Raw genomic sequence first — 115,343 nt, forward strand, 5'->3', positions numbered from 1 at the left:
CCTCTTCCGTATGGGTTGATGCACCCTCTAATCTGGCACATCGCGATGCCGTCGGAGGGGGGAGTCCATATCATCTGAATAACTGGCTGCGAGGGCGAATCGCTGCGTTGCGCGGTGCGCGGAATCCTCACATATACCCCATATGCTCCGGTTCCTGTGCTCCGGGCGCCTTGCGCTTCACCCCTCTCGCCTATTTCTTCAGCGTTCCCTTAGGAACCAAAAGCTATCTATCAGTAGGGGTAGTCGCCGCCAGCCACCACGGCGGCCGTCACGGTAATCTCGACCTTGAGTTCGTCGGCGGGCATGGGCGCACAGACGCAGGTACGCGCCGGGGCGTGGCCGGTGGGTACCCAGGCATCCCACACCGCGTTCATGGCGGCGAAGTCGCTGCCATCCTTGAGGTAGATGGTTGCGGTGAGGAGGTGCTCGCGGTCGGAACCCACCTCGGCGAGCAGCGCATCCACCCGCGCCAGCATACTCTCGGTCTGCTCGGTGATGTCGCCGTGGCGCGCCTCGGGGCCGGCCACTTGGCCGCATAGGTAGGCAATACCGTTATGGATCACGGCGCGGCTCATGCGCGCCTTGGTGTCGTGACGAACGATGGTCATTGCTTCTCTCCTTGAGCTGCTATCATGCCGGCTTTCAATTCTGCCAAACATCTTGCCATCGCTCAGGGAGGGCGTCATGGGCTATCGCACGCTGCTGCGGGATCACCGAGGATTGCTGAGCATCTGTTTCCTGGCCATGTTCACCTCGAGTCTCGGCCAGAGCTTCTTCATCGGCCTGTTCCAGGCACCGATCAGCGAGCGGCTCGGGTTCACTCCCGGCCAGTTCGGCAGCGCCTACGCCCTGGTCACGCTGATTGCCGGCTTCGCCGTGTTGCGCCTGGGGCCAAGCCTCGACTGGGTGCCACCGCGGCGCTTCGCCCTCATAGTGATGGCAGCGCTCGTCACCGGCGTGGTGCTACTGACGCTCACGCCCTGGTGGTGGCTGGGGCTGCTAGGCCTGGGGCTGGTGCGCTTCTGCGGCCAGGGCATGATGACCCACCTGGGCAATACCTTGGCGGGACGCGAATTCGTCGCCATGCGCGGGCGTGCCCTGGGCCTCGCCAGCATGGGTATCATGCTCGGCGAGACGCTACTGCCGCCCGTGATAGCGACGCTGCTGATCGTACTCGGCTGGCGCGAGCTGTGGTGGCTGTTCGTGCTAGTGCTGGCAGGCTGCTGGCTACCGCTATTGCTGCGGGGCCCCTGGCCGCCGGCGCCGGGACAGCGCCCGGCACGCGGGCAGCGACCCAGCGGCCCGCGCCCCTTTCGCGACCCTCGTTTCTGGCGCCTGCTGCCGCTGCTGATGACGCTGCCGATCACCATGACCGGGCTGTTCATCTACCAGGCGGCGATGACCCGCGACCTGGGCAGCACCCTCACCGTCTACGCCCTGGCCTTGACCGGCATGGGCCTGGCCAAGCTGCCCGGCGCGCTGCTCGGCGGACGCTGGGTCGATCGCCTGGGGCCGGTCCGTCTGGCACGTCTCTACCTGCTGCCCTACGCGCTGGCCCTGCTGGTCGCCATCGCCTTCGGCGGCCACTTCGGCGTGTGGGCCCTGATGGTGGGAGGCGGGCTCGCCATGGGCTCGCAGGAGTCGATCGCCACCAGTCTGCTGGTGCGTATCTGGGGAGCCGAGCATCTCGGCACGGTACGCGCCACGCTCAGTGCCGCCATGGTCTTCGCCACCGGGCTGGCCCCGGCGCTGCTGGGCATCGCGCTCGATCTCGGCGCACACTTCACTCTGATTCTCGCCGGCATGCTGGCGTTTCTCGCCTTCGGCTGGTGGCTGGCCCAGGATTTACTGCGTCAACAAGCGAACGAGCATACCGGCTGATCGCCATGACGCTGACGGCTGGCAGCGGCCTGGCCCGTTAGCAGAGATACCTCTCGAGCGGTATGGCACGCCCAACGTTGCGTATGGCAATATACGGCGAATCGTTATATCTGAAAATATATGACGACACCTTGCCTGCACCGCATGAAACCCAAGGCAAAAGAGTGGAGATCGCAAGTGTCCCATCCTTTCAGACGCCTGCTGGCGGGCATGGCCACCTTCGCCCTGAGCCTGGTATTGACCGCGGCCCAGGCCAGCGAGGCGCCTATGCGCATTGCCGCGGCCTCGGACCTGCGCTTCGCCCTGGAAGAGATCCTGGAAACCTTCGCCGCCGATCATCCCGAGCATCCGGTGGAGATCGTCTATGGCTCCTCGGGGCGTTTCCGCAGCCAGATCGAGAACGGCGCACCCTTCGATCTCTACTTCTCGGCGGATATCGCCTACCCCCGAGCGCTGGAAGAGGCCGGCCACGCAGCAAGTGAAGTGATCCCCTATGCAGAAGGGCGAATCGTACTCTGGAGCGACGGCCTGGATGCCTCCGAGCTGACCTTGGACTCCCTCAGAGATGAGCGTTTCCGGCGCATCGCCATCGCCAACCCTCGCCATGCCCCGTATGGCGCCCGAGCCCGGGAGGCGCTGATCGCCAGCGGTCTCTGGGAGACGCTGGAACCGCGGTTGGTCTTCGGCGAAAACATTGCCCACACCATGCAGTTGGTGCAGAGCGGAGCCGCCGAAGTGGGCATCATCGCCCTGGCATTGGCTCGCAACCCGGCGATGCTCGACCGGGGAAGCTATTACTTGATCGACGAGGCGCTACATGCGCCGCTCGAGCAGGGCTTCATCATCACCCGACACGGCGGCGACCATCCCACCGCGAAATTGTTCGCCGAAGCCATGCAGAGTCCGGAGGCACGAGACATCATGCGCGCCTACGGCTTCGTATTGCCGGGTGAGTAGACCGCCATGACCTTCCTTGGCATCAGCGAGGCAGACTGGGGCGCGCTGCAGTTGACCCTCAGGCTGGCCCTGATCAGTACCGCCCTGCTGCTGGTGCTCTGCCTGCCGCTGGCCTGGTGGCTGGCCCATACCCAGCGGCGCATCAAAGTAGTGGTGGAAGCCCTGGTGGCCCTGCCGCTGGTGCTGCCACCCACGGTGATCGGTTTCTATCTGCTGATTCTGCTCGGCCCGCGCGGCGCCGTGGGCGGCACGCTGGAGCGGCTGGGGGCGAACCACCTGGCCTTCACCTTCACCGGACTGGTGATCGGCTCGATGATCTATTCGTTGCCCTTCGTCGTGCAGCCGCTACAGAACGCCTTCCAGGCCATGGGACGTCGCCCCCTGGAAGTGGCTGCCACCCTGCGGGCCGGGCCTCTCGACCGGCTGGTCTCGGTGGTGCTGCCCCTGTCGCGCCAGGGGCTGCTCACTGCGGCCGTGCTCTCCTTTGCCCATACCCTGGGCGAGTTCGGCGTGCTGCTGATGATCGGTGGTGGCATACCGGGCCAGACCCAGGTGGCTTCCATTGCCATCTATAGCCATGTGGAGGCCTTCGACCATGCATCGGCACATCGCCTGTCGCTGTTCCTGCTGTTGATGGCCTTCGCCCTGCTGGTCTGCGTCTACGCCCTGAACAAGCGCTTCAGGGTGGCGGGGATCATGCCATGAGCGTATCGGGCGCCTTGCGGTTGCGTCGCGGCGACTTCGTATTGGATGCCGAACTGGAACTGCCCGAGCGTGGCGTCATCGCCCTGTTCGGCCGCTCCGGTTCGGGCAAGACCACGCTGTTGCGCTGCCTGGCCGGCCTGGAGCGTGGCGACGGCTGGCTATCGGTCAATGGCTGCCGCTGGCAGGAGCGTGATTATTTCTTGCCGGTGCATCGACGCCCGTTGGGCTATGTCTTCCAGGAGGCGAGCCTGTTTCCTCATCTGCGGGTACGCGACAACCTGCGCTACGGCTATCGGCGGGTCGAAGCCAGTCATCGTCGCGTCGACTTCGACGAGACGGTACAACTGCTCGGCGTCGAGGCGCTGTTGGAGCGCTACCCGCAGGCACTCTCCGGCGGACAGCGGCAGCGAGTCGCCATTGCCCGGGCTCTGCTCGCCAGCCCTCGCCTGCTGTTGATGGATGAGCCCATGGCGTCGCTCGACGTGGCGAGCAAGGCGGAAATCCTGCCCTACCTGGAGCGGCTGCACGCGCACCTGGAGATTCCGATGGTTTACGTCAGCCACGCCCTCGAGGAGGTGGCCCGCCTGGCGGATCATATGGTACTGCTGGAGGCGGGAAGTGTGCTGGCCGCCGGCCCCTTGCGTGAGCTGCTGGTCCGCAGCGACCTGCCGCTGTCCCATGCCGATAATGCCGCCGCGGTACTGGAGACACGGGTCGTTAGACACGATGCCGAGCAGCAGCTCGTCGAGCTGGAGTGCGGCGCCGGACGGCTGTGGGTTTCACGAGGCCCGGCGGCGGCGGGCGAACGGCTGCGCGTCAGTGTCCAGGCCCGGGACGTGGTGATCAGTCTGGCGCCGCCGCGGGACTCCAGCACCCTCAACTGCCTTCCGGCGCGGGTTGTCGAGATCAGCGACGACCCGCATCCCGGCCACCTGCTGGTGCGCTTGGCGGTCGACGACCAGTTGCTGCTCGCGCGTATTCCCCGCGAGGCCTCAAAGCGTCTGGCGTTGAGTCCGGGCAAGCACGTATATGCCCAATTGCGTGGAAAGGCCCTGTCCTGACGCACTCTCGAGCCTAGTGCTCCCGGTCGGGAGTGGGGGGTGACTCGGCAAAGAGCGAGGCGAAAGTATCCATCTCCTCGGCCACCGCCTCACTGGCGATACGCTGCATCCTTCGGTAGCGCTCGAGCACCTCCTCGCCGAGAGCGGTGATCTGTGCGCCTCCGCCGCCTTTGCCGCCGGTTGCGGTAGCGACGAGGGGCTCCCTGAAGCATTGGTTCATGGTGTCAACCAGCAGCCAGGCACGCCGATAGCTCATGCCCAGTTGGCGGGCCGCCGCGGAGATCGAGCCGGTTTCGGCAATGGCCTCGAGTAACTGCGCCTTGCCCGGGCCAATGGCGATGGCATGCCCCAGTTGAATGCGCAGGCGAGGAGTCGACTGATACGGGGCTGCCACGCTGGCCTCCTTTGGACAACATCCGCTGGATGCTACCACTCCTTGCCAGCGTTCGACATTCGGCGCCGGCGACAGGCCACCTCAACGCAGCAACAGCACCGGCACGCTGGCCCGCCGCAGCATGGCGGTGGTGGTGCTGCCCACCAGCAGGTGACGGATACGCGAGTGACCGTAGGCGCCCATCACCAGCAGGTCGATGGCGTTCTCCTCCTTGTAGGCACGCAGGGTCTCCTCCACCTCGCCGGCACGGATCGCCCCTTCGGCCTCGTGGCCGGCCTCGCGCAATACGGCCAGCGCCCAGTCGAGCTGCGAGCGGTTATCGCCGGTCTCGGCGCCGACGATCACCACATGCACCGGAATGCCGTTGAACAGCGGACTCTTTGCCAGCATCTCGACGCCCTTGCGGGTGGTCTTGCTGCCGTCGAAGGCGAGCATCACCCGCTCAGGGCGCTTGAAGGTCTCCGGTACCATCAGGATAGGCCGGTGCAGGGTACGCACCACCCGCTCCAGGTTGGAGCCCAGGTGCTCGCCGTCCTGATGGGCCATCTCGCCGCGCTTGCCCAGCACCAGCAAGCGGATCTCGTCTTGCAACTCTTCGAGGGTCTCGACCAGCGTGCCGTTGCGCTGCCGCATGGCGGGCTCCGCCACGCCATCCTCGATGGCTCGCTCCTTGGCCGCCTGGAGCATCAGCCGGCCCTGCTCCTGGGCCACCTTGGCGCGTTGCTCGTCGAGCTGCGATAGCTCCTCCAGCAGATGCTCGCGGGAGCCCAGCCCGATGTTGCCGGAGAGGTCCGGCTCGGCGGTCTGGGGGTGATTGTCCACCACGTGCAGGAAGGTCAGCGGCGCATTCAGCGCCAGGCTGGCCCAGGCGGCGTAGTCGCACACCCCGGTGGAGAACTGCGAGCCGTCGATGGCGGCCATCACCTGTTCGGTCATCGTTTCGTTTCCTGGCTGGCGTATGTCGTTATATGCCCTTTCGTTTCTACCTCATCGGTTAGGGGCTTGGCCAGGTGTCAGGTCAACGCGAAGCGACTAATCTGCGCAATCGATGCACCTCAGCACGGTCGGGTCCCATTCCAGACGCTTCGCGGCGATCCATTCGCCGCACTCCAGGCATTCCCCGAACTCCTCGCGCTCAAGGCGCGCCAGCGCCGCATCGATGCGACGGATCGCCAATTGGCGGCGATCCTCCTCGGCCTTGGCCATGGCCTGCCCCTGCAGGGCATCCATACGCGACAGACGGCCGACCGAGGTCTGATCCAGCGTGACCGTGGCCCGGCTCTCCTTGCTCTCGAAACTCTGGTCGATCAGCATCGCCCTGGCATCTTCCAGTTGGCGAATAATCTTGTCGATATCGATGTCCGGGTGGTTCACCACATATCCTCTCGTAACGGATAACCAACACAGCGTGCCCAGCAATAAGTCAACTGGCCGGAGGCAACAGACGCAATCCATCCAAAAACATTAGCGGCGAGGTACAACTCGGCAGGTCAAAGAAAAACCATAGACGCAATAATTGACATTGTGTAGCCCGTAAAAGCGCCTGAACTCAGCGCCGGGGCGCGTCGTAGTCGTGGGGCTCGTCGGTATAGACGCAGACGTTGACTTGATCCACGTCACCCTCGGGCGACTCGACATGGGTCTCGAAGAACTCCTTGATCTCCCGACGGTTGCAGTGAGCCTCGAAAGCCTCACGGCTGGCCCAGACCTCATGGAAGACGATCGGATAGCTGGCCCCTTGGGCATTCGGATGGTCGATATGCCGGGTGACTGTGTATTGCAGGCAGCCATCTTCGCGATGAGTATTGGGCTCCAGCGCCTGAAGCGTCTTGAACAGGGCATCTTCCCTGCCAGGCTTGGGCTTGAAGTTGGCGATACAGTAGATCTTGCTGGACATGGATTGGCTCCTGCCTGTTCGGTATTAGCTCTGTCTCCAGACTCGGCGGCGCGAGCTTTCGAGCAGGTTAGAAAAAGCCGGCACACTTCCCGCAGGAAGGGCCGGCTCGGGTAAGCGTCAGCGCAGCAGCAGGATCGGCACCTCGGCCCGCCGCAGCATGGCGGTAGTGGTGCTGCCCACCAGCAGGTGGCGAATGCGCGAGTGGCCATAGGCGCCCATCACCAGCAGGCCGATATCGTTCTCCTCCTTGTAGGCACGCAGGGTCTCCTCCACCTCGCCGGCACGGATCACCCCCTCGGCCTCGTGGCCGGCCTCGCGCAATACGGCCAGCGCCCAGTCGAGCTGCGAGCGGTTATCGCCGGTCTCGGCGCCGACGATCACCACATGCACCGGAATGCCGTTGAACAGCGGACTCTTTGCCAGCATCTCGACGCCCTTGCGGGTGGTCTTGCTGCCGTCGAAGGCGAGCATCACCCGCTCAGGGCGCTTGAAGGTCTCCGGTACCATCAGGATAGGCCGGTGCAGGGTACGCACCACCCGCTCCAGGTTGGAGCCCAGGTGCTCGCCGTCCTGATGGGCCATCTCGCCGCGCTTGCCCAGCACCAGCAAGCGGATCTCGTCTTGCAACTCTTCGAGGGTCTCGACCAGCGTGCCGTTGCGCTGCCGCATGGCGGGCTCCGCCACGCCATCCTCGATGGCTCGCTCCTTGGCCGCCTGGAGCATCAGCCGGCCCTGCTCCTGGGCCACCTTGGCGCGTTGCTCGTCGAGCTGCGATAGCTCCTCCAGCAGATGCTCGCGGGAGCCCAGCCCGATGTTGCCGGAGAGGTCCGGCTCGGCGGTCTGGGGGTGATTGTCCACCACGTGCAGGAAGATCAGCGGCGCATTCAGCGCCAGGCTGGCCCAGGCGGCGTAGTCGCACACCCCGGTAGAGAACTGCGAGCCGTCAATGGCGGCCATTACCTGTTCTGTCATGTCTCGTACGCTCCCGTATCCGTTCAGTGGCCGCCCATCAGCTTCTCGACGGCGGCAGGGTCGTCGTGGATGGCATAGCGGTCGACAATGGTCGCACTGGCCTCGTTGAGCCCGATCAGCTCCACCTCGGTGCCCTCACGGCGGAACTTGATCACTACCCGGTCCAGCGTCTGCACGGCAGTGATATCCCAGAAGTGCGCACGCGACAGGTCGATGGTGACCTTCTCCACGGTCTCCTTGAAATCGAAGGCGCTGCCGAAGCGCTCGGACGAGGCGAAGAACACCTGCCCCACCACCCGATAGATACGGCGGCTGCCATCATCGGCCTCTTCGGATCCGATGTAGAGGATGTTGCCGACCTTGTTGGCGAAGAACATCGCCGCCAGCAACACACCGACGAACACGCCGATGGCCAGGTTATGGGTGCCTACGGTCACCGCCACGGTAGCCAGCATCACGATGTTGGTACTGATGGGGTGCTTCTTGAGGTCGCGAATGGACGCCCAACTGAAGGTACCGATGGAGACCATGATCATTACCGCCACCAGCGCGGCCATGGGGATCTGCGACACCCAGTCGGCGAGGAATACCACCATGATCAGCAGTACCACGCCGGCGACGAAAGTGGAGAGCCTTCCACGGCCACCCGATTTCACGTTGATTACCGACTGGCCGATCATCGCGCAGCCGGCCATGCCGCCCAGCAGGCCGGAACCGATGTTGGCGATGCCCTGGCCCTTGCACTCGCGGTTCTTGTCGCTCGGGGTATCGGTCAGGTCATCGACGATGGTGGCGGTCATCATCGACTCCAGCAGGCCCACCACGGTGAGCATGACGGAGGTCGGCAGGATGATCCACAGGGTCTCGAGGGTCAGCGGCACGTCGGGCCACAGGAAGACCGGCAAGGTATCGGGCAACTCGCCCATGTCGCCCACGCTACGAATGTCCATGCCGCTGATCATGTAAACGGCCGTCAGCACCACGATGCACACCAGCGGCGAGGGAATCGAGCGGCCGATCACCGGTACGTAGGGGAACAGGTAGATGATGCCGAGCCCGGCCAGGGTCATGGCGTAGACGTGCCAGGTCACACCGGTGAGCTCGGGCAGCTGAGCCATGAAGATCAGGATCGCCAGGGCGTTGACGAAGCCCGTCACCACCGAGCGCGAGACGAAGCGCATCAACTCGGCCAACTTGAGGTAGCCGGCGACGATCTGCAGCCCCCCGGTGAGCAGGGTGGCCGCGAGCAAATACTCGAGGCCGTGGTCGCGCACCAGGGTCACCATCAGCAGCGCCATGGCGCCGGTGGCGGCCGAGATCATGCCGGGGCGTCCACCGGTGAAGGCGATCACCACCGCGATGCAGAAGGAGGCGTAGAGACCCACCTTGGGATCGACGCCGGCGATGATGGAGAAGGCGATGGCCTCGGGAATCAGGGCCAGCGCGACCACGATACCGGCGAGGGAGTCGCCCTTGATATTGGAGAACCAGCCTTGCTTGATGGATCGGAACATTCTTCGGTCCAGTGGTGTGGGTTGTTATGCCAAATGGCGCCAGGGGGGGGTCGTTCAAGCGCTCTCCCGGCCACGCGTCGATGACGGCGCAACCTGAGAGTGGCGCATTCGAAACTCTGGATTCGGTCAGGCAGCCCGGAACATCAGCATGATGTCGAGCGGTGACGTGCCGATGACGGCAGCGTCGGGAAGGGAACGCTAGGGCGGCGTGGCCAGCCCGGCAAGAGGAGTCAGCACGTTGCGTCGCATCCATGATCAAAACGCGGGCGGCATCGACTTTCGTCTAACGCTCGAGCCCGATAGGAGGCCGAATACTAACAGAGATCTCGTTTTGCTGCACCCCGGCGGCGCAGGCGTCGCTCCAGCCGACGCTCATAAAGCCCCTTGGCCAGCAGCGTGCCTAGCACCAGGGCACCGCCGGCCAGCGCCACCGGCGCCGGTCGCTCACCGAGAACCCACCATACCCACAGCGTCCCTACCACTACCTCGAGCAGCATCAACAGCCCCACCTCGGCGGCCGGCAGGTAGAGGGGCCCGCGCTGGATCAAGGTAAATCCCAGCGGCAGCAGCACCAGGCACAGCAGTACCAGCAGCAGCAGGCTATCGGCCGGCGGCAGCGCAATGCCGCCGCCAGCCAGGCCGAACAGCGCCGCCGTGGCGGCAACGATCAGCCCCGAAAGCGTGAGCATGGGGCTCATGTCGACCCCGGGCCGGGTACGGCAGAGGGTGAAGTTGGCCGCTAGCGCCGTCGCCGCCAGCAGCGCGAAGCCGTTGCCGATCCAGGAACCCGCCCCGGCATCGTCGAGCACGATCAGCGAGGTACCGAACAGGCACAGCCAGATGGCGAGCCAGGTGCGCCGCGGCAGCCGCTCACCGAGGAACAGCCGCGAGAGCAAAGCGGCTATCAGCGGCGCACCGGCGAGGATCATCAGTACGTTGCCGCCCTTGGTGTACTGGTTGCCGAGCACGAAGCCGAAGGTGGAGAAGCTGAAAAGCAGCGCCACGCCGATGCCGGTCCAGCCGCATCGCCGGTAGGAAGCAAGGGTATCGGCCCCATGCCGCGCCAGCATGATGATGACGAAACCCAGCGCGGTGAGCAGCCCGCGCCAGACCAGGATTTCGCTGTCGGGCAGTCCGACCAGCTTGATCAGCAGGGCATCGGGAGAAATGATCAGCGCACCGCCGCCGGTCATGAGCAGACCCTGTTGACGGTGCGAAAGGGAGTGGAACAAGGCGACCTCGGTGTCCGTGGGGTCGCCTCAGAATGCCACGCGCGCTGCGGCGTGGCACGTCGATCTCAGCCCTCGCCCAGATCCTCCGGCCTGCTCGTGGCCGAGTTTCTGGCCTGAGCGGCCGGCGAGGCCTTCATGTGCCGGAACGCCTCCATGATGTCCATCGGCAGCGGGAAAACGATGGTCGAGGCGTTCTTGTTGCTCATGTCGCTCATGGTCTGCAGGTAGCGCAGCTGCAGCGCGGCGGAGTTCTCGGCCATGACGTTGGCCGCTTCGACCAGTTTCTTCGATGCCTGTAGTTCGCCCTCGGCGTGGATCACCTTGGCTCGCCGCTCGCGCTCGGCCTCGGCCTGGCGGGCGATGGCGCGAATCATGCTCTCGTCCAGGTCGACATGCTTGATCTCGACGTTGGCCACCTTGATCCCCCACTCCTCGGTCTGGGTGTCGATGATCTCCTGGATGTCGTCGTTGAGCTTGTCGCGCTCGGAGAGCATCTCGTCGAGGTCGTGCTTGCCGAGTACCGAGCGCAGCGTGGTCTGGGCCAGCTGGCTGGTGGCGATAGTGAAGTTCTCGACCTGGATGATCGCCTTCTCGGGATCGACCACGCGGAAGTAGAGCACGGCGTTGACCTTGACCGTGACGTTGTCCTGGGAAATGACGTCCTGCTCCGGCACGTCCATGGTCACCACCCGCAGATCGACGACATCCATCTTCTGGATACCGGGAATTACGATGAGCAGTCCGGGTCCCTTCACCGACTGAAAGCGGCCGAGAAAGAAGATTACGCCGCGCTTGTACTCCGGCAGTATGCGGATCGACGCGGCGATCAGCATGAACAGCAGTACTACCGGCACGAGATAGGAAATCATCATGTGTACACTCCTCGATATGTCGGGCCTCGATGTGTCATCGGCTGGATTGCAACTGTCGCGAATTCATCACGTTTACTGCGCCGCCCGGTCGACGGGTTCGACCTCGAGGGTCAGCCCCTCGACTGCCACCACTCGGACCTCCTGGCCGCGCTTCAAGGCGGCGTTGCTGCGCGCGTTCCAACGCTCGCCACGCAGCCGCACGTGCCCTTCGTGCTGGAAGTCCTCCAGCGCTACCGCCTGGCTGCCGACGAGCTGCTCCTGGCCGGTGCGGGCCGGCTTTCGGCGCAGTCCGGCGAAGCGCACCACGACCCACAGCATGATTCCCGCCGCCAGCAGGGCGATGCCGCCGATCAAGGGCAGCGACACGGCCAGCTGGTCGGAATCCATCAGCATCACAGAGCCGATCACGAAGGCGACGATGCCGCCCATGCCGAGAATGCCGAAACTCGGCATCAGCGCCTCGCCGACGATCAGTCCCAGGCCCACCAGGATCAGCGCCAGGCCGGCATAGTTGATTGGCAACAGCTGAAAAGCGAACAGGGCGAGCAGCAGCGAGATCACGCCGATGGTGCCCGGCACCAGGCTACCCGGATTGGAGAGTTCGAAGATCAGCCCGTAGAAGCCGATGATCATCAGGAAATAGGCCACATTGGGGTTGGTGATGACCTGTAGCAGTTCGGTGCGCCAATCGGGATCGAAGCGCTCGATGGCAAGATCGGCGGTGTCCAGGGTGCGCTCACCATGCTCCATCACTACTTCACGACCGTCGATCTGTTCAAGCAGATCCTCGATATCGGTGGCTACCACGTCGATCACATTGCGTTCCAACGCCTCGGAGGAAGTAAGGTTGACCGCCTCGCGCACCGCCTCCTCGGCCCAGTCGGCGTTGCGCCCGTGGCGCTCGGCCAGGCTGCGGATGTAGTAGACGGCATCCTCGAGCACCTTACGCTCCATGGCGGTCTCGCCGCGCCGGCGTGTATCGGCCGGCTCATCCTCGGCATCCGCCGCCTCTTCCTCGGTGCCACTACTCGCCTCTTCACCGTTGGCCTCGTCACCGCCAGGCGTTTCTTCCTCGGGAGGATCCATGCCAGGCAGTCCGCCGCCTCCCATCTGCACGGGAGTGGCCGAGCCCAGATGGGTCGCTGGCGCCATGGCGGCCACATGGCTGCCGTAGAGCAGGTAGGTGCCGGCGCTGGCGGCACGCGCCCCGCTGGGGGAGACATAGATGGCAACGGGTACCTCCGATGTCAGCATGGCTCGGATCATGCTGCGCATGGCGGCGTCGAGCCCACCCGGGGTATCCATCTGCACGATCACGATTTCGGCATTGCGCTCGGCGGCGCGGCGCAGGCCGCGCTCGAAATAATCGCCGGTGGCAGGCCCGATGGCACCCTCCACCGTGACGACCAGGGCGATGTGCTCGCCCTCCTGGGCCTGGCTCTGCCATGCAAGCATTCCCCCCGCCACCAGACACAGAAGCAGGCTCGTCCATAGCACAATGTGATGAAAGAAGGCGACACGGCGTACGCTCATGGTGACCTGGCCTCGAGTCGATGAGGTATGCTTGGAGAGCCTGCTGCTGATTCAGCATCTTCTGAATTCAGGTTAGCAGGCCTCGCCATACGATGCCGTGCCGACCTCTTCGGGTGACCGCAACAAGCGCCGTTCCCGCTCCGGGCTTGCGAGCTCAGAGGTCGTGCGGTTCTCCCGCGAAGCGTCGCTGCACCTCGACCATGTAAGCGGCCAGCGAGGTCAGCTTATCGCCACCCCACTCCAATGGCTCGGCGGCCATCGGCGCGACCATGCAGATCTGCACCATCTCGTCGGCGTGGACCTGGGCCATGCCGAACTGGTTCTCGGCCATGGCCACCTGATGCGGGAAGGGCTGCTCGAAGGTCGCGGCGTAGCCCTGATCGTTACCGTCGCTGCCGTGACAGCTGGCGCACGAGAGACCGTTACTGCTCAGCGTCGTGTCGTAATAGAGTTCCTCGCCGCGAGCCAGCAGCTCCGCCTCGTTGTCTCCCTCCTCGCTGTAGGCCGGCGAGTATCCTTCGGGGCGCTGAACGTCACTAACGTCACCCTCTGCTTCACCTTCTGCCTCGCCCTCCGCTTCTCCCTCTGCTTCGCCTTCGGCCTCCGCTTCGGCTTCAGCGCCTCCTTCGGCGTGAGTGCTCGCCAGCAGGAAGGTCTCCTCGCTCAGCTCGGTCATGGCCAGTTTTCCCGCTTGGCTGACGGCATCGCCGGCGGTGGCCTGCAGGGCGACAACCCCGCCCACTGCCAGAGCCAGTGCCGGTGCCGTATAGGCCAACCGGCGGCTGAGGCAACCCAGCAGCTGCCGTCTCTTGTCGTCTTTGTTATAGGGCATGATGACTGCCTCCTGAATGACATGTCGGGACTTCTCGCCTCCTGCCGCTGAGTGTCAGCGACATGACTTCGTCGTGAGTAACCAGCCTCTCCTTACAGAACTTGGCGGGAATAAGCCGGAATGTGTAAGGATGGCAGCAGCTTCACGACCTTCGCGTACGATCCCGAACGAGAGTCATCGAGCCTGTAGACGACAGGCCACGGCTCATCACACTGGCCATTCTCGAATCCGCCCTACTGAGGAGTGAGTCAATGTCGCTGCGTCTGTTTCGTGTCTTGCCATTGGCTGCAATGCTTGCCCTTCCGCTTCACGCGGTTTCCGCTCCGCAAGAGTGGGAGAGCGTTCTCGACGAAGCTCGCGGCCAGACCGTGTACTGGCACGCCTGGGCCGGTGACACGCGTGTCAACGACTATATCGATTGGGTAAAGCGGCGGGTTAGGGAGGAGCACGAAGTCGAACTGGTACACGTCAAGATCGACGACACCGGTTCCGCCGTTTCCCGAGTGCTGGCCGAGCGCAGCGCGGGCAATCACGACGACGGCAGCGTCGATTTGATCTGGCTCAACGGTGAAAACTTCGCCGCCATGAAGGAGAACGACCTGCTCTACGGCCCCTTCGCCGAGCGTCTGCCGAACTTTGCGCTGACCCAGCCCGAGCATAACCCCGAAGTGGTCACCGATTTCACATTGCCCACCGCGGGATTCGAGTCGCCCTGGGGCAAGGCGCAGATCACTTTCTACTACGATGCCGCTGTGCTCGAGGAACAGCCACCACGCAGCATGGCGCAGCTCCTCGCCTGGGCCGAGGCCAATCCCGGGCGCTTCACCTATCCGCGCATTCCCGACTTCCTCGGCAGCACTTTCCTCAAGCAGGCGCTGGTTGCACTGACCGAAGAGGCCGAGGCGCTCTACGCCCCCGTGGAACGGAGCGATTTCGAGGCCGTTACCGCGCCGCTGTGGGATTATCTCGACGCCTTGCACCCCCACCTGTGGCGCAGCGGTCGCCAGTTTCCCGCCAATGGCCCCGGGCTGCGTCGTCTGATGAGCGACGGCGAACTGGCACTGGCCTTCACCTTCAACCCGGCGGAGCCTGCTGCCGCCGTGGCCGGCTTCGAACTGCCCGAGTCGACCCGCAGCTATATCCTCGACGGCGGCACGCTGGGCAACGTGCACTTCGTCGCCATTCCTTACAACTCGCCCCACAAGGCCGGTGCCATGGCGGTAGCGAACTTTCTGCTCTCGCCTGAAGCCCAAGCGCACAAGCAGGACCTTGCAGTATGGGGCGACCCCACCGTGCTCGACGTAGCACGCCTCGATGAAGAAAACCGCGCCCTCTTCGAACAGGCATCCGACAACCCTGCCCTGCTGGCACCGCAGGCGCTGGCCGAGACCCTGCCGGAACCGCACCCGAGCTGGATGATGGCACTCCAGGAGGCCTGGCAGGCGCGCTATGTCGGCCGCTAGGAAGCTTGTGAAATGGCCGGACGCAATTTTCGACTCCGCCTGACGAGAGGCCGCAGATCTTGATGCTTCGCCTCGCTCCGCCGCTGATCGTCGCGCTGCTGGTCGGCCCGATACTGGCCGGCCTGGCCATGGCGTTGCTGCCCGCCTTCGGCTACCTGCCGGCGCTGGGCGGCGAGCGTTTGAGCCTGGCACCCTGGCGCGAGCTGTTCGCCCAGCCGGGGCTGGCGCGTTCGGTGGCGGTCAGCTTCGCCAGCGGCCTGCTCACCACGGCCGTGTCGCTCGCCGTGGCGCTGGCGTTCCTGGCCGGCATTTCGGGCAGCCGCCTGGACCACTGGATTCGTCGGCTGGTGGCACCGCTGCTGTCGCTGCCCCATGCCGCCGCGGCCTTCGGCCTGGCGTTCCTGATGGCCCCCTCGGGGCTGTTGGCGCGACTGGTCTCACCGGAACTGACGGGCTGGAACCGCCCTCCCGACCTGTTGATCGTCAACGATCCCCGGGGGTTGGCGCTGATGGTCGGCCTGGTGATCAAGGAGATTCCGTTTCTGCTGCTGATGTGCCTCGCCGCCCTGCCCCAGCTCGATTCCGAGCGACGCGTGGCCATGGCCCGCTCGCTCGGCTACCGTCCCATGACCGCCTGGTTCAAGGTAGTGGTTCCGACGCTCTACCCGTTGATTCGGCTACCGGTCTATGCGGTGATCGCCTATGCCACGGCGGTAGTGGACGTCGCTCTGATTCTCGGCCCCACACTGCCCCCGACGCTTGCCGTGTCGATCCTCACCTGGTTTCACGACCCCGACCTGAGCCGGCGCTTCATGGCCTCGGCGGGCGCCGTGTTGCAGCTCGGCGTCACCGCTGCGGCGCTTATCGCCTGGTGGTGCCTGGAATGCCTCGTCGCCCGGCTGGGACGGCAGTGGCTAGCCCGCGGCGGACGCGGCAAAGGCGAGCGTCCGCTGCGCCTGGCGGGTAAGGGGCTGATCCTGTTCACCACTCTTACCGCCTTTGTGGGCCTGGCCGGCCTCGCGCTCAGTTCCATCGCGGGCATGTGGCGCTTTCCCGATGCCCTGCCCCAGAGCGTTACCGCCGCCCACTGGCTGCGCGCCTTGCCCTCACTCGCGGCGCCGGTCGCCACGACGGCACTGATCGCCATCGGCGCGACGCTGTTCGCCTTGGCGCTGGCGCTGGCGGCACTCGAGAACGAACAGCGCAGCGGTCGCCACCCGGCGCAAGGCAGATTGCTCTCGGCGCTGACGTTGCTCTACTTGCCGCTGATCGTGCCGCAGATCGCTTTCCTGTTCGGCCTGGTGGTGGTGATGGAATCGCTGGGCACCCGGCCAAGGCTATGGCTGGTGATCTTCGGCCATCTGCTGTTCGTGCTGCCCTATGTGTTCCTGTCGCTTTCGGAAGCCTACCGCCGCTTCGATCCGCGCTGGTCTCAGCTCGCCTTGAGCCTGGGCACCTCGCGCAGCGCCGTGTTCTGGCGAGTGAGGCTGCCCATGCTGCTCGCGCCGCTGCTCACCGCCGGCGCCGTGGGTCTCGCCGTCAGCATCGGCCAGTACCTGCCTACCCTGTTGCTCGGCGCCGGGCGCATCACCACGGTGACCACCGAGGCGGTATCGCTGGCAGCCGGCGGCAACCGCCGTGTGATCGGGGTATGGGCGCTGGTCCAGGCTTGCCTGCCGCTGGTGGGCTTCATCCTCGCCGTGGGCCTGCCACGGCTGCTCTGGTCCAACCGCCGCGGCATGCGAGGGTCGCCATGAATACACATCACCGCCTGGTGTTGAAGGACATCCGTATCGCCCTGGCTGGGTCGCCACTGCTGTCGCTCGACGCCGAGATCGGCCCCGGCGAGGTGCTCACCGTGATGGGGCCGTCCGGCTCCGGCAAATCGACCCTGCTGGCCTACCTGGCGGGCTTCCTCGCGCCGGCCTTTCAGGCCAGCGGCCAGGTCCTGCTCGACGAGCGCGAGATCAGCCGGCTGCCGGCGGAGCGGCGAGGCATCGGCCTGCTGTTCCAGGACCCGCTGCTGTTCCCGCATCTCTCGGTGGCCGGCAACCTGCGCTTCGGCATGCCCCGCGCGGCCCCCGACAAGGCAGGGCGAGTCGAGGCAGCGCTGGCGCAGGTCGGCCTGGGTGGCTTCGGGCAGCGCGATCCGGCCACGCTTTCAGGCGGCCAGAAGGCTCGCGTGGCATTGATGCGCCTGCTGCTCGCCGAACCCTGCGCCGTACTGCTCGACGAGCCCTTCTCGACACTCGACCGGCCGCTACGCCACGACACGCGCCGGCTGGTATTCGACCGCTTGCGCGAGGCGGGGCTGCCCAGCCTGCTGGTCACCCACGACCGGGAGGACGCCGAGGATGCCGGCGGTCGCATAATCGAGCTTGGCTTTTAGGGTAGCGGCATCCCTTCCTGCGATTACGATTCACTCCTCTGCGATGGCCCGCTCGGCGATTTGGGGGCGACCAGCATCAGGGCCAGCCCTGCCGTAGCCATGTGAAGATGCTTCATGCCGTTTCCCTCCTTGTCGAGTTCTCTTCGGCTGCCTGCTTCTGCCAAAACCGAAGCGTCGAGGGGTGCACCCCGAAACCGTCGGGCAGGGCCACGCCGAGTTGCTCCGCCATGAAGCCCAGCAGGGCCATGTGATGAACGGTGTGGCTGGTCATGAACGCCAGCTCGCGTGCCAGGCTGGTCGATAGCACCAGGCTGGCGCTGGCACCCTCGACGGGGTATCGAACCTGCAGAGGGAGCGAGTGATGCGCATGCAGGCATGGCAGCGCGGCGCTGATCTCGATAACCCGCGCCACGGCCGCTTCCGGTTCGGCTTCGAGCCGTTCGTCCCGCTGACGATTCTCATAGTCGATGCTGCCAACTCCCGCACCTGCCAGCAGGGCGTCGTAATGATCGAGGATATGACGCACGTGCTTGCCCAGGCTCTGGCGCCCCGTCGGGCCGAAGGCGTGCCGATAGGCGGACGGTGTCAGCCTCCCCAGTAACGCCTGCAACTGATGCAGGGCCAGCCGGTTCTCCTCGATAAGGCTGTCGAGACAGGCAGTATCTTGTTGTTCGCTCATGCGCCTTCCCTTCTTGAGTGGACGGGCCTCGTATTGCCGGCTCCGTACCGGGTCACGTCAGTGCCCGGCACGGAACACGGCGGGACGAAAAAATCCCTAGGTGCCTTCTGCCTCGGCTTCTCCTTCCGCTTCTCCTTCCGCTTCTCCTTCTGCTTCGCCTTCGGCCTCCCCTTCTGCTTCGGGTTTCTTCTCTTCATGCGCCTCGGCCAGCATCAGCGGCGCTTCCTGCCCGCTGGTATAAGCCGGCTGCGTGCCGGTTTCGTCTGCAACGGCCTGCACTGCCATGCCGCTGGCGACCAGCGCCAAGGCGGGAGCCGCATAGCCAAGCCGCCGGCTGAGCCGACTCAGCAACGTGCGGCGCTTCTCCTCGTGCTCTGTCATGTCATGTACTCCATCAGGGTCGTTGTCGTTCAACGGCATGCGACGATTGGCTCGCACGCCGCCTGATTGCGAAGCGGGCCGGTGGCGCTCGCTTCGGCCGGTGCCCATCGGCGTGGGTCACCGCTTGCTCAATTCCCGGCCGTCATGGAGTCGGCCGGGAGGGCCGGTTGGGAGGCGCCCTCCGATGACCTGTCGAGCCAGGCGTCCAGTTGCGTGGTGGTGAGCTCGACGCCTACCGCCCAGCAGGAAGTCTCCTCCAGCCAGCGATCCAGCGCCTGGACCTCACCGCCCGAAGGGGGCTCACCAGCGGCCGTACGACAGGCCGGCAGCAGCAGCGCCAGGGCGTCGAGCCGGGACAGCGGTGTTGGGGTCGTGGAAGTGGTCTCGGCGCTGGCGATGACCCAGACCGGCAGCTCACGCAGCAGTGCCGGAAGAGCTTCCGCCGCAGGTGAGGCAGCCCCCCACCCAGGCAGACCGAGTGGCTGCAGGTGCACCTCTTCACCCTCCGGCACCAGCCTGACGCCACGGGAGAACCTGCTACGGAGAGCCGAAGGCAGAGCGGCAAACGCCTCTCGCGCCTGGGGATCGGTGGCGATACAAAGCGCGGCGTTGCCCATCGGTGTCACCACGAGATGGGCGTCGATCACCGGTTGCCCTGGCCCTGCGGCCTGGCACAGCAGGAACTCCGTCAGGGCCGGTACGATAGCCGGCAGCGTCAGGCGGGAGGCGATCAGTGAGTCGTCGGAGGCCAGGGCATAGCCTGCCGCCGCCTTCAGCAGCGCCAGCCGCGGAAGCTCCTTGGCCGCATCGACGGAGAGCGGCGGGAGCCCGCCCGCAAATCCCGCCTGCAAGCGGTCGAAGGCGGCGCTGTCGGTCACTTTCAGCGCCCAGCGCCGCGCTTCGTGTTCCAGCAGCACCGTCTGGTGTGCCTCGTCATTCGTTACCGGCTCGCCAGCAACCGAGTCGGCCTCGGTCAGCGCCGTTCCTTCGTCACCGCGCTGACACAGCAGGCCCAGGCGGCACCACTCGGCGAGAGTGGCCCAGACCTCGCGACCCAGCGCCTCGGTATTGGCGTCGCCCGTCTCTGCGGTTGCCGCTCCCAGCGCCTCGACGATTGCCTCGGGCTCGAGCCCTTCGGTGACCAGCAGCCAGATCAGAGCCGCGGTGTCGTTGGGGCGATAGAGGCGGCCGGTATCGGTCTCGTAGAGGGCCAGTTGCTGGTCGTCGTAGTATTCGCTGACTCGGCGTCGCATCAGCTTGGGGCGCGGTACGCGACGGCCAGCCAGGCCGCCCGCCAGCGCCAGGTCCTGCTCGCTGGGCAACGAGAAGTAAGGCAGGTAGCGCAGCGGATCGGCGTCGGGCAGCAGTCGCTGGAAGCCGCCTGCCCTGGCCCGTTCCGCCTCGGCTTCGGCAAGCGGATCGGACATTTCGGCAGCCTTGCTATCCGCCAGGCCGGTCAGGGCGATCAGGTCGCGCACCAGGTCGCCCTTGATCCGCTCCTCGATCAGCCCGCCGCTGTCGGGCGCGGCACAGGGCCCCAGCGACGGGCTCAGGTTGCATTCGAGGATCCACGGCTTGAGGGTGTCGTCGATCAGGCAGTCGAGACCCAGCAGTTCGTAGCAGCCACGCGGGTCGGCGCCCACGGCAGCGGTGCGGCTTCGCATTGCATCCACAGCGGCGATGGACGTGAGACTGATAAGATCTTCGATGCGTGCGAACAGTGTGGCATCGTCGTGCCCCTGCTCGCGCAGCCAGGCGCGGTAGCGGTCGAAGTCGATGAACTCCACCGGCACCTCGGCGCGGGTGTTGAGAGCGTTGATGTCGGGATTGGTCAACTGGCTGTAGGGGTTGTCGGCATCGTCCGGATCCCAGGGCTCGGAGGCGAGCTTGGCGAAGCCTTGGCGATACAGATAGACCCGCAGCGGCTCGAGCGAGGCGATCAGCACGTAGAGCCGCAGCACGTACTTGTGCCCGCGAATGGTATGCGGGTGATCGAGGTACTCCTGAACCAGCCAGTCGGGGGCCAGCGGCGCCTCACCTGCGTCTTGCAATACCCGTACGCCCTTGCCCTTGGAGGCATTGGTGGGCTTGAGAATCCAGCGCTGCGCGGGGTTGTCCCGCGCGGCCTGCTGCAGGGCATGGTAGTCGTGCGGCATGACATAGGCGCGGGGGAAGAAATCCAGTCGCGACGTCAACGGGTGCTGCGTCCCGAAGCCGTCGACCATGCGCGCCCTGAGGCTGGCCAGGCTTTCGTACAGCCGGCTCTTGACGGTCAGTGCGGCGTTGCCGGGAAAATGGTTGATCCGGCATCTTGGCGAGGCCCGGCGAAACTGCCCGGGCTCGGGCATACCGGTGACCCAGGCGGCGTCCCAGTGCCGCTCGTCGCCTTCCTCCCAGCCTCGGGCTTCGAGGGCTTCGCGAAAGAATCTGTCCTGCTCGGCGGCTCGCTTGCCCGCCAGCCAGAATCGCCGTGGGGGCGCCTGCTGTTCCGTCATGCTCGCGATCTCCTGTGTCTTGTTATGGGATCAGGCGGTAGGGCTCGACTGCCAACTGTGTCGCATCGCCAGCCGGTTCCTTACACCGATAGCAGCCGAGTACCGTTCTGTCGTCGAGCTCCGTCCCGTTTGCACCTTCACAGATGACGTTAGGCCACACGGAGTCTTATTCCCGCTGGGAATGTGACGGACTGAAAGCATTCTTGGCGATACGTTGTCTCACCTTTATGGCCGACCTAGGCTCAGGGCATCCCCAGCGTGGAGGACTGACTCATGCGAACCCCTCTGATCGTGGCGGCCGGCGCCCTGGCAATTGCCGGCTCTGCCCAAGCGATGCATCCCGCTCCCCTGGTAGAAGCCGAGTGGCTCGACGGCCAGTTGGACAGAAAGAACCTCGTGGTACTGGACGTACGCTCCGCTATCGATGACGGCGGCGACCGTGCCGCCTTCGAAGCCGCCCGCATTCCCGGCAGTCGTTATAGCAACTACGCCGAGGATGGCTGGCGCGAGGAGCGCAATGGCGTGGCCGGGCTGATGCCGGACGTCGACGAACTGGCGGAGCTGATCGGCGGCCTCGGTATCAACAACGACGACACCGTAGTCGTCGTGCCCGCCGGCACCGGGCCTACCGACTTCGGCAGCGCAGCCCGTGTCTATTGGACCTTCAAGGCACTCGGCCACGACGAAGTGACGATCCTCAACGGCGGCTTCGCCGGTTGGGAGCAGCAGGGCTTCGAGGTTGCCGAGGGCCCAGCAAGCGAGCCCGAAGCTACCGACTTCTCGGCGACACTGCGCGAGGCGCTGCTGGCCACCGACGAGCAGGTCGAAGCGTCACGTCGGGCCGGCGAGCAACTGGTGGACGCCCGCCCCGTGGGCTTCTTCCGAGGCGAGGAGCAGTCACCCGCCGCTCGTGTGCCGGGCACCATCCCCGGCGCAGTGAACCTGCCCCATCACGATGCGCTGGTAGAACGCAACGGCGCCTGGTATCTGGACCCCGAGCGGCTGACGGCAGCCATCGATGCTCTGGAGCTGGACCGAGAGGCGCCCACCGTCGCCTTCTGCAATACCGGGCATTGGGCTTCCAGCGGCTGGTTCCAGCTCAGCGAGATAGGGGAGCTCGAGAACGTCACCATGTACGACGGCTCCATGGCCGCCTGGACCCGCGATGATTCCCGCCCCGTGCAACTGGCCGAGCGCGGCGTCTTGGCGGTGGGTGAACTGATTGATTGAATCCAGCTGTCTTGTTGCAGACTACGCTTTATTAGCGACCATGGAGCCATGAGAGGTTATTCGTGAACGAAGGCACAGCGGGAGGGTCAGGCGAGGTATCGCGGGCAGACGAGCGGTCATCGGACGCTTCGCCCGAGCGTCGAAAGCGGGACCGAATGCAACGTCTGGCCGCCGTCCGTCCGCGGCTGGTCTCCTTCGCCCGTTTGCATCTGCGCAACAGCGCCGCTGCGGAAGACGCCGTTCAGGATGCACTGGAAGCCGCCATCGAGAAGGATGCCAGCTTCTCCGGTCGCTCCGGCTATGAAACCTGGGTCTTCGGCATTCTCAAGCACAAGATCCTCGACCTCATGCGTGCCCAGAAGCGCCATGGCCAATGGCAGCCGCTCGAGGAAGAGAGCGATGACGATGCCATCGACCGCCTGTTCCAGCAGAGCGGTAGATGGCAGAAGGAAGCCCGCCCCAGCAGTTGGGGGGAACCCGAGACGGTTTTTGAGAATGAGCGCTTCTGGCAGGTCTTCGATGCCTGCATGCTCGTGCTGCCGGACAATCTGGCCCGTGTCTTTTCGCTACGCGAGTTGATGGGGCTCACGACCGAGCAGATCTGTCGTGAGCTGGCGATCAAGGAGAACAACTGCTGGACCATCCTGCATCGCGCCCGCTTGCGCCTACGGACGTGCATCGAACAAGGCTGGCTATCGGGAGGCAAATCATGATCATGTGTCGACGCGCCACGGAGCTGATGTCGCAGCGCCTCGATCGGCGACTGTCGTGGCCTGAGCGAGCCTCCCTGCGCTTTCATCTCGCCATGTGCGGCGCCTGCAGCCAATGCAGCCGACAGTTCGAGCTGCTGCACCGTGTCGCTTCTCGCTTCGACCCCGAACGCGACGACGAGCACGACCATTAACCGTTTGGTGAGGCGTATCCCCTTCCCGAGGCTCGGCCCTTGTCTCGTTTTCGCCCTGGGCCGGGCGGCTGGAAATCCCGCGACTTTCCCCTTTCTTTTCAGCTTTTTCATTATCTCGGTGTGAGAACGTACCGCCCCATATCGCTGTCCATATGAAGGCGGTATAGGGCACATTCGTGACGTAAAGTTAATTAATTTTTCCGTCTATAAGCCATTTATATATAAAGTTTAAACTTATGATAGGACACATTATCGAGCACCGTTTCGCATTCGATACTTTACCCAAGTTATATGATTTCTTTCCTTCGCCGAAGTAGGCTTCATCGACTATACCTATGCAACGTCACCTTTTGCTCACGACTCCCTTCGAGGCCAGGAAAAGCCCGAAAGGAGGCGAAACAAGCAGTCTGATGGTGTCAGGACGGGCAGCGACAATCATTGCCGATACAGGGAGGTCAAAGACCATGGGCAATGTAGCACTGAAGGGTTTCGATTCAGCTACAGAAAGTGACAGAGCCGGCCGTAAGTATGTAACTTCCAGCGTTATGACGCTGGAAGATCCTGAAATTGCGAGGCGGGGCGACGCCCATCGCAAACCGCCTGGAACAGGCACCTCGAATCATCCATCGCAACGCATCCTGTTCGTCACTCCCGAAATCGCCGATTTCGTCAAGGTCGGGGGGCTCGGCGATGTCTCTTCGGCGCTACCGCGGGCACTGGCGGCACATCATGACATTCGCATTCTTCTCCCGGCGTACCGAGAGGTACGCAACTCGCCAGTGAATATTCGCCGCGTCGGCCACCTGCCGGGGCATGCCGACCTGCCCGCCTGCGAGATCGGTGCGATGACCTGCGGCGACGGTCTGGTAATCTATGTGCTGCTCTGCCCCGAGCTCTACGAGCGCGAAGGGGGACCCTACGGGACCGGGCCGGGAGGCTACGGCAGTGGCGGCTGGGAGGACAACGACATCCGCTTTGCCCGCTTGTCGCTGGCCGCCGCCCAAATCGCCGCCGGCCGTGCCGGACTCGACTGGCAGCCCCAGTTGCTGCATCTCAACGATTGGGCATGTGGCCTGGCTCCGGCCTACCTCGCCTGGCAGGGGCTCACGGTACCCAGCGTTTTCACGATCCACAACCTGGCCTATCAGGGCCTGTACGACCAGACACGCTGCGCGGCACTGGGCATTCCCGAATCGGCCTTTCATATCGATGGGGTCGAATATTACGGCAAGCTCTCCTTCATGAAGGCGGGCATCGTCTACGCGTCTCACGTGACCACTGTGAGCGCGACCTATGCCCAGGAGATCACTACCCCCGAGTTCGGCTGTGGACTGGATGGCCTGCTGCGCTGCAAGGCGGATCAGGGCCGGCTGAGCGGCATCCCCAACGGCATCGACGACTCCTGGGATCCGCGCACCGACGCCCACCTGGTCCAGGCCTTCTCGGCGAATGACTGGCGCGGCAAACGGGCGAATGCCGACTATGTGCGCCATCGCTTCGGTCTGGCGCCCAGTGCTGGCCCGCTGTTTGCCATGGTGTCGCGCATGGTGCACCAGAAAGGCGTCGATCTGGTCATCGAGGCAGCTCCCAGCCTTGTCCAGGCTGGCGGCCAGTTGGTCTTCATCGGCAGTGGAGAACGCCGCGTGGAGGCCCAGTTGGATCGGCTGGCGGAGCGCTACCCGGGTGCCGTGGGGGTCTACATCGGCTTCGACGAGGATGAAGCACGCTGCATCTATGCGGGCAGCGACTTCCTGCTGATGCCGTCGCGCTTCGAGCCCTGCGGCCTGAGCCAGATGTACGCACAGCGCTTCGGCTCCTTGCCCATCGCCCACCGCACCGGCGGCCTGGCCGATACCATCGAGGATGGCGTTACCGGCTTCCTGTTCGATGAAGTCAACCTGGCCAGCTTCATGCAGGCGATTCAGCAGGCCTTCTCGGTCTACCACTCCACGGAGTTGTTCTATGCCATGCGGCGGGCGGCCATGACCGGACGCTATCACTGGCGCCAGTCGATCGCCCCCTATACGCAGCTCTATCAAAAGATCAGCGAAGAAGCCGGTGTGGAGGTGCCAGCCTCGGGATGAACGAAGCAGAGCGATTCCAGTACACCTTTGGCGCCCAGGTGATAGGACCGGACTGGACCCAGTTCGCGCTGTGGGCGCCCAGCGCCAGCCGGGTCGACCTCGAAGTGGAGGGCCTGGCGGCCATCGCCATGACCCACGCCGGCGAAGGGCGCTTCGTCGGCGAGGCGGCCTGTGATCACGGCGCCCGCTATCGCTACCGTGTCTTCCTCGACGACGCCGAGCAGGGCATCGCCATCCCCGACCCCGCCTCCCGCGCCCAGGCGGGCGGCATCGAGGGGATGAGCCTGGTGATCGATCCCTACCGCCATGCCTGGCGTCATGCCGACTGGCGGGGTCGCCCCTGGCACGAGACGGTGCTCTACGAGCTGCACCTGGGCACGCTGGGCGGGCTGGCGCAAGCGCGCCAGTGGCTGCCCTACCTGGCCGAGCTTGGCGTCACGGCGGTCGAGCTGATGCCGGTGGCGGCCTTTCCGGGAGCACGCAACTGGGGCTACGACGGCGTGCTGCCCTACGCCGTGGACGAGACCTACGGCGACCCCGACGCACTCAAGGCCTTCGTCGACGAGGCCCATGGCCTCGGCCTGATGGTTTTTCTCGACGTGGTCTACAACCACTTCGGTCCGGACGGCAACTACCTGCCGCGCTATGCCGGCGCCTTCTTTCGCAGCGATCGCCAGACTCCCTGGGGGCCGGCCATCGATTTTCGACAGCCCATGGTGCGTCGCTTTTTCATCGAGAACGCCCTGATGTGGCTCGATGAATATCGCCTCGATGGCCTGCGCTTCGATGCGGTGCATGCCATCGCTGAACGCGACTTCCTGCTCGAGATGGCCGAGGCCCTGCGCAGCCATATCGATCCGCGACGCTACGTGCATCTGGTTCTGGAGAACGAGCACAACGACGCCGAACTGCTCGGGCCCGGGCGCTTCACGGCGCAATGGAACGACGACTGGCACAACGTGATGCACGTGCTGCTCACCGGCGAGAGCGAAGGCTATTACGGCGACTTTGCCGAGGCCTCGACGCAAAAGCTGGCACGCTGCCTGGGAGAGGGTTTCATCTACCAGGGGGACGAAACCCACCGAGGCACGCCTCGCGGCAGCCCGAGCGCTCATCTGCCGCCGACTGCCTTCGTCGCCTTTCTGCAGAACCACGACCAAGTAGGCAACCGCGCCATGGGCGAGCGCCTGACTCTGCTCGCCGAACCGGAGACATTGGCAGCCGCCACGCTGACGCTATTGCTCTCGCCCATGGTGCCGCTGCTGTTCATGGGCGAGGAGTGGGCCAGCGAGCGGCCCTTTCTGTTCTTCACCGACCACCGCACCGAGCTGGCCAAGGCCGTGCGCGAGGGCCGCCGCGCGGAGTTCGCCGCCTTCGGTGCCTTTCAGGACCCGGCGTCGCGCGCCGCCATTCCCGACCCCAACGACGCGGCGACGTTCGAGTCCTCACGGCCCGACCTCGCCGCTCGCGATGTCGCCCACCATGCCGACTGGCTGGCCTTCGTTCGCCGCCTGCTGGCGATCCGCCACGCCGAGATCGTGCCACGCCTCGATGGCGCCCGCGCCTTGGGCGCAGAAGTCCTCGACGAGGGCGCCGTCGTGGCCCGCTGGCAGATGAGCGACGATACCCAACTGGTCATCGCCATGAACCTGAGCGAACGGCCTGTGGCGACCAGCGCTTTCGGCGTCGGACGGCACCTGTACGAGACCCGCGAGGGCGCGGCAGTCGCTACCGAGAGCGGCAGCCTACCGGCGCGCTGCGCCGCGGCCTGGCTGAGGTCAGGTCCCGGCGATGAGGAGATCAGTGCATGAGCGAGCAACGCCTGACGCAGCTAGCCGATGCCGCCGGCCTGATCCTCGAATGGGAAGACAGCGAGGGCCGTACGCACCGGCTCTCCGCCGATACCCAGCGCGAGCTGCTCGCCCGGCTCGGCTATCCCGCCGACAGCCCCGACGATCTCGCGGCGAGTATGGAACGACTGCGAACTCCCGCATCACCCGAGCAGTGGCCGCCGCTTATCACCACCGAGCGTGGCATCGCCACCGACCTGCCGTCACCGCTTCCTGCCGGCACCGTATTTAGCCTGCATCTCGAACAGGGCGACCTGTTACACGATCGACTAGACAAGCGCGGTCGCCTCCCCCCGGTCGGGGTAGCCGGCTACCATCGCCTGCTGGTCGCCGACCGCGAGCTGACCCTGGCCGTGGCCCCACCGCGCTGCTATACCCCAGCCGATGCCGAGGGTAGCGAAGCGCCACGCCTGTGGGGCCTGGCGGTGCAACTCTACGCCCTGCGCCGTCCCGGCGACGGCGGCATAGGCGATGTCCTGGCGCTGGAGCAACTCGTGCATAACGCCGCCCAAGCCGGCGCCGCGGCGCTGGCCGTAAGCCCGACGCATGCCATGTTCAGCGCCGACCTAACGCACTACAGCCCCTATTCGCCATCGAGCCGTCTGCTCTACCACGCGCTGCACGCCGCCCCCGAGGCCCTGCTCGGCGAGGCCGCGGTCGCAACGGCCGTTGAACGCTGTGGGCTGGGCGAAATCAAGGCGCAGCTGGAAGCGCACGAGCTGATCGACTGGCCCCGCGCGGCAGAGACCAAGCTCGCCTGGCTGCGCGCCCTCTACGACGAGCTGATGCAGCGCCAGGACAGCGACGCACAGCGAACCCGCCAGTCGCTCTCGATTTTCCGCGAGGCGGGCGGGACCATGCTCGAGAATCACTGTCGCTTCGAGGCGCTGATGCAGCATCTGGGCGAGCGCGACTGGCGCCGCTGGCCGGCGACGCTGCGCGACCCGGCCAGCCCCGATGTGGCCCGCTTTGCCGAGGAGCATGCGCATGAAAGCGGTTTTCATGCCTTCCTGCAGTGGCTGGCCAGCGAAGGGCTCGCCCGCGCCCAGGCCTCGGCCCGTGAGGCCGGCATGCCGGTTGGGCTGATCGCCGATCTGGCCGTGGGGGCCGATGCCGCCGGCAGCCAGGCCTGGAGCCGCCAGGATGAGATGCTCGAGGGCCTGTCGATCGGCGCCCCACCGGACACCTTCAACGTCCATGGCCAGGATTGGGGGCTCGCGCCCTTCTCGCCCCAAGGGCTGGTACGTTCGGGCTTTCGTAGCTTCATCGACATGTTGCGCGCCGGCTTCGCCCATGCCGGAGGGCTTCGCATCGATCATGTGCTGGGACTCATGCGCCTGTGGCTGGTGCCTCATGGCGCCGCGCCCACCGAGGGAGGCTACGTGCGCTACCCGCTGACCGACCTGCTGCGACTGGTGGCGCTGGAGTCCTGGCGCCACCGTGCCATCGTCATCGGCGAGGACCTGGGCACCGTCGCTCCGGGCTTTCGCCAACAGTTGTCACGCCACGGCATCCTCGGCATGCGTGTGCTGTGGTTCGAGCGCGACGAGGAAGGTGGCTTCCTGTCACCGGTCAAGTGGTCGCACCACGCCATCGCCACCAGTTCGACCCACGACCTGCCCACCCTGGCCGGCTGGTGGGCCGGGCGCGACATCGAATGGCGCAGCCGATTCGGCCTGCTGGCCGACGATCGGGATGCCGACGACGAGTACGCCGAGCGCCGTGTCGAGCGGTCGCGACTAGCTCGTGCGTTGCATCTGGTCGATGACCACGTGCCGGAGTCGCCTCTCGACGCTGCCGCCCTGCCCGCCTCGCAGGTGCTCGATGCCTGCGTGCGCCGGCTGGGGTTCACGCCGGCGCCGCTCACGCTGCTGCCGGTGGAGGATGCCCTGGGGCTGGAAGAACAGGCCAACCTGCCGGGCACGCTCGACGAGCATCCCAACTGGCGGCGGCGCCTGCCGGACGACGCCGAACGTCTGCTCGCCTCGCCCGAGGTGGCAGGTCGCCTGGCCGCCCTCGCCGAGGCTCGCCAGCAAGCTCGCCAAGACGCCCAGGGAGGGGCTAGCGATGAGTGAGATTCGTGCCACCGTTCGCCTGCAATTCCATCGCGGCTTTACCCTCGACGATGCCGCGCAGTGGGTGGGCTACTACGCCCGGCTCGGCATCAGCCATATCTATGCCTCGCCGCTACAGATGTCGCGGGCCGGCTCGCCCCACGGCTATGACGGCATCGATCCCACCCGCATCGACCCCGAACTCGGCGGCGAAGCGGCGCTGGAACGTCTAGTCGCACGGCTGCGCGAACACGGCATGGGTCTGATACTGGATATTGTGCCCAATCACGTCGCGGTGGGGGGCTCGCAGAATTCCTGGTGGCAGGACGTGCTCGCCTGGGGCCAGGCTAGCCCCTATGCCGGCTTCTTCGATATCGATTGGCACCCTGCCGACCCGCTGCTGGCCGGCAAGCTGCTGCTGCCCTTCCTCGGCGAACCTTATGCCGAGGCGCTGCATTCGGCCGACCTCGCGCTGCGCCACGATCCAGACACGACGAGCTTCCACGTCGCTTATCACGAGCACCGCTTTCCTCTCGACCCATGTGGCTACGGCGATGTGCTGCGTCTCGCCGAGCATGCGGCATTGTGGAACCTGGCGCCTCACTTCGACGCCCTGCAGCAACGCGACGACGCCTACACTGCGGTCGCCGAGTGCCGCCGAGAGTTGCGCCAGGCGCTCACGGAGCCCTCGGCACAGCAGGCGCTCACGCAGGCCTTGGCGTTGTTCGACGGTACCACCCGGGGCGGCGCCATTCGCCTGCATGACCTGCTCGAGCGTCAGCACTATCGTCTGGCGTGGTGGCGTAGCGGTGCCGACGAGATCAACTGGCGGCGCTTCTTCGACATCACCGAACTCGGCGGGCTGCGCATCGAACAACCCGAGGTGTTCGAGGCGGTTCACGCCCTGCCGCTGCGCCTGGTGGAGCAAGGCTGGATAGACGGCCTGCGCGTCGATCACGTCGACGGCCTTGCCGACCCGCGCGGCTACTGCCGCCGACTGCGCGCCCGGCTTGGCGAAATCCAGAAACGGCGGCCGCAGGGCGCGGTGCGCCACGTGGCGATCTTCGTCGAGAAGATCCTGGCCGCCGACGAAACCCTGCACCGCGACTGGGGCGTCGACGGCACCACCGGCTACGAGCTGATGAACGCAGTTTCCGCCGTGCAGCACGACCCGGCCGGCGCCGAGCCGCTAGGTAATCTATGGCGTGACGTCAGCGGCCGTGAACCGGACTTCCTTGCCGAGGTGCGCCTAGCGCGGCGCGAGGTACTCACGACCCTGCTGACCAGCGAATTCGAGGCCTGCGCCCGCGCCCTGCATGCGGTGGCCCGCCACTCCCTGGCGACCCGGGACATCACCCTGGCCGCGGTGCGCCGGGCGTTGACGGCGCTGATCGTGCATTTCCCGGTCTACCGCACCTACGCTGACGATGGCGGCCGCCCCGAACTCGATGCACCCTTCTTCGACCAGGCCATGGCCGGTGCCCGCGGCGAGCTGAGCCCGCCCGATGCCAGCGTGCTGGAATGGCTGGAATACTGGTTGGGCGGCGAGGCGCCAGCCGGTGCCGCGGACGCCGACGAGCGCTGGCTGCGCCAGCGCGCCATCGTGCGCTTCCAGCAGCTCACCTCGCCGGTGGCGGCCAAGGCCGTGGAAGATACTGCCGGCTATCGCAGCGCGGTGCTGATCTCGCGCAACGACGTGGGCTTCGACGGCGAGCACCTCAGTCACTCGCCTCGCCAGTTTCACGAGGCCAACGCCTGGCGGGCACGACATTTCCCCCATGGCCTGGTCGCGACGGCCACCCACGACCACAAGCGCGGTGAGGATGTGCGCGCCCGTCTGGCCGCGTTGAGCGAGAATGCCAGCGGCTTTGCCACCCGGGTCGAGCGCTGGCGCGACCTGGCCGCCCCGCTGCGCCAGGTGTTAGCCGAAGGGCCCGCGCCCTCACCGGGCGACGAGCTGATCCTCTACCAGATGCTGCTCGGCGCCTGGTCGCCCACGCTGGTGCGCGGCGACACCGATGCCATGCAGCGCTTTGCCGAACGACTGGCCCAGTGGCAGCAGAAGGCACTACGCGAAGCCAAGCTGCGCACGCACTGGCTGTGGCCCGACGATGCCTACGAGAATGCCTGTCGCGAATACCTGCAGGGCGTGCTGGCCACGCCCGAGCTGTGTCGGGAGCTGGAAGCGGCAGCCCGCGAGCTGGACCTGCCGGGAGCGCTCAACGGCCTGGCGCAGACGGCGCTTCGTCTGACCGTGCCCGGCGTGCCCGACCTCTACCAGGGCTGTGAATTCTGGGACTACAGCCTGGTCGACCCCGACAATCGTCGCCCGGTCGACCATGCCGTGCGCCAAGCCGCTCTGGAGCAGGACCATGAGCCCGCCGCGGCGCTGGAACACTGGCGGGACGGCAGCGTCAAGCAGGCCATGATCGCCCGCCTGCTGGCACTGCGCCACGCCCATCGAGACCTCTTTACCCATGGCGACTACCGCCCCGTGGCGGTGGAGGGCGAACACGAAGACAGGCTCGTCGCCTTTCTACGCCAGCATGGCGACCAGCAGCTGCTGGTGACGGTGCCACGCCTGTGCGCGGCGCTACTCGAAGGCGCCGAACGGCCCCACGTGCCTTCATCGCGCTGGGGCAATACTCGGGTGCGGGTTACCGGCGAGTCGTGCGCCGCTTGGCAAAGTGCGCTGACCGGTACCACCCTGAGAGCAACGGACGAAAGCCTTGCCGCTGGGGAACTGCTATCGGCATTTCCCGTCGGTATCCATATACGAGACATGCACAGGCATGGGGAGAGCTAGGATGGCTAACGAAGAGCGTGTACGGAACCTGGCCTACAAGATCTGGGAATCGGAGGGCCGCCCCGAAGGACAGCAGGAGCGCCACTGGGACATGGCACTGCGGATCGTCATTGCCGAAGAGGAGGAAGGCATCGACGTCGAACTCGACGAGGTCGGCGAACCGGTGGATGAGCCACCCATACTGGAAGACGACCTGCCGCTCGAGGATGACGAGACCGGCATCCAGGAGAATCGCCTGCCGCTGGATTCTCCCGACGGCGAGCCCGACTTCGACGAGCTGCCCTATCGCGACGACCGCGACGTCGCCCAGGACGAGCCGGTGCAGGATCGCGCCAGCCCAGGCCCGGCTCCGGACGAGCCCGAACCCACGGCGGCGTCGACACGCCCGCTACCGGCCGAGCAGGCCACCGGCACCGGGGCTCAGCAGCAGGATACCGCCAACCGCGGCGGGCCAGACGCCCCGGCGACCTCACCGGAACCCGGCCCGGGGCCGATGGAGCCGCTGCCGCCGGAATCGGCCACGGCCAAGCGCACCCGCAAGCCACGGCGCGCCGACGATGGCCTGACCCAGCCCGATGCCACCGATACGTCCCAGGCACCGGGCAAGACCGCCGGGAACGGCACCAAGCGCAACCGTGGCGCAACGTCGAAGACGACCTCCTCCGCCGCCAAGAGTGGCAAGAGCACAGCAAGCAGCAGCCGCACGAAAACGCGCAAATAGCGCGAGACGTGATCGGTATGGGACAGGAGATCCACAGCATTCAAGGACGAGCAGATGAACGATATGAGGCAGGAGCCGCAACAGAACGAACCCGCCACGACAGCCGAGCCGCCCAGCGTTATCCGTCGCTCGCGGGTTCGTGAGGGTTGGCCGTTCCCGCTGGGCGCGACCTGGGATGGGCTGGGTGTCAATTTTGCGCTGTTTTCGGCCCACGCCACCAAGGTCGAGCTGTGCCTGTTCGACGACACCGGCACCCAGGAAGTGGAGCGTATCGAGCTCCCCGAGTTCACCGACGAGGTGTGGCACGGCTACCTGCCCGATGTGCGCCCCGGCCAACTCTACGGTTACCGGGTGCATGGCCCCTACGAACCGGAGGAGGGGCATCGCTTCAACCCCAACAAGTTGCTGCTCGACCCCTATGCCAAGCAGATCGTCGGCGAGCTGACCTGGGACGAGGCCCTGTTCGGCTATACCATCGGTCACCCCGACGGCGACCTCAGCTTCGACGAGCGCGACAGCGCCCCGTTCATGCCGCGCTGCAGAGTCATCGACCCCGCCTTCACCTGGGGCCGTGCGCAAGGCGTCCAGTTGCCATGGAACCGCACGGTGATCTACGAGACCCACGTGCGCGGCTATACCATGCGTCATCCAGCGGTGCCGGAAGCGCTGCGCGGAACCTTCTCGGGGTTGATGGTCAACGAGGTGGTCGACTACATCCACTCGTTGGGCGTGTCGTCAATCGAGTTGTTGCCGATCCACGCCTTCGTTGACGATCAGCACTTGCTCGAGCGCGGCCTGCGCAATTACTGGGGCTACAACTCCCTGGGCTTCTTCGCCCCGCACTCGCGCTATCTCTCGGGCAAGAACATCAATGAATTCAAGCAAATGGTGGCCTGCTATCACGCCGCTGGCCTCGAAGTAATCCTCGACGTGGTCTACAACCACACCGCAGAAGGCAACGAGCTCGGCCCGACCCTGTCGTTCAAGGGCATCGACAATGCCTCCTACTACCGGCTGCTGCCGGATGAACCGCGCTACTACATCGACGATACCGGCACCGGCAATACGCTGAACCTGAGCCACCCAAGGGTGCTGCAGATGGTCACCGACTCGCTGCGCTACTGGGCCACCGAGATGCGCGTCGACGGTTTCCGCTTCGACCTGGCGACGATCCTCGGCCGCGAACCCCATGGTTTCGACGAGGGCGGGGGCTTCCTCGACTCCTGCCGCCAGGACCCTGTGCTCAGCCAGGTCAAGCTGATCGCCGAGCCTTGGGACTGTGGGCCCGGCGGCTACCAGGTGGGCGGTTTTCCGCCGGGCTGGGCGGAGTGGAACGACCGCTTTCGCGATACCGTTCGTGCCTTCTGGCGCGGCGACGAAGGCCAGTTGGCCGAGCTTGCCTCGCGACTGATGGGCTCGGCGGACCTGTTCGATCGGCGCGGGCGGCGTCCCTTCGCTTCGGTCAACTTCATTACCGCCCATGACGGCTTCACTCTGCACGATCTGGTGGCCTACGACGACAAGCACAACGAGGCCAACGGAGAAGACAACCAGGACGGCCACGATCATAACCTGTCGTGGAATCACGGCGAGGAGGGCCCCACCGCAGATCCCGCCATCCGCTCGCTACGGCTACGCCAGATCCGCAATTTCCTGGCCACCCTGCTGTTTTCTCAAGGCACGCCGATGCTGCTCGCCGGCGACGAGTTGCTGCGCACCCAAGGGGGTAACAACAACGCCTACTGCCAGGACAACGAGACCAGTTGGCTCGACTGGAATCTGGAGGGCGGCGCACACGACATGATCGAATACCTGCGCCGGCTCGTCGAGCTGCGCATGCGCTTCCCCATCCTGCGTCGCGGGCGTTTCCTGTCCGGCGAATACAACGAAGAGATGGGGCTCAAGGAGGTGACCTGGCTCGCCCCCGACGGCAGCGAGATGGACGTGGCGCGCTGGGAGGATCCCGAAGCGCGCAGCCTCGGCGTACTGCTGGATGGCCGCGCGCGCCTTTCAGGCATTCGACGCACCGGCGACGACCGCTCGCTGCTGGTCCTGTTCAATGCCAGCCCCGATAGAGTCACGTTCCGTTTGCCCGAGGTGCCACGCGGCGTCGGCTGGGTGTGCCGGCTCGATACCAGCCGCCCCCTCGACGAAGCCCCCCTTTACTGTGCCTTTGGCGACGAACAAGAGATGGAGGAGCGTTCGCTGGTCCTGTTTGAGCTGTTGCAGGAAACCGGCCCCCTGGATATCCAGGCATGAGGGGTACCTGAAGGCCTGGTGGCTGGCCAAGGAATAAACAGAAAGGAGCATGCGATGAGTTCAATTCCGTACTCGGCGCCAGTCGCCGACCCGACGCAGGAGCCGGAACAGGACCATGTCATGGCGGCCATCCATGCGCCACGCATCGCCATCGAGTCGGTGAAGCCGTCTCTGGATCACGGTCGCTTCGCTGCTAAGTCCATCGTCGACGAGCCGATCACCGTCAGTGCGAAGATCTTCGCCGACGGCCATGACATTCTGGCCGCCGCTATCTGCTGGTTCGATCCCGAAGGCCATCAGCACCGCGAGCCCATGCATCAGGTACCGCCGCTGGGCCTGGATAACTTCGAGGGACGCTTCACACCTCGTCATGTCGGAGCACACCGTTTCCTCATCGAAGCCTGGTGGGACATCTACGCCACCTACCGCCACGAACTCTTCAAGAAGCATCATGCCGGCGTGCCGGTGGGACTCGAACTCGAGGAGGGCAGGCGTGAGGTCGTCCAGGCAATCGAGCGCAGCGAAGGCGATCTCAGAATGGCGCTCGAGGCCACCCTTGAGCGCTTCCAACGGCTCGAGTCCGATGCCGAACGGGTTGCCCTGCTACTCGACACCGATACCGCGCAGCTCATGCACGCAGCGGACAATCGCCCGCACCTGACCCGGAGCGATGTCCTCTATCCTCTGGACGTGGAGCGCCGTAGGGCCCGCTTTTCCAGTTGGTACGAGCTGTTTCCCCGCTCGGAAACCGACAGCCCGCATCGTCACGGTACCTTTCGTGACGTGCAAGCGCGCCTCCCCATGATTCGCGACATGGGCTTCGACGTCCTCTATTTTCCGCCCATTCACCCCGTCGGGCGCACGCACCGGAAGGGACCCAACAATTCACTTGAAGCAGGGCCGGACGATCCCGGCAGCCCCTACGCCATCGGTAGCAAGGAGGGAGGTCATGAATCGATACATCCGGAACTTGGCACGCGAGACGATTTCCGTGATCTGGTACGCGCTGCAGCCGATCATGGCCTGGAAATCGCGTTGGACTTCGCCATCCAGTGCTCGCCCGACCATCCCTGGCTCGAGAAACACCCCGGTTGGTTCTCATGGCGTCCCGATGGGTCTATCCGTTACGCGGAGAACCCGCCCAAGAAATATCAAGACATCGTCAACGTCGATTTCTATGCCGAGGAAGCGATCCCTTCGCTATGGATCGAGCTGCGCGACATCGTACAAGGCTGGATCGGCGAAGGCGTGAAGATATTTCGCGTCGACAATCCCCATACCAAGCCACTGCCCTTCTGGGAGTGGCTGATTGCCGATATTCGCCGCCGCGACCCGTCGGTGATCTTCCTGGCCGAGGCCTTCACACGGCCTGCGATGATGCTGCGACTCGGCAAGCTGGGCTTCAACCAGAGCTACACCTACTTCACCTGGCGCCATTCCAAGCAGGAACTGACCGAGTACTTCACCCAGTTGAACGAATCGCCGCTGCGCGAGGGCTATCGGCCCAATTTCTTTGTCAACACACCGGACATCAACCCCTACTTCCTGCAGTCTTCGGGACGGCCCGGCTTTCTGCTGCGAGCGGCTCTCGCTGCCTTGGGGGCAGGCTCATGGGGAGTGTATTCGGGCTTCGAGCTGTGCGAGGGAGAACCGGTGCCGGGCAAGGAGGAGTACCTCGATTCGGAGAAGTACGAGATCCGGCCTCGTGACTATACCGCGCCCGGCAACATCACCTACGAGATCGCTCAGCTCAATCGCATCCGACGGGAAAACCCGGCGCTGCAGACCCACCTGGGGCTGGCCTTCTACACGGTACACAACGAGAGGATCCTGCTCTTCGGCAAGCGTACCGAGACGCTGGACAACTTTATTCTCGCTGCCATCAGCCTCGACCCGTTCGAGGCTCAGGAGGGAATTTTCGAATTACCGCTGTGGGAATTCGGACTGCCCGATGACGCCGACCTGCAGGGGGAGGACCTGATGAGCGGGCATCGCTGGACCTGGCACGGCAAGTGGCAATCGCTGCGACTCGAACCGTGGCATCAGCCCTTCGCCATCTGGCGCATCCGCCCGATTCATTAGCCACCGGTACGCGTACCCACAAGCAAAGAGGGCATGGCCATGATGGACGCCAGCAGCGAATCGCACGCCGTCGAGACCCTCGATTTTCTCGACGACCCCCTCTGGTACAAGGACGCCGTCATTTACCAGGTTCACGTCAAATCGTTCTTCGATGCCAACGATGACGGCATCGGCGATTTCAAGGGGCTGATCCAGAAGCTCGACTACATCGTCAGCCTCGGCGTGAATACCCTCTGGGTTCTGCCGTTCTATCCTTCGCCGCGGCGCGACGATGGCTATGATATCGCCGAATACACCGGCGTCAGCCCAGACTACGGCACGCTGGAGGATGCCCGGCAATTCATCGACGAAGCACACCGTCGTGGGCTGCGGGTGCTGACCGAGCTGGTCATCAACCATACCTCCGACCAGCACGAATGGTTCCAGCGCGCCCGGCGGGCGCCGCCCGGCTCACCGGAGCGGGACTTCTACGTTTGGTCGGACACCGACCTTAAGTACCCCGGCACTCGCATCATCTTTCTCGATACCGAAGCGTCCAACTGGACGTGGGATCCGGTGGCAGGCGCCTACTACTGGCACCGCTTCTATGCACATCAACCCGATCTCAATTTCGATAACCCTCGAGTGCTCGAGGAGATACTGAAGGTCATGGAGTACTGGCTCGACATGGGCGTCGATGGGCTACGCCTGGACGCCATTCCCTATCTCGTCGAACGCGAGGGCACCAACAACGAGAACCTTCCCGAGACCCACGAAGTCCTCAAGAAGATTCGCGCGGTGATAGACGAACGCTATCCGGACCGCATGCTGCTAGCCGAAGCCAACCAGTGGCCGGAGGATACCCGCCCCTACTTCGGCGACGGCGACGAATGCCACATGGCGTTTCACTTCCCGCTGATGCCGCGCATGTACATGGCCCTGGCCCAGGAGGATCGTTTCCCGATCACCGACATCCTGCGCCAGACTCCCGAAATCCCCCCCAACTGCCAGTGGGCCATCTTCCTGCGCAACCACGACGAGCTGACGCTCGAGATGGTCACCGACAAGGAGCGCGACTACCTCTGGAGTCACTACGCCGCCGATCGCCGGGCGCGCATCAACCTGGGGATACGCCGGCGTCTGGCGCCGCTGCTGGAGCGCGACCGCAGGCGTGTCGAGCTGCTCAACAGCCTGCTGCTATCGATGCCGGGCACGCCGGTGCTCTACTACGGCGACGAAATCGGCATGGGCGACAACATCTACCTTGGCGACCGCGACGGGGTGCGCACGCCGATGCAATGGTCGGTGGATCGCAACGGGGGCTTCTCTCGAGCCGATCCGGCAAGCCTCGTACTGCCGGCGATCATGGACCCGCTCTACGGCTACCAGGCCGTCAACGTCGAAGCCCAGCTGCGCGACCCGCACTCGCTGCTTAACAACATGCGGCGCCTGCTCGCGGTGCGCGATCAGCATCGTGCCTTCAGCCGCGGCACCATGCGGCCTCTCTATCCGGCCAATCGACACATCCTCGCCTACCTGCGCGAAATGACGCTCGATGATGGCAATACGGAAACGCTGCTATGCGTGGCCAACATGGCACGCACCGCTCAGGCAGTGGAACTCGACCTCTCCGCCTTCGCCGGCCAGGTACCGGTGGAGATGGTCGGCGGCAGTGCCTTTCCGCCGATCGGACGGACACCGTACCTGCTCACCCTGCCGCCCTATGGCTTCTTCTGGTTCCTGCTGGCGCCAGAGTCCGCCATGCCTGAATGGCATGTGCCGGCACCCGAGCCCATGCCGGAATACGTCACGCTGATCATCAAGCGACAACTCGAGGAGATCTTCCAGGCTCCGGCGCGACACCTGCTCGAGCGCGAGACCCTGCCCAGCTACCTGCCCAAGCGACGCTGGTTCGCCACCAAGCAGGCCCATATCGATCAGGTGCGCATGCTCTACGTGGCCCGACTGGAGCACAGCCAGCACGCCATGCTGCTCTCTGAGCTGGAAGTCCACCATGCCGAGGGCATCGAATGCTACCAGTTGCCGCTGGCTTTTCTCGGCGAGGAGGAGCAGACCAGCGCCCTGCCCCAGCAGCTCGCCATGGCACGGGTACGCCGCTTCCACGAGGTGGGGCTGCTGACCGATGCGCTGACGCTCGACGCCTTTGCCCTGGCGATTCTCGAGGCCATGCGCCAATGCAGCAAACTGCCTTGCACCACCGGCGAGCTCCGTTTTCTGCCCACTGACGTCTTCGCCGAGCTGGAACTATCCGACACCTTCGAGGTGGAGCAGCAGAGCGCGGAGCAGTCCAACAGCTCGGTGATCATCGGTCGCCAGCTGGTGCTCAAGCTATTCCGTAAAGTGGAGCCTGGGGTCCATCCCGAGGCGGAGGTCGGCCGCTATCTCACCGAGCGCGGCTTCACCCATATCGCGGCACTGCTGGGCGAGGTGGCCCGCTTCGACGAGCAGGGAACACCACAGACGCTGATGATCCTGCAGAGTTTTATCGATAACCAGGGCGATGCCTGGGCGTGGTTCCGTGCCACGCTGGGACGCGCGGTTCGCGAGGCAATGACCGATCGGGAGTTGGGTCATGGCGGCGTTCTCGAAGAGACGGGCTATGGCGCCTGCGAGGAGCTGGAAACTTTCGCTACCACGCTGGGCATGCGATTGGGCGAAATGCATGCCGTGCTGGCCTCGCCCTGCGATGACCCGGCCTTCCGTGCCGAAATTGCCTCGCACACGCATGTCGCACAGTGGACACGCCGGGTGCGCGAGCGCGTCGAGGAAGCCTTGGCACTGCTCGAGCGCCAGGCAAAACAGTGCGACGAGGCCGAGCAGCAGATGATCGAACGGATCCTGGCAAGCCGTGATTCGCTCTCGGCCGCCATCGATTCCATCGCTGCGCTGGCCGAGGGCAGCCTACTGACTCGCATCCACGGTGACCTGCATCTGGGCCAGGTGCTGGTCGCCCACGACGACGCTTTTATCATCGACTTCGAGGGTGAGCCCGACCGCCCGCTGGAGGAGCGCCGCGCCAAGGACAGCCCGCTGCGGGACGTGGCGGGAATGCTGCGCTCCTTCGACTACGCCTTCGCCCGAGTGGATGAGATACGCCCCGGCGGTGAAAGTGAAGAGTGGCAGGATGACAGCAGCCACGAAGTGGCGGAGCGCTGCCTGCTTCACGCTCGCCAGGCCTTCCTTAACGCCTACTGGCAGGCCACGCAGGCCCTGCCGCACGAGTGGAAGCATCCAGCCGGCGCAGCCGCGGCGGTCGATCTGTTCGTCCTCGAGAAGACCGCCTATGAAGTCGCCTACGAAATTTCCAATCGTCCTGCCTGGCTAGGCGTGCCGCTGCGGGGTCTGGCAGCGCTGGTCGAGCAATGGGACAAAGGAGAACCAGATGAATGATCTCACCGCCAGGCCAATGCCGGACAAGAGCCTGTGGCTACCCGAGGAAGAAGCGGAGGCACTGGCACGCGGCAGCCATGGCAATCCGTTCTCGGCACTCGGTGTTCACCAGAGCGATGACGGACCTTTCCTGAGAGCATTCCTGCCCGGCGCTCTTGGCGTAGACGTGCTCGATCGCCCGGACGGTAGCTTTCGTTGCTGCCTGACGGGCATGCAGATTCCCGGCCTCTTTGCCGGCCGCCTGCCGTATGCGGCCCCCTACTCCCTACGCATCCGCTGGCCCAGCGGGGAACAGCTGACCGAGGACCCCTACAGCTTCGGCCTGCTGCTCGGTGAAATGGATCTCTACCTGATTGGCGAGGGAACTCACCGCCACCTGGGCCAATGTCTAGGCGCCCAGCCCATGGAAGTGGATGGCGTGGAGGGCGTGCGCTTCGCCGTCTGGGCACCCAATGCCCGGCGGGTCTCGGTAGTGGGCAACTTCAATAGTTGGGACGGGCGCCGCCACGTGATGCGCCTGCGTCACCCTGCAGGCGTGTGGGAGCTGTTCGTGCCGCGCCTCGGACCCGGCGAATCGTACAAGTACGAGATCCTCGATGCGCAGGGCGCCCTCGGCCTGCGCGCCGATCCCGTGGCGCTCGCCACCGAGACCCCGCCGAATACCGCCTCGGTAGTGGCCGACACCCGGCCTTTCACCTGGCATGACGACGAATGGCTCACCCATCGGGGCGAAAGGCACGCACCGAACCGACCGATCAGCATCTACGAGGTACACGCCTCCTCATGGCGCAAGCACGGTGGCGACAACGGCGAACTCTACAGCTGGCGCGAGCTCGCCGAGCACCTGATTCCCTACGTACTGGAAATGGGCTTCACCCACGTCGAACTGCTGCCCATCATGGAGCATCCGTTCGGCGGTTCCTGGGGCTACCAGCCCTTGAGCCAGTTCGCCCCCAGCGGCCGATTCGGCACGCCCGGCGACTTCGCCTATTTCGTCGACCAGTGCCATCGGGCGGGACTCGGCGTGATACTCGACTGGGTGCCGGCTCACTTCCCCACCGACCCCCACGGCCTGGCGCGCTTCGACGGCACCGCGCTGTACGAGTACGAGCATCCTTTCGAGGGCTTCCATCAGGATTGGGATACCTTCATCTACAACTGGGGTAGGCGCGAGGTGCACGGCTTCCTGCTGGCCTCGGCGGTGCATTGGCTGCGCCACTTTCATGTCGATGCACTGCGCGTCGATGCCGTCGCTTCGATGCTCTATCGCAACTATTCGCGCAACGAAGGAGAGTGGATCCCCAACAAGTACGGCGGGCATGAAAACCTGGAGGCAATCGACTTCCTGCGCCACCTCAACGACGTCGTCAGCGAGGAAGCCCCCGGTGCGGTGGTGATCGCCGAGGAATCCACGGCCTGGCCCGGGGTCACTCAGCCCACTGCCAAAGGCGGCCTGGGTTTCGCCTACAAGTGGAACATGGGTTGGATGCACGACACCCTGAGCTATATCGGCGAGGACCCCATCCACCGCAGGTACCATCACCACAACATGACCTTTCCCATGGTCTATGCCTTCTCGGAGCACTATGTACTGCCCATCTCCCACGATGAGGTGGTGCATGGCAAGGGGTCGCTGATCGGCAAGATGCCCGGCGACGAGTGGCAGCAGTTCGCCAACCTGCGCGCCTATCTCGCCACCATGTGGACACAGCCCGGCAAGAAGCTGCTGTTCATGGGCTGCGAATACGGCCAGTGGCGAGAATGGAGCCATGACCGCGAACTCGACTGGTTCCTGCTCAACGAACCGCGCCATAGCGGCGTTCGCCAGTTGCTCACCGACCTCAACCATCTATACGTGAAGCATTCGTCCCTGCACGAATGCGACTTCGACCCTCACGGGTTCACCTGGGTGGTGAGCAACGACGATACCAATAGCGTCTTCGCCTGGCTGCGGTGGAGCGCTACGGGAGAGCCGTTGCTGATCGTTGCCAACCTGACGCCGGTGCCCCGCGAGGGCTATCGCCTGGGCGTGCCACGGCCAGGACGCTGGGAGGAAATCTTCAACAGCGATGCCGAGTGCTACGGTGGCTCGAACGTGGGCAACCTGGGCCAGTTGGAATCCGACGATTCTCCGCTTCACGGCCAGACCGCCAGCCTGGCGATGACGCTACCGCCGTTGGCGGTGGTGATACTGCAACCTGCCGAGCCAGCCTGAACCGTATCGATACCGGTATCGGTAAAAGTGCAAGCGGCCTGGTGGCGCGAATGCAATGGACCGAACTGAAAAATCCTGTGATCACGAGGAGCGGTAAATGCGGGCAATGCTTCAGCCTGTCAAATCGATACTCTGGAGTGTAACCTTCCTGCTACTTGGCAACGGTCTGATCAATACCCTGCTGACGCTGCGCGGCAGCGACGAGGGCTTCTCGTCGACGATGGTGGGCGTGATCATGTCGGCCTATTTCGTCGGCTTCACCTGCGGCACCTGGATCAGCGGCAGACTGATTCGCCGCGCCGGCCACATCCGCACCTTCGCCTTCTGCGCCGCGCTCTGTGCCTCCGGCGCCCTGCTGCACATCATCTTCGTCGATCCCTGGGTATGGATCGTGCTGCGCTTCCTCTACGGGCTGGCTTTCGTCACGTTGATGACGGTGATCGAGAGCTGGCTCAACGGACAGGCCGCCAGTCATGAGCGCGGCCGCATATTCGCCACCTATATGCTGGTCAACCTGGGGGCGATTGCCGTCGCTCAGCAGATCCTGCGCCTGGACACGCCGGGCGGTTTCCTGCTCTTCGCCGTCACCGCGATCCTGATCAGTTGGGCGCTGCTACCGATCACCATGACTCGGCGCCAGCAGCCGACGGTGCCCGAAAACGCCAAGAGCAGCCTCAAGTCGCTGATCGGATTCGCCCCGCTATCGGTCACCGCCTCGGTGCTCTCGGGGCTGGCGATGGGCGCCTTCTGGGGCATGGCGCCGCTCTACGCTCGTCAGTTGGGCTGGAGCGCCGCCGACATAGGGACGCTGATGAGCGTCACGATACTCGGCGGGGCACTCCTGCAGCTGCCTATCGGCCGCTTCTCCGACAAGCATGACCGTTGCCAGGTCCTGACCTGGGTGGTGATCGCAGCCGCCGCGCTCGCCGCCACGATGCCCTTCGCGCCCAACCAGGCGGTCCTGATGAGCGTGTTCTTCCTGTGGGGCGGCTTCTCGTTTGCCATTTATCCGCTGGCCGTAGCGCAGTTGATCGACCAGTTGCATCCGCAAGAAGTGGTCTCGGCCTCGGCAGACATGCTGGTGACCCAGGGGGCAGGCAGCGCACTGGCGCCGATTCTCGCCGGGGCGCTGATGGGGGCGCTAGGCCCCCAGGCGCTACCGCTCTATATAGCGTCGGTACTGGCCCTGCTCGGCTTCTATGCGTTGTATCGTCGGCGTCGCGTCACCGAGCTGATCTCCGGTCGTCCCGCCCACTTCGAGCCGCTGACCCAGACCAGCCCGCTTTCGCTGGAGATGATTTTCGACGACAGCCAGCCCGATCTGTTCGACGACCCTAGCTTCTACGATGAGCAGGAACGCGAGCGGCTGGTCGAGGCCTATCAGCAGCGATAACCGCGAGCCCGCCCTGGCTCAGGGGGCTGACTAGCCCAGTCGCTCTGCGAGTACGTCCAGGTCGGTGACGGTCAGGTCCGGTTCGACGCCCCAAGGGTCGAAGGGGGCGTCGAGGCTGCGCCGTACCCAGGCGGCATGCAGCCCGGCATGGCGGGCGCCGATCACGTCGAAGGGGTTGCTCGAGATCAGCCAGGTATCGCCAGGGGCGACTTCCAGCCGGTTGCGCAGGTGGGCGTATACGGCGGGGTCGGGCTTGAAGCGCTTGACTTCGTCGACGCTGATCACCGCTTCGAAGCGTTCGAGGATACCGGCCTGCTCGAGCAGGCCGTTGACCGCCTCGGAGGTACCGTTGGAGAAAGCGACGCAGCGTATACCGTACGCGGCCAGCCGCTCCAATGCGCCGGCGGCTTCGGGAAACGCCGGCAGGCGCGCATAGACTGCCATCAGGTGATCCTTGTCGACGTCCGTCAGCTGGGCCTGCAGCGCACGATCGGTGAAGTCCAGCGCTTCACGCGTGCACTGGCCGAAGGGCACATAGGCGCCCATCAGGCCTCGGCGAAAACTGTACTCCAGCTGCTTGTCGCGCCAGCGCCGCGAAAACTCGCCGGCAAGCGAGTCCTTGCCGTTCCTGCCGAGCCGCTCCTCCAGCTCGGTGACAACGCCGTGAGTATCGATCAGGGTGCCATAGACATCGAAGGCAAGTACCATTGCCATCTGCTGCGCTCCTCGTTTCACTTGGCCAGTCCTCAGCATGGGCACTGCCGCCCCCGGGCTCAAGGGCAGCGCGACAGCATTATCGGATTCACTCGCCTGCCAGCCGCGACAGCGCGAAGCTGGCAATGGCGGTGTCCTGGACCCCGGTGCCGGTCAGGTCGCACACCGTGATTGCGGTGTCCGAGACCCGCAATCGCTCGCCGCGCTCGATCACCCGCCCCAACTCATGGACCTTGAACGGTGGCTCACGCCTCTCATTGGCGAAAACCTTGAGTTCCCCATTGTGCTCGCTCTGGGCGCGAGTGTCGCAGACGAAGGCATCGGCACGAGTCAATACCGACTCGTCGAGCTCACGCTTGTCGGGGCTGTCCGATCCCATGGCGGTGACGTGGACGCCCTCGGGCAGGTCGCTGGCTTGCAGCAGCGGCTCCCGTGAGGGCGTGGCGGTGACGATGATGTCGGCCTGCGCGCAGGCGGCGTGAACGCTGTCGTGCATGCTGACGGTGAACCCACGGCTGCGCATGAGATCGGCGTAGGCCTCGGCACCTTCCGGGCGGCGCGCCCAGACGTCCAGGGTATCGACGTTTCGTACCAGACGCAGCGCCTCGACCTGACGCTGGGCCTGCTCGCCGGCGCCGATCACCGCCACCCGACGACTGTCTTCGCGGGAGAGATGCTTCGCAGCGATGGCTCCGGCAACGGCGGTACGCACCATGGTCAGGTAGCCCTCGTCGAACAGGACCGCCTCGACCCGTCCCGTCTCGGCGGAGAACAGCATCATCAAGCCGCTGAGGCTCGGCAAGCCGCGCTTGGGGTTGTCGAAGGAGCCGGTACTGACCTTGATGGCGAAGCGCTCCCAGCCCTTGATATGCGCCGTCTTGACGTCTACCTCGCTGCCGAACTCCTCCATCGACATCGACAGGATCGGCGGCTGTATGGCCTCGCCGCGACCCAAGGCAGCGAAACCCGCCTCGACCTGGCGCAGCGCCTGCTCGTCGATACCGATTACTGCTGCGATTTCGTCACGCTGATAGAGCTTCATCCGACTCTCCCGATTACTCGTCTCTCTGCATCGCTTAACTGTATTGCTCAACGGCCGACCATGGCCCGCGCCCGATCCAGCGTTTCCAGCGCCACGCCGTTGCCGGAGAGAATCAGCGCCACCCGCTGGCCGCTCACGTCCAGGCCATGCTCGGTGAGCGCGGCCAGCCCCACCGCGGCGGCGCCTTCAACCAGCAGCTTCTCATGTTCGAGAATGTCGACCATGGCGTGCGCGATGGCCGTCTCCGAAACTTGGAAATGGTCGTTCATTACTTCGCGTACCAGGGTGAAGGTACAGCGATTGTCGAGACCGACGCCGCCACCCAGCGAGTCGGCCAGGCTCGTGACCTCCTCTACTGCCACGGGCCGGCCCGCCTGCAGGCTCTCCCACATCGCCGCACCGCGTGCCAGGCTCACTCCGGTCATGCATGTCTCGGGGCGAATCGCCTTTACCGCCGCGCCGATGCCCCCCAGCAGCCCGCCGCCGGAGAGCCCGACGATGACTCGGTCGAGATCCGGGGCATCCTCCATCAGTTCCAGACCGATGGTGCCCTGCCCGGCCGCGATCAGCGGGTCGTCGAAGGGCGGGATCAGGGTCATGCCGCGCTCACACACCAGCCGCTCGACCTCGCCGAAGGCCTCGTCCTGGCTCTCACCCACGCGCCGCACCTCGGCGCCCAGCGCCTCGATGGCGGCCACCTTGTTGGCCGGCACCAGCCGCGACAGGCAGATCGTCGCCGGTACGCCGAGCCGGGCTGCGGCGTATGCCACCGCACGGCCGTGGTTGCCGGTGGATGCCGTGGTCACGCCGGCAGCCAGGGCTTCGCGGCCGTGGCGTTCGATCAGCGCGGCGATCATGTTGGCGGCGCCGCGCAGCTTGAAGGCGCCGGTCGGCTGCTGGGTTTCCAGCTTGAGCAGGATCTCGGCATCGAAATGCTCGGAGAGCGCATGGGAACGGATCAGCGGCGTACGCACCACCTGACCGGCAATGCGACGACGCGCTTGGTACACGGAAGCGAGGGAAACACCGTGCTGGGGTTGCGACATGGCGATGCAGTCTCAACGGCTCGTTGCAAGGGGTGAGGTTTTTCCAGACTAGAAAAGGTTGCCGGCAAGGGCCAAGAAAAAGGCCGCGGGTTCGATCCCCGCGGCCTTTGATCCAGCTTGGAAGAGTTAGCCGACCGACATGCTGGCCTTGACGGCACCTTCGCGGACCAGCTGGTCGGTGACCTTGTTCACTGCGCGCTCAGCGCGGGCGACGATCTCGTCGACCTCGGTGCGGGTGGCCACCAGCGGCGGCGCGAAGCCGAGGATATCGCCCTGCGGCATGGCGCGGGCGATCAGGTTCTCGTCCAGCGCCGCCGCGGACATGCGCGCACCGACCTTGTGCGCGGCATCGAAGTGCTTGCGCTTGGCCGGGTCGACGGAGAACTCCAGCGCCGCCAGCATGCCCACGCCGCGCACGTTGCCGACGATGGGATGGTCGCCGAAGGCGGCCTGCATCTGCTGCTGCAGGTAGGCGCCGGTCTCGGCGGCGTTCTGGGTCAGCCCCTCGCGCTCGATGATCGCCAGGTTGGCCAACGCCGCGGCGCAGCCCAAGGCGTGGCCGGAGTAGGTCCAGCCGTGGCCGATGGGGCCGTACTCGGCGGTGCCCTGCTCCAGCACGCTCCATACGCGGTCGCCGACGATCACGCCGGAGAGCGGCTGGTAGGCGCTGGTCAGGCCCTTGGCGACCGTGATCAGGTCGGGCTTGATGCCGTAGAAGTGGCTGCCGAAGTCGGCGCCGATGCGACCAAAACCGCATACCACTTCGTCGGCGATCAACAGCACGTCGTACTTGGCCAGCACCGCCTGGATCGCTTCCCAGTAGCCTTCCGGCGGCGGCACGATGCCGCCGGTGCCGAGCACCGGCTCGCCGATGAAGGCGGCCACGGTGTCGGGGCCCTCGGCCAGGATCATCTCCTCGAGCTTCTTGGCGCAGTACTGCGAGAATTCACGCTCGCTCATGCCCTCCTGCTCGGCGGCGCGGTGATAGTAGTACGGCGCCTCGGTGTGCAGGATGCCGGCCAGCGGCAGGTCGAACTGGTCGTGGAATGCCTTGAGGCCGGTCAGCGAGCCGGTGGCCAGCCCCGAGCCGTGGTAGCCGCGCTGACGCGAGATGACCTTTTTCTTCTGCGGGCGGCCCAGCACGTTGTTGTAGTAGCGCACGATCTTGAGCTGGGTCTCGTTGGCGTCGGAGCCACCGAGGCCGTAGTAGACCTTGGACATGCCGGGGCCGGCGAGTTCGATGATCTTCTCGGAGAGCGCAATCTGCGGCTCGTTGGAGTGGCCCACGTAGGTGTGATAGTAGGAGAGCTCCAGCGCCTGCTGATAGATCGCCTCGGCCACCTCGGTACGGCCGTAGCCGATGTTGACGCAGTACAGGCCGGCGAAGCCGTCGATGAACTCGCGGCCGTCCTTGTCGACGATGTGGATCCCCTTGCCGCCGGTGATCACGCGGCCCGCTGCGTCGCCGTGGGCGAAGTCGCGAAGGTGGGTGGAGGCGTGGAAGGTGACCTTGCGGTCGCGCTCGATCAGATCGCGGTGCTGCTGGCTCATTATGTTCTCTCTTCTCTTCAGGTCCCCGCCGCGGCGGGGAGATGTTCAAATTCAATTATGACTAGCTACCGGAAACTGAACCTAGAGCTCCCAGACAGTAATATTTCGTCTCCAGGTATTCATCGATCCCGGTGATGCCGCCCTCGCGGCCGAGCCCCGACTGCTTGACGCCGCCGAAGGGCACGGGCGGGCCGGTCATCTTCACCGAGTTGACGCTGACCATGCCGTACTCCAGCGCCCGCAGCAGCTTCCAGATGCGGCGGATGTCGTGGGTGTAGACATAGGCCGCCAGGCCGTACTCGGTGTCGTTGGCCATGGCGATCACTTCATCGTCGTCGCGGTAGGCGGTCACCCCCGCCACCGGCGCGAAGTTCTCCTCGCGCCACACCTTCATCTGTGGCGTCACGCCGGTCAGCAGCACCGGCATGAAGAAGTTCTCGCCCGGCGCCTGAGTCTGGTCCCCGGCCACCAGCGTGGCTCCGCGGGAAATGGCGTCGTCGACGATGGACGCGGCCTTGTCCACCGCCTGGCGGTGGATCAGCGGCCCCAGGTCGATCTCGCTCTCCATGCCGTTGCCCACGGTGAGTGCCGCCATGCGCTCGGCGAAGTGCGCGACGAACTCGTCGTGGATCGACTCGTGCACCAGGATGCGGTTGGCCGCCAGGCAGTCCTGGCCCGCAGTCTGGAACTTGGCCGCCACCGCGGCGAAGGCCGCCTCCTTGGGATCCATGTCGGGGCCGACGATGAACGGTGCGTTGCCGCCCAGCTCCAGCGACACGCGCTTGACCGTCTGGGCACTCTGCTCGAGCAGCAGCCGCCCGACGCGAGTGGAACCGGTGAAGGATAGCGCCTTGACGCGCTCCTCGGCACACAGAATCTTCGAGACCTCCGCGGGCTCGCCCAGCACCACGTTGAACACCCCGGCGGGGATGCCGGCGCGCTCGGCCAGCTCGGCCAGTGCCAGCGCCGAGAACGGCGTCTCGCCGGCCGGCTTGACGATCACCGGACACCCGGCGGCCATGGCGGCGGCGGCCTTGCGGGTGATCATCGCCAACGGAAAGTTCCACGGCGTGATCAGCGCGGCAATGCCCACCGGCTCCTTGATCGTGCCCAGCGCGGCGTTGGGAATGTGGCTGGGAATAGTCTCGCCGAAAGTACGCTTGCCCTCCTCGGCGAACCAGCGCACGAAGCTGGCGCCGTACTCCACCTCGCCGCGGGCATCGGGCAGCGGCTTGCCCTGCTCCAGGGTCATGATGGTGGCCAGGTCCTCGCGGTGGGCCTGCAGCAGGTCATGCCAGGCCATCAGGCGCTCGGCGCGCTCGTCGGCACGCAGCGCACGCCAGTGGCCGAAGGCCGCATCGGCGGCGTCCACGGCTTCACGGATCTGGTGCGCCTCGAGCCAGGGAATGTGGCCGATGGCCTCGCCGGTGGCAGGGTCGATCACCGTCTCCTCACGGCCGCCTTCGCCGTGGGTCCACTTGCCATTCACATAGGCGTGCTCGCGGAACAGGCGTGGATCGTCGAGCTGAGCGGTCAGCGTCTTGGACAGTTTCATGGGTACCTCCCCTGACATCGGCTCAATTGCGGGGCCGATTGTTGCAAAAACGACAGAGCAGCCGGCGGCTGCTCGATGGGTACAGGGTAAGGGGAAACCCGGGGTGGGACTTTTCGTTAGCCCACAGGAGGAATGCGCTTTTTTTTGTCCTCCTTGGGGAAGTTGCGTTTTTTTCTGCGCGCGCCGCTCAAGTCTCCGGCGGGGCGGCCAGTGCCGCCTCGGTAAACACGAGCAAACCCAGCTCCGGTCGGTAGCCGTGGATCTCGGTCACGTCCAGCGCCTGCAGGAAGAACAGGATCTCCTCGCTGATCACCTGCCCCGGCACCAGCACCGGGAAGCCCGGCGGGTAGGGGATCACGAAGCTCGCCGAGACCACGTCGCGACCGCCGCGCATCTCGACCTGGAGTTCGCCGTTGTCGAAGCGCAGATACTCGGTGTGCTCCTCGTCGTAACTGAGGAAATAGGCGCGGCGGATGTCGCCCTGGGGCGTCTCGCTGCACTGGCGGAAGGCGTCGTGAAAGCGGCTGAAATCAGGCAATGGCGGCAATTCCCGGGTCAGCGAGTGCACCCGATGCTCGATGATCTTGCGCTCGGGCCGGCTGCTCTCCTCCCAGCGGTACTCGAACTCCTTGGCCAGCTTGATCAGCACGTCGAGCAAGTAGGCGATGGAGCCGCGGGTGGTGCCGATGTTGGTCATGAACAGCACGGTGTTGCGCGAGGTCTTGTTGATCTGAATACCGTACTTGTTCATCAGGTACTCGTTCTTGAAGGCATCGCCGTCGACCCCGGTGTTGCCGATGGCAATCGTCACCCGCGTGGGATCGACCACGAACTCGTCCCGTGCCCAGGCCTCCTCCATCTGGTTCCAGCCGGTCACCGGGTCGAAGTAGGACTCCACGCCGGATTCGCGATATTCGGCGGGCACCATGTCGCTGTTCTTGAGTACGCGGAAATACTTCTGCAACAGCGGATGAGTATAGAGCTGCTCACGCAGCGACAGCGCCGTCTCCACCTGGGCGTGAACCAGTTCGAAGCCCTCCATCTCCGCCTGCATGCGGCCCACGTCGAGCGAGGCGAGGATCTGGTAGTTGGGTGAGGTGGAGGTGTGAGTCATGTAGGCCTCGTGGAAGGGGGCCTCGACGCGCTGGCGGAAGTCCTGGTCGTAGACGTGGATCATCGAACCCTGGCGCAGCGAAGTCAGGGTCTTGTGTGTGGAATGAGTGGCATAGGCACGGATACGCACCGCATCCGGGTCGGGCATCAGCCGCCGTTCCAGCCAGGTGGCGTCGTCGTCGGGGTCGAGCTTGTCGAACTCCTCCTTCCACGCCGCGTACTCCTCGCGATAGGCCTCGCTGCGATAGCGGTCGCGCAGCGTACGCGCAGCGTGCATGGCCGTGCGCGGCCGATAGGTGGGGTTGAAGGTGGCGAAGGCGAACCACGCCTCGTCCCACAGGAACACCAGGTCGGGCTTGATCGCCAGGCACTCCTCCATCACCCGTCGCACGTTGTAGACCACGCCGTCGAAGGTGCAGTTGGTCAGCAGCAGCATCTTGACCCGGTCGAGCTCGCCGGCACGCTTGTACTCGAGCAGGGTCTTCTTGATCTCGTGCAGCGGCACCGCACCGTACATCGAGTAGTCGTTGAGCGGATAGGAGTCGAGGTAGCTGACGTGGGCGCCGGCGAGCACCATGCCGTAGTGGTGCGACTTATGGCAGTCGCGGTCGATCAGTACGATGTCGCGCGGCTTGACCAGCGCCTGCACCACGATCTTGTTGGCGGTCGAGGTACCGTTGGTGACGAAGAAGCTCTGGCGCGCGCCGAAGGCCCGCGCGGCATACTCCTGCGCCTTCTTGATCGGCCCGTAGGGCTGCAGCAGCGAATCGAGCCCGCCGGAGGTGGCCGAGGTCTCGGCTAGGAAGATGTTGATGCCGTAGAAGTCGATCATGTGGCCCGCCCAGTGCGAACGGGTCACCGACTTGCCGCGCGAGATGGGCATGGCGTGGAAGACACCGGTGGGCTTTCGACTATACTCGCGCAGGGCATCGAAGAACGGCGTGCGGTAGCGGCTGTCGATGGCACGCAGAATGGTGTGGTGCTGCTCGATGTAGTCCGTCTCGCGATAGAAGATGCGGTTGAAGTAGCGGATGTCGCGGCTCGCCGTGGCCTCGACGTCGCCGCTGGTGACCAGGAACTGATCGATCTCGGGGCGCAGCTCGTGGATCATTGAGCTCAACAGGATGCTGCGCTCGGCCTCGGTCTGGTGTTCCAGTTCCTTCTCCGACAAGCCCTCGAGGTAGTTGCGCAGGGCACTCAGGTTGTACTTCGACTTGTAGGGGAACTCGTAGCGGATCAGGCAGGCCTGGATGTTGGGATTGACCAGCACCGCAATCAGGGCATCCTCGAAGCTGCGTACCGTCACCACGTCATAGACGAAGCGATCCTCCGGCCGCCGCATGTTATGGAAAGCCTCGCGGACGACCTCCTCCTCCTGGGGCGACAGGTTGTCGACGATCAGCAGCTCGAAGTAGGGCTGCGCCGAGCTGTTGGAGGCAGGATGCCCGCGCCGCAGCTGAGCCAGGGCGTCGAGGGCCTCGAGATCCTCGGCATCGGCATCGGTCTCGGAGAGGTCCACGTGACGACGCCGATAGGATTCGCTGATCAGCGCCCGCACCAGGCGCTTGACCACCTTCTCCAGCAGCACGTACTCCTCGCGGTCGAACAACGACCACAAATGGCGGAAGTCCTCCTTGGACGGAAAGGCGTGGTAGTCCTCGATGATTTCGAGTCGCGTCAGCTTGACGTCGATCGCCTTGACCAGGTTGCGCGCCCGGCTCTCGTCGCCGAGCCGCACCAGTTGACCGAGGTCGCGCTTGAGCGCATTCCAGGTATCGGCACGCAGTTGGGAAATCTTGTGATAGAAGCCCAGCGCGGTATAGGGCGTTTCGGTATGGCTGCTCTCGTGCATGGCGACACCCTTTCCATCGTTGTTCGTTATTGTCTTTCTGCCGGCGACGGCTCACTGCCGTCAGTGCCGGCTACCTGGGGCCGTAGCGGACCCGCAATTCTCCCTCCGGGAAGTGGTCGAAGGTCAGGTCGAGGGTTTCGCCCAGCCAGCGGTAGCTCACCTGTCCCGTCGTGGGCCAGTAGGCCGCGGTGTAGATGGTGCCGAGCCCACGCCCGTAGTCGCGCCGAAACAGCGGCGGCGCGGCAAAGGCATCCAGCAGGCGCCCTTCGGTGGTGGCCGGGTCATCCACCAGGATCGACAGTTGGCGTTCGCGGATCAGAGTTTCCGAGGCCAGCGCATGGGCATACCACTCGATTTTCTTCTGATGGTTGGTAGCCACCGGTACCCGGCGGATGCTGGCTCGGCGGTCGGGGCCGATCATGGCCGTGACGTAGCGTCCGGAGGCATCGGTCAGGGTAATGTTGTAGGCCATGTGGGTGGGCACCCGGGCCAGTACCTCGGCAGCCTCGGGGACGCTGTCGCAGAACTCCAGCAGGTAGCGCAGGATGATGGGGGCGCCGAAGCCTTCGCCCACCGCCTTGCGCCCGCCGAAGGCCAGCGATACGGCAAGCCCGCGGTCGTTCATGCCGTCCAGCACCCCCCACAGGCAATCGATCATGGCGATCACTCCGCGCCCGTTCCAGCGGGTATGCAGGACGGTGCCCTCGCACAGCTCCGGCGGGTAGTCGTAGTTGCGCGCCAGCAGGCTGGAGCCGTGCCGAGCCAGTACCGCCTGGGAACAGCCGGTGATGTAGGGCGGCGGCTGGTAGAGGCTGAGGAAACGCGCCGCCAGGTCACCGCCGCCGGCCAGCGCGCAAAGCGCACCATAGGTCTCTAGCAGTTCCGGCATGTGCCGGCGCAGGGCGTTGTAGCAGCTCAGGTAGGCCGGTCGCTCACGCTCGCCCTCGGCCAGGTACCACGCCTCGTAGGCCGGCCAGTGGTAGTCGAACAGCGACTGCCATTTGGGCCCCGGCACCTCTTCGTGCAGGGTACGGAACACCAGCGATTTCTCCATTTTCACCTGCCGCGCCTCGTGATGCCCTTCGACCTCGACGTTCACAGTATCTTGAAGTTGCCGCCGCCGATGGCGTGGGTCACCGCAACCTCCTCCACTGCCGGGTCCTGCAACGGCTGGCCGGCGTACTCGCCGCGTATGCCCTCGATCCAGGCGCGGGCCCTCTCGGTGAGCTGGAAGTCGTCGTCCATCAGGCGTCCGCGGGTGATCAGGATGCCCAGGTCGGCTCCCTCGTAGCGGAAATCCCCCGCCCCGCTGATACGCAGGAAGAACGCTTCGCGATCGTTCTCGGCGGAATGGGGATGATAGCTGTAGTGGTCGTAGCCAATCTTGCCGTCCTCGGCCATGGTCCAGACCCCGGTGCGCGGTGCCTGGGTCAGCAGGTCGACGCTCTCGTCGGTGTGCTTGATCACCAGTTGGCTCCAGCTGTCGACGCTGTCCGGATGCGACCAGCGCTCGTTGATCTCCTCGATGTCCAGCTCGAAGTCGACCTCGGAGAACTCCAGCAGGTGGAAGAGGAACAGCGGAATGTCGGAGTGGGCGAAGGCCGCCACGTTGGTCAGCGAGCTGGCGCCGGTGACGCGCGGGTTGAGCTCGCCCAGGTAGACCTCGCCGTTGTCCATGTCGATCAGGAAGTCGAGCTCGAAGTAGCCGCGATAGCCCTCCTCGCGCAGCGCCTCGCCGAACTTGAAGGTGTACTCGCGCGCCTTGTCGCGGACTTCCTGGCTGAAGGCGCCGGCGAACATCTCGTTGCCGCACCAGCCGCCCTTGTAGGGCGTCAACGACTTGAAGCCCACCAGCTCGGTCATCAAAGGGCCGACCACGGTGCCGCAGCGAGTGGCACAGGCCTCGATCGCCGAACCACGGCAGTTGATGCGCTTCATGATCTTGACCTCGGGCTCGGCCTCGATCTCCTCGGCATGCTTGTAGTAGTCGTCCTCGCTGGCGATGAAGAAGGTGGTATGCCCGGAGTCGCCGTAGGCGGTCTGCACTACCAGGTCGTCGCCCAGCTCACGACTCACCTCTAGCAGCTCCCGGTAGCTGCCGACCTTGGCCAGCACGTTGGGCACGCTAGGCACGCCGGCCTTGTTGCCGATACGCACCGTCTCGATCTTGTTGTCCATCCGGCTGCGCAGCGCCGCCGGCGGGAAGGCGACCCGCAGACCGAGCTGACGGCAGATCTCTTCGGTGTGCTCGTCGAACATCAGGAACGCCGCCACACCAGCACTCTCCCCATTGGCGCGTGAACCGATGAAGTCGATTACTTCCTTGTGCTCGAGCAGGTAGTTGTTGATGTCCTCGATGCTCTCGAAGTCGCGCGGGAACTTCTCCCTGGGCACGAAGACGTTGCGCTGCTGACCGTCGAAGCAGTCGATGTAGTTGATGTGGCGAAAGCCACCTACCCAGTCGCCGATGCCGAGCAGATTGAAGTTGGTGGCGGAGATGAAGTAGACGGGCTCCTTGTTGTTACGAAAGTGGCGACGCACATCGGCGATGTTGTTGATCTTGTTCATTGTCTTCGCTCCATCGATGGCAGGCGGGGTGGCAGCGACGCGTCTCGGGCGGGCCGCTGCCGGGAGGGAGCCCCTGGGCCGGAAGAACCGTTGCATCAGGCGAATCAGGAACTCTCATGGCGACCTCCTTGGCGATCAGTACTCCTCGATATCCGTACGTTGGGGCTTGGCCAGCGGCCCCAGGCTCGAGAGAAAGGGCAAGGAGTCTCGTTCGGTGCGGTAGACGGTGAAGTCCACCTGGCGGTCGCGAAAGCTCTTGAGCGGCTGGCCCAGGCCCCGCAGGCCGGTCTCACGTTCGCGCCGCACGCGGTTGAAATCCACTTCGATGGGCATGACCTCTTCACCGCTGCCGGCCTGGTGAATGACGTCACCCGAGGGCCCGACGACAATGGAGCGGCCATTGCCGATGGCGCCCGCGCCGTTGATGTCGAAGAAGTAGCACTGGTTGACCGCGGCATTGGTGCGGGCAATGGAGAGCTCGATGTCGCGGTCGATGGTATCGGTCATGGTCGGGTGCAGGATCACCTCGGCGCCCATGGCGGCAAGGGTCCGGGTGGTCTCGGGAAACCACATGTCGTAGCAGATCGACACGCCGAAGCGACCGATGTTGGGAACGTCGAAGAGTACGAATTCGCTACCGCTCTCCACCCCGGCCTCGTAGGGCCGGAAGGGGAACATCTTGCGGTAGCGCGCCACTACCTGGCCGTGGGGGTCGATCACCGACAGGGTGTTGTAGATGCCGTGCTCGGTCTGCTCGAACATCGAGCCCGGGATCAGCCAGATACGGTACTGCTCGGCCAGTTGGCAGAAGAATTGCTCGACGTGGCTTGGCAGCGTGTGGGCATGGTGAGGTGAGGCACCCAATGGCATCAGCTCGCTGAACAGGACCATCTGCACCTGTGGGAAGCGGCTCATCAGCACATCGACCCGGTGGCGCATGGCCTCGGTGTTGTCACCGTGATGCAGGGCCTGCATCTGCACGCCAGCGATGGTGAAGTAGGACATGGGCATCTCTCTGCGTCAGGCGATCTCATTTCAGGGCGCTATCCATTTCGTCCGGCACCGCTGCATCATGCCGGAGGGATCGCCCGGCCAAGTGAGCTCTTGCTCACCCTCGCCTTTAGCTTATGCCATGATGTCGCCTGGGTATCAACGTTGAGTCCTCGTTAGCCGCCGCGCAGGACAGGCCTCCGAGAGGGTTCATATGGGAGCCGTCGCGCCGATGGAAGCCACCCCCGGTGGACGTGAACGGGACGAGCGTCAGTAGGCTCGAAGGTCGCCCTGCCTCAGGCCTGGGGCGGGGCGCTTGACCGTCTTGGTCACGATATAGGTGAAGTAACGCTCGATACCGGCGTCGGAGGTCAGCCATTCGTCGATCAGACGCTGGTAGGCGTCCACGGAGTCGGCCTCGACTTTCAGCAGGTAGTCGACGCCGCCACCCACGGCCACGCACTCGGTGACCTCGGGCGTATCGTGAACCAAGGCTTCGAAGCAGGCGAAGCTCTCGGCGTTGTGCTGCTTGAGCTCGATCTGTACCCACACCGGGGTACGCTTGACCAGCGCATGGGGATTGATACGGGCACTGTAGCCTTCGATGACCCCGGTTTTTTCCAGCCGCCGGACCCGCTCCCAGCATGGGCTGACGGAGAGGTTGATCGCCTCGGCCAGCTTCGACTTGGTGATCCGCCCGTCGCGGGACAGGATCTCGAGTATCTTCAGGTCATAGCGATCAAGCTTCATCGTTTTCTCTTTTATTCAATCGAGCGCAGCCGGAACATCGCCTTCAGCCCAGCGAATCCACCACCTCGGCGATCACCGCAATGGTGTCGCCCATGTTGACCAACGCCGGAAAGCGCCGCGCGGCCAGGATACCGTCGCGGCCTGCGCGGTATTCCACCGGCGCGCTGCCGCTGCGGGTCATGTCGTAGATCCGGGCGATGACCTGCCCCTTCTCGACCTTGTCACCCAGCGCCAGCGTCAACTCGAGCAGGCCGGTATGTTCGCTCTGCACGTAGCAGCTGGCATCGGGCATATCGAGATAGATCTGGGGCTCGGCGGGCATCTTCACCTCGCCCTCGACCAGGCCGAAATGAATCAGGAAGTTGCGAACGCCGCGCTCGGTAATGGCCAGGCTCTCGGGGGTCGAGGTGCCGCCGCCGCCCAGCTCAGTGGCAACGAAGACCTTGCCCTGGCTCTCCACGGCAGTGTCGAACAGCGCTGCGGCGTCGAGTTCGAACATCATCATGGCGTAGGGTGCGCCGAACGCCTTGGCGCCCTCCAGCGCCTGACGCTGCTGCTCGGGATTGTCGAGCACGTGGGAAGCGCCGAACGGAATGATGTCCAGGGTGCGCCCACCGGAGTGCAGGTCGAGCACCACGTCGCACATCGGCACCAGCACCCGGGTGAAGTAGTCGGCGATCTTCTGGGTCACCGTACCATCGGGGTCGCCGGGGAAGCTGCGGTTGAGGTTGCCGCCATCCATCGGCGAGGTACGCCTGCCGGCCATGGCCGCCGGCAGGTTCATCATCGGCACGATGATCACCCGCCCACGCACGTCCTCGGCACGCAGTTCGCTGGTGAGCTTGATCAACGCGGTGATGCCTTCGTACTCATCGCCGTGGTTGCCGCCGGCCAACAGCGCCGTGGGCCCCTCACCGTTCCTGATCACGGTGACCGGGATCATCACCGCCCCCCAGGCCGACTCGTCGGTGGAGATCGGCAGTTTGAGGAAGCCATGCTGGACGCCGTCGGCGTCGAAGTCCACGGTGGCGCTGATCGGGCTGGGTCGCTTGCTCATCTTGGCTCTCTCCTCATTTCACGAACAGCTGGCGCGGGAAGCTGGCCAGCGATTCGCAGCCGGTTTCGGTGATCAGGATACTCTCGGTAATTTCGAGTCCCCACTCGTCCTGCCACATGCCCGGCATGAAGTGGAAGGTCATGCCGGGTTCGAGAATGGTCTCGTCGGAGGGACGCAGGCTCATGGTGCGTTCGCCCCAGTCCGGCGGATAGCTGATACCGATGGGATAGCCGCAGCGCGCACCGCCGCGGTCGAAGCCGTACTTATCCATGGCCGCCCCCAGCGCCATGGCGATGTCGGCGGTACGGTTGCCGGGCTTGGCCACCGCCAGTCCGTTCTCGATACCTTCCAGCAAGGCCGATTCGGCGCGCACGAACTCCTGCGGGGGGCGGCCCAGGAACACGGTACGCGACATGGGCGCGTGGTAGCGCTTGAACACTCCGGCGATCTCGAAGAAGGTGCCCTCGCCCTTGCGGAAGGGGGTGTCGTCCCAGGTCAGGTGCGGTGCGGCGGCATCCTTGCCGGTGGGCAGCATGGGCACGATGGCGGGATAGTCGCCGCCATGGACCTTGCCGTGTTCGTCAACCCATCCTTCAATTCCCACCCGATAGATCTCGGAGACCAGCTTGCTCTTGGGCAGGCCGGGCTCGATCACGTCGAGAATGCGCGAATGCATGCCCTCGACGATCTTTCCGGCGATGCGCATGTAGGCGATCTCCTGGGGAGACTTGATCGCCCGGCACCAGTTGACCAGCGAGTTGGCATCCATGAAACGCGCGTGAGGAAGCTCGCGCAGCAAGCTCTGGTAGGCCTTGGCCGAAAAATAGTAGTTGTCCATTTCCAGCCCCACTACCCCTTCGTGCCAGCCGCGGTCGGGCATGATCGATTGGGCCAGGTAGTCCATGGGGTGCATGTCCGGATTCTGGACATAGTAGTCAGGGTAGTACGTGATGTTGTCGGGATCGATCCAACAGGTACGCAGCGCCCCGTTGGCATCCATGCGACGTCCATACCAGACCGGCTCGCCTTCCAGTCCCACCAGCACGCACTGGTGCACATAGAATGACCAGCCATCGTAGCCGGTCAGCCAGGCCATGTTGGAAGGATCGCTGATGACCAGCACGTCGATCCCGCGGCTGGCCATTTCGGCACGTACCTTCCAGAGCCGGCTTGCGTATTCTTCACGAGTGAAGGGCAGGGATACCTGAGTCATTGGGCCACTCGCCATCGCATCACCAAGAGCCAGCCACCTCCCCAGGAGAGGGCCGGGCCAAAGGGTAGTCGGCCATTGGGTCTGGAAAGGGATCTTCGCCAGAAATTGTCATGATTCATGCAAGTCAAAAGCATGACAATACCAAGCCAATACCGCTAAGCTGATAGTAGCACCCACCCTTGGCAGGCGGTCAAAGGCTTTATTGAATCATGACAATTGATCTAACCCCGTACCTGACGGATACGGGGCCCAAGTACTTGGCTATCGCTCGCGCTCTTTCGGAAGCGGTGCGTCAGGGCGAGCTTTCTCCCGGTACGCGACTACCGCCACATCGTCAGCTCGCCGAAAGCCTGGGCGTCAGTGTGCAGACCGTGTCGCGGGCCTACGCCCAAGCCGAGAAGATGGGGCTGGTGCAGGCCCGAGTCGGCAGCGGTACCTGGATCAACGCGCTGGACGATGCTCGCGAATCGGCCTATCTGCGCGGTCACGAGGCGCGTCAGGAAAGTCCGCTCATCGACCTGTCGATCGCCCACCCCGTATGTCCCCCGGGCCATCACCTGCGCTTTCGCCAGGCCCTCGCTGAGCTGGCAGAACAGGCCAGCCCCGAGGTGATCACCGCCTGCCGGCCGATTGCCGGACTCGTTCATCAGCGCGAACGCGCCAGCGCCTGGCTGCAGTCGCGCCTGCACGTACCCGGCGAGATGGACGACCGGATCCTCTGCAACGGTGCCGCCCACGGCCTGATGCTGGCGATTTCGAGCGTGGTCCAGCATGGCGACCTGGTGTTGACCGAGGCACTGACCGATCACGGCCTGATCGCGCTGTCGCGCACGCTGGGCTTCCAACTGCGCGGTATCGCCATCGATCACGAAGGCATCGTGCCCGAAGCCCTGGAGCTGGCCTGCCATCGCTTCAAGCCGCGGGCGCTCTACCTGACGCCGACCCAGCTCAACCCCACCGGGGCGACGATGAGCGAGGCACGCCGCGACGCGGTGGCCGAGGTGCTGGCACGCCATCGAGTGTGGCTGATCGAAGACGACGTGCACGCCCTGCTGGAAGCGCCCGGCTTCACGCCGGTGGCGGCGCGTATCCCGCAGTTGAGTTTCCACGTCACCAGCCTGACCAAGGTGACCGTGCCGGGCCTGCGCGCCGGCTATCTCACCGTGCCACGCGGCCAACTGCACCATGTGTTGCCGCGCATGCGTGCCACGACCTGGATGGCCACCCCGCTGGTGTTCGAGATCGCCGACCGCTGGCTGGCCGACGGCACCGTCGAGGCCATGGCCGCCGAGCAGCGTACCCTGCTCGGCGAACGCCAGCGGCTGACCCAGCGGCTGCTGGGGCATCACGCCCTGGAGTCGCGCCCCACCAGCCTGCACGTGTGGATATCGCTGCCCGACGCCTGGCGCGCCGAGGAACTGCAGCAGCAAGCCGAGCAGGAGGGCTTGGCCATCACCACCGCGGTGCCGTTCATGGTGGAGCAGACACCGCCGCCACGGCGCATTCGCGTGAGTCTCGGCGCCGAACAGGATATCGCCCGCCTCGAGGAGGGGCTCAAGCGCCTGGGCGTGCTGCTCGACGAGGCACCGCCGCCGATGATGCAGATCGTCTACTGATACGCTTAGCGATGGAATTGCCAATGGGAGGAACCATCATGCGCATACTGCTGCACATCGATGCCATAGAGGCTTGGCGCGACGCGCTGGCCGAGCGCTTGCCCGACGCCGAGATCGTCACCGCCGACGATCCTGCAGAGCGGCGCCGAGACGCTGATTACCTGGCAGTGTGGAAGCCGCCTGAAGCGCTGCTCGCCGAACAGACCCGCGCCCGCGGCATCGTCAATCTGGGCGCCGGCGTCGACGCCCTCCTGAACAATCCCGCTCGCCCCGAGGGCGTGCCCATCGTCAAGCTGCGCGATGCCGGCATGAGCGAGCTGATCGGCGACTACGTGCGCTACGGCGTGTTGCATTTCCAGCGCGATTTCGACCGCTATCGGCGCCAGCAGGCTCGCCACGAGTGGCACGAGCACCCCCTCGTGGACAAGCGCGACTGGCCGGTGGGCGTGCTGGGCCTTGGTGCCATCGGGGCCAAGGTGGCCGCCATGGTCGCCGCCGACGGCTTCCCCGTGCACGGTTGGAGCCGCTCGCCCAAGTCGCTCGATGACATCACCTGCCATCATGGTGACGCCGGCCTCGCCGAACTGCTCGGCCGGGTGCGTACCTTGGTGCTGCTGCTGCCGGGCACCAACGCGACCCGTCATATCATCGATGCCGAGGCGCTCGCCAAGCTGCCCAAGGGCGCCAGCCTGATCAACCCCGGCCGCGGCAGCCTGATCGACGAGTCGGCACTGCTCGAGGCCTTGGGCGAAGGCGAACAGGAAGGCCGCCTGCGTGGCGCCCTGCTCGACGCCTTCCCCGATGAGCCGCTGCCCGAATCGAGCCCGCTGTGGGCGCACCCGCGCATCTGGGTGACCCCGCACATGGCCGGCCCCACGCCGCTGTCGGAAGCCGTCGAACAGTTGGTCGAGGCGATCCGCGCCTTCGAAGCCGGTGACGAACTCGAGACCGTCGACCCCGCAGCGGGTTATTGAACGGTGCGTGCCGCGTGATGCGGCACGCACCGTGAATCAAGCGAGTTCGGCGCGCGACTGCGGTAGCGGATCGTGCACGAGAGCAGGCTGCCAAATAGGGGCTTCATGGCCGGGGCGCTGCTGCGCTTCGATGCGGAACCACATGACTTCCTGCACCAGCATGGCCACCTGTTCGCGCAGGGCAGACGCTTCGCCGGCCGCCTGCTCGACCAGAGCGGCGTTCTGCTGGGTCACCTGATCCATCTGGCCCACGGCAGTGTTGACCTGCTCGATGCCGATGCGCTGCTCGCCCGACGCCGAGGCGATCTCCTCCATCAGGTCGGTGACCCGAGTGACGGCGTCGACCACGGCCCGGATGGTGCTTCCCGTCCTCTCGACGAGCTCCGCCCCTTGACCGACCTGCTGATGCGAGGTTTCGATCAGAGTCCGAATCTCACGTGATGCATCGGCACTGCGGCTGGCCAGGGTACGCACCTCGCCCGCCACCACGGCGAACCCCCGCCCCTGCTCGCCGGCCCGTGCCGCCTCCACCGAGGCGTTGAGCGCCAGGATACTGGTCTGGAAGGCGATCGAGTCGATCACTTCGATGATGTCCTTTACCCTGCCGGCACTTTGTGCGATGCCCTGCATCGTGGAGACGACATTCGCCATCATCTCGCCGCCCTGGTGCGCCGTTTGCCGGGCCTCGAGCGCCAACTGGCTGGCCACATGGGCGTTCTCTGCGTTCTGCCCTACCGTCTGGGTGAGCTCCTCCATGCTGGATGCGGTCTCTTCGATCGATGCGGCCTGCTGCTCCGTGCGAGCGGAGAGGTCCTGGTTGCCGACCACGATCTGGTCGACGCCGGCATTGATCCGCTCCGTACCACGATGGACGCTCTGCAGCGATGCCACCAGGCGCAGGCGCATGCTCTCGATGCCCGCCAGCAGGCTCGACTCGTCTCCGGCCTTGAGCGCCAGGGCCTGGGTCAGGTCGCCCCCGGCGATTCGCCTCACCACCTCCCGGGCATGGCGAGGATCGCCGCCCAGGCTTCCGAGCACGTCCCTGATGATCCAGCCCATGGCGAGCGTCAGGAGAATGCCGATTCCCAGCAGCAGCACGCCCAGCTCGATCAGGCTCTCCCAGAAAGCAGCACTGATGTCGTCCATATAGACGCCCGCGGCCAGGTCCCAATTCCAGCCGGGGACGCGCTGCACGTAGCTCATCTTCGGTACCTGCTCGGAGCCGGCCTGGCTGCGCTGGGACATGTAACCGACGAACCCGCCGGTCCGAGGGTTGCGATCCGCCGTCTCCTTGAGCTCCCGATACAGGTAGAGCCCGTTCTTATCCTGGAAGTCGCGCATGGAATCACCCAGGGTTCTCCTGGGATGCGCCACGATCCGAATGTCACTATCGAAGGCGAAGATGTAGCCATCCTCACCGAAACTGAGGTTGGCCAGACTCTCGATAGCCCTAGCCTGAGCCTCTTCAAGCGTCAGCTCGCCGTGCTCGGCGCGAGTGGCGAGACTTGTCACCATGTCGCGTGCGCTACCCACGAAGTACTCGAGGCTGGCGATCCGCTCCTCCAGTAGCCCTGCTCGCTTGTCATAGGCCGTCCAGCCCACCAGCACCAGCATTCCTACCCACATCAGCGCCAATGTCGCCCACAGCTTGGTACTTGTAGCCCAATTACGCATCTTTCACTGCATCCTAGAATTCGTTAGAGAAGAGTTCTTCCGGTCCTTTTGCATTGGCGCGACTATTGCCCGCTTCTCGTTGTGAATCTCTCAGGCCGGTTGCGGCAGGCGCCCTATGCTTCGATATTCAGTCGCGGATACGCCGGGCCTCTCCATCGGCTCTCCCTGCTCTAACCGTCGCTGACTTGGAAGGGACATGGCTGGCGCAGCCGTGCCGTTGTTGTTGTGATACCCGTCGGCCTTGATGCGAACGCTTGGCTCAGCATTCGCGCTACGCTTCTTCGGCCGCACGCGGCAAAGCTTGAGCGTACCGATACGACTTTCGTCCAACTCCTGTCTCATCACGCTCTCGTCCATTACGCGCCCTCGACCTGCGATAGCGGTTGCCGTGGTTGGGCAATCTTCCGGTGCAGCCTGCCGCAACCGAGGAATAACCGTGCAGCGTGGAACCCACCGGCTCCTGGAGGCTCACAGCTACTGTCGCCTATCAGCCAAGCGGTGCCCCGACATGAACCGATCCCTGCGAGCACTTTCCCGCCTACCCCTCTTCAGCATGCTGCTGGCTTGGGTTTCCAGCACGGCCGTGGCAGCCGTGCCGGAGCCCGAGACCCTCATGCAGCCTTTCAGCGCCAGCTACCGCCTGGAGGTGAAGGGCTGGCCCAACGCCACCATCGAGCATCGGCTGTCCCGGGAAAGCGGCCACTGGCAGAGCCGCATGCAGGCCGCCATCGCCGTGGCCCGCGGCAACGAGCGCAGCCGCTTCATCGTCACGCCGGAAGGCGTGCGCTCGGTGAACTATTCGAGTGCCTATTCGCTGCTGGGCGTGGGTGGCAACTACCGGCTGGGCGGCAGCGAGCTGGCCAGCCTGCCCGACCGCCAGGCGGCCCTGGTCGAACTCTCGCGACGGGCGCTGAATGGCAGCTGCGAGAATGACGCCTGCCATCTGGTCTATCAGGATCACCGCGGCCGCGAGGAGGTCCTCGACTATCGGCTGCTGGGAGTGGAGAGGCTTAGCCTGCCCGCCGGCGAGTTCGAGGCGGTCAGGGTCGAAGTGAACGACCCCGAGACGCCCGAGAAGACGATGCTGTTCCATTTTCATCCCCGATATCCCGGCTTGCTGCTGGCGGTGGACTACCGCCGTGACGGCGAACGCAGGAGTCGTCTCACGCTCACCTCGCTATCGACCGAGGCGCATTGAACTTCCCCCGATACGCCCCCCGGGCGCACCGAGCCAAAGCCTGGTAGAGTTGGCGGCTTTCGCCGCCATGGGCGGCCTCGGTGAAAGGGATCACAATGCTGTCGGGGCTTTTGATCGTGCTGCTGCCGCTGGTGCTGGGCTATCTGGTACCGGTACGCCACCCAGGCGCCATGGCCGGCATCAACCGCGGCGTCAACGCCTCGGTCTACGTCATCCTGCTGCTGATGGGCATCGGCCTGGCGGGTCTCGACGAACTCGGCCGCGAGCTGTCGCGCATGGGGGTTCAGGCCCTCAAGCTGTTCGCGGTGATCGCCGCCTGCAACCTGCTCGCGCTGTGGTGGCTGTCGCGCCGGCTGAGCTTGCGCATGGGACCTTCGCCGGTAGTGGCGAACGCCCCCACGACCAAGCTGGCCGCGCTGCTCGGCTCGCTGTCGCTGGTGGCGGTAGTTGCGGGCGGCGTGCTGCTCGGTCTCGCGCTTGCCTGGTTGGGTGGTGACGTCATCTTCCGGCATGCCGAGCAGTGGGCCGAATGGGTGCTCTACCTGCTGCTGGCGCTGATCGGCTGTCAGCTGCGCAACTCGGGCATGCCGCTGCGCCAGATACTGCTCAACCGGCACGGCCTGGCCATTGCCACGGTCCTGGCGTTCAGCTCGCTGATCGGCGGGTTGCTTGCCGCTCCCCTGCTCACGCTACGCTGGAATGAGGGTCTGGCGCTGGCATCCGGTTTCGGCTGGTATTCGCTCTCGGCAATCCTGGTCGGCGACCAGCTCGGCCCGCTGTTCGGCGGCGTGGCCTTCTTCAACGACCTCGCCCGCGAACTGCTGGCCTTCATCCTGATTCCCCTGACCATCCACCGCCATGCCCCGCTGGCCATCGGCTACGGCGGCGCCACTTCGATGGATTTCACCTTGCCGGTGATCCAGCAGCACGGCGGTGTGGCCTGTGTGCCCATCGCCGTGGTCAGTGGTTTCATACTTTCGCTGTTGTCGCCGCCGCTGATCCTGTTCTTCCTGTCGCTGTAAGACGCAGCCAGCGCCTCGGCTATGCTCATGACACAGGCGGCCCCGCGCGCCTTAGCCAAAAGGCTAGGTTGATCTCATAACGAAGAAACGGCTAACTGAGCGCCGTACAAACTTAATCGTTTAAGTTTGTGCTAAACATCTTCAGGTCTCGATAACAACAAGCCGACAAGGATTTCCCAATGTTCAAGAAGTCGTTGATCCCTACTCTCGTCGTCGCCGGAGCCGCCAGCCTCGGCCACGCCCAGGCCGCCGACCTGACCATTTCCTGCGGCGCGGTGGGCGCCGAGCTCCAGCTCTGCCAACAAGGCGTGCAGGCGTGGGAGGAGAAGACCGGCCACAGCGTCGATGCCGTCTCGACGCCCAATTCTTCCACCGAGCGCCTGTCGCTCTACCAGCAGATCCTCTCCGCCAACTCCACCGACATCGACGTCATGCAGATCGACGTGGTGTGGCCGGGCCTGCTCGCCAATCACCTGCTCGACCTGCGCGAGGTGCTGGGTGACGACGCTGGTGCAGGCCACTTCCCGGCCATCGTCGAGAACAACACCATCGACGATCGCCTGGTGGCCATGCCCTGGTTCACCGACGCCGGAGTGCTCTACTACCGTGCCGACCTGCTCGAGCAGTATGGCCACGAGGTACCCGAGACCTGGGAAGAGCTCACCGAGATCGCCCGCGAGATTCAGAATGCCGAACGCGAGGCAGGCAACGATCGCATGCACGGCTTCGTGTTCCAGGGCCGCGCCTACGAGGGGCTGACCTGCAACGCCCTGGAGTGGGTGGCAAGCCACGGTGGCGGCACCATCGTCGATAGCGACGGCGAGATCACCATCGACAACCCGCAAGCGGCCGCGGCACTCGATCGTGCCGCTTCCTGGATTGGCGACATCGCACCCGATGGAGTGCTCAACTACACCGAAGAAGAGGCCCGCGGCGTGTTCCAGGGCGGTAACGCCGTGTTCATGCGCAACTGGCCCTACGCCTGGGCGCTGGCCCAGAGCGAAGGAAGCGAAGTACGCGGCAAGGTGGGGGTGACCCAACTGCCCTATAGCGGCGAGGGCAGCAGCGCCGCCACGCTGGGCGGCTGGAACCTGGCGGTATCGCGTTACAGCGAGGATGCCGAACTCGCCGCCGAGCTGGTGGCCTTCCTCTCCGGCGAGGAGGAGCAGAAACGACGCGCCATCGAAGGCGCCTACAACCCGACCCTCGAATCGCTCTACCAGGACGACGAGGTACTCGACGCCGTGCCCTTCTTCGGCGAACTCTACGAGACCTTCGTCAATGCCGTGGCACGCCCCTCGGCCCCCACCGGCGATGCCTATGGCCGCGTCAGCAACGCCTTCTTCAGCGCTACCCACGACGTGCTCTCCGGCAACCGGAGCGGTGAACAGGCGGTCAGCGACCTCGACCGCGAACTGGCCCGTCTCAAGCGCCGCAACTGGTAACCGCTCAGGAGCCCGAGATGTCGTCTCCCGTGACCGAAAGCGCGCCGATGCCGGCGCGCCCCCTGCCAGTCCGTTACCGCAGTACCAAGGTGCGTCGCCAGCGGGTGCGTGCCGCCTGGTACTTTCTGGCGCCGATGCTGGTGACGCTGACCATGGTGGCCGGCTGGCCGCTGCTGCGCACCCTCTACTTCAGCTTCACCGACGCCTCGCTGTCGGACATGGGCGATACCCTGTTCATCGGGCTGGAGAACTACCTGGTCTATGACGACGGCCGCTGGTTCGGCGTGCTGGCCGATCCCGTCTGGTGGCGGGCGGTGTGGAACACCGCCTACTTCTCGGTGGTCTCGGTGTCGCTGGAGGTGATGTTCGGCGTCATCGTGGCACTGGTCCTCAATGCCGAGTTCAAGGGCCGTACCCTGGTGCGCGCCGCGGTACTGATTCCCTGGGCGATTCCCACCATCGTCTCGGCGCAGATGTGGGCCTGGATGCTCAACGACCAGTTCGGCATCATCAATCATCTGCTGATGACGTTCGGCATCATCGAGAGTCCCATCGCCTGGACCGCCGATGCCAGCTATTCCATGTGGGCAGTGATCATGGTCGACGTATGGAAGGCCACGCCGTTCGTCGCCCTGCTGGTGCTGGCCGCGCTGCAGATGCTGCCCAAGGACTGCTATGAAGCCGCCGAGGTCGACGGCATTCATCCCGTCAGGGTGTTCTTCAAGGTGACCCTGCCGTTGATTACACCGGCACTGATGGTCGCGGTGATCTTCCGCCTGCTCGATGCACTGCGCGTGTTCGACGTCATCTACGTGTTGACCTCCAACTCCACCAGCACCATGTCGATGTCGATCTACGCCCGACAGCAACTGGTGGAGTTTCAGGACGTGGGCTACGGCAGCGCCGCCTCGACCTTGCTGTTTCTGATCATTGCCCTGGCGACCGTGGCCTACCTCTACCTGGGCCGCAAGCAACTGCAACTGGGAGGTGAGTGATGACCTCGCGCCAACTCTCCAAACTCACCGCTCGCCTCGGTTTCTGGCTACTGGTGGCATTCGTCGTGGTCGTCGCGGTGTTTCCGTTCTACTACGCCATCAAGACCTCCTTTACCCCGTCGAGCGAGCTGTTCCGGGTCGAGCTGTGGCCGACGCAGGCGACGCTTGCCAACTACCTGCAGATTTTCTCCCAGCGCAGCTTTCTGCAGGCGATCTTCAACTCGGTAGTGGTCGCCACCAGCGTGGTGTTCATCGCCCTGCTGCTTGGTATTACCGCCTCCTACGCCCTGGGCCGGGTGCGCTTTCGTGGCCGCACCACGGTGTTGCTGGTGATCCTCGGCGTCTCCATGTTCCCGCAGGTGGCGGTGCTGTCGGGGCTGTTCGAGGTGATCCGCGCGCTCAATCTCTACAACAACCCGGGTGGGCTGATCCTGAGCTATACCATCTTCACCCTGCCCTTCACCGTGTGGGTGCTGACCACCTTCATGCGCCAGTTGCCGATGGAACTCGAAGAGGCCGCGATCATGGATGGCGCCACGCCCTGGGTCACCATCACCAAGGTGTTCCTGCCGCTGATGTGGCCGGCAATGGCGACCACCGGGCTGCTCGCCTTCATCGCCGCCTGGAACGAATTCCTCTTCGCTCTGACCTTCACCCTGACCGACAGCCAGCGCACGGTGCCGGTGGCGATCGCCCTGCTCTCCGGCGGTAGCGCCTACGAGCTGCCCTGGGGGCCGATAATGGCCGCCTCGGTGGTGGTCACGGTGCCGCTCGTGGTGCTGGTGATCGTCTTCCAGCGCCGCATTGTCTCAGGGCTGACGGCCGGTGCAGTGAAGGGTTGAACCCGATGCGAACGCGGCTGCGGCCTCGCACTCGTTGAAACGCTTCGATCGCAGTTTGAACAAGGGATTCTCATGCAAGACAACACTTTCTGGTGGCGCGGCGGCGTCATCTACCAGATCTACCCGCGCAGCTTCATGGACAGCAGCGGCGACGGCGTCGGCGACCTGCCGGGCGTCACCGAGCGCCTCGACTACGTCGCCTCGCTGGGCGTGGACGGCATCTGGCTGTCGCCTTTCTTTACTTCGCCGATGCGCGACTTCGGCTACGACATCAGCGATTACCGCGACGTCGACCCGCTGTTCGGCACACTCGAGGATTTCAGGACGCTGCTGGATCGTGCCCATGCACTCGGCCTCAAGGTAATCATCGACCAGGTGATCAGCCACACCTCGGACCAGCACCCCTGGTTCCAGGAGAGCCGCATGAACCGCACCAACCCGCGGACCGATTGGTACGTGTGGGCCGACCCCAACCCGGACGGCACGCCGCCCAACAACTGGCTGTCGATCTTCGGCGGGCCGGCGTGGACCTTCGACAGCCGGCGCCAGCAGTATTACCTGCACAATTTCCTTTCGAGCCAGCCGGACCTCAACTTTCACAACCCCGAGGTGCGCGCCGCCCAGCTCGATAACATGCGCTTCTGGCTGGATCTGGGGGTCGACGGCTTCCGCCTCGACACAGTCAACTTCTATTTCCACGACCAGCACCTGCGCAGCAACCCGGCGCTGACCATCGACGCCACCCGCACCCTAGGCGCACCCAAGGAAAACCCCTACACCTGGCAGCGTCATGTATACGACATCAGCCGGCCCGAGAACGTCGAGTTCCTGCGCGAACTGCGCAGACTGATGGATGAGTACACCGGTACCACCACGGTGGGCGAAATCGGCGACGACACCCCGCTGGAACGCATGGCCGAATACACCTCCGGTGGCGACAAGCTGCACATGGCCTATACCTTCGACCTGCTCAACTCACCTCGCTCGCCGGAGTACATTCGTGGCGTACTGCAGCGTTTCCAGCAGTTCGCCGGCGATGCCTGGCCGTGCTGGGCGCTGTCCAACCACGATGTGGTACGCAGCGCCACTCGCTGGGGCAGCGAGGAGTGCGCCTTCGCCTATCCCCGGGTGGCGCTGGCGCTGCTGTTCTCGCTGCGCGGCAGCGTGTGCCTCTATCAGGGCGAAGAGCTCGGCCTGCCCGAGGCCGACGTGCCCTTCGAGCGCATCCAGGACCCCTACGGCCTGCCGCTGTGGCCCGATTTCAAGGGCCGCGACGGCTGCCGCACGCCGATGCCCTGGGACGATACGCCGCTGGCCGGTTTCTCACCCATCGAGCCCTGGCTGCCGGTGGCCGAAGCGCATCTGCCGCTGTCGGTGGCTCGCCAGCAGGACGATCCCGAGTCGATGCTCAACGCCACCCGCCGCCTGCTGCGCTTCCGCAACCAGCACCCGGCACTGTTCGACGGCGACATGACGCTGCTCGAGCTGGGCGAAGCGCTGGTCGCCTTCACCCGCCAGCGGGGCAGCGACAGGCTGCTGTGCGTCTTCAATCTCACCGGACAACCCCAGACCGCCACGCTGCCCGAGGCGCGCGAAGCGTTGCAGCAACACGGCTTCCAGTACGAGGTCAGCGGCGGCACGCTGCATCTGCCGCCCTATCAGGCGGCGTACTTCCGCCTCTAGGCTTGGTCTCAAGAACTCTGTACAACAACGACCGGCCGTAAACGGCCGAGGATGGGTCAAATGGCAAGCGTCACCCTCGACAGAATCAACAAGGTCTTCGGCAACACCCATATCATCAAGGATGTGGACCTGGCGATCGGCGCAGGCGAGTTCGTGGTCTTCGTCGGCCCCTCGGGCTGCGGCAAGTCCACACTGCTGCGCCTGATTGCCGGGCTGGAGTCGATCAGCGACGGCGAGCTCACCATCGGCGACCAGGTGGTCAATGAGCTGCCGCCGCGGGAGCGCGGCGTGGGCATGGTGTTCCAGTCCTATGCCCTCTACCCGCACATGACGGTGTACGAGAACATGGCCTTCGGCCTCAAGCTGGCCAAGACCGCCAAGGAAACCGTGCACGAGCGAGTCATGTCGACGGCCCGCATCCTGCAGCTCGGGGAGCTGCTCGAGCGCAAACCCAAGGCCCTCTCCGGGGGCCAGCGACAGCGCGTCGCCATGGGCCGCGCCATGGCCCGCGAACCGCGCATCCTGCTATTCGACGAGCCACTCTCCAACCTCGACGCCTCGCTGCGGGTGCAGATGCGCAACGAGATCGCGCGCCTGCACAAGCGGCTCGGCTCGACCATGATCTACGTCACTCACGACCAGGTCGAGGCGATGACACTGGCCGACAAGATCGTGGTGCTCAATGGCGGTCGCGTGGAACAGGTCGGCACTCCCCAGGAGCTCTACCAGCGCCCGGCGACAAGGTTCGTTGCCGGCTTCATCGGCTCGCCGACGATGAACTTCCTGCCCGCACGGCTGCTCGGTGCCGATGCCGAGGGTTGCCGGGTCGACGCCGCCGGACTGGCCGAGCTGGCCTTGCCCCAGGACGCCTCGGGCCATGCCCAGGGGGATGGCCTGACGCTGGGCATACGCCCCGAGCATCTACGCTTGACCGCAGCCCAGGGCAGCGAGGGCTTCGAGATCGTCAACGTCGAATACCTGGGCAACGAGGTGTACGTCTATCTCGAACCCAAGCAGGGCGACACCCTGTTGATCCAGCGCAGCGAGGCTCCCTCCCCATGGTCGATCGGCCAGCGCGTGGCGCTGGATCCCGACCCGGAACACGTCCATCTGTTCGACGCCGACGACCGGGCGCTGCCGGCCAAGGCGGCACGTGCCGCGGCCTGACGCCGCGCCAGCGTCGTTAAAACAGGTGGCGGGACTGTCCCGGCCACGTCCGGGACGGTATCCTTGAGAGCATACTCATTAGCAGGAAAAGAAACGTGTCGCCACCGGTCCGCCGCATCACCCTCAAGGATCTGGCTCGCGAGCTCGGCGTCTCCACCGCCACCGTGTCCAACGCCTTCAACCGGCCGGACCAGCTCTCGCCCAACCTGCGAGAACGCATCCTCGCCGAGGCCAAGCGACTGGGCTATCGCGGCCCCGACGCCAAGGCCCGCAGCCTGCGTACCGGACGCTCGCGCATCATCGCGGTGATTCTGGCCGAAAGCCTCACCTACAGCCTCAACGACGCCGTCTCCAGCGAGTTCCTCTCGGGCGTAGCCGAGGTGCTCGATACCCAGGGTCATACCCTGCTGCTGCTCTCCGCACGCCAGGCCAAATGCCAGATAGTCGACTCGGCGAGCATGGCCGACGGTTTCATCGTCTACGGACTGATGCCCTCCGACGAGCTGTTCGACTCACTGCCGCTCAACGCCTCCCTGGTGGCGGTCGATTTCAACGTGTCGGGACATCCTTCGGTACACGTCGACAACGAGCCGGCCTGCTTCGAGATCGCCGACCGCGCCTTGACGGCCATCCCCCGCCAACGCCCGGCCATCGTCAACCTGCGCCTCACGCGCGAACCCTGCAACGGCCGCATCGACCCCGATTACACCCTGCTGCCGGCCGAACTCACCATTACCCGTTCACGCCTGTCCGGTTTTCATCGCGCCCTGGCCCAGCATGGTTTCGAGGCCGAGCGGGTGCCGATGTGGAACGTCGAGGAGAACACCTTCGAGGTGTGTGCCCCGGTGGTCGAGGAGATCCTCGACTTGCCCGATGGCGAACGCCCCGACCTGCTGCTGTGCATGTCCGACCGCATCGCCCTGACCGCGCTGACTCTGGCCGAAAGCCGCGGCCTGCGCATTCCCGAGGACATCAGCCTGATCGGCTTCGACGGCATTGCCGAGGGTCAGTACCGGGCACCGCGCCTGACCACGGTACGCCAGGAGAGCGGCGAGAAGGGCCGCCTGGCGGCACGCATGATCCTCGGACTGGAGCCGGGTCACTCACGCCTGCTGGGTACCGAGCTGATTCTGGGCGAGACCTGCCCCTGAGCTCTCTATCGGCCTCGCTTGCACACTGCTTGCACGTTTCGTGACCATTGGCTGCATCGCCTTGCGCGATGCTGGCCCATCAGTCACCGCGCCCACTTGACGATCCGTGGCCATCCCGCTGGGTTTCGGCCTGCTGTTTGCCACCCTGACCCTGCCGGTACTGGTACCCTGCCTCTGTCCGATGCTGGAAGGCCTGCGCAACGATGGGGACACCCGACCAACGCTCACCCTGCCCAGGAGCCGACTCGATGAGGTTACGCTTCCCCCGCCCGCCCTTCTCGCACCTGGGCGTCAAGTTGTTCGTCATCATACTGTCGGTCAATGTATTGATCGCCGGGCTGGTGTTCCTGGCGGTATCGCGCAGCCTCGATCGTGGCTTCCTCGAGTATCTCGAAACCACCCAGGCCAACCGCGCCGAGACGCTGGCCGAAGGCCTGGGACAGGAGTGGGCGCGCCGTGATGGCTGGCAGTGGCTGCGCGACTCGCCGCCGGCCTGGGAGCGCCTGGTGCGCCAGCAGCTGTGGCCCGGCGAACGTCCGCCCCACGGCATCGAGCGCCGCCTGGGCGATGCCCGAGACTTCGTATTACACGATGCCGAAGGCCTGCCGGTAATCGGCCTGCCCCCGGACGATCACGAAATGGCGGCCGAGCTGCATTGGCTGCCCATCGAGTACCAGGGGCAGCGGGTCGGCACCCTCGGTTATCGCCCACCGCAGCAGTTGATGGCGCGAATGGATCGCATCTTTCTGTCTCGCCAGCAGCGCAACCTGGGCATCATCGTCGCCGCCCTGGGCCTGGCCTCGCTGCTACTGGCCGGCGGTCTGGCCTGGTGGTTAGGGCGACGCACGCGCAGCATGGCACTCGCCACTCGCAGCCTGATCGAAGGCGACTACAGCGCCCGGCTGTCGGAGCGCGGCCGCGACGAGCTCTCGCGCCTGGCTCGCGATTTCAACATGCTGGCAGCCACCCTGGAAGCCAGCCGAGAGGCACGTAACCGCTGGGTCTCGGATATCGCCCACGAGCTGCGCACCCCGCTGGCAGTGCTGCGCGGCGAGATCGAGGCCATGCAGGACGGTATCCGTCAGCTCAACCAGGACAACTTGCGTTCGCTGTCGCAGGAGGTAGGCCAGCTCGAGCGGCTGGTGGCCGACCTGCGCCTGCTCTCCCAAAGCGACGCCGGAGCGCTCGAGGTCCTACTGGCGCCGCTCGACCTGGCGGCGAGCCTCACCTCGCGTCTCGAGGAAGCCCGTGGCTGGCTCGACGATTGCGGCATGGCCCTGTCCACCTCGATCAACGGGCCGGCCTGGATCCGTGGCGATGCCCCACGCCTGCGCCAGCTATGGACCAACCTGCTCGATAACAGCTGCGCCTACACCACCTCGCCGGGGCTGCTCGAGGTCCGCCTGGTCCAGGAGTCGAACCGGGTGCGGGTGGTCTGGCAAGACAGCCCGCCGGGGGTGCCCGAAACCGCACTTGGCCGTCTCACCGAGCGGCTCTACCGCGTCGAGGGCTCGCGCAGCCGCGCCAGCGGCGGCAGCGGCCTGGGTCTCTCCATCGCCAGTGCCTTGGTCAAGAGCCACGGCGGCACCATGCAAGCCTCCCCCTCGTCCCTGGGTGGGTTATGCTGGACCCTCGATTTTCCAGCTCTGGATGCCGAAGAACGGACCTCATGAGGAAAGGCGCCCATGCAAGATTCCGAAACCCCACGTGACACCCTGCTGATCGTCGAGGACGAACCCAAGATCGCGCGCCTGGTCGCCGACTACCTGGAGGGCAGCGGCTTCGCCACCCAGCATATCGACCACGGCGATCAGGTCCTGCCCTGGCTGCAGAAGCAGCATGTCGACGAGCAGTTGCCGGCGTTGGTGCTGCTAGACCTGATGCTGCCCGGCATCGACGGACTCACGCTGTGCCGTGAGATTCGCCAGCGTTGGCCCAGTGTGGCAATCATCATGCTCACCGCACGGGTCGAGGAAGTGGACCGCCTGCTGGGCTTGGAGCTCGGTGCCGACGACTACATCTGCAAACCGTTCAGCCCACGAGAGGTCGTGGCCCGGGTCAAGGCGGTGTTGCGGCGCAGCCAGGCGCTGCGCGACCCCAACTCGGTCAACGGCAGCCAGCTCGCACTCGACGACGAGGGCTGGCGGGCGCTGGCCGACGGCCTGGACCTGGGACTCACCGCGGTGGAATACCAGCTTCTCAAGGTGATGATGCAGGCGCCCGGGCGCATCTTTACCCGCGACCAGTTGATGGATCGCATGTATCGCGACCACCGCATCGTCTCCGAGCGTACCGTCGATAGCCACGTCAAGAAGCTGAGGCGCAAGATTGCCGACGTCTGGCCCGAGCGCGAGATCATCCGTTCGGTTTACGGCGTCGGTTACAAGTACCAGCCCGAGGAGTGACCTTGCTTCTTTCACGATTGCTGCAAGTTGGTTGCACAAGGGCGTACGACACTGCGAGCATCAACCCAAGCCAAGGAGTGCCCCCATGCGTTTCGACGTCAACCGCAACCTGCTGATTCCCGCCCTGCTCGCCGTGGCCATCGCGCCCATGTCACTGGCGGCCATCGCCTTCCCGGCCCAAAGCGACGGCGGCTGGCACGAACAGCGCCACGAGCGCTTCGAGGAGCGCCGCCAGGCCATGTTCGAGCGCGCCGGACTCGACGAGGAGACCCGCAGCGCCCTGGAAGAAGCCCACGACGAGCATTATCAGGCCATGCGCGAATTGCACGAGCGGCACCGCGAACGCATGGACGAGATCCTCGACGAAGAACAGCGCGAAGCCCTGCGTGAGGCCAAGCGCGAAATGCGCCAGGAGAGGCAGGGAGAACGCCGCGATGAGCGTCTCCAGGACATGCAGGAGCGCTTGACCACCCTGGTCGACAGCTGGGAACTCTCCGATGCGGAACGTGAACGGCTCACCGAGCTGCGCGAATCTCTGTACGCCGACATGCAGGAACTTCGCGGCCAGCAGTTCGATTCCCGCGAGGAGCGCCGCGAAGCGTGGCAGTCGCTGCGCGACGAGCACCGGGATGCCCTCGGCGAGGTGCTGACCGATGAGCAGATCGCCGCCCTCGAGGCCTTCATGCAGCCCCGTCACGCCAAGGGGCATGGCGGGCATCGCGGAGCGCATCATCGCGGTTGATTCTGCACACTTAGCTACGGCATCGGGCCCGGCATTGCGCCGGGCCCGATGCGTTTCGTGGCCACCTTGCCTCGTGCCTCAGTTGTAGAGCACTCCCGGCAGCCAGAACACGATACCCGGCACCATATAGAGAATGAACATGGCCACGAATACCATCAACAGGAACGGGGCGATACCGATGAAGATGTCGCCCAGCTCTATTCCCTTGGGCGCGATGCCCTTGAGGTAGAAGGCCGACATCGCCATGGGCGGCGTGAGGAACGAGGTCTGGATGTTGAGCGCCACCAGCACGCCGAAGAACAGCGGGTCGATGCCGAACATGTGCAACAGCGGCAAGAAGATCGGCACGAAGATGATGATGATTTCGGTCCACTCCAGCGGCCAGCCCAGCAGGAAGATCATCAACTGCGCCAGCAGCAGGAACTGCAGCGGCGTCAGCGACAATCCGCTGATCCAGTGCTCGATCAGAGTGTGACCGTCAAGCAACGAAAACACCGAGGAGAAGATCCACGAACCGACGAACAACCAGCACACCATGGCACTGGTGCGCGCGGTAAGGAAAACCGCCTCCTTCAGCCGCTGCCAGGTCATCTGCCGGTACGCCGCCGCCAGTACCATGGCGCCCAGCGCGCCGATGCCCGCCGCCTCGTGGGGCGTGGCCAGGCCGAAGAGAATGGCGCCGAGCACCGCCATGATCAGCACGAACAGCGGCACGAACGAGGTCAGCAGCCCCCAATAGACTTCGCCCAGCGGCACGTCGAGCTTCTCATCCGACAGCTTGGGCGCGAGCTTGGGATTGATCATCGCTCGCCCCATCACGTAGAGAATGTAAAGCCCCGCCAGCAGCAGGCCCGGAAGCAGCGCCGCCGCATACAGTCGCACCACCGAGACGCCCGCCATCGCGCCGTAGAGGATCAGCATGATGCTCGGCGGAATCAGGATGCCGAGACAGCCCCCGGCACAGATCACCCCGCTCGACAGGCGTTTGTCGTAGCCGGCATTGAGCATCGCCGGCAGCGCCAGCAGCCCCATCAGCGTCACCACCGCACCGACGATACCGGTGGCGGTGGCGAACAGCGCGCAGGTGATCAGGCTGGCCACTGCCAGCGAAGCCGGCATGCCACGCGCGGCGAGCTGCAGGCTGCCGAACAGACGGTCGAGAATGTTGGCTCTTTCGACCATGTAGCCCATGAACAGGAACAGCGGCACGGCGATCAGTACGTCGTTGGACATGACGCCGTAGGCCCGCTGTACCAGCAGCGGGAAGATGATGTCGCCGATGGCGAAGTAGCCGAAGCCGATCCCCATGGCGATCAGCGTGAAGGCGATGGGGAAGCCGAGCATGATCAGGATGACCAGCATGCCCAGCATCAGGATTCCGATTTCCGGCTCGCTCATGGCTGCTTGTCTCCTGGCTCTTGCTGGGCGGCCTTGATTTCGGCCTCCTTGTTGACGGGGATCTCGATCTCCTCGACGTCTTCCAGCCGTCGCGGCCACTTGCCATGCCTGAGGCACAGAAAGCAGCGTGCCACCTCGGCCAGCCCCTGGATCGCCAGAAAGGAAGCGCAGGCGGGTATCACGAACTTGTAGGGCCAGATGGGAGGACCACCGGGGGTAAAGGAGCTGTGCTCGTTCTGGCGGAAAGAGACGGCGAAGAAATCCCAGCCGCTCCACACCAGCGCCAGGATGCCTGGATAGAAGAACAGTAGGTAGAGCGCCAGTTCGATTCCCGCCTGCCAGCGTGGCGAGAAGTAGCGCGACACTACGTCGGCCCTCACGTGGGCGTTGTGGGCCAACGCATAGGCCCCGCTCATCATGAACAGCGTGCCGTAGAGCATGTAGCTGGTGTCGTAGGCCCAGGTGGTCGGCGACCCCAGGGCATAGCGCATGAAGACTTCATAGCTCACCACGAAGGTCAGGATAAGGATCGCCCAGGCGAAGGCCTTGCCCACCCACGTGCTGAGATGGTCGATGAAGAACACGAAACGCATGATCACCTCTCACCTTCCTGCGCCACCCACCGGGGCGGCGCAGGACGGACACGAAACCCGGCGGCTTCCTGCACCGGGGACAGCTGGCTGACCGGGCCCGGCAGGCCCGGCGGCTCACAGGATGGTGGAGGTGTCGGTCGGCTCCTTGCCGAAGAAGTGGCGATATGCCGGCACCTTGGGCGCCGTGCCCTCGAGATGCCAGCCGACCACGCGTTCACAGTACTCGCGCTGATGGTCGATGACCTTCTTGAAGAAGGGATCCTGGGATTCGTTCTCGATCACCGTGTTCCACGCATCGAGCTGGGCCTGGAGCACCGAATCGGGCGTGATGTAGGTCTGCACCCCTTGCTGCTCGCGCATGGCCTGCAGGTCGCGCGGATAGCGTTCCATGGCCTTCCAGTACATTTCCGACGAGGCGGCCTTGGCGGCGTACTGCAGGATTGCCTGGAACTCCTCCGGTAGGCTGTCGTGCTTGTCCTTGTTGTAGATGATCTCGAAGGATTCGCAGTCCTGATGATAGCTGCGCAGCATCCAAGTCTTGCTGACGTCGGGAAAGCCGAGCAGGCGGTCCGAGGAGGGGTTGTTGAACTCGGCGCCGTCGAGCAGGCCACGGTCCATGGCCGGCACGATGTCGCCGCCGCCCATGATGGTCACCGCGGCGCCGAATTCGCGCATCAGGTCGGCCGCCAGGCCCACGGTGCGATACTTGAGCCCTTGCAGATCCTCGGCGCCACTGATGGGCTCCTTGAACCAGCCCAGCGCCTGGGTCGGCATGGGACCGGTGAGATAACCGACCAGCGGCAGTTCGAGCATCTCGAGCAGCTCCGCATACAGCTCCATCCCACCACCGGTCCAGTACCAGGCGAGGAACTGGTTGGCGTCCCAGCCGAAGGGTGGCGGCGTGCCGAACAGCGAGTAGGCCTTGTGCTTGCCGTACCAGTAGGCGCAGACCCCGTGCCCACCGTCGAGCGCCCCGGAGATTACCGCATCCTGCAGTTGCAGCGCACCCACCACGGCGCCGGCAGGCAGCAGGTTCAGGCGCAGCCGCCCGCCCGACATCTCGTTGACGATGCGTACGTAGTCGGCGGCGAACTCGTGAAAGATGTCCTGGTTGGGCCAGGTGCTCTGGAAGCGCAGCGTGGTGGTCTGAGCCACGGCAATGCTGGGAAAGCCCACCGCCGCCGCCGCACCCGCCCCCACCGCAGCGGCCGAACCGGTGAGAAAGCGGCGGCGCGAGGTATCGGTGGACTTGCTGTCGCTGGCGACCTGCCCTTCGGCCTTGGCCGTATTCTTGTCTTGGACCATCGGATTCTCCAGAAAATATTGTCGTTGTACTTCTGGCTGCCCGGACCGGCACAGGCCGATCTCGCAGTCATCCCGAAGCCTCCCTGCCAGTGCTGCCTCAGCGTGCTCCCCTTCCCATAGGTGCAGTCGGTTATATCAGGTATAGCTGGGGTAACCGCAGGCGCAAGCACCGCTTCCTATGTTCAATTAACGTTCTTGCCAAATCTGTTAACGCAGGGTTGAAGGGCAGGGGCAAAGGGCGTATTTTATTTGAACGTTCATTCAATAAAACAAGGAACGGCTTCCCGCCGGAGTCGTCAGCCCTGACTCTCCCGTTGGCACATGCGGCTTCGAGCCCCATGGCAGTACATGGCTGCGTCAGGTCTGAAACATTGGGTAATCTTCAGGCGTGCTTTCGATTGTGAGGAACAATCCTCAGCGCGTCTCGGCAAGGAATAGGCGGGAAGGGTCACTCACCTCTGAAAGGAGTTCGCCTGCATGGCGCGTAACCTACCCCTTACCGAGCGACGCGATCGGCTCAACCCCGTGGTGTTCCACGGCTCGGTGGCTGGCATTCTGGTGTTTCTCGTCCTCACCATGACCTTCACCGAAGAGGCCGGCGCCTTCTTCGACGCCGGCCTGGCCTGGGTCAGCGCAACCTTCGGCTGGTACTACATGCTCGCCGTGGTCGCCTACCTCGTCTTCGTGGTCGCCATCGGCCTGTCACGCTACGGCAGCATCCGTCTCGGTCCTGACCATTCGCGGCCGGAGTTCTCGACACTGTCCTGGGCGGCAATGCTGTTCGCCGCCGGCATCGGCATCGACCTGCTGTTCTTCAGCGTCGCCGAGCCGGTGGCCCACTACCTGGCACCGCCGGACCTGGCGCCCGAAAGCCAGGAGGCGATGCGCGCCGCCGTGGTCCAGACCTTCCTGCACTGGGGGCTTTCCGGTTGGGGGCTCTACGTGCTGATGGGCATGGCACTGGCCTACTTCAGCTACCGTCATCGCCTGCCGCTGGCCATCCGCAGCGCGCTCTACCCGCTGCTCGGAAAGCGCATCCACGGCCCTATCGGCAATGCCGTAGACATCACTGCAGTAATCTCCACCGTGTTCGGCATCGCCACCAGCCTCGGTATCGGCGTGATGCAGCTCAACTACGGCCTGGCCTACATGTTCGACGTGCCCGAGAGCCTCTCGGTGCAGGTCATCCTGATCGTGCTGGTGGTCGTGCTCGCCACCATTTCGGTAATCAGTGGCGTGGAGAAGGGCATTCGCCGGCTGTCGGAGTTCAACATGCTGCTGGCGCTGGCCTTGCTGCTGTTCGTGCTGTTCCAGGGCCACACCCTGCAACTGCTCGACATGGCGGTGAACAATGCTGGCGATTACTTTTCCAGCTTCGTCGCCAAGAGCTTCGATACCTACGCCTTCGCCGGCGAAGAGGCCAACGAGTGGAAGATGTGGTGGACAATCTTCTTCTGGGGCTGGTGGATCGCCTGGACGCCGTTCGTCGGCCTGTTCCTGGCCCGCATCTCGCGCGGCCGCACCATACGCCAGTTCGTCGCCGGGGCGCTGGGCATACCGCTGGCCTTCATGATGGTGTGGATGTCGGTATTCGGTAACAGCGGTATCGAACTGGTGGCCAACCAGGGCGTCGCCGAACTCGGTGAGCAGGCGCTGAACACGCCGCAGACCACCATGTACACGCTGCTCGAATACTATCCTTGGGCCGGCGTCACCGCGGCCGTCGTCACCGTGCTGGGCATCGTGTTCTTCATCACCTCGGCAGACTCCGGTGCGCTGGTACTGGCGAACTTCACCTCGATCCTGTCGGACGTTAACCATGACGCGCCGATCAAGCTGCGCATCTTCTGGTCGGCAATGATCGGACTGGTAACCGTCGCGCTGCTGATGGCGGGTGGCCTGGCGGCGCTGCAGAGCGCAGTGGTGATCACCGCCCTGCCCTTCTCGCTGGTGATATTCGCCATCATGCTGGGCATGTACAAGGCGCTCAAGCTGGAGGGAAGCAAGGCCGAGGCGCGCCGTCGCATCGCCGGCACCGCACCGGGCGGCGACTGGCGCGAGCGCCTCGACCGTGCCCTGGACATCTCCAACCGTGCAGGTGCCGCGGCGACCATCGAGCATTCCATTCGCCCGGCGCTGACCCAGTTCGCCCAGGAACTGGAGAGCCGTGGCCAGGAGGCCAACGTGACCGAGGAGCAGATGGAAGGCGAATCCCTCCCCAGCCTGACCCTGCAGGTCGACCTGGAGAATGCGGCGAGCTTCGTCTATCAAGTGTGCCCGCACCGCATGCGCACACCGAGCTTCCTGCCGGCGGACGACGACTACTACGTGCGGCTCGATGTCTACCTGGCCGAAGGCGGCCAAGAGAAGGACCTCAACGGCTTCACCCGCGGCCAGGTGATCGCCGACGTGCTCTCGGAGTACGAGCGCCACCTGCACTTTCTGGCCCTGGCCGACCAGGGCGGCAACGTACAGGCCATGCCGGGCGCAGTGGGCGAACCACCGGCGGATGCCAGCCCGGCCTGATCGACTCTCTTGCTCCACTCACGGCGGCACCCTTCGGGGGCCGCCGTTTTTCTTGCTCATCGACCTTGGCCGGCTTGTGGCAACGCAACATGCAGGAGTAACGTTCTCACTACCTTGCACCTCGTTCGGGTATCGCCATGTCCCGCCCACGTCACCGTTCCCGCTACCGGCCGCCCCTGCCCGGCAGCGCCCTGCTGGCCGCCTGGCGTCAGGGCTATGGCCTGGCCGAGCTCAAGCGCGACCTGCTCGCCGGCCTGACCCTCGGCATCGTCGCGGTGCCGCTCTCCATGGCGCTGGCCATCGCCACCGGTGTGCCGCCTCAGCACGGGCTGTATACCGCCATCGTGGCCGGAGTCGTCATCGCGCTGACCGGCGGCTCGCGTTTCAATATCTCAGGTCCCACCGCTGCCTTCGTGGTGATCCTGTTCCCCATCGTCGCCAGCCATGGCCTCGGCGGGCTCTTGATTGCCACGCTGATGGCAGGGCTGATTCTGGTGGCGCTGGGGCTGGCGCGGCTGGGCAACCTGATCCAGTTCGTGCCCTACCCGGTAGTGCTCGGCTTCACGGCGGGCATCGCCGTGGTGATCGCCCTGCTGCAGTTGCCCGACTTTCTCGGCCTCGAGGGCGTCGCGCTCGGCGACAGCACGCTGCACAACCTGGCGGAGATCGTGCGTGCCGCGCCCACGCTGGCCCCGGCCGAGCTGGGTATCGGACTGCTCACGCTGGCCGCACTGATCCTGTGGCCGCGCTTGAAGCTACCGGTGCCGGCGCCGCTGGTCGGCCTGACGGTGGGCACGCTGGCGGCACTCGCTGTCGCCCCACTGGGTGTGGAGATCGAGACCATCGCCTCGCGCTTCAGTTGGGTATACCAGGGCCAGACCGGCAGCGGCATTCCGCCCTTCGCTCCCGAGCCATTGTTGCCCTGGCGCCTGCCCGGAGCCGACGGTACAACGCTCAAGGTGGATTTCGCCTTGATCCGCGAGCTGCTCGGCCCGGCACTGGCCATCGCCATGCTGGCGGCCATCGAGTCGCTGCTCTGTGCGGTGGTGGCCGATGGACTGACCCGCACCCGCCACGACCCCAACGCCGAGTTGATCGGCCAGGGTCTAGGCAATATCGCAGCGCCCTTCTTCGGTGGCATCACCGCTACTGCGGCACTGGCGCGTACCGCCACGAATATACGCAGCGGGGCGTTTTCACCACTAGCCGCCGTGGCCCATGCGCTGGTGGTGCTGCTGGCCGTAGTGGCGCTTTCCGGCCTGCTCGCCCTGGTGCCGATGGCGGCACTGGCGGCGCTGCTGTTCGTCATCGCCTGGAACATGAGCGAGGCGCGCCACTTCGTCCATATCCTGAAGAGCGCGCCGGGCAGCGACGTGGCGATACTGGTGATCTGCTTCCTGCTCACGGTGGTGTTCGACATGGTGCTGGCGGTGGCGGTGGGCATCGGCCTGGCGGCGGCACTGTTCATCCGCCGCATGGCCGACCTGACCCACGCCCGTCGCCTCGAACCCGGTAGCGATGACAGCCTCGACCTGCCCCGCCAAGTGGCGCTCTACGACGTCAACGGGCCGCTGTTCTTCGGCGCCGCCGAGAAGGCCGTGTCGTCGCTGCGGGTGGTGGACCCCGAGGTGCGCGTGGTGATGCTCGACATGCGCGACGTGCCGAGCCTGGATGCCACGGCGATCGTCGCCCTGCAGTCGCTGGTCGAGGAACTACGCTCGCGCCAGGTAGGGCTGATCTTCATCGGCATACCGGCTCGCATGGTGCTCAAGCTCAAGCGCGCCGGCGTCAGGCGTCAGGCGTGCCAGTTGGCCGTCGTTCGTAAGCCGGCCCGAGCCAGGCAGTTGGCCGAGCGCTGGCTGGCCGTGCCGGCCGCCTGAACTGCGGTCTATTCTCCCTGCAGCGTGGCGATCAGCCGCCGCGCCCCGCCCTGATCGCGGTGTTCGCCTAGCCAGATGCCCTGCCAGGTACCCAGTGCCAGCTTGCCGTCGCGCACCGCCAGGGTGAGCTGGGTGCCGAGCAGGCTGGCACAGACGTGGGCCGGCATGTCGTCGGGCCCTTCCAGTGTGTGACGGAAATAGGGCAGGTCGCCCGGGATGCGCTCGCGCAGGAAGGCGTCGAGGTCGTGGCGCACGTCCGGGTCGGCGTTCTCGTTGAGGGTCAGCGAGGCCGAGGTGTGCAGCAGCTGCAGGTGCAGCAGCCCCACCCTCACCTCACGCAACTCCGCCAGCGCCGAGGTCACCTCACCGGTGATCAGGTGAAAACCGCGCGAGCGCGGTGCCAGTCGAAGCTCCTGTTGTTGCCACATGCGCGACCTCTCGCAACGGGTTGGTATCCTCCTTCATGCTAACGCGCTGAAATGCCATGGCAAGTGCATCGCCTGCCCTGCGGTACGACTTGCTTTCAGTTTCGGCCGGCCATGACGCCGCCGTCCACATCCCAGATCGCGCCGGTGACCCAGCTCGCCTTGTCGGACAGCAGAAAGGAGACCACCTCGGCAACGTCCTGAGGGGTGCCGATACGACCGATCGGGTGGAAGTCATTGAAGCCTTGCAGGGCGCTGTGTACCTCGTCCCTGGGGATGAATCCCTCGTAGATCGGCGTCTCCACTACCGCCGGCGACACCGCATTGACACGGATCTGCTGCGAAGCCAACTCCATCGCCAGATGCTGGGTCAGCGAATGCAGGCCGGCCTTGGCCATGGAGTAAGCCGATGACGGTGTCGCCGCAATCGACTGCTTGGCCCACATGGAACCGATGTTGACGATCGCGCCGGAACGCTGCCTGGCGATCAGGTTGGCGGCGACCCTCTGGGTGATGAAGAAGAACGCCTTGTTTAGCTGCATGTACTGGTCGTAGTCCGCCGCCTCATGCTCCAGGAACGGCTTGGGGAGAAAGAGGCCGGCGGCATTGACCAGCAGGTCGATGTCGGGATAGCGCTCGTCGAGAGTCGCGAGCAGTGTCTCCAGTCCCTCGTCGCTAGCCAGATCCACCGTCAGCGCCTCGACATGGCCCAGGACGGACAGCGCTTCGCGCGCCGCTTCGGCCTTGTCGGGGCGCTGGCCCAGAATGACCGCGCTGCCGCCCTCGGCGAGGACCCTCCGGGCCGTCTCCAGCCCCATCCCGCTGGTACCGCCGACGACCAGCAGCTTCTTGCCCTGAAATTGATGACTCATTGGTGAAACCTCTCATTACTAGAAGAAAATCTATTGGCATGGGTTGCGCCGGGAAAACCCGCCGCAGGCCGCGGAGCCGACCACCACGAAGCTGCAGTCTGCAAAGGGAATTCTTCGCCGATTTCCTTTCGCCGACAAACCAGATAATGTGTCCAGACTTAAAAGAAAAACTTTACTGATATGAAAACACCCGTACATCTCAATGCCCTGCGCGCCTTCGAGGCCAGCGCCCGCCATCAGAGCTTTTCCGCAGCGGCCGCCGAACTGAACGTCACTCCTGCCGCGGTCGGTCAGCTTGTGCGCACCCTGGAGGAGTGGCTGGGCACGTCGTTATTCCACCGTGCGAGCAGTGGAAAGGTTCGGCTCATCCCTACCGAGGCAACCGAACGCGCCCTGCCCGACATTCGGGCGGGTTTCGACCGGCTGACACAGGGGCTCGAGCGGCTCAAGGAGGGGGCAGCCAGCAATGTGCTCACCATGACGGTCAGCCCGGCCTTCGCCGCCAAGTGGTTGCTGCCTCGAATCGACCGTTTTCAGATCGCCTGCCCCGATATGGACGTTCGCCTGGATACTCAGCACAAACCGGTGGATTTTGCCGCACAGCGTGTCGATGCAGGCATACGCTACGGACACGGCCACTGGCCGGGTTTGGTGGCAGAGAAGCTGTTGGAAGAAGAGGTCTATCCGGTTTGTTCGCCGGGCTTGCTACGCGAGCATGGCCGTCTGCTCCAACCCACCGACCTGGTACGCGAGATTCTGATCCACGATCTATCGATGGACGGTCATACGGGCTTTCCTTCCTGGAATGCCTGGTTGCAGAAGGCGGGCGTGACAGCTGTCGGAACCGGGCGCGGCATGCAGATCAACAACTCTGCGGCCGTCTTGCAGGCAGCGATCGATGGGCACGGCGTGGCGCTGGCACGCAGCGTCATGGCACGTGACGACCTGGCGGCGGGTCGACTGGTGCGGCTATTCCCGCAGATTGCGTACGCTTCGCCTCTGGCCTATTACCTGGTCTATCGACCGGAGTGCGTCAATCTGCCAAGGCTCCGGGCCTTCCGCGAGTGGTTGTTTGCAGAAGTAGTGAACTGATACGGAAGTGTCATCGTTCTCCCCAAGGGTTCACTCCTTGCGTTCGAACAGGGCCAGGTGCGTCGGCTGACCGAGATCGGTGTGCCACTCGCCGAGGCCCGAGAGCGAGGCACGGTAGCCGTTGCGAGAGGCGACTCCCCGAGCCCAGTCGCAAAAGCGGTCCCGCGTCCATTCGAAGCGGTGGTCGGGGTCGCGAAACTCGCCGGGAGCGAGCCCGAAGAGTGAATTGTAGTCGTGATTGGGAGTCGTCAGCACGAGCAGGCCGGGGCGCAGCGCCCCGAAGACGGCCCGCTCCACCCGGGAGAGGTTGCCTGGAGGTACGTGCTCGATGGTCTCTATCATCGCGGCGGCATCGAAGCCGACCAGCGCAGCGTGGGGTTCGACGTAGGAGCCACAGATCAGGGTGAGCCGCTGACGGCACGCTGCAGGCAGCCGCTCCAGGCGCATCTTGGCCTGCGCCAGCAATTCTCCCGACAGCTCCAGTCCCGCCACCTGCTCGAACTGAGGTTCGCGCAGCAGGTACTGCAGCAGCCCCCCGGAGCCACAGCCGAGATCGAGCACCCGGCGCGCACCGCTCCCTTTCAGCAGGGACGTGACTCGCAGCCATCGCTGTTGGTGGAGGTCGTCATCTTCCAGCTCCATATCACCACTCTCCCGTTACGAGAGAGATGATGATGAAGCAAAGCGGTGTCGTCTTGTAGTCGAGGTAGCGCTTCAGGAGGTGTGGCCACCGTCAGGTAAAGCCCTGCATGGGCACAAGGGAGCCGCGCGGCTTGTCGCCGCGCGGCCCGGGTTCACTGGCGCGGATCGTCGTTGGGATCAATGTACTCGATGCCCCATGGTCCGGTGCCGTGCAATTGGATGACAGTCTCCCCTTCGGCGTAGCCGAACATGGCGTCGCCCGGCGACATGATGGCGTAACCACCCACCGGTAGGGCCTGGGTCGCCTCGCGATCGAAGTCCTCGCCGTGAGCGAAATGCAGGGTGCCCTCGAGTACCGTCACCCGCTCGTAGGCGGGATGCACGTGAGGCTTGATCTCGTAGCCGTCCTCCATCCGTAGGCGGAAGGTGAAAGGCGCTTCAGCCGAGAGATCCCCCTCGATGACGGCGATCTCGGCGCCTTCGCCCATAGAACCGACCGGCCCCCAACTGAGTTCGTCGGGAGTACCCAGCAGGTGCCCGTTGCCATGATAGGTTTCTGCCCAGAGTCCGCCGGATGCGACGGCCAGTGCCAGGGCAAGGAGGGTAGCGTTCAGGGTGGCTGGTTGGAGTTTCATGCTAACTCTTCCTTCGTTGAGATTGTGGTAAAGCTGACCATGCAGCGCTCAGCGCTTGACGGCGAGTAGCGAGATACTCTTTACCCCGTAGGTGGCGCTGGCGCCCTGGGCCGAGTCGGTCAGGAAGCGGTATTCAGGGTGTTCGCGCCAGGTCTCGATGACGAGTCCGGCCGACTCGATGGCTGCACGATAGTCGTCCTGCTGCAACGCACCGCCGATGCAGGCGGCCCACAGGGTGGCGTTGCAGGAAACGCTCTCCGGCAGTGGCTTCTCGGTGACGATATCGGCCAGCGCCAGGCGCCCACCGGGCCGCAGCACTCGCGCCGCCTCGGCGAAGACCTTCGGCTTGTCGGCCGAGAGGTTGATCACGCCATTGCTGATCACCACGTCGACACTGCCATTGGCGAACGGCGGCGCTTCGATGTAACCAGCATGGAAAGTGACTTGGCCGAAAACCGCCTCACGTGCCAGCCGCTCGGCCTTCTCACGCTGGGCCGCGGTCATGTCGAGCCCCAGCACCTGGCCGCCGGACCCCGTCGCCAGGGCTGCCAGCAGGCTATCCATGCCGGAACCGCTGCCCAGGTCGAGCACCGTCTCGCCAGGCCGGATGGCGGCCAGATCGAGAAAATGACCGACGCCGGCGAAGGAGTCGATGGCGGCGGCCGGTATGCGATCCAGGGCGCGGGGGTCGTAGCCCAGCCGCTCGGCCAGGGCGCGGCCCATCTCGAAGTGGAACTCAGCGTGTGGCGCTTCGGCCACCTCGTGATACATCGACTTGACGCGTGCTTCGAGCTCCTGCTTGTCCACCCCAGCGGTGGCAGGCTTTGCCGTGATTGTCATTGTCTCTCTCCTCTTGGCTGCTCACGACGACACCGAACGGTGCCGTGTGCGCCAGGACGCGACTCTCTGCAAAAGGGTTCCCGACGGGAACCGAAAGCGTCGATGCTGCGTCCCTGCCATACCCAGCCACTTGCCCAGCGAAAGCGAGCGGACCATGCTCGAAGAGGTGTTGCCATGTCGTTGGCAGGTTCACTAGATCATCCACGGCCGCAGCCACACGTCCATTACCGGGACGCCACGGGGGCCAACATGCGTTTCGACGAAGCCGCCAGCCGGCGGGAGTGGTTCGAGCAGCGCCTGGCACCGCTGATGGACCGTCTCTATGGCACGGCGCTACGGCTCACCCGCAACCCCGCCGACGCCGAAGACATCGTGGCCGAGGCAGTGACCAAGGCCTGGACGCAGCTCGACCGGCTACGTGATGCCCAATGCTTCGAAGGCTGGCTGTTTCATATCCTCACCAACACTTTCGTCAGCGAGTGGCGCCGGCGGCGCTGCCGCCCACAGCCGGGCGGAGATGACGCCACCGAGCCCAGCGAGCTCGACAGCGCCAGCTTCACGCTGTTCCAGCAGCTGCACCAGCCTTTCCTGTTGTGGTGGGGCAGCCTGGAGGACCAGTTCTTCAATGGCCTGCTGCAGGAGGATCTGGAGCGGGCTCTGGATGCCCTTCCCGATGCCTACCGAGTGACGATTGTGCTGGTCGAGGTGCAGGGTTATACGTATGAAGAAGTCGCGAGACTGCTCGGCGTTCCGCTGGGCACCGTGCGCTCGCGATTGAACCGGGCGCGCTGCCGATTGCAGAAGGCGCTCTGGGAGCATGCCAGGGAGGCAGGCATGGTATACCACGAGGGAGACGGAGGAACGCAAAGATGAGCCCGAGAGCATTGAGCTGCGAGGAGGTCATCGAGCGGCTCTTCGACTACCTCGACCGGGAGCTCGACCCGCAGCAAGCCGCCGACATCGAATGGCACCTGCAGCGGTGCCACGACTGCTTTACGCGCGCCGAGTTCGAGCGACGATTACGGGACAGGGTGGCGGCCACCGGCACGGTGAAGGCTCCGCCCCGACTCCAGCAGCGCATTCGAACCCTGCTCGACCGCTTCGACGAGTCAGGTACCCGCCAATGACCCGAGAGGAGAGCGCCTCATGGTAGCCATTCTCGGTTACTCCCGCCCGCAGATCCTTGCAGCGGTTCAGCAGATGTACACTGTCGTGGCGAACGCCCCCGCCTCACTTTTTCACTTCCCCGTCGGCGCCGAGGCCAGCCGCCGCCTGGGCTATCCCCCCGAGCAGCTCGCGCAGCTGCCGGCCGAGGTGCGCGATGCCTTCGCCGGCGTCGGCTATCCCTTTCGCGCCGGAGCCATCCGCCGCGGCGACCGGGTCCTCGACATCGGCGCCGGGGCCGGCAACGACGCCCTGATCGCGTGCCAGTTGGTCGGCCCCCAAGGACAGGTCATCGCTCTCGACCTGACTGCGGCCATGACGCGTCGGCTCCGGCAGGCCAGCCAACGCCACGCCATCGATCGGCTCGGCGTGGTACAGGGCTCCGCCGAGCAACTGCCGCTGCCCGATGCCAGCATCGACTGCATCAGCAGCAACGGCGCCCTCAACCTGGTACCGGACAAGCGCCGCGCCGTGGCCGAGATGTTCCGTGTGCTCAAGCCCCACGGGCGCGTGCAGCTGGCCGATGTGGTAATCCACCGCCCGGTGTCGGTGGATTGTCACGAGGACCCACGCCTGTGGGTCGAGTGCGTGGTAGGGGCCACGGTGAAGGAGGAGCTGATCGCGCTATTCGAGGAGGCCGGTTTCGAGGAGATCAGCGTGTTAGGCAGCCACGACTATTTCGCCCTGAGCCCCAGCGCCCAGACCCGCGAGGTCGCCGCCGGCTTCGGCGCGCATTCGGTCGAGATCGGCATGCGTCGCGGCGGCACCGCCCCCAACTGGTTGCAGCGCTGGTGCCGACGCCTCGATCCACGGCGCTGGCTGCGGCTGTGGTATCGCCGCGGCCTGCTCGGCATGCTGGCCTTCCTGCTGGCCCTGCTGAGCTGCTATGGCACCCTGGCAATGGTTGCGCTGTTGCCTCTGCTGGGCGTTCACCTGGTGCTGGACGAGGGGCTCTGGGCCGGCGCCATCACTGGCTTCGTGCTGGTCACCCTGGTGGCCGTGGCCAGCGGCATACGACGATATCGTGCCTATTTGCCCACCCTGCTGGCAGCGGGAGGCAGCGCACTGGTGCTGTATGCCCTGTTCATCGACTACCAGGTACTGGTGGAGTTAACCGGTTTCCTGCTGCTGCTGGCGGGTGCAGCCTGGGATTTCGTGCTGCGCCGTCGACATGAGGCGAGCCTCCTAGGCCTAGCATGAGCGGCCATGGCGTTCGCCTCGGCATGGCTCAACGCTTGAAAACGGCCATTTGCGTCGGTCGTCCCAGCTCGGGATGCCATTCGCCGAGGCCCGAGAGTGAGCACTTTATAAGGTTCCGTATAGAGCCACACACCAGCGTGAGCCGTTCGCGCTGAGCGGATGGCAGCCGCTCCAGGCGCAGCTTCGCCTGCGCAAGCAGTACCCACAGAAAGCTCCAGCCTCGCCACCTCGTCGAACTGGGGCTCACGCAGCAGGAACTGCAGCAAGCCGCCCGAGCCACAGCCGAGATCCATCACCCGGCGCGCTCCGCTGCTCTTGAGTAGGGCCGCCGCGTGCTGCAGCCGCTCCTGATGAAGGTCATGTTCCTCCCACTCCATGTCTAACGTCGATTCTGAAGCCGATTGTGGATGGCGGTGGCAGCAATCGAAGCCTGGCCGGTGGCTACCGTGATCTGACTCAAATGGTTGGTCATGTCGCCCGCGGCATATAGCCCTTCGATACCCGTCTGCATATGGGGATTCACCACCAGATACCCATGAGGGTTCCGCAAGGCGCCCAGGTTCGTACCGAGATCGCTGCGTACCTGGGTGCCTAGGGCGCAGTAAAGCGCGTCGAAGGAATACTCGCTGCCGTCGCTCATGCGTAACTGGATGCCCTGGCTTGCGTCGGCATACATGTCGCCCACCTCCCCCTGCATCAGGGCAATTTTCTCGCGCTCCAGACGTTCCGTCGAGGCAACATCCAGATAAGCGCCACCCTCGAAGTCAATCAGCGTCAGATCGGCGCTGAATCGCTTGATGAACACGGCCTCGTCAACGCCATGGGCATCCCGGGCGATGATACCGATGCGCTCTTTCGTGAATTCGAAACCATCGCAAATGGGACAGTAGCGGATCAAGCCTTTCTCTTTCACTTCCTGAAAGCCTTTCAACTCCGGTTCGATGTCGACGACACCACTAGCTAGCAGTACCGTCCGGGATCGGATGACCTCGGTTTCGGTCGTTACGTCGAACATGCCGTCTGCGGTGCGTTCCAGACGCACTACCCGACCTGGCGTCACGTGCCCGCCATTGACCTTGAGTTGAGCCCGGAGTCGCTCCAGCAGGGCGTTGCCGCTGATGCCTTCGCCGAAACCGGGATAATTGAACGTGCGGGGAATCAACTCAGCGCGGCTTCTCTCCTCATCAATGATGCGAATGTCGCGCAGGAAGCGTTGAAGATTGATACCGGCAGCCAGCCCGGCGGGACCTGCGCCGACGACCACGCAGTCGATCACCTTCTCTTCCATGTCGGTCTCCTTGTATACGACGAATCCGGTGTCGTTAAAGGGAGCCTAGAAGTTTTCTTAGAAAAGAGGGGGAAAAAGCACAGTCAATCCGGCCTCTAGTCTTGCGCGGGATATGTCTTCTGGCAGTGGGGAACAGCAAGAGGCTGCCCGCCCCAGCGGAGCGGGCGGCCTGGGCTCAGAAGAAGCCGAGCGGGTTGATATCGTAGCTGACCAGCAAGTTCTTGGTCTGCTGGTAGTGCTCGAGCGCCACCTTGTGGGTTTCGCGGCCGACGCCGGACTTCTTGTAGCCACCGAAGGCGGCATGCGCCGGGTACTGGTGGTAGCAGTTGGTCCAGACGCGGCCGGCCTGGATACCGCGTCCCATGCGGAAGGCGACGTTGATGTCGCGGCTCCATACGCCGGCGCCGAGGCCGAACTCGGTGTCGTTGGCGATGGCCAGCGCCTCTTCCTCGTCCTTGAAGGTGGTCACCGCCACCACCGGGCCGAAGATCTCCTCCTGGAACACGCGCATCTTGTTGTTGCCCTTGAGCAGCGTCGGCTGGATGTAGTAGCCCTTGTCGTAGGCAGGATCGAAGCTCTCCTTGTCGCCGCCGGTGATGAACTCGGCTCCCTCCTCGCGGGCGATGTCCATGTAGGACATGATCTTGTCGAACTGCTCCTGGGACGCCTGAGCGCCGACCTGGACGTCGGTATCGAGCGGGTTGCCGCGCTTGATCTGCCCCACCTTCTCCATGACCTTGGCCATGAAGGCGTCGTAGATGCTCTCCTGGATCAGCGCCCGCGACGGGCAGGTGCACACTTCACCCTGGTTGAAGAAGGCCAGCACCAGCCCTTCGGCCGCCTTCTCGATGAAGGCCGGCTCGGCATCCATGATGTCGGCGAAGTAGATGTTGGGCGACTTGCCGCCGAGCTCCACGGTGGAGGGGATGATGTTCTCGGCGGCACACTTGAGAATGTGCGACCCCACCGGGGTCGAGCCGGTGAAGGCGATCTTGGCGATGCGCTTGCTGGTGGCCAACGCCTGGCCGGCCTCGGCGCCGTAGCCGTTGACCACGTTGACCACGCCCGGCGGCAGCAGGTCGCCGACCAGCTTCATCAGTTCGAGGACCGAGGCCGGGGTCTGCTCGGCGGGCTTGAGCACCACGCAGTTGCCGGCAGCCAGCGCCGGGGCCAGCTTCCACACCGCCATCAGCAGCGGGAAGTTCCACGGGATGATCTGGCCCACCACGCCCAGCGGCTCGTGGAAGTGATAGGAGACGGTATTGGCGTCGATGTCGGCGGCGGTGCCCTCTTGGGCGCGGATGCAACCGGCGAAGTAGCGGAAGTGGTCGACGGCCAGCGGAATGTCGGCGTTGATGGTTTCGCGCACCGCCTTGCCGTTGTCCCAGGTTTCGGCCACGGCCAGCATCTCCAGATTCTGTTCGATACGGTCGGCGATCTTGAGCAGGATGTTGCTGCGCTCGGCGGCAGAGGTCCTGCCCCAGGCGGGGGCAGCGGCGTGGGCGGCGTCCAGCGCCTTGTCGATGTCCTCGGCGGTGGAGCGGGGAATTTCGCAGAATACCTCGCCGTTGACCGGACTGACGTTGTCGAAGTACTGGCCCTTCACCGGGGGTACGAACTCACCGCCGATATAGTTGCCGTAGCGCGATTCGAAGGAAACGACGGAACCGGACTGACCGGGATTGGCGTAGATCATGATGCATGCTCCTGGGTTGCGTTGTTGTTGCTCAGCGGTGGCGGAAGGCAGCGATGGCTGCGGCTTTCACGGATCACCGATAGGCCGTGTGAGACATGGGCTCCCTCGGTTCTCTCATCTGGCTCGCCAGTGATGCCAGGTGGTGTTGGCCGGCCCCAGTACGCAGTGTAGATAACCTTGGGGTGAGTGCCTCATCCTCCCTTGGGCGGCATTGGGGAGGGTCTTTGGTCGTAAGCTGCCGGGCCCGTCCGGAAACCGGCAGACGAGCAGGCTACTTTGCTGCGTGCTCGCTCGGCAGCTTGAAGGTCCCGCCACGCCCTTGGCGCACCCCGCGGCAGTTGGCACAGTTGCAGTTCCACTGTGGAAACCCGCCCCCGGCGGCCGAGCCGAGTATCAGCACCTGCATGGCGTCTCCTCTCCCAGGGCTCGAACGAGGCCGTGCAGCCCCGTTCGCAGGGAAAGTTCCGGATAGGACGATCAGCGGTTGGCGATATAGAGGGTGACCTCGAAGCCGAGGCGCAGATCCTGGAAGCTGGGCTTGGTCCACATGGCATGTCTCCTGTTGGCATTGTGAGTGGCAACCGTGCCGTGGCGACGGTGCAGGCTCAGTAAAGCATTCGAGGAGTGGCCGGGGGGCTGTACTTTGGAGGGAGATTGACTCCTTCATTGGAGCTAACCGGGAAGTGGAGCTGTCGTTCTTGCTTGGCTGGGGCGCTCCGGGCCGCACCACCCTTGCCTAGCGTTCGTGCTGTCGTTCAGTGAGCCAGCTTTCCAGCGCCTCGAGCGTGGCGGGGATGCTGGCCAGCAAGGCCCTGAGTTCGACGGCTGCCTCCTCGCAATGCCCACCGCGCGCCAGTCGCTCCAGACGCTGGGCAATCTCGGCCAGCCGGCGCCCGCCCAGGCTGCCCGACTCGCCCTTGATGCGATGTGCCCCTTCTGCCAGCGCCACCATATCGCCCTGCTCCAGTGCCGCCTGCAGATTTTCGGCATGTTGCTGCAACTGCTCGCGATGCACGGCAAACAGTGTCGCGAGCGCGTCCGCGCCCAGCGTCTCCCGCAACTCGCCAAGCACGCCCTCTTCCACGATTTCGCGGCGTGGACTCTCCCCCTCCGGCAGGCCTGGTGCTACGGCCTGCGCCCTCCCCGGCAAGCCATGTCTCAGTGAGGTCGCCAATTCAGTGCGGCGCAGCGGCTTCACAAGATAATCGGTCATACCGGCTGCCAGGCATCGCTCGCGTTCGGCCCCCGGACCACCTGCGGTCATTGCCACGATAGGCACCCTGGCGCACCAGCCGCCAGTCTCCCGCAAGCGACGGGTGGTTTCCAAACCGTCCATGCCAGGCATTTGCACATCCATGAAGATCATATCGAAAGCTTCCCGGCCAGCCAGCGCCAGCGCTCTTTGCCCGCTGTCCACCACATTGACCTCGCAGCCGAGGCGCCCGAGCAGTGCCACCGCCACCTGCTGGTTCACCGGGTCGTCCTCGACCAGCAACACCCGGCCACCTACCGAAGGTTCCAGCCGTGTCGGCTCAGGCACTTCCGCTTCATGGTCGTCATGAGCCGGCTCCAGCGGCAGCTCTATCCAGAAGCAACTCCCCTGACCGGGCCGGCTATCCACACCGATGGAACCATCCATGGCTTCCGCCAGTCGCCGGCTGATGGCAAGCCCGAGTCCGGTGCCGCCATAGCGCCTTGCCGTCGAAGCGTCGCCTTGGCGAAAGGGCTCGAAGAGGCGGGCCAGCTTGTCCTCAGCGATACCCGGACCGGTATCGCAGACTGCCAGGTTCAATTGCCCCTGGGCATTCAGCGTTGCCTCGACGCGGACTTCGCCATGCTCGGTGAACTTGATGGCATTGGAGAGAAGATTGAGCAGTACCTGTCGCAGCCGGGTCGGATCTCCCATGAGCTGCTCGGGCAGGGCCGGCGACACCTGGGCTACCAGCTCCAGCCCCTTGTCCCGGGCGCGAGGCGCAAAGAGTTCGCAGGCATCCTCGATCAATGCCGCCAGGCGGAAGGTACGTCGCTCGAGTTCCAGCTTGCCCGATTCGATCTTGGAAAAGTCGAGAATGTCATTGATCAACTCCAGCAGACGAGCTGCGCTGACGTGAAGGGTGCGGGCATATTCGCGCGACTGAGTATCGATCGGCTGATCCAGGAGCAGATCGCTCATGCCGATGACCCCGTTGAGAGGTGTCCGGATCTCGTGGCTGACCGTGGCCAGGAATTCCGATTTCGACTGGCTGGCGGCCTCGGCTCGGCGAGCAGTGGTCTGGAGCTTGCGACTCAGTGCTTCCAGTGAACGACGCGCCTCGGCATTGTCACGCGCCTCACGTATCAAGAACACGATCACCATCAGAGCGGCCAGGCTCATGGCCAGGATCAGCGCCAACAGCAGGGCGTAGAGTGTCTGTAGCATCTCCCGTTCACGAGTCGCCGCTTCGGCAAGATGCCCGTTGAGAGCGACGATCAGCTGTTCGGTCAGTCCTCCCACCCGTTCCAGACGGTCGGACAAGACCCACCTTTCTTCCTCCCCCAGTTGCACGATCTCCTCGAGCAGGTGATCGATGTCATCCATGAGCACGACCAGGTCAGGCAGGAGCCGCTCGGCCAGGGGTATCTTGGCAAGCAGCTGATTGATGTCGCCACGCTGCAGCAGGTTGACGCGACTGTAGATCAGTTCGAAGCGCAATCGCAGCGACTCGAGTGAGCGCGCGTTCTCTGCCCTCAATGCCAAATCGCTACGCAGTTGGGTGATGTCCCGATCGAGCTTGTAGGCATGCCAAGTGGCGTCTCCGACCACGCTATGATGAAGCTGTTCCTGGCGCCAGGCGGCCAACCCCACCACCACCAGAGCGGCGGTGAAGAACACCAGCGCCGCCGCCGCCCCAAGCTTCAGTCGTAGCGGATAGCGCAGCATGCTGCGACACCTCGCGCCTGGTCTCGTGAAAGGTTACGGGACATGAATGCTGCCCACGTGCCACACCGAACGGTGGCGAACGGTTTCATTCAGCAGCTCGGGACGTTCGTCGAAGGGGTAGAGTACGAACATTGGCCCCAAGTCACGTACGGCAATCGGCTCTCCGTCACGTTCAAGAGCCAGGATGACGCCATGGTCATGAAAATCGGATACCGGAACCTCGGACTCGTACTCGTTCAGCGCCTGGATCCGTACATGCTCGCTCTGTGTACCGGCCACCTCCAGCAAGGCACTCAATAGCGGCCCTTCGAAGCGACCGACTCCCTCGGTCCAGGGAGTGCTCGTCTCGATCACTCCCTGAGGGAGCGACAGCAGCATCTCACGGTCTAGATGCAGCTCATCGCCTACGTTGGGGTGATCGATATCGCCCGTCACTCTGAGCAGCACGTCGCCTTCTGGAGGAGGTAGCTGATCGGCCATCATGGGCAACGAAGTGCCGAGAAGGAGAAGCAGACTGAAGGTAAGGACGGCGCGACATGGCCACAATGGAGACATCGAGAGGCTTCCGTGTTCGTTGCAAAGCCCCAAGCCTACGCGAATCTCGAGCCAAGTTCAGTTAGAGCGAACGAGATGCCGAGCGGCAGGGGGAAGAAGCCCCTGCCGCGACACCACTCTTCACACACTCACGTCCCTCTGTTCACAGCGCACCAGATCCTCGTAGGCGTGCCAGCTGGCATGCCCCAGCACCGGCAGAATCAGTGCCAGGCCGATGTAGAACGTCAGCACACCCACCAGTACGCAACAGGTCAGGATGACAGCCCACAGCAGCATTGGCCGGAAATTGCGTGAAACGGTGCGCAAGCTGGCCTCGATGCCTTCCATGAAGGTCAGGTCCTGGTCCATCAGGGTCGGAACGGCGACCACACTGATGGCAAAGGCACCAAATGCCAGTATGGCCCCCACGGCGGTGCCTACCGCAATCAGGCCGAGTCCGTCCGGAGTCGTCAATAGCGACGCGTAGAGCTCAGCTGCCCCCGGCGCCTCGAAACCGAAGAAGAGTGCGAACAGCAGCGTGGCCAGACGAATCCAGGCGAGAAAGAAGATCATCATCATCACGCCCATCATCGCCAGCTGACCTGCGTGCGGGCGCCAGGCGCCGAAGGCATCACCCAGATGCGGTGCGCGGCCTTCTTCGAGCGCGCGACTGATACCGTAGGAACCGACCGCTACCAACGGGCCCAGGAACATGAAGCCCGCCACCAGTGGCAAAAGCCAGTGCCACAAGTCGAGTACGATGGCGCCTGCCGTGATGGCGATACTCAAGCCGACCCAGAACATGCCGTAGGCGAGACTGACTGCCATTGCCTGACGGAAGTCCTCGAAGCCGGCCACCAGCCAGGCCTTGGGCCTGTCCATACCGATCGGGTTGATTGTGATCTTGACGTTGGGAGTGGAGGGCTGTCCGGCACTTCTTGTGGCTGCATTCATTGTCGTACCCCGTGTGGTCGCCATGAGAAGGACGATGCGAGCGTCTCTCCAGCCGGGAGGTCCGGATGACGTCTTGTTGTTCCTTACAAATCCTACTGTAGTTGACCGCGCACAAGACTGCCGCGCGAAGTTGTCAACGCAGCGAGCACTCTTCCCGCCGCGGTTCTCCCGGGCTAACGTGCGGGGACGCGACGACGAGATCGTCATGAACACACGCTTTGAGCGAGTGGTCCAACCGAGGAATGCAACCAGGAAACCTGCCGATGAAACGGATTCTTCACATGGCGGCCTCGGCACTGCTCGGTGCGCTGCCGCTCTCGGGAGTCGCCCTTCAATGCCTTGCCGAGGATACCTTCTCCTCCGAACAGACGGCCCTCATGGCCGGCTCCTGCGCCAACTGCCACGGCACTGACGGACGCCTGGTGGGTAGTGTACCGACCATCGCCGGAAGACCCGCCGCCGTTCTGGAAGCGCGACTGCTCGCGTTCAAGCGCGACGAGGTCGGCGATGCCACTATCATGGATCGTATCGCCAAGGGCTTCACCGACGCAGAGCTCGCCGCCCTCGCTAGCCATTTTTCCGCCATCGACCCGCAAGCCGACGATGCTACGGACACAGAGCAAGAACCGCAGGAGTAGAAGCGCGCATGACGAAGCACTTTCAACGTTCCGCTCTCGATCGTAGACAATTGCTCAAGGGTCTGGGAGCCGCCTCGCTGCTGCCGCTGATCGGTGGCGTCACACCCTTCACCATCGGCAGCCAGCATGCCGGTCAGGTCGTCGTCGTGGGAGGCGGCTTCGGTGGCGCCACGGCGGCCAGGTATCTCAAGCGAGCCAACCCGGCGATCGAGGTGATCCTGATCGAGCCGGCCGAAATCTTCTACACAGGCCCTTTCAGCAATTTGCACTTGGCAGGACTGCGCAGCATGGATGCCATATCGCAGGGCTATGATGCCTTGCAGGATCGCCACGGAGTGCGCGTCATCCACGCCAGAGTGGAAGACGTCGATGCCGCTGCCCATACGGTGCGACTCTCCACCGGGCGCGAGCTGGATTACGATCGACTGATTCTCTCCCCTGGGATAGACATTCGCTGGAATGCATTGGAAGGCTACGATGAAGAAGCGGCCGACAAGGCTCCCCATGCCTGGAAGGCCGGTGCGCAGACCGAGCTGCTGCGTTCCCAGCTGCTGGGCATGGAAGACGGCGGCAGCTTCGTCCTGGTCGCCCCTGCCAACCCCTTCCGCTGCCCGTCCGCTCCTTACGAGCGCGCCAGCCTGGTGGCCAATTTCCTGACTCAGTACAAGCCGAAATCCAAGGTGCTGATTCTCGACGCCAAGGACAGCTTCTCCAAGCAGGCGCTGTTCATGGAGGGCTGGGAGCAGCTCTATGGCGATCGCATCGAGTGGGTGGGGCTTTCCGGCGACGGCCGCGTGACACGGGTCGACGCCGACCGGCTGGAAGTCGAGACCGAGTCGGGTATCGTCCATCAGGCCGACGTGCTCAATGTCATACCGCCGCAAAAGGCCGGCTCGATCGCCGAGCGCGCAGGCGTGACCGACGACTCCGGCTGGGTACCGGTCAAGCCGGAAACCTTCGAGTCACAGCAGGTCGAAGATGTGTTCGTGATCGGAGACGCCGCCATCGCTGATCCGATGCCCAAGTCGGGCTTCTGTGCCAGCGCCCAGGCCAAGGTCGTGGCGGCGGCCATAGCCGCCTCACTGGAGTCGCGCCCGGCTCCGGAAGCTTACTGGACCAGTGCCAGCTACAGCCTGGTTGGTCCCGCTTACGGTATCTCCGAAGCCGGCGTCTATCGCATCCAGGACGGCAACATTGCCGAGGTCGAGGGAGCCGGCGGCCTGAGTCCGCTGGACGCCCCCGAGGCCACCCGCGCCCTGGAAGCCGAGTACGCCGTCGGCTGGTACAACGCGATCTGCCAGGATACCTGGGGTACGCAGCCCTGATACCCTGGCGCCTCTCAGCGCACGATCATCACCGACATCTTGGAGTGGTGCACCACATGCTCGGCGTTGGGCCCCAGCACGTAGTCGGCGAACTTGCGCTTGTTATGCGAGGCCATCACGATCAGGTCGACCCCGAGCTTCTTGGCCGCCTTGACGATCGCCTCCCACGGCGAGCCGTCGACGATCACCGACTGTACCTGAATGTCATCGGGCACGTGATCCTCGATGAACCGGTGCTGGGCCTTGGACAAGGCCTCATGGGCCTTTTCCGCGAAGTCGCTCGGGAAGTAGGAGCCGACCAGTGGCATGTGATAATCCGGCAGCACCGTCACCACATGCAACGAGGCCCCGAAAGTGCGGCACAGGGTCAGCGCCGTGGGGAGCGCCTTGGCCCAGGAGGACTCCTCGTTGAGGTCCACCGGTAGCAGAATCTTGTTGTACATCTTTCCCCCTCCTCAAGCGGCTTGGGCAGTCGACGGCCGCTGGTGACGACGTCGACGCTGCAGCAGCACCACCAGGCCGAAAGCCAGGAAGCCCGGCACCCACATCCACTCCTTGGCCCAGCGATCCACCGGGGCCAGCACCTCGACGATCTCCTGGTCGAAGTCGAAACCGAGATCCGCCGCCGTACTGCCGAACTCGACCATGTCGACGAGGGTCCGATCGTCTTCTGTCCACAGCTCCATGCCGAGGCGCTCCATGCGCTCCTCAGCCGTATCGCCACGCGGCACCGGTACCAAGATGTAGGTTGTCATGGCATCGCCGAAGGCATCTTCCCCGGCGATCTGCACGCGCAGTTGGCTGCCATCGTCTACTGCCATCAATGCCTGGGCGAATTCAGCCGGCGGGATCGACTCGTAGGGGTCGTGAATGCGATCCATCCAATACCCCGGGCGGAACAGGGTGAAAGCGACGAGCAGCAGCAGGATCGACTCGTACCAGCGATTGCGCACCAGGAAGTAGCCCTGGGTACCCGCGGCAAAGATCAACATGGCGATAGTGGAGATGGTGAATATCACGACCCCCTGGAGCCACCCTACGTCGATCAACAACAAGTCGGTATTGAAGATGAACAGGAACGGCAGCGCAGCAGTCCGCAGGCTGTAGTAGAAGGCCTGGAAGCCGGTACGCAGCGGGTCGCCGCCGGAGACCGCCGCCGCCGCGAATGATGCCAGCCCCACCGGTGGCGTCACGTCGGCCATGATGCCGAAGTAGAACACGAACAGGTGCACCGCGATCAACGGTACGATCAGGCCATTCTGCTGGCCCAGCAACACGATGACAGGCGCCATCAATGCCGATACCACGATGTAGTTGGCGGTAGTAGGCAGGCCCATGCCGAGGATCAAGCTGAGCAGCGCAGTGAGCAGCAGGATCAGCATCAGGTTGCCCATGGCCAGGATCTCGACCACATCGGCCAGTACCAGGCCTACGCCGGTCTGTGAAACCGCCCCCACCACGATACCTGCCGTGGCAGTGGCGATACCGATGCCGATCATGTTGCGGGCCCCAGCCACCAGGCCTAACCACAAGTCGAGAAAGCCCTCCTTGATATCGGCTGCCAACCGGCTACGGCCGCGGAAAAAGGCAGTGATGGGACGCTGAGTGATCATGATGAAAATCATGAGCACAGTAGCCCAGAAGGCCGAAAGCCCCGGAGAAAGACGCTCCACCATCAGGCACCAGACCAGCACGACCACCGGCAAGATATAGTGCAGCCCAACCATTACCGTGGGCCGGGTCTGCGGAAGAGTGATCACAGGGGAGTTGGGATCGTCGAGCTCGAGCTCCGGGTAGTTCGAGCCAAGCCTGAGCAGGCCCACATAGACCGCAGCAAGCACCGCGCCGACCACCCAGGGCGTGGTATCGCCCAGTATCGGTTTGAGCCAACCGAGGCCATAGTAGACGGCGAACGAAAGTGTCATCAGCAGGATCAGCCCCGTCAGGAAGCCGATCGCCTTGTTGAGGAGAGGACGTACCGGATTGCTCGAGGGCAGGCCCTTCATATCGGCCTTGAGCGCCTCGAGATGCACGATATAGACCAGCGCGATATACGAAATCAGTGCCGGCAGGAAAGCATGCTTGATCACCTCGACATAAGAGATGCCTACGTACTCGACCATCAGGAAAGCCGCGGCCCCCATGACCGGCGGCATGATCTGGCCGTTTACCGAGGACGAAACCTCCACCGCGCCGGCCTTCTCGGACGAGAAGCCGACACGCTTCATCATGGGAATGGTGAAGGTACCCGTAGTGACGGTATTGGCGATGGAAGAACCGGAAATCAGGCCGGTCATGCCGGAGGCCACTACAGCGGCTTTAGCCGGCCCGCCCTTGTAATGACCGAGCAGTGAAAAGGCGACCTTGATGAAATAGTTGCCCGCACCGGCCTTGTCGAGCAAGGCGCCGAACAAAACGAACAGGAAGACGAAGCTGGTGGAGACACCCAGCGCGATGCCGAATACGCCCTGGGTAGTCAGCCACTGGTGATTGATCAGGCCGTACAGGCTGACTCCGCGGTGCGCCAGGATGCCCGGCATATAGGGACCGAACAGCGTATAGATGATGAACAGCGAAGCCACGATGGCCAGCGGCGGCCCCAGTGCCCGCCGGGTTGCCTCGAGCAGGACCAGGATACCCACCACACCCACGATCACGTCGCGCAGGATCGGCGATCCGGGCCGCTCGGCGAGTTCGGCATAGAACAGAAACATGTAGGCCGCACAGAAAGCGCCTACCAGTGCCAGCACCCAGTCCTGGATCGGTATGCGATCACGCGGCGAGCGCTTGAGCGCAGGATAGGCCATGAATGCCAGGAAAGTGGCGAAGGCCAGGTGAATCGAACGCGCCTCAGTGGCGTTGAATACACCCACGCGGAGCAGGAAAGGCAACGGCGAGGCAATCCAGAGCTGGAACAGCGACCAGGCAGCCGCTATGCCGACCAGCAGCTTTCCCGGGACACCCAGCGGCTTGCGTGCCCCACTGTCGCTCGAGGCAACCATGTCCTCGAGATCCACCTCGGGCTTTTGTGGATTCGTTTTTTCGTTAGTCATTACCGTCGTGCCCCACCATCGCTTCAGCTCTTGAAGGTTTGCCCGCTCTCATAGCCGGCTCACTCAAAAGTCTGTGGCCGGTCCAAACGGACGCGCGGACCCCTTGGGTCCGCGCATCTCACCAGAGGGATTACTTACCCCTCAACGCCACATCACTCGATCCAGCCACGCTCACGATAGTAGCGAGCGGCACCGTCATGCAGAGGTGCGGTCAGGCCGTCGGAGATCATGTCTTCTTCGTTGAGGTTTTCGAACGCCGGATGCAGACGCTTGAAGCGATCGAAATTCTCGAATACCGCCTTGACGGTCTCGTAGACGACTTCTTCGTCCGTGGCAGTGGAAGTTACGAAGGTTGCCGCTACGCCGAAGGTTTCGACATCCTCGTCATTGCCACGGTACAGGCCGCCGGGAATGACCGAGCGGGTGTAGTAGGGATGCTCCTCGACCAAGGCATCGATCTCCTCGCCGGTTACCGGGATGAGTCGAGCGTCGATGGTGGTGGTGGCTTCTTGGATGGAGCCGTTGGGATGGCCCACTACATAGACCATGGCGTCGATGTTGTTATCCGCCAAGGCCGCGGCCTGCTCGGCGGCGTCCAACTGGGAAGCCAGCGAGAAAGTATCGGTATCCCAGCCCATGGCTTCCATCACCACGTTCATGGTGTTGCGCTGGCCGGAGCCCGGGTTGCCGATGTTGACGCGCTTGCCGGGGAAGTCGGAGAAATGCTCGATGCCGGAGTCGGCGCGCGCCACCACGGTCAGCGGCTCGCCGTGCATGGTGAAGACGGCACGCATGTCCTCCCAGGCGCCATCGGACTCGAAGTTGTCCTCGCCATGGTAGGCGCGGTATTGGACATCGGACTGCACCACGCCCATGTCGAGCTCGCCGCTGCGCATACCGTTGACGTTGGCCACGGAGCCGCCGGTGGAAGGCGCATTACAGCGAATGTTGTGCTCGTCGCTGCCGCGATTCACCATACGACAGACCGACTGGCCCACCACGTAGTAAACACCCGTCTGGCCGCCGGTGCCGATGGTGATGAAGCGTTCCTGGGCCACAGCCGGTGTGGCGAACATGGCGGCGCCGAGGAGCGCTCCCGAGAAGGCTGCCGCGGAAAAAGCATGGCGTTTCATTAACACACCTCTTTGACGTTATTGGCTAGCTGTCATTACTGACGAGCAAGATCCCTGAGTAGCCAGTCATTTAGCCACTGGCTGGCGGAAACTACCGCTCCCCTCTACTTTAGCGAAAAAAACGTCGGAACGATGGGTCTTTTTCAACATGGCCTAATTCTAGTCTGCCTTTTCGTTTAGTGTGCGTTAATTCCTGATATGCATGCCCCATGAGGACTCCTAACCGCCTGTTGACGGCCAGCTTCCGTATCGGCCGGAGCACCGGACGGCGCTCCCTTTTGTCGATAAGAGCCTAGGAGGCCTTGAGGATCAGCTCCTGCTTCTCTTCCTTCATCGCAACGAAGTCACTTTCGAAGAAGAACTCACCCTCGCCCAATGCCGGCTCGAGGTGATTGAGCCAGGTCGCCGCCTCGTCGTACTTGGCGAAAAAAGGACGCTGTACCCAGCCGCTATCGCGCCCCTGAATGAAGCGCAGCACGAACACCTTCTCTCCCTGTATCTCGGCAACGCCCTGGATCTCCACCTTGCCCGGATCGGCGGACATGGAGGGCCCGCGAGCGGTACGCGCCAGACCCGGGACCTGCTTCATGGCCTCGCGATAAATCTCCCAGGCACGCACCAGCGGCAGCTCGAAGTAGTGGCGGGCGCCGGTGTCGCGCTCGACGAACATGTAGTAGGGAATCATCCCCAGGCGCACTTGGGTGGTCCACATGCGCGCCCACTGGTCGGCGTCGTCGTTGATGTGCTTGAGCAGAGGCGCCTGAGTGCGTATCTCGGCGCCGGTGGCACGGATGCGCCGGATTGCCTCGCGGCAGATGGGGGTGTCCATCTCCTTCCAGTGATTGAAGTGCGCCATGAAGGCCACGTGCTTGCCCGCCGCCGCCAGCTCGCGAAACAGTTCGAGCACGTCCTCGGCATCCGGATCGGTAACGAAGCGATAGGGCCAGAAGGTCAGGCTCTTGGTGCCGATGCGGATGTCCTGGACATGATCCAGCTCGGGCGACATCAGCCCCTCCAAATACTGGCGCAGGTGCTTGGCCTTCATCACCATGGGGTCGCCGCCGGTCATCAGCAGATCGGTGACCTCGGTGTGCTCGGCCAGGTAGCGGTGCAACGAAGTCGCTTCGCTTGCGGCGAACTTCAGCTCCTTGTCGCCGACGAACTGGGCCCAGCGGAAGCAGAAGGTGCAGTAGCTGTGGCAAACCTGGCCCTGGCTGGGAAAGAACAACACCGTCTCGCGATACTTGTGCTGCATGCCGGGCAGCGGCTCGCCATCCAGCATGGGCAGGTTGAGATCCATTTGCCCTGCCGGATGCGGGTTGAGCTCGCCGCGAATGCGCTCGATTACCGGCTTCATTTCGTCGGCACCGGCCTCGCGGCGCAATAACTCGGCCACTTCGTCGAAGTGTTCGGGAAGGAGCATGCCGCGCTGAGGGAAAGTGAGCTGAAAGAGGGGATCCTGCGGTACGTTGTCCCAATCGATCAGCTCGTCGATGACGTATTCATTGACTCGGAAAGGCAGCACCTGGCTGACCACCCGCATGTCGAAACGCAGGTCTTCAGGTAGCCGCTGTATCGCCTCGATCTTGTCCAGTTGACGATGAGTGTAGACCTTGAATTGGCGGGCCTCGATGGCCTCGGCTCCGGCATTGCCGATGTTCGCACGCTGGTTCATTGTCTCCTCCTGTTGTCATGGGCCATGGCCGGGAAACCCTGCGCTGCGGCGCAAAGATGCCGTCACACCGGCCTGGTACCGGCGAGCCGTGGCTTATCGGGGGGAGCACATTGGTACCGCCTGGGCAGTCGAGTTGCAAGTTTCTGTTTCTATTTGCAACGTATGTCTCGAAAAAAGCCGGAATTCGTAACGATCAGTCCGCTCCGTCCTTATTGACCAGACGACCAACCAGGCGCTGCAAGCGCGGTGCACCGAGGAGAATCAGGGCAAAAGCGATCGGCCAGGCGATATAGAAAGCACGCCACCAGCGTGAGAGAAAGTTACCGTCGAGTCCGGTATTGACCCAAGTAATCACGAAGGTCATCAGTGTGACCATGTAGATCGACATGAGCACCGCGAAGGTCAGCGGCGCATAGCGAGGAGGAATCGACATCCGGCCTCTCCTATTCGAATGAAAAATTCTCTGGCAGTACCTGGCCGAAGGACAAAGCAGTACGGCAAGACCCTGCGTGGTCGGCCTTGAACTTCCCCTCGTGCGAGGACCAGACTGATGACATGACAGAGGAGCTTGCTCATGCCAACCCAACTGGAGTGTCGCCAGGGCGATATCGCCAACCAGCCTGACATGGATGCAGTGGTCAATGCCGCCAATGCTGAACTGCGCCCAGGCGGCGGCGTAGCCGGCGCTCTGCATCGAGCGGCCGGACCGGAGCTCGACCGAGCCTGCCGCCCCTTGGCGCCGATAGCACCGGGCCAGGCGGTGATCACCGAGGCCTTCGGTCTGCCCAATCGCCACGTCATCCACTGCCTGGGACCGGTGTACGGCCGCGACAAGCCGGAAGCGGAACTGCTGGCCGCCTGCTATCGCAATGCCCTGTCGCTGGCCGAGCAGCACGGAATTTCCAGCCTGGCCTTCCCCGCCCTCTCGGCGGGCGCCTTCGGCTACCCCCTCGAGGAGGCTACCCGAATCGCACTCACCACGGTGAGCGAGACGCTGCCCCAATGCCCCGGCATCGAGCGGGTGCGCTTCGTGCTGTTCGATGCCGACAGCACCGAGGTTTTCCAGCGCACCCTGGACTCACTCGGCTAGACGTTATAGCCGAGTACGCGCGGCAACCACAACGCGATTTCGGGGAAGATCGCCACCAGGGCCAGGGCGCTAGCCATGGCCAGCACGAACAACAGCGCCCAGCCCAGGGTCCGTTCCAGGCGGATCCTGGCGATTTCGGTGGTCACCATCAGATTGACCGCCACTGGCGGCGTGAACTGCCCGATGGCGATGTTCATCGCCAGCAGGATACCGAACCACACCGGGTTCCAGCCGAAGTGCTGCATCACCGGGATCAGGATCGGCATCATGATCAGGTAGATCGAGATGGCATCGAGCAGCATGCCGGCCAGCAGCACCGCCAGCATGACGAGGACAAGCAGCACCCCCCCGTTGTCGGACAGGCCGATGACCCACTCCGCCAGGTGACGGAAGGTGCCGAGCATGGTGCCGGCCCAGGCGAAGATCCCGGCCAGGGCAATGATCAGCATCACCACGCCGGAGATCACCGCCGCCTCGCCGAGCAGGTCCCACAGGTCGCGCAGACCGATCTCGCGGGTCAGGAACAGGCCGACCAGGGCGCCATAGGCCACCGCTACCACTGCCGCCTCGGTGGGCGTGAACAACCCCGAGCGCAGCCCACCAAGAATCAGCACCGGGGCGAACAGCGCCGGTAGCGCCTGCTTGAAGGTCTCGCCCACCTCGAGCCGCTCGGCGCCCTCCACCGGCGTGCCGCCTTCCCAGCCGTAGCGCCGGGACACCAGCAGTGCCGGCACCAGCAGCGCCAGTCCGGCCAGGATGCCGGGGAAGAGCCCGGCGGCGAACAGTGCCCGCAGGTCGACCTCGGGCACCACGATGGAGTAGAGAATCAGTGCCACCGAAGGAGGGATCAGGATCGCCGTGGAGGCCGAGGCGGCGACCAGCGTGGCCGAGAAGGGCTTGGGATAGCCCGCCTTGGTCATGCTCGGCAGCATCACCATGGCAACCGCCGCGGCATCCGCCGGCCCGGAACCGCTCATGCCACCCATGATCATGCACACCAGCACCGCCACCAATGCCAGGCCGCCATGCCGCGGCCCGATCAGCGCCTGGGCGAAGCGCACCAGGCGCAGCGCCACCCCGGCGCGTTCGAAGATCAGGCCGGTCATGATAAACAGCGGAATGGCGATCAGCGGGTATTTGGCGATGCTGTTGTAGGTATTGGTGCCGAGCGTGGCCAGCATCGCCGGCGAAAGGCCCGACACGATGCCCACCGCCCCGGCCAGTGCCAGCGAGAAGGCCACCGGCACGCCGGCGATCAGCAACCCGGCGAAGGCCAGGATCATCCACAGGTCAGGATTCATCCTCGAGCCTCCCGCGCAGGCGGTCGACGGTCTGTTGCACCAGGCGTACCAGCATCGCCACCGACAGCAGCGGCAACCAGGCAAGGTACCACCACTGCGGCAGGCCGAGCCCCGGCGACAGCGACTCCCACTGATACTCGTCCCAGGTCAGCTTGGCGCCAAACCAGATGATAAGCCCCAGCACGATGGTGCCGCAGAAGCACTGGAACAGGATCAGCGCACGACGCGGCCCTTCCGGCAGAGCAAGTTCGAACAGGCCGATGCGGATGTGGCCGTTGCGCCGCAGCGCTACCGAAGCGCCGGTGAAGGTCAGCACCACCAACAGAAATACCGAAAATTCCTCGGTAAAGGCCAGCGAGCCTCCTGTGACGTAGCGGGTGACCACATTGCCCAGGCTGATCAGCGAAATGACGGCCAGCGCCAGCGAGCCCAGCCATCGCTCGGGTTTGGCATCGGGAGAGAACTTCATGGAAGCCTCGCAATGAAAGCCCCGGCTTCGCGTACGAAGCCGGGGTCAGGCGGCAAAGTGGCTCAGCGGGCCTCGATTTCCTGACTCGCAGCGTCGATGAGTTCCTGGCCGATACGCGGATACCACTTCTCGTGCACGCTCTGGGTCGCGTTGACGAAGGCACGATGCTGCTCTTCGGTAAGCTCGGTGACCTGTACGCCGCGCTCCTGAATGGCGGCCAGACGCTCGCTCTCCTGCTCGCGGGTCATGGCGATTTCCCACTCGCCCGCCTCGATGGCGGTCTCACGCAGGATCTTGCGCTCCTCCTCGGAGAGCGTTGCCCAGACCTGCTCGTTGACGGCAAAGATCAGCGGATCGTTCATGTAGTTCCACAGCGTCAGGTATTCCTGTCCCACCTGATCGATGCGCGCCACGTCGAATACCGAGAGCGGATTCTCCTGGCCATCCACGGCGCCTGTGGTCAGTGCCGGTTTGGCATCGGCCCAGCTCATCTGAGTGGGGTCGGCGCCCAAGGCGGTGAAGGTATCCTGGAACAGCGGCGAGCCGACAACACGAATCTTGAGACCGTCGAGATCGCCGGGCTCGTCGATAGGACCGCGAGAATTGGAGAGCTGGCGGAAGCCGTTCTCGCCCCAGGCCAGCGGAATCACACCGCGCGACTCAATGGCCTCGAAAATCATCTCGCCGGCGGCACCACCAGTCACGGCATCCACGGCCGCCTCGTCGGGCATGAAGAACGGCAGCGAGAAGAGGTTGAGCTCAGGCACCTGCGGCGACCAGTTGATGGTCGAACCCACCGCCATATCGATCAGACCCGACCGCATGGCCGAGAACTCTCGTGTCTGATCGCCGTTGACCAGCTGCGAATTGGGATAGACACGCAGGGTAAGCTCGCCTCCGGTGCGCTCCTCCACCAGCTCGGCCCACTTCTCGGCCGCCTGGCCCCAAGGGAAGGCGTCGGAGAGCACGGTGGAGATGGAAAGTTCACGTGCCTGTGCCGTAAGCGAGGCGGTGAGCACGGTGGCACCAGCCAGGACAGCGGCGATACGTGAGATACGGCTTACTGAATTCATGACGTGTCCTTGAGTCGTTGGCCGTAGTCCCGCACTGGGGAGCCGGCTAATTCTTGGTATTAGGAGAATCGGGAAGTCACAACGCATTGTAAAGCGATCAGCGTTGAAGGGAAGATGAACACGTCAAGTTAGGTCAGGCTACAACTGCCTGACCCAGATATTGCGGTAGCTGACAGCCGCATCGTGATCCTGCAGGAAGATCGGGGCACAACCGTGGGCCTCGCCGTAGTCGGGTTCGCCGATCCATTCAGTGGTGCCCTGGACCTCCACGTGGTGCTGGACCAGCACATCGTTGTGCAACACCGTGACGTAGGCGGGCGACTCGAGCTCTCCTGCTTCATCGAAACGCGGCGCCGTATAGAGAATGTCGTAGCTCTGCCACTCGCCGGGCGGGCGCGAGGCATTGACCAGCGGGATGTGCTGCTTGTAGACCGACGCCGCCTGGCCGTTGGGGTAGGTGGCATTGTCATGGGAATCGAGCACCTGGATCTCGTAGCGCTCCTGCAGGAATACGCCGCTGTTGCCGCGATCCTGGCCATCCATGCCCTCGATGTCGACGGGCGCGCGCCACTCCAGATGCAGCTGCACGTCGCAGAATGCCTGCCGGGTGCGAATGCCGCCGGCGCCACGCTTCACGGTCATCACCTCGCCCTGATGATGCCAGGGCGCGGGGCCGCCCTCCTCGGCCTCCCAGGCGCTCAGGTCGCTGCCATCGAACAGTACGGTGGCATCCGACGGCACGCCATCCGCCGGTGCTTCCACCACAGGCGGCACGGGCTCCCAGACCTCGGTCTTCTCGGCCTGCTGCCAGGGCTCCAGTGCCTCTTCCTGTGCGCCTTCGCCGCCAATAGCGGCGAAGGAGAGCGCCATCATGCCGACGCCAGTGGCCCGAACCAGGGTCGTTGCTGAATAGCAAGGGATCGGTCGTTGCATCGCATCTCTCCAATTCGTCTCGAACGAACGGGCGGTACCCGGCCGGCCAGTGGGGCCGGCCGTCGTATTCCGGGGTTCATTTGGGTGCCAGGCCCGGTTTCGTTGATCTTGCGGCTCAGGTCGCCCAGGCGGGCTCCCCTTCCTCGTAAGGCATGCAGCCGTCGTAGCGGCCCGGGACGGCCTCGTAGCGCAATACTTCCGTGGCCCCCACTTCCGACGTGAAGAACCCGAACAGCGTCAGTTGCTTCATCAGGGTGAAGTAGTGCGGTTCGCCGCTCGCCTCGACCTGCGCCCTGGCCTCGCGATCCAGCTCGGCGATCAGGTCACGTCGCTGCTCGCTCTCCAGGTTCAGGAAGCCGCGCTCATACGCCGCGCGGCTGCGCGCGTCGAGCTGCGCCAGGCCCTGGTGGAACAGGCTCCGCTCTTCGGGCGTATAACAGGCACTGACGAAAACGGTCATGAAGGCGCCGACTTCGGCATCCTTGGCACCGGGTGTATCGGTGCGTGGCAGGATGGTTTCGGCCAATTCGTCCAATCGCTGGACATCCTCGGCGCTGAAGCTTCGATCGCATTCGTCGGAGGCACTGAAAGCCAACAGGGAATTGCCCCCGACCAGCGCCGCGCCGGTCGCCACGGTAATCATTTTCAGCAGTTCACGACGGTTCATGAGAGGTTCCCCCGCTTGAGCTCTTCCACCGCATGGTCCACCGCACGGGCGGTAAGGGCCATGTAGGTCAGGGATGGATTGACGCAGGATGACGACGTCATGCAAGCGCCATCGGTGACGAAGACATTGGGGGCGTCCCACACCTGATTGAAGCCGTTGAGCACCGAAGTCGCCGGATCGCGCCCCATGCGCGCGGTGCCCATCTCGTGAATGCCCATGCCCGGTGCATAGTCGCCCTCCTCGCCCTTGACGTTTTGCACCCCGGCGGCCTCGAAGAGATCGACGGCGTCCTGGACCATGTCTGCGCGCATGTCGCGCTCGTTCTGCTGGAGCTCCACGCTGACGGAGAGCACCGGCAGGCCCCACTTGTCGCGCACGCCATGGTCGAGGGCGATGCGGTTCTCGTGGTAGGGCAGCATCTCGCCGAAGCCGGTCATGCCGATGGTCCAGCCGCCCGGCTGACTGAGGGCCTGCTTGAGTTCGGCGCCGATATTGAGCTCGGCGATCTCGCGATCCCAGCCCAGGCGGCTCGCCGCCCCCTGGTAGCCGAAGCCGCGCACGTAATCCCGCTGCTCGCCGCCCACGTTGCGAAAGCGGGGAATGTAGAAACCGGCGGGGCGCCGCCCGAAGTAGTACTTGTCGAGATAGCCCTCTACGTCGCCGCTGGCACCGCAGCGAAAATGATGGTCCATCACGTTGTGGCCCAGCTCGCCGCTGCTGCTACCCAGGCCGCCCTCCCAGACGTCGGTGGCGGAGTTCATCAGGATCCAGGTGGAATTGAACGTCGAAGCGTTCAGGAACACCACGTCGGCGGTGTATTCGTAGGTCTGGTGGTTCTCGGCATCGATCACTTCGACGCCGCGGGCCCGCTTGCGATCCTTGTCGTACAACACCTGGCTGACGATGGAGAACGGCCTCAGCGTCAGGTTGCCCGTCTTCATCGCCGCGGGCAGCGTAGCCGACTGGGTGCTGAAGTAGGCGCCGTAGGGACAGCCCAGCCAGCACTTGTTGCGATACTGGCAGTCGACCCGGTTCTGCTCGGGCTTAGGCTGGGTGATGTTGGCCACGCGGCTGTGGATCAGGCGGCGCTGGCCGTCGAACGCCCTTTCGATACGCCTGGCCACGTCTTTCTCCACGCAGTTGAGTTCGATGGGAGGCAGGAACTGGCCATCGGGCAGGATATCCAACCCTTCGCGCGTCCCGGCGATACCGGCAAAGCGTTCGACATAGTCGTACCAGGGCGCCAGGTCCTCATAGCGAATGGGCCAGTCGACGGCGATCCCCTCGCGCTGATTGGCCTCGAAGTCCATGGGGCTGAGCCGATAGCTCTGACGCCCCCACATCAGCGAGCGGCCGCCCACGTGATAGCCGCGAAACCAGTCGAAACGCTTTTCCTCGACGTAGGGATGCGCCTGTTCATCGGCCCACAGCCCCATGGTCGATTCGTTCAACGGATAGTCGCGCTTCAATACCGGAAATTTTTCCTTCATTTGCTGGGTGGCTTGGTCACGGTGTGGATAGTCCCAGGCTTCCTTGTCGGCGTTCTTGTAATCCTTGACGTGCTCGATATTACGGCCCCGCTCCAGCAGCAGGACCGTGAGTCCTTTCTCGGTCAATTCCTTGGCGGCCCAGCCACCACTAATGCCCGAGCCAACCACGATGGCGTCGTAGTGATTATTTGGCATGGAGTGCTACCTTTCTTGTAAGAATGTACTGATGGAAGTTCGTCGAATCACATGTCGCAGAGCCTGCGAAGACACGCTGTCTTTGTGATAGGTGCGTTACGGCTCATTCGTCATGGAGCGTCGCGAGTTTGTCACGTAGGAAGTCATGGCCTTCGGTGATGACGGCTTCGGCATCGAGCGGCTGGTCGTGCTCGATGATGTACCACTCCACTTGCGCTCGTTCGATGGCGGGAAGTAACGTGTCCCATTCCAGTTCGCCTTGTCCCAGCGTGGCGAAGCCGCCCTCATCTTCGGCAGTGCCCTCGGGCGCATTGTCCTTGGCGTGCACGGCAAACAACCGGTCCTCCACGCGCGCCACGTACTCGGCCGGATCCAGGCCGCCACGGTCCACCCAGGCGACGTCCAGTTCCAGAAGCAGCTCGGGTCCGGCGGCATCGAGCATGTGCTCCAGCGCCGTTTTATCCTCGAAGACTTCCATTTCGAAATCGTGGTTGTGGTAGGCGAGCCGGAAACCCTCCTCGTTCAACTGGGACGCGATATCGCCAAGCTCGCGTCCCAGTTCCTGCCAGCCCTCGGCATCGGTGGGTCGTGCCTGCTCGTCCAGATAGGGCAAGGTCAGGATGTCGTTGCCAACCGCTCGATTGAAGGCCACCGTCTCATCCAGACGGTCCCTTAAATCTTCCAATGGCACATGGCTTGATATCACCTCCAGTTCATACTTTTTGAGCAGAGCATCGAGCTCCTCTGCACTCACGTTCTGGTTGCCTACGGTCTCGATGGCTTCTACACCCGACCGCTTCACGGCAGCCAACTGCTCTTCCAGAGCGCCAAAGTCACGCAGTGTGTACATCTGCACGGCAATGGGAAATTCAGCGGTATTATCCTGCGCCATAATGGCCTGGTTCATACCGATGATCGCTATGATTCCTGCCGCAATCGTAGTGGTAAACTTCCACTCGGCAAAGCGAGAAGGGATATCCATATTCATATCTTGTCTCGTTATGATGGGTTTATTTACAAACTTATCCCTTGCGAATGATGCGGTTAACCGCCATCCGTTTTTGTTCGATTTTAAGTGTCTTTCAGTTATCTCACAGCACAGTGCAATCGATTACATTTTTTAGTCCATGACTATAAAGCCTGCAAGTCACGACCCGAAGGAGACGGCTGGTTTTTTCGAAATCTGGCTTAATCGATTAACAAAGAGGAAGTAACTTACTGTTTTTTATAGGATGGACTGGTAACAAAATTAATATATATACTTTAGTCTATGTTTTTGAGTGTGAAAGTAGCCTCAGAATAGCCGGGCAGCAGGAGACCTCAAGATAAACGCAGCTTCAAGCTCAGTGCAGCCAAATGCTCGCTTTCCTTTTGAGATGAATCGTGCCATTGAAACGCCACAATTTCGTTGCACAAACAACGATCTCATCGCATATGATGATAAAGCGGTTCTTGTCGAGAGAGAAAGCCGCTACCATTGCGCTGAAACCATCCAGTATGTCGTTCCTCATGTCGTGAGACACTCACCGAGGCAGCGACGTGCGGAGCGTTGACTCACCTGCCATGCACAGGACACGCGCTGTGTGCTTGTGAGCATGGCCACAGCCAAGGACTAGCCGTGCCGCTGCGCGACCTGCTGCTGGGGCTCTCGATCGTCGCGATCTGGGCCTTGAACATCATTGTCATCAAGCTGGGCGTCGAGGAGTTGCCTCCGCTGCTGCTGACCA

General features: G+C 64.3%; 97 protein-coding genes (1 of these 97 running past the window's edge). 43 read left to right on the forward strand and 54 right to left on the reverse strand.

Features of this window, described 5'->3' with window-relative positions; translation table 11 throughout:
- Positions 1 to 230: 230 nt before the first annotated feature.
- Positions 231 to 608: a RidA family protein gene (locus HBJ55_RS17490; protein WP_167117961.1), complete on the reverse strand. Its 378-nt coding sequence runs from the start codon at positions 606 to 608 to the stop codon at positions 231 to 233.
- 76 nt (positions 609 to 684) lie between these two features.
- On the opposite strand from HBJ55_RS17490, the gene HBJ55_RS17495 reads away from it, so the two are divergent.
- From HBJ55_RS17495 to modC, 4 genes are all read left to right on the forward strand, one after another.
- Positions 685 to 1,881, forward strand: coding sequence for an MFS transporter (locus HBJ55_RS17495; RefSeq protein WP_167117963.1), 1,197 nt, complete (start codon positions 685 to 687; stop codon positions 1,879 to 1,881).
- 177 nt (positions 1,882 to 2,058) lie between these two features.
- A complete protein-coding gene (modA, locus tag HBJ55_RS17500) occupies positions 2,059 to 2,838 on the forward strand; it encodes a molybdate ABC transporter substrate-binding protein (protein WP_338072041.1) in 780 nt (259 codons plus the stop codon).
- 6 nt (positions 2,839 to 2,844) lie between these two features.
- Positions 2,845 to 3,543 (forward strand): molybdate ABC transporter permease subunit, encoded by a 699-nt coding sequence (modB, locus tag HBJ55_RS17505; protein WP_167117965.1) that lies wholly within the window; start codon positions 2,845 to 2,847, stop codon positions 3,541 to 3,543.
- Entirely contained in the window at positions 3,540 to 4,604 is a 1,065-nt protein-coding gene (modC, locus tag HBJ55_RS17510) for a molybdenum ABC transporter ATP-binding protein (RefSeq protein ID WP_167117967.1), read from the forward strand. Before modB ends, modC begins: the two co-directional genes overlap by 4 nt.
- Before the next feature lie 13 nt (positions 4,605 to 4,617).
- Here the strand turns inward: modC and HBJ55_RS17515 are convergent, their stop codons facing one another.
- The 10 genes from HBJ55_RS17515 to HBJ55_RS17560 form a co-directional block, all read right to left on the reverse strand.
- Positions 4,618 to 4,998, reverse strand: coding sequence for a LysR family transcriptional regulator (locus HBJ55_RS17515; RefSeq protein ID WP_167117970.1), 381 nt, complete (start codon positions 4,996 to 4,998; stop codon positions 4,618 to 4,620).
- Between the two features lie 81 nt (positions 4,999 to 5,079).
- Complete coding sequence (locus HBJ55_RS17520; RefSeq protein ID WP_167117973.1) at positions 5,080 to 5,934, reverse strand: universal stress protein; 855 nt, start codon at positions 5,932 to 5,934, stop codon at positions 5,080 to 5,082.
- A 96-nt stretch (positions 5,935 to 6,030) separates the two neighbouring features.
- A complete protein-coding gene (locus HBJ55_RS17525; RefSeq protein ID WP_167117975.1) occupies positions 6,031 to 6,372 on the reverse strand; it encodes a TraR/DksA C4-type zinc finger protein in 342 nt (113 codons plus the stop codon).
- A 175-nt stretch (positions 6,373 to 6,547) separates the two neighbouring features.
- Positions 6,548 to 6,895 (reverse strand): putative quinol monooxygenase, encoded by a 348-nt coding sequence (locus HBJ55_RS17530; RefSeq protein ID WP_167117978.1) that lies wholly within the window; start codon positions 6,893 to 6,895, stop codon positions 6,548 to 6,550.
- 117 nt (positions 6,896 to 7,012) lie between these two features.
- Positions 7,013 to 7,867: a universal stress protein gene (locus HBJ55_RS17535; RefSeq protein WP_167117980.1), complete on the reverse strand. Its 855-nt coding sequence runs from the start codon at positions 7,865 to 7,867 to the stop codon at positions 7,013 to 7,015.
- A gap of 23 nt (positions 7,868 to 7,890) precedes the next feature.
- On the reverse strand, positions 7,891 to 9,381 hold the full coding sequence (locus tag HBJ55_RS17540; RefSeq protein ID WP_167117982.1) for a SulP family inorganic anion transporter: 1,491 nt from the start codon (positions 9,379 to 9,381) through the stop codon (positions 7,891 to 7,893).
- Between the two features lie 314 nt (positions 9,382 to 9,695).
- A complete protein-coding gene (locus tag HBJ55_RS17545; protein ID WP_167117985.1) occupies positions 9,696 to 10,613 on the reverse strand; it encodes a DMT family transporter in 918 nt (305 codons plus the stop codon).
- A gap of 65 nt (positions 10,614 to 10,678) precedes the next feature.
- Positions 10,679 to 11,485, reverse strand: a complete 807-nt coding sequence (locus HBJ55_RS17550; protein ID WP_167117988.1) for a slipin family protein — start codon at positions 11,483 to 11,485, stop codon at positions 10,679 to 10,681.
- A gap of 72 nt (positions 11,486 to 11,557) precedes the next feature.
- Positions 11,558 to 13,018 (reverse strand): NfeD family protein, encoded by a 1,461-nt coding sequence (locus HBJ55_RS17555; RefSeq protein WP_167117990.1) that lies wholly within the window; start codon positions 13,016 to 13,018, stop codon positions 11,558 to 11,560.
- Between the two features lie 154 nt (positions 13,019 to 13,172).
- A complete protein-coding gene (locus HBJ55_RS17560) occupies positions 13,173 to 13,850 on the reverse strand; it encodes a hypothetical protein (RefSeq protein ID WP_167117992.1) in 678 nt (225 codons plus the stop codon).
- 251 nt (positions 13,851 to 14,101) lie between these two features.
- On the opposite strand from HBJ55_RS17560, the gene HBJ55_RS17565 reads away from it, so the two are divergent.
- The 3 genes from HBJ55_RS17565 to HBJ55_RS17575 all read left to right on the forward strand — a co-directional run bounded on the left by HBJ55_RS17565 (position 14,102) and on the right by HBJ55_RS17575 (position 17,702).
- Positions 14,102 to 15,313: an ABC transporter substrate-binding protein gene (locus HBJ55_RS17565; RefSeq protein ID WP_167117994.1), complete on the forward strand. Its 1,212-nt coding sequence runs from the start codon at positions 14,102 to 14,104 to the stop codon at positions 15,311 to 15,313.
- Between the two features lie 62 nt (positions 15,314 to 15,375).
- Positions 15,376 to 17,070: an ABC transporter permease gene (locus HBJ55_RS17570; RefSeq protein ID WP_167117997.1), complete on the forward strand. Its 1,695-nt coding sequence runs from the start codon at positions 15,376 to 15,378 to the stop codon at positions 17,068 to 17,070.
- Positions 17,067 to 17,702 carry an ATP-binding cassette domain-containing protein gene (locus HBJ55_RS17575; RefSeq protein WP_167118000.1) on the forward strand — a complete coding sequence of 212 codons (636 nt, stop codon included), beginning with the start codon at positions 17,067 to 17,069 and terminating at the stop codon, positions 17,700 to 17,702. Before HBJ55_RS17570 ends, HBJ55_RS17575 begins: the two co-directional genes overlap by 4 nt.
- A gap of 112 nt (positions 17,703 to 17,814) precedes the next feature.
- Here HBJ55_RS17575 and HBJ55_RS17580 read toward each other — a convergent pair whose 3' ends face one another.
- From HBJ55_RS17580 to HBJ55_RS17590, 3 genes are all read right to left on the reverse strand, one after another.
- Positions 17,815 to 18,381, reverse strand: coding sequence for a hypothetical protein (locus HBJ55_RS17580; protein WP_167118003.1), 567 nt, complete (start codon positions 18,379 to 18,381; stop codon positions 17,815 to 17,817).
- 96 nt (positions 18,382 to 18,477) lie between these two features.
- Positions 18,478 to 18,762 (reverse strand): hypothetical protein, encoded by a 285-nt coding sequence (locus HBJ55_RS17585; protein WP_167118005.1) that lies wholly within the window; start codon positions 18,760 to 18,762, stop codon positions 18,478 to 18,480.
- 128 nt (positions 18,763 to 18,890) lie between these two features.
- Entirely contained in the window at positions 18,891 to 21,257 is a 2,367-nt protein-coding gene (locus HBJ55_RS17590; RefSeq protein WP_167118008.1) for a PqqD family peptide modification chaperone, read from the reverse strand.
- A gap of 273 nt (positions 21,258 to 21,530) precedes the next feature.
- Here HBJ55_RS17590 and HBJ55_RS17595 point away from each other — a divergent pair, with 273 nt between their 5' ends.
- From HBJ55_RS17595 to HBJ55_RS17655, 13 genes are all read left to right on the forward strand, one after another.
- Positions 21,531 to 22,487: a sulfurtransferase gene (locus tag HBJ55_RS17595; RefSeq protein WP_167118011.1), complete on the forward strand. Its 957-nt coding sequence runs from the start codon at positions 21,531 to 21,533 to the stop codon at positions 22,485 to 22,487.
- Between the two features lie 155 nt (positions 22,488 to 22,642).
- A complete protein-coding gene (locus HBJ55_RS17600; protein ID WP_167118014.1) occupies positions 22,643 to 23,200 on the forward strand; it encodes a sigma-70 family RNA polymerase sigma factor in 558 nt (185 codons plus the stop codon).
- Complete coding sequence (locus tag HBJ55_RS17605; RefSeq protein ID WP_167118017.1) at positions 23,197 to 23,391, forward strand: zf-HC2 domain-containing protein; 195 nt, start codon at positions 23,197 to 23,199, stop codon at positions 23,389 to 23,391. The genes HBJ55_RS17600 and HBJ55_RS17605 overlap by 4 nt, the downstream gene beginning before the upstream one ends.
- 545 nt (positions 23,392 to 23,936) lie before the next feature.
- Complete coding sequence (glgA, locus tag HBJ55_RS17610; RefSeq protein ID WP_422674213.1) at positions 23,937 to 25,475, forward strand: glycogen synthase GlgA; 1,539 nt, start codon at positions 23,937 to 23,939, stop codon at positions 25,473 to 25,475.
- On the forward strand, positions 25,472 to 27,286 hold the full coding sequence (gene treZ / locus HBJ55_RS17615) for a malto-oligosyltrehalose trehalohydrolase (RefSeq protein WP_167118021.1): 1,815 nt from the start codon (positions 25,472 to 25,474) through the stop codon (positions 27,284 to 27,286). The genes glgA and treZ overlap by 4 nt, the downstream gene beginning before the upstream one ends.
- Complete coding sequence (gene malQ, locus HBJ55_RS17620) at positions 27,283 to 29,400, forward strand: 4-alpha-glucanotransferase (protein WP_167118022.1); 2,118 nt, start codon at positions 27,283 to 27,285, stop codon at positions 29,398 to 29,400. Before treZ ends, malQ begins: the two co-directional genes overlap by 4 nt.
- Positions 29,393 to 32,185: a malto-oligosyltrehalose synthase gene (gene treY / locus HBJ55_RS17625; protein ID WP_167118024.1), complete on the forward strand. Its 2,793-nt coding sequence runs from the start codon at positions 29,393 to 29,395 to the stop codon at positions 32,183 to 32,185. The genes malQ and treY overlap by 8 nt, the downstream gene beginning before the upstream one ends.
- A 1-nt stretch (position 32,186) precedes the next feature.
- Positions 32,187 to 32,906 (forward strand): DUF2934 domain-containing protein, encoded by a 720-nt coding sequence (locus HBJ55_RS17630; protein WP_167118026.1) that lies wholly within the window; start codon positions 32,187 to 32,189, stop codon positions 32,904 to 32,906.
- Positions 32,907 to 32,960: 54 nt separating this feature from the next.
- The gene (gene glgX / locus HBJ55_RS17635; RefSeq protein ID WP_167118029.1) at positions 32,961 to 35,165 is read left to right on the forward strand and encodes a glycogen debranching protein GlgX; all 2,205 of its coding nucleotides are present in this window, start codon (positions 32,961 to 32,963) and stop codon (positions 35,163 to 35,165) included.
- Between the two features lie 54 nt (positions 35,166 to 35,219).
- Complete coding sequence (locus HBJ55_RS17640; RefSeq protein ID WP_167118031.1) at positions 35,220 to 37,247, forward strand: alpha-1,4-glucan--maltose-1-phosphate maltosyltransferase; 2,028 nt, start codon at positions 35,220 to 35,222, stop codon at positions 37,245 to 37,247.
- Between the two features lie 39 nt (positions 37,248 to 37,286).
- Positions 37,287 to 40,637, forward strand: a complete 3,351-nt coding sequence (gene treS / locus HBJ55_RS17645; RefSeq protein ID WP_167118033.1) for a maltose alpha-D-glucosyltransferase — start codon at positions 37,287 to 37,289, stop codon at positions 40,635 to 40,637.
- The gene (glgB, locus tag HBJ55_RS17650) at positions 40,630 to 42,852 is read left to right on the forward strand and encodes a 1,4-alpha-glucan branching protein GlgB (RefSeq protein ID WP_167118034.1); all 2,223 of its coding nucleotides are present in this window, start codon (positions 40,630 to 40,632) and stop codon (positions 42,850 to 42,852) included. The genes treS and glgB overlap by 8 nt, the downstream gene beginning before the upstream one ends.
- Before the next feature lie 97 nt (positions 42,853 to 42,949).
- Entirely contained in the window at positions 42,950 to 44,245 is a 1,296-nt protein-coding gene (locus HBJ55_RS17655) for an MFS transporter (protein ID WP_167118037.1), read from the forward strand.
- Between the two features lie 30 nt (positions 44,246 to 44,275).
- On the opposite strand, the gene HBJ55_RS17660 is transcribed toward HBJ55_RS17655, so the two are convergent.
- The 12 genes from HBJ55_RS17660 to doeA form a co-directional block, all read right to left on the reverse strand.
- Positions 44,276 to 44,959 carry a haloacid dehalogenase type II gene (locus HBJ55_RS17660; RefSeq protein WP_167118040.1) on the reverse strand — a complete coding sequence of 228 codons (684 nt, stop codon included), beginning with the start codon at positions 44,957 to 44,959 and terminating at the stop codon, positions 44,276 to 44,278.
- Between the two features lie 88 nt (positions 44,960 to 45,047).
- Positions 45,048 to 46,001 (reverse strand): cyclodeaminase, encoded by a 954-nt coding sequence (locus tag HBJ55_RS17665; protein WP_167118043.1) that lies wholly within the window; start codon positions 45,999 to 46,001, stop codon positions 45,048 to 45,050.
- A gap of 47 nt (positions 46,002 to 46,048) precedes the next feature.
- On the reverse strand, positions 46,049 to 47,047 hold the full coding sequence (gene eutB / locus HBJ55_RS17670) for a hydroxyectoine utilization dehydratase EutB (RefSeq protein WP_167118046.1): 999 nt from the start codon (positions 47,045 to 47,047) through the stop codon (positions 46,049 to 46,051).
- Between the two features lie 126 nt (positions 47,048 to 47,173).
- Complete coding sequence (locus HBJ55_RS17675) at positions 47,174 to 48,598, reverse strand: aminotransferase (protein WP_167118050.1); 1,425 nt, start codon at positions 48,596 to 48,598, stop codon at positions 47,174 to 47,176.
- 61 nt (positions 48,599 to 48,659) lie between these two features.
- Positions 48,660 to 50,153, reverse strand: a complete 1,494-nt coding sequence (locus HBJ55_RS17680; protein ID WP_167118053.1) for an NAD-dependent succinate-semialdehyde dehydrogenase — start codon at positions 50,151 to 50,153, stop codon at positions 48,660 to 48,662.
- Between the two features lie 187 nt (positions 50,154 to 50,340).
- Positions 50,341 to 53,118, reverse strand: coding sequence for an aminotransferase class I/II-fold pyridoxal phosphate-dependent enzyme (locus tag HBJ55_RS17685; protein WP_167118056.1), 2,778 nt, complete (start codon positions 53,116 to 53,118; stop codon positions 50,341 to 50,343).
- 70 nt (positions 53,119 to 53,188) lie between these two features.
- Positions 53,189 to 54,172, reverse strand: coding sequence for a C45 family autoproteolytic acyltransferase/hydrolase (locus tag HBJ55_RS17690; protein ID WP_167118215.1), 984 nt, complete (start codon positions 54,170 to 54,172; stop codon positions 53,189 to 53,191).
- A gap of 41 nt (positions 54,173 to 54,213) precedes the next feature.
- Positions 54,214 to 55,686, reverse strand: coding sequence for a biotin carboxylase (locus HBJ55_RS17695; RefSeq protein WP_167118060.1), 1,473 nt, complete (start codon positions 55,684 to 55,686; stop codon positions 54,214 to 54,216).
- Positions 55,687 to 55,821: 135 nt separating this feature from the next.
- Positions 55,822 to 56,691 (reverse strand): carbon-nitrogen hydrolase family protein, encoded by an 870-nt coding sequence (locus HBJ55_RS17700; protein WP_206022741.1) that lies wholly within the window; start codon positions 56,689 to 56,691, stop codon positions 55,822 to 55,824.
- A 255-nt stretch (positions 56,692 to 56,946) separates the two neighbouring features.
- On the reverse strand, positions 56,947 to 57,426 hold the full coding sequence (locus HBJ55_RS17705) for an Lrp/AsnC family transcriptional regulator (protein ID WP_167118066.1): 480 nt from the start codon (positions 57,424 to 57,426) through the stop codon (positions 56,947 to 56,949).
- Positions 57,427 to 57,469: 43 nt separating this feature from the next.
- Positions 57,470 to 58,483, reverse strand: coding sequence for a N(2)-acetyl-L-2,4-diaminobutanoate deacetylase DoeB (doeB, locus tag HBJ55_RS17710; protein WP_167118069.1), 1,014 nt, complete (start codon positions 58,481 to 58,483; stop codon positions 57,470 to 57,472).
- Positions 58,484 to 58,496: 13 nt separating this feature from the next.
- A complete protein-coding gene (gene doeA / locus HBJ55_RS17715; RefSeq protein ID WP_167118072.1) occupies positions 58,497 to 59,696 on the reverse strand; it encodes an ectoine hydrolase DoeA in 1,200 nt (399 codons plus the stop codon).
- Positions 59,697 to 59,905: 209 nt separating this feature from the next.
- Between doeA and ehuR the strand changes: the two genes are divergently transcribed.
- Together ehuR and HBJ55_RS17725 are read left to right on the forward strand one after the other, a co-directional pair.
- On the forward strand, positions 59,906 to 61,312 hold the full coding sequence (ehuR, locus tag HBJ55_RS17720; RefSeq protein WP_167118075.1) for a MocR-like ectoine utilization transcription factor EhuR: 1,407 nt from the start codon (positions 59,906 to 59,908) through the stop codon (positions 61,310 to 61,312).
- Positions 61,313 to 61,350: 38 nt separating this feature from the next.
- Positions 61,351 to 62,286, forward strand: coding sequence for a 2-hydroxyacid dehydrogenase (locus HBJ55_RS17725; RefSeq protein ID WP_167118078.1), 936 nt, complete (start codon positions 61,351 to 61,353; stop codon positions 62,284 to 62,286).
- Positions 62,287 to 62,322: 36 nt separating this feature from the next.
- Here HBJ55_RS17725 and HBJ55_RS17730 read toward each other — a convergent pair whose 3' ends face one another.
- Entirely contained in the window at positions 62,323 to 63,960 is a 1,638-nt protein-coding gene (locus HBJ55_RS17730) for a methyl-accepting chemotaxis protein (protein ID WP_167118081.1), read from the reverse strand.
- 508 nt (positions 63,961 to 64,468) lie between these two features.
- On the opposite strand from HBJ55_RS17730, the gene HBJ55_RS17735 reads away from it, so the two are divergent.
- The 11 genes from HBJ55_RS17735 (at position 64,469) to HBJ55_RS22305 (ending at position 76,610) form a co-directional block, all read left to right on the forward strand.
- Entirely contained in the window at positions 64,469 to 65,158 is a 690-nt protein-coding gene (locus tag HBJ55_RS17735) for a hypothetical protein (protein ID WP_167118084.1), read from the forward strand.
- Positions 65,159 to 65,253: 95 nt separating this feature from the next.
- Positions 65,254 to 66,180: a LysO family transporter gene (locus tag HBJ55_RS17740; RefSeq protein WP_167118218.1), complete on the forward strand. Its 927-nt coding sequence runs from the start codon at positions 65,254 to 65,256 to the stop codon at positions 66,178 to 66,180.
- 179 nt (positions 66,181 to 66,359) lie between these two features.
- Positions 66,360 to 67,625 carry an ABC transporter substrate-binding protein gene (locus HBJ55_RS17745; protein WP_167118087.1) on the forward strand — a complete coding sequence of 422 codons (1,266 nt, stop codon included), beginning with the start codon at positions 66,360 to 66,362 and terminating at the stop codon, positions 67,623 to 67,625.
- 17 nt (positions 67,626 to 67,642) lie between these two features.
- Entirely contained in the window at positions 67,643 to 68,620 is a 978-nt protein-coding gene (locus HBJ55_RS17750) for a carbohydrate ABC transporter permease (protein ID WP_167118089.1), read from the forward strand.
- On the forward strand, positions 68,620 to 69,462 hold the full coding sequence (locus HBJ55_RS17755; RefSeq protein WP_167118091.1) for a carbohydrate ABC transporter permease: 843 nt from the start codon (positions 68,620 to 68,622) through the stop codon (positions 69,460 to 69,462). The genes HBJ55_RS17750 and HBJ55_RS17755 overlap by 1 nt, the downstream gene beginning before the upstream one ends.
- A 72-nt stretch (positions 69,463 to 69,534) precedes the next feature.
- A complete protein-coding gene (locus HBJ55_RS17760) occupies positions 69,535 to 71,145 on the forward strand; it encodes an alpha-glucosidase family protein (protein WP_167118094.1) in 1,611 nt (536 codons plus the stop codon).
- A 60-nt stretch (positions 71,146 to 71,205) separates the two neighbouring features.
- Positions 71,206 to 72,312: an ABC transporter ATP-binding protein gene (locus HBJ55_RS17765; RefSeq protein ID WP_167118097.1), complete on the forward strand. Its 1,107-nt coding sequence runs from the start codon at positions 71,206 to 71,208 to the stop codon at positions 72,310 to 72,312.
- Positions 72,313 to 72,407: 95 nt separating this feature from the next.
- A complete protein-coding gene (locus HBJ55_RS17770) occupies positions 72,408 to 73,463 on the forward strand; it encodes a LacI family DNA-binding transcriptional regulator (RefSeq protein ID WP_338072042.1) in 1,056 nt (351 codons plus the stop codon).
- A gap of 248 nt (positions 73,464 to 73,711) precedes the next feature.
- The gene (locus HBJ55_RS17775; protein WP_167118100.1) at positions 73,712 to 75,136 is read left to right on the forward strand and encodes an ATP-binding protein; all 1,425 of its coding nucleotides are present in this window, start codon (positions 73,712 to 73,714) and stop codon (positions 75,134 to 75,136) included.
- A 12-nt stretch (positions 75,137 to 75,148) separates the two neighbouring features.
- Positions 75,149 to 75,868 (forward strand): response regulator, encoded by a 720-nt coding sequence (locus HBJ55_RS17780; RefSeq protein WP_167118103.1) that lies wholly within the window; start codon positions 75,149 to 75,151, stop codon positions 75,866 to 75,868.
- A gap of 85 nt (positions 75,869 to 75,953) precedes the next feature.
- Positions 75,954 to 76,610 (forward strand): hypothetical protein, encoded by a 657-nt coding sequence (locus tag HBJ55_RS22305; protein WP_206022742.1) that lies wholly within the window; start codon positions 75,954 to 75,956, stop codon positions 76,608 to 76,610.
- 78 nt (positions 76,611 to 76,688) lie between these two features.
- On the opposite strand, the gene HBJ55_RS17790 is transcribed toward HBJ55_RS22305, so the two are convergent.
- From HBJ55_RS17790 to HBJ55_RS17800, 3 genes are all read right to left on the reverse strand, one after another.
- On the reverse strand, positions 76,689 to 78,008 hold the full coding sequence (locus HBJ55_RS17790) for a TRAP transporter large permease (RefSeq protein ID WP_167118106.1): 1,320 nt from the start codon (positions 78,006 to 78,008) through the stop codon (positions 76,689 to 76,691).
- Positions 78,005 to 78,601, reverse strand: a complete 597-nt coding sequence (locus HBJ55_RS17795; protein ID WP_167118109.1) for a TRAP transporter small permease subunit — start codon at positions 78,599 to 78,601, stop codon at positions 78,005 to 78,007. Before HBJ55_RS17795 ends, HBJ55_RS17790 begins: the two co-directional genes overlap by 4 nt.
- Positions 78,602 to 78,715: 114 nt before the next feature.
- Positions 78,716 to 79,906 carry a TRAP transporter substrate-binding protein gene (locus tag HBJ55_RS17800; protein WP_167118112.1) on the reverse strand — a complete coding sequence of 397 codons (1,191 nt, stop codon included), beginning with the start codon at positions 79,904 to 79,906 and terminating at the stop codon, positions 78,716 to 78,718.
- 477 nt (positions 79,907 to 80,383) lie between these two features.
- Between HBJ55_RS17800 and betT the strand changes: the two genes are divergently transcribed.
- Complete coding sequence (betT, locus tag HBJ55_RS17805; RefSeq protein WP_167118115.1) at positions 80,384 to 82,432, forward strand: choline BCCT transporter BetT; 2,049 nt, start codon at positions 80,384 to 80,386, stop codon at positions 82,430 to 82,432.
- Between the two features lie 137 nt (positions 82,433 to 82,569).
- Positions 82,570 to 84,312, forward strand: a complete 1,743-nt coding sequence (dauA, locus tag HBJ55_RS17810) for a C4-dicarboxylic acid transporter DauA (protein WP_167118120.1) — start codon at positions 82,570 to 82,572, stop codon at positions 84,310 to 84,312.
- 8 nt (positions 84,313 to 84,320) lie between these two features.
- Here the strand turns inward: dauA and HBJ55_RS17815 are convergent, their stop codons facing one another.
- Together HBJ55_RS17815 and HBJ55_RS17820 are read right to left on the reverse strand one after the other, a co-directional pair.
- Complete coding sequence (locus tag HBJ55_RS17815; RefSeq protein WP_167118123.1) at positions 84,321 to 84,740, reverse strand: secondary thiamine-phosphate synthase enzyme YjbQ; 420 nt, start codon at positions 84,738 to 84,740, stop codon at positions 84,321 to 84,323.
- Between the two features lie 95 nt (positions 84,741 to 84,835).
- On the reverse strand, positions 84,836 to 85,609 hold the full coding sequence (locus HBJ55_RS17820; protein WP_167118126.1) for an SDR family NAD(P)-dependent oxidoreductase: 774 nt from the start codon (positions 85,607 to 85,609) through the stop codon (positions 84,836 to 84,838).
- A gap of 180 nt (positions 85,610 to 85,789) precedes the next feature.
- On the opposite strand from HBJ55_RS17820, the gene gcvA reads away from it, so the two are divergent.
- Entirely contained in the window at positions 85,790 to 86,701 is a 912-nt protein-coding gene (gcvA, locus tag HBJ55_RS17825) for a transcriptional regulator GcvA (protein ID WP_167118130.1), read from the forward strand.
- Between the two features lie 30 nt (positions 86,702 to 86,731).
- On the opposite strand, the gene HBJ55_RS17830 is transcribed toward gcvA, so the two are convergent.
- The 3 genes from HBJ55_RS17830 to HBJ55_RS17840 form a co-directional block, all read right to left on the reverse strand.
- On the reverse strand, positions 86,732 to 87,343 hold the full coding sequence (locus HBJ55_RS17830) for a methyltransferase domain-containing protein (protein ID WP_167118133.1): 612 nt from the start codon (positions 87,341 to 87,343) through the stop codon (positions 86,732 to 86,734).
- Positions 87,344 to 87,495: 152 nt separating this feature from the next.
- Complete coding sequence (locus HBJ55_RS17835; RefSeq protein ID WP_167118136.1) at positions 87,496 to 87,978, reverse strand: cupin domain-containing protein; 483 nt, start codon at positions 87,976 to 87,978, stop codon at positions 87,496 to 87,498.
- A gap of 48 nt (positions 87,979 to 88,026) precedes the next feature.
- Entirely contained in the window at positions 88,027 to 88,818 is a 792-nt protein-coding gene (locus tag HBJ55_RS17840) for a methyltransferase domain-containing protein (RefSeq protein WP_167118140.1), read from the reverse strand.
- 249 nt (positions 88,819 to 89,067) lie between these two features.
- Between HBJ55_RS17840 and HBJ55_RS17845 the strand changes: the two genes are divergently transcribed.
- Genes HBJ55_RS17845 through HBJ55_RS17855 form a run of 3 tightly spaced genes read left to right on the forward strand, consistent with a single transcriptional unit; the run spans position 89,068 to position 91,182 of the window.
- Positions 89,068 to 89,691: a sigma-70 family RNA polymerase sigma factor gene (locus HBJ55_RS17845; RefSeq protein WP_206022743.1), complete on the forward strand. Its 624-nt coding sequence runs from the start codon at positions 89,068 to 89,070 to the stop codon at positions 89,689 to 89,691.
- Positions 89,688 to 89,945 (forward strand): anti-sigma factor family protein, encoded by a 258-nt coding sequence (locus tag HBJ55_RS17850; RefSeq protein WP_167118143.1) that lies wholly within the window; start codon positions 89,688 to 89,690, stop codon positions 89,943 to 89,945. Before HBJ55_RS17845 ends, HBJ55_RS17850 begins: the two co-directional genes overlap by 4 nt.
- Before the next feature lie 19 nt (positions 89,946 to 89,964).
- A complete protein-coding gene (locus HBJ55_RS17855; RefSeq protein WP_167118146.1) occupies positions 89,965 to 91,182 on the forward strand; it encodes a MerC family mercury resistance protein in 1,218 nt (405 codons plus the stop codon).
- A gap of 379 nt (positions 91,183 to 91,561) precedes the next feature.
- Here the strand turns inward: HBJ55_RS17855 and HBJ55_RS17860 are convergent, their stop codons facing one another.
- From HBJ55_RS17860 to HBJ55_RS17885, 7 genes are all read right to left on the reverse strand, one after another.
- Positions 91,562 to 92,470 carry an NAD(P)/FAD-dependent oxidoreductase gene (locus HBJ55_RS17860; protein ID WP_167118149.1) on the reverse strand — a complete coding sequence of 303 codons (909 nt, stop codon included), beginning with the start codon at positions 92,468 to 92,470 and terminating at the stop codon, positions 91,562 to 91,564.
- A 175-nt stretch (positions 92,471 to 92,645) separates the two neighbouring features.
- The gene (gene exaC, locus HBJ55_RS17865) at positions 92,646 to 94,166 is read right to left on the reverse strand and encodes an acetaldehyde dehydrogenase ExaC (protein ID WP_167118152.1); all 1,521 of its coding nucleotides are present in this window, start codon (positions 94,164 to 94,166) and stop codon (positions 92,646 to 92,648) included.
- Positions 94,167 to 94,437: 271 nt separating this feature from the next.
- A complete protein-coding gene (locus HBJ55_RS22600) occupies positions 94,438 to 94,572 on the reverse strand; it encodes a hypothetical protein (RefSeq protein WP_277345717.1) in 135 nt (44 codons plus the stop codon).
- A 71-nt stretch (positions 94,573 to 94,643) separates the two neighbouring features.
- Positions 94,644 to 94,715, reverse strand: coding sequence for a pyrroloquinoline quinone precursor peptide PqqA (pqqA, locus tag HBJ55_RS17870; protein WP_167118227.1), 72 nt, complete (start codon positions 94,713 to 94,715; stop codon positions 94,644 to 94,646).
- Positions 94,716 to 94,902: 187 nt separating this feature from the next.
- The gene (locus HBJ55_RS17875; protein ID WP_167118155.1) at positions 94,903 to 97,086 is read right to left on the reverse strand and encodes an ATP-binding protein; all 2,184 of its coding nucleotides are present in this window, start codon (positions 97,084 to 97,086) and stop codon (positions 94,903 to 94,905) included.
- A gap of 33 nt (positions 97,087 to 97,119) precedes the next feature.
- Positions 97,120 to 97,569 carry a putative pterin-binding protein gene (locus HBJ55_RS17880; RefSeq protein WP_240936180.1) on the reverse strand — a complete coding sequence of 150 codons (450 nt, stop codon included), beginning with the start codon at positions 97,567 to 97,569 and terminating at the stop codon, positions 97,120 to 97,122.
- 192 nt (positions 97,570 to 97,761) lie between these two features.
- On the reverse strand, positions 97,762 to 98,574 hold the full coding sequence (locus HBJ55_RS17885; protein WP_167118161.1) for a DUF2189 domain-containing protein: 813 nt from the start codon (positions 98,572 to 98,574) through the stop codon (positions 97,762 to 97,764).
- A gap of 263 nt (positions 98,575 to 98,837) precedes the next feature.
- Here HBJ55_RS17885 and HBJ55_RS17890 point away from each other — a divergent pair, with 263 nt between their 5' ends.
- Complete coding sequence (locus HBJ55_RS17890) at positions 98,838 to 99,212, forward strand: c-type cytochrome (RefSeq protein WP_167118164.1); 375 nt, start codon at positions 98,838 to 98,840, stop codon at positions 99,210 to 99,212.
- Between the two features lie 8 nt (positions 99,213 to 99,220).
- Entirely contained in the window at positions 99,221 to 100,537 is a 1,317-nt protein-coding gene (locus tag HBJ55_RS17895) for an NAD(P)/FAD-dependent oxidoreductase (RefSeq protein ID WP_167118167.1), read from the forward strand.
- A 14-nt stretch (positions 100,538 to 100,551) separates the two neighbouring features.
- On the opposite strand, the gene HBJ55_RS17900 is transcribed toward HBJ55_RS17895, so the two are convergent.
- From HBJ55_RS17900 to HBJ55_RS17920, 5 genes are all read right to left on the reverse strand, one after another.
- Positions 100,552 to 100,980, reverse strand: coding sequence for a universal stress protein (locus tag HBJ55_RS17900; RefSeq protein ID WP_167118170.1), 429 nt, complete (start codon positions 100,978 to 100,980; stop codon positions 100,552 to 100,554).
- A gap of 12 nt (positions 100,981 to 100,992) precedes the next feature.
- Positions 100,993 to 103,590 carry a TRAP transporter permease gene (locus HBJ55_RS17905; protein ID WP_167118173.1) on the reverse strand — a complete coding sequence of 866 codons (2,598 nt, stop codon included), beginning with the start codon at positions 103,588 to 103,590 and terminating at the stop codon, positions 100,993 to 100,995.
- A gap of 152 nt (positions 103,591 to 103,742) precedes the next feature.
- On the reverse strand, positions 103,743 to 104,723 hold the full coding sequence (locus HBJ55_RS17910) for a TAXI family TRAP transporter solute-binding subunit (RefSeq protein ID WP_167118176.1): 981 nt from the start codon (positions 104,721 to 104,723) through the stop codon (positions 103,743 to 103,745).
- Between the two features lie 292 nt (positions 104,724 to 105,015).
- A complete protein-coding gene (locus HBJ55_RS17915) occupies positions 105,016 to 106,398 on the reverse strand; it encodes a KamA family radical SAM protein (protein WP_167118179.1) in 1,383 nt (460 codons plus the stop codon).
- A gap of 193 nt (positions 106,399 to 106,591) precedes the next feature.
- On the reverse strand, positions 106,592 to 106,831 hold the full coding sequence (locus tag HBJ55_RS17920; protein WP_167118182.1) for a DUF2798 domain-containing protein: 240 nt from the start codon (positions 106,829 to 106,831) through the stop codon (positions 106,592 to 106,594).
- A gap of 141 nt (positions 106,832 to 106,972) precedes the next feature.
- Between HBJ55_RS17920 and HBJ55_RS17925 the strand changes: the two genes are divergently transcribed.
- Positions 106,973 to 107,488: a macro domain-containing protein gene (locus HBJ55_RS17925; RefSeq protein ID WP_167118185.1), complete on the forward strand. Its 516-nt coding sequence runs from the start codon at positions 106,973 to 106,975 to the stop codon at positions 107,486 to 107,488.
- Here HBJ55_RS17925 and HBJ55_RS17930 read toward each other — a convergent pair.
- The 7 genes from HBJ55_RS17930 to HBJ55_RS17960 all read right to left on the reverse strand — a co-directional run bounded on the left by HBJ55_RS17930 (position 107,485) and on the right by HBJ55_RS17960 (position 114,604).
- A complete protein-coding gene (locus tag HBJ55_RS17930) occupies positions 107,485 to 108,789 on the reverse strand; it encodes a TRAP transporter large permease (protein ID WP_167118188.1) in 1,305 nt (434 codons plus the stop codon). The two genes, HBJ55_RS17925 and HBJ55_RS17930, sit on opposite strands and share 4 nt — an antisense overlap.
- A complete protein-coding gene (locus HBJ55_RS17935; protein WP_167118191.1) occupies positions 108,779 to 109,258 on the reverse strand; it encodes a TRAP transporter small permease in 480 nt (159 codons plus the stop codon). Before HBJ55_RS17935 ends, HBJ55_RS17930 begins: the two co-directional genes overlap by 11 nt.
- Before the next feature lie 62 nt (positions 109,259 to 109,320).
- Complete coding sequence (locus tag HBJ55_RS17940) at positions 109,321 to 110,331, reverse strand: DctP family TRAP transporter solute-binding subunit (RefSeq protein ID WP_167118194.1); 1,011 nt, start codon at positions 110,329 to 110,331, stop codon at positions 109,321 to 109,323.
- Positions 110,332 to 110,469: 138 nt separating this feature from the next.
- Complete coding sequence (locus HBJ55_RS17945; RefSeq protein WP_240936181.1) at positions 110,470 to 111,264, reverse strand: 3-keto-disaccharide hydrolase; 795 nt, start codon at positions 111,262 to 111,264, stop codon at positions 110,470 to 110,472.
- Positions 111,265 to 111,379: 115 nt separating this feature from the next.
- A complete protein-coding gene (locus HBJ55_RS17950) occupies positions 111,380 to 111,931 on the reverse strand; it encodes a gluconate 2-dehydrogenase subunit 3 family protein (protein ID WP_167118197.1) in 552 nt (183 codons plus the stop codon).
- The gene (locus HBJ55_RS17955) at positions 111,928 to 113,616 is read right to left on the reverse strand and encodes a GMC oxidoreductase (protein WP_167118200.1); all 1,689 of its coding nucleotides are present in this window, start codon (positions 113,614 to 113,616) and stop codon (positions 111,928 to 111,930) included. The genes HBJ55_RS17950 and HBJ55_RS17955 overlap by 4 nt, the downstream gene beginning before the upstream one ends.
- A gap of 103 nt (positions 113,617 to 113,719) precedes the next feature.
- A complete protein-coding gene (locus HBJ55_RS17960; RefSeq protein ID WP_206022744.1) occupies positions 113,720 to 114,604 on the reverse strand; it encodes a sugar phosphate isomerase/epimerase family protein in 885 nt (294 codons plus the stop codon).
- Between the two features lie 630 nt (positions 114,605 to 115,234).
- Between HBJ55_RS17960 and HBJ55_RS17965 the strand changes: the two genes are divergently transcribed.
- Positions 115,235 to 115,343: the start of an EamA family transporter gene (locus HBJ55_RS17965; protein ID WP_167118203.1), read on the forward strand. Its footprint extends 749 nt past the window's final position; only the first 109 of its 858 coding nucleotides appear in the window; its start codon is at positions 115,235 to 115,237; its stop codon lies beyond the right edge, outside the window.

Source organism: Billgrantia bachuensis (assembly GCF_011742165.1).
Lineage (GTDB): Bacteria > Pseudomonadota > Gammaproteobacteria > Pseudomonadales > Halomonadaceae > Halomonas > Halomonas bachuensis.

Bases quoted from the DNA above. Each gene is read 5' to 3' on its own strand.
- HBJ55_RS17490 (WP_167117961.1), bottom strand. From the start codon at position 608: ATGACCATCGTTCGTCACGACACCAAGGCGCGCATGAGCCGCGCCGTG.
- HBJ55_RS17495 (WP_167117963.1), top strand. From the start codon at position 685: ATGGGCTATCGCACGCTGCTGCGGGATCACCGAGGATTGCTGAGCATC.
- modB (WP_167117965.1), top strand. From the start codon at position 2,845: ATGACCTTCCTTGGCATCAGCGAGGCAGACTGGGGCGCGCTGCAGTTG.
- modC (WP_167117967.1), top strand. From the start codon at position 3,540: ATGAGCGTATCGGGCGCCTTGCGGTTGCGTCGCGGCGACTTCGTATTG.
- HBJ55_RS17520 (WP_167117973.1), bottom strand. From the start codon at position 5,934: ATGACCGAACAGGTGATGGCCGCCATCGACGGCTCGCAGTTCTCCACC.
- HBJ55_RS17530 (WP_167117978.1), bottom strand. From the start codon at position 6,895: ATGTCCAGCAAGATCTACTGTATCGCCAACTTCAAGCCCAAGCCTGGC.
- HBJ55_RS17535 (WP_167117980.1), bottom strand. From the start codon at position 7,867: ATGACAGAACAGGTAATGGCCGCCATTGACGGCTCGCAGTTCTCTACC.
- HBJ55_RS17540 (WP_167117982.1), bottom strand. From the start codon at position 9,381: ATGTTCCGATCCATCAAGCAAGGCTGGTTCTCCAATATCAAGGGCGAC.
- HBJ55_RS17550 (WP_167117988.1), bottom strand. From the start codon at position 11,485: ATGATGATTTCCTATCTCGTGCCGGTAGTACTGCTGTTCATGCTGATC.
- HBJ55_RS17555 (WP_167117990.1), bottom strand. From the start codon at position 13,018: ATGAGCGTACGCCGTGTCGCCTTCTTTCATCACATTGTGCTATGGACG.
- HBJ55_RS17560 (WP_167117992.1), bottom strand. From the start codon at position 13,850: ATGCCCTATAACAAAGACGACAAGAGACGGCAGCTGCTGGGTTGCCTC.
- HBJ55_RS17565 (WP_167117994.1), top strand. From the start codon at position 14,102: ATGTCGCTGCGTCTGTTTCGTGTCTTGCCATTGGCTGCAATGCTTGCC.
- HBJ55_RS17570 (WP_167117997.1), top strand. From the start codon at position 15,376: ATGCTTCGCCTCGCTCCGCCGCTGATCGTCGCGCTGCTGGTCGGCCCG.
- HBJ55_RS17575 (WP_167118000.1), top strand. From the start codon at position 17,067: ATGAATACACATCACCGCCTGGTGTTGAAGGACATCCGTATCGCCCTG.
- HBJ55_RS17580 (WP_167118003.1), bottom strand. From the start codon at position 18,381: ATGAGCGAACAACAAGATACTGCCTGTCTCGACAGCCTTATCGAGGAG.
- HBJ55_RS17585 (WP_167118005.1), bottom strand. From the start codon at position 18,762: ATGACAGAGCACGAGGAGAAGCGCCGCACGTTGCTGAGTCGGCTCAGC.
- HBJ55_RS17590 (WP_167118008.1), bottom strand. From the start codon at position 21,257: ATGACGGAACAGCAGGCGCCCCCACGGCGATTCTGGCTGGCGGGCAAG.
- HBJ55_RS17595 (WP_167118011.1), top strand. From the start codon at position 21,531: ATGCGAACCCCTCTGATCGTGGCGGCCGGCGCCCTGGCAATTGCCGGC.
- HBJ55_RS17600 (WP_167118014.1), top strand. From the start codon at position 22,643: ATGCAACGTCTGGCCGCCGTCCGTCCGCGGCTGGTCTCCTTCGCCCGT.
- HBJ55_RS17605 (WP_167118017.1), top strand. From the start codon at position 23,197: ATGATCATGTGTCGACGCGCCACGGAGCTGATGTCGCAGCGCCTCGAT.
- glgA (WP_422674213.1), top strand. From the start codon at position 23,937: ATGACGCTGGAAGATCCTGAAATTGCGAGGCGGGGCGACGCCCATCGC.
- treZ (WP_167118021.1), top strand. From the start codon at position 25,472: ATGAACGAAGCAGAGCGATTCCAGTACACCTTTGGCGCCCAGGTGATA.
- malQ (WP_167118022.1), top strand. From the start codon at position 27,283: ATGAGCGAGCAACGCCTGACGCAGCTAGCCGATGCCGCCGGCCTGATC.
- treY (WP_167118024.1), top strand. From the start codon at position 29,393: ATGAGTGAGATTCGTGCCACCGTTCGCCTGCAATTCCATCGCGGCTTT.
- HBJ55_RS17630 (WP_167118026.1), top strand. From the start codon at position 32,187: ATGGCTAACGAAGAGCGTGTACGGAACCTGGCCTACAAGATCTGGGAA.
- glgX (WP_167118029.1), top strand. From the start codon at position 32,961: ATGAACGATATGAGGCAGGAGCCGCAACAGAACGAACCCGCCACGACA.
- HBJ55_RS17640 (WP_167118031.1), top strand. From the start codon at position 35,220: ATGAGTTCAATTCCGTACTCGGCGCCAGTCGCCGACCCGACGCAGGAG.
- treS (WP_167118033.1), top strand. From the start codon at position 37,287: ATGATGGACGCCAGCAGCGAATCGCACGCCGTCGAGACCCTCGATTTT.
- glgB (WP_167118034.1), top strand. From the start codon at position 40,630: ATGAATGATCTCACCGCCAGGCCAATGCCGGACAAGAGCCTGTGGCTA.
- HBJ55_RS17655 (WP_167118037.1), top strand. From the start codon at position 42,950: ATGCGGGCAATGCTTCAGCCTGTCAAATCGATACTCTGGAGTGTAACC.
- HBJ55_RS17660 (WP_167118040.1), bottom strand. From the start codon at position 44,959: ATGGCAATGGTACTTGCCTTCGATGTCTATGGCACCCTGATCGATACT.
- HBJ55_RS17665 (WP_167118043.1), bottom strand. From the start codon at position 46,001: ATGAAGCTCTATCAGCGTGACGAAATCGCAGCAGTAATCGGTATCGAC.
- eutB (WP_167118046.1), bottom strand. From the start codon at position 47,047: ATGTCGCAACCCCAGCACGGTGTTTCCCTCGCTTCCGTGTACCAAGCG.
- HBJ55_RS17675 (WP_167118050.1), bottom strand. From the start codon at position 48,598: ATGAGCCAGCAGCACCGCGATCTGATCGAGCGCGACCGCAAGGTCACC.
- HBJ55_RS17680 (WP_167118053.1), bottom strand. From the start codon at position 50,153: ATGAAACTGTCCAAGACGCTGACCGCTCAGCTCGACGATCCACGCCTG.
- HBJ55_RS17685 (WP_167118056.1), bottom strand. From the start codon at position 53,118: ATGCACGAGAGCAGCCATACCGAAACGCCCTATACCGCGCTGGGCTTC.
- HBJ55_RS17690 (WP_167118215.1), bottom strand. From the start codon at position 54,172: ATGGAGAAATCGCTGGTGTTCCGTACCCTGCACGAAGAGGTGCCGGGG.
- HBJ55_RS17695 (WP_167118060.1), bottom strand. From the start codon at position 55,686: ATGAACAAGATCAACAACATCGCCGATGTGCGTCGCCACTTTCGTAAC.
- HBJ55_RS17700 (WP_206022741.1), bottom strand. From the start codon at position 56,691: ATGTCCTACTTCACCATCGCTGGCGTGCAGATGCAGGCCCTGCATCAC.
- HBJ55_RS17705 (WP_167118066.1), bottom strand. From the start codon at position 57,426: ATGAAGCTTGATCGCTATGACCTGAAGATACTCGAGATCCTGTCCCGC.
- doeB (WP_167118069.1), bottom strand. From the start codon at position 58,483: ATGAGCAAGCGACCCAGCCCGATCAGCGCCACCGTGGACTTCGACGCC.
- doeA (WP_167118072.1), bottom strand. From the start codon at position 59,696: ATGACTCAGGTATCCCTGCCCTTCACTCGTGAAGAATACGCAAGCCGG.
- ehuR (WP_167118075.1), top strand. From the start codon at position 59,906: ATGACAATTGATCTAACCCCGTACCTGACGGATACGGGGCCCAAGTAC.
- HBJ55_RS17725 (WP_167118078.1), top strand. From the start codon at position 61,351: ATGCGCATACTGCTGCACATCGATGCCATAGAGGCTTGGCGCGACGCG.
- HBJ55_RS17730 (WP_167118081.1), bottom strand. From the start codon at position 63,960: ATGCGTAATTGGGCTACAAGTACCAAGCTGTGGGCGACATTGGCGCTG.
- HBJ55_RS17735 (WP_167118084.1), top strand. From the start codon at position 64,469: ATGAACCGATCCCTGCGAGCACTTTCCCGCCTACCCCTCTTCAGCATG.
- HBJ55_RS17740 (WP_167118218.1), top strand. From the start codon at position 65,254: ATGCTGTCGGGGCTTTTGATCGTGCTGCTGCCGCTGGTGCTGGGCTAT.
- HBJ55_RS17745 (WP_167118087.1), top strand. From the start codon at position 66,360: ATGTTCAAGAAGTCGTTGATCCCTACTCTCGTCGTCGCCGGAGCCGCC.
- HBJ55_RS17750 (WP_167118089.1), top strand. From the start codon at position 67,643: ATGTCGTCTCCCGTGACCGAAAGCGCGCCGATGCCGGCGCGCCCCCTG.
- HBJ55_RS17755 (WP_167118091.1), top strand. From the start codon at position 68,620: ATGACCTCGCGCCAACTCTCCAAACTCACCGCTCGCCTCGGTTTCTGG.
- HBJ55_RS17760 (WP_167118094.1), top strand. From the start codon at position 69,535: ATGCAAGACAACACTTTCTGGTGGCGCGGCGGCGTCATCTACCAGATC.
- HBJ55_RS17765 (WP_167118097.1), top strand. From the start codon at position 71,206: ATGGCAAGCGTCACCCTCGACAGAATCAACAAGGTCTTCGGCAACACC.
- HBJ55_RS17775 (WP_167118100.1), top strand. From the start codon at position 73,712: ATGAGGTTACGCTTCCCCCGCCCGCCCTTCTCGCACCTGGGCGTCAAG.
- HBJ55_RS17780 (WP_167118103.1), top strand. From the start codon at position 75,149: ATGCAAGATTCCGAAACCCCACGTGACACCCTGCTGATCGTCGAGGAC.
- HBJ55_RS22305 (WP_206022742.1), top strand. From the start codon at position 75,954: ATGCGTTTCGACGTCAACCGCAACCTGCTGATTCCCGCCCTGCTCGCC.
- HBJ55_RS17790 (WP_167118106.1), bottom strand. From the start codon at position 78,008: ATGAGCGAGCCGGAAATCGGAATCCTGATGCTGGGCATGCTGGTCATC.
- HBJ55_RS17795 (WP_167118109.1), bottom strand. From the start codon at position 78,601: ATGCGTTTCGTGTTCTTCATCGACCATCTCAGCACGTGGGTGGGCAAG.
- HBJ55_RS17800 (WP_167118112.1), bottom strand. From the start codon at position 79,906: ATGGTCCAAGACAAGAATACGGCCAAGGCCGAAGGGCAGGTCGCCAGC.
- betT (WP_167118115.1), top strand. From the start codon at position 80,384: ATGGCGCGTAACCTACCCCTTACCGAGCGACGCGATCGGCTCAACCCC.
- dauA (WP_167118120.1), top strand. From the start codon at position 82,570: ATGTCCCGCCCACGTCACCGTTCCCGCTACCGGCCGCCCCTGCCCGGC.
- HBJ55_RS17815 (WP_167118123.1), bottom strand. From the start codon at position 84,740: ATGTGGCAACAACAGGAGCTTCGACTGGCACCGCGCTCGCGCGGTTTT.
- HBJ55_RS17820 (WP_167118126.1), bottom strand. From the start codon at position 85,609: ATGAGTCATCAATTTCAGGGCAAGAAGCTGCTGGTCGTCGGCGGTACC.
- gcvA (WP_167118130.1), top strand. From the start codon at position 85,790: ATGAAAACACCCGTACATCTCAATGCCCTGCGCGCCTTCGAGGCCAGC.
- HBJ55_RS17830 (WP_167118133.1), bottom strand. From the start codon at position 87,343: ATGGAGCTGGAAGATGACGACCTCCACCAACAGCGATGGCTGCGAGTC.
- HBJ55_RS17835 (WP_167118136.1), bottom strand. From the start codon at position 87,978: ATGAAACTCCAACCAGCCACCCTGAACGCTACCCTCCTTGCCCTGGCA.
- HBJ55_RS17840 (WP_167118140.1), bottom strand. From the start codon at position 88,818: ATGACAATCACGGCAAAGCCTGCCACCGCTGGGGTGGACAAGCAGGAG.
- HBJ55_RS17845 (WP_206022743.1), top strand. From the start codon at position 89,068: ATGCGTTTCGACGAAGCCGCCAGCCGGCGGGAGTGGTTCGAGCAGCGC.
- HBJ55_RS17850 (WP_167118143.1), top strand. From the start codon at position 89,688: ATGAGCCCGAGAGCATTGAGCTGCGAGGAGGTCATCGAGCGGCTCTTC.
- HBJ55_RS17855 (WP_167118146.1), top strand. From the start codon at position 89,965: ATGGTAGCCATTCTCGGTTACTCCCGCCCGCAGATCCTTGCAGCGGTT.
- HBJ55_RS17860 (WP_167118149.1), bottom strand. From the start codon at position 92,470: ATGGAAGAGAAGGTGATCGACTGCGTGGTCGTCGGCGCAGGTCCCGCC.
- exaC (WP_167118152.1), bottom strand. From the start codon at position 94,166: ATGATCTACGCCAATCCCGGTCAGTCCGGTTCCGTCGTTTCCTTCGAA.
- HBJ55_RS22600 (WP_277345717.1), bottom strand. From the start codon at position 94,572: ATGCAGGTGCTGATACTCGGCTCGGCCGCCGGGGGCGGGTTTCCACAG.
- HBJ55_RS17875 (WP_167118155.1), bottom strand. From the start codon at position 97,086: ATGCTGCGCTATCCGCTACGACTGAAGCTTGGGGCGGCGGCGGCGCTG.
- HBJ55_RS17880 (WP_240936180.1), bottom strand. From the start codon at position 97,569: ATGATGGCCGATCAGCTACCTCCTCCAGAAGGCGACGTGCTGCTCAGA.
- HBJ55_RS17885 (WP_167118161.1), bottom strand. From the start codon at position 98,574: ATGAATGCAGCCACAAGAAGTGCCGGACAGCCCTCCACTCCCAACGTC.
- HBJ55_RS17890 (WP_167118164.1), top strand. From the start codon at position 98,838: ATGAAACGGATTCTTCACATGGCGGCCTCGGCACTGCTCGGTGCGCTG.
- HBJ55_RS17895 (WP_167118167.1), top strand. From the start codon at position 99,221: ATGACGAAGCACTTTCAACGTTCCGCTCTCGATCGTAGACAATTGCTC.
- HBJ55_RS17900 (WP_167118170.1), bottom strand. From the start codon at position 100,980: ATGTACAACAAGATTCTGCTACCGGTGGACCTCAACGAGGAGTCCTCC.
- HBJ55_RS17905 (WP_167118173.1), bottom strand. From the start codon at position 103,590: ATGACTAACGAAAAAACGAATCCACAAAAGCCCGAGGTGGATCTCGAG.
- HBJ55_RS17910 (WP_167118176.1), bottom strand. From the start codon at position 104,723: ATGAAACGCCATGCTTTTTCCGCGGCAGCCTTCTCGGGAGCGCTCCTC.
- HBJ55_RS17915 (WP_167118179.1), bottom strand. From the start codon at position 106,398: ATGAACCAGCGTGCGAACATCGGCAATGCCGGAGCCGAGGCCATCGAG.
- HBJ55_RS17920 (WP_167118182.1), bottom strand. From the start codon at position 106,831: ATGTCGATTCCTCCTCGCTATGCGCCGCTGACCTTCGCGGTGCTCATG.
- HBJ55_RS17925 (WP_167118185.1), top strand. From the start codon at position 106,973: ATGCCAACCCAACTGGAGTGTCGCCAGGGCGATATCGCCAACCAGCCT.
- HBJ55_RS17930 (WP_167118188.1), bottom strand. From the start codon at position 108,789: ATGAATCCTGACCTGTGGATGATCCTGGCCTTCGCCGGGTTGCTGATC.
- HBJ55_RS17935 (WP_167118191.1), bottom strand. From the start codon at position 109,258: ATGAAGTTCTCTCCCGATGCCAAACCCGAGCGATGGCTGGGCTCGCTG.
- HBJ55_RS17940 (WP_167118194.1), bottom strand. From the start codon at position 110,331: ATGAATTCAGTAAGCCGTATCTCACGTATCGCCGCTGTCCTGGCTGGT.
- HBJ55_RS17945 (WP_240936181.1), bottom strand. From the start codon at position 111,264: ATGCAACGACCGATCCCTTGCTATTCAGCAACGACCCTGGTTCGGGCC.
- HBJ55_RS17950 (WP_167118197.1), bottom strand. From the start codon at position 111,931: ATGAACCGTCGTGAACTGCTGAAAATGATTACCGTGGCGACCGGCGCG.
- HBJ55_RS17955 (WP_167118200.1), bottom strand. From the start codon at position 113,616: ATGCCAAATAATCACTACGACGCCATCGTGGTTGGCTCGGGCATTAGT.
- HBJ55_RS17960 (WP_206022744.1), bottom strand. From the start codon at position 114,604: ATGAATATGGATATCCCTTCTCGCTTTGCCGAGTGGAAGTTTACCACT.